The sequence below is a fragment of the Klebsiella sp. CN_Kp073 genome, from assembly GCF_040065495.2.
Classification (GTDB): domain Bacteria; phylum Pseudomonadota; class Gammaproteobacteria; order Enterobacterales; family Enterobacteriaceae; genus Klebsiella; species Klebsiella aerogenes.
This window is the reverse complement of sequence record NZ_CM198051.1, coordinates 4,173,380-4,288,722: the sequence shown is the minus strand read 5'-3', so window position 1 is coordinate 4,288,722 and position 115,343 is coordinate 4,173,380. Positions and strand designations below refer to the sequence as shown.

Sequence of the window (115,343 nt, the reverse complement as noted above, 5' to 3'; positions counted from 1 at the left end):
CCGAAACTGGCGCTGGAGCGGCGTAACCTGGTGCTGCGTCTGCTGCAGCAGCAGAACATTATCGACCAGGAGCTGTACGATATGCTGAGCGCCCGTCCGCTGGGCGTGCAGCCGCGCGGCGGGGTGATTTCTCCGCAGCCGGCGTTCATGCAGATGGTGCGCCAGGAGCTGCAGGCGAAACTGGGCGATAAAGTAAAAGATCTCTCTGGCGTGAAGATCTTCACCACCTTTGACCCGGTGGCTCAGGATGCGGCGGAAAAAGCGGCCATCGAAGGTATCCCGGCACTTAAGAAACAGCGTAAGCTGCCGGATCTGGAAACCGCCATGGTGGTGGTCGATCGCTTCACCGGCGAAGTCCGGGCGATGGTCGGCGGCGCGGAGCCGCAGTTTGCCGGCTACAACCGCGCGATGCAGGCGCGTCGTTCGATTGGTTCGTTGGCAAAACCGGCCACTTATCTGACCGCGCTGAGCCAGCCGAACCAGTATCGGTTGAATACGTGGATTGCCGATGCGCCGGTGACGATTCGCTTGTCGAACGGCCAGACCTGGTCGCCGCAGAACGACGATCGTCGCTTTAGCGGTCAGGTGATGCTGGTGGATGCCCTGACCCGTTCGATGAACGTGCCGACGGTTAACCTCGGGATGTCGCTGGGTCTGCCGGCGATCACCGATACCTGGCAGAAGCTGGGCGTGCCGAAAGACCAGTTGAATGCGGTTCCAGCGATGATCCTTGGCGCCCTTAACCTGACGCCAATTGAAGTCGCGCAGGCATTCCAGACCATCGCCAGCGGCGGTAACCGCGCAACGCTGTCGGCGCTGCGTTCCGTTATTGCTGAAGATGGTACGGTGCTGTACCAGAGCTACCCGCAGGCGGAACGCGCCGTTCCGGCGCAGGCAGCCTATATGACCCTGTGGACCATGCAGCAGGTGGTGCAGCGCGGTACCGGCCGTCAGCTTGGCGCCAAATATCCTGGCCTGCATCTGGCGGGTAAAACCGGGACCACCAACAACAATGTGGATACCTGGTTTGCCGGTATCGATGGCAGCCAGGTGACGATTACCTGGGTTGGCCGCGATAACAACCAGCCGACCAAGCTGTACGGGGCCAGCGGCGCGATGTCGATTTATCAGCGCTACCTGGCTAACCAGACCCCGACGCCGCTGGCGCTGACGCCGCCGGAAGATGTCGTGGACATGGGCGTGGACAGCAACGGTTACTTCCAGTGTAGCGGCGGTATGCGTACGCTGCCGGTGTGGACTACCTCGCCGGATGCGCTGTGCCGCCAGGGCGAAGCCCTGCAGCAACAACAGCAACAGCAGCAGGAAGCCAATAACCCGTTCAATCAGTCCGGGCAGCAGCAGCCTGCTAACCAACCGCAGCAGCAACAGCAACAGCAGCAGCCTGCGAAGCAGGAAAAGAGCGATGGCGTAGCCGGCTGGATTAAAGATATGTTTGGCGGCAACTAAAACCGTTTAAGCTGAACGTCTGAACAGCCCCTTAATACGAAGGTATTAGGGGGCTTTTTTATTTAGGGTATCTGCGTAACACGGTGATAACTCCTTAATAACCGTCTGGTTATTTATTAATCCCTTGGCGCTTCCTGTTCGGCATAGCGCTTGCCTTGGATTCCGCGTTTCGCCTATTATGTCACCCGTCATAATAATAATTCTCGTTTACGTTATCATTCACTTTCATCAGAGATATACCAATGGCGCGTCTTAAAACTGCTCAGCCAAATCACTCGCTGCGTAAAATCGCAGTCGTAGTAGCCACGGCGGTTAGCGGCATGTCTGTTTATGCACAGGCTGCGGAACAACCGAAAGAAGAAACCCTCGTCGTTACCGCGGCGCCAGCCAGCCAGGAGAGCGCCTGGGGACCGGCACCGACTATCGCCGCGAAGCGTTCCGCCACGGCCACCAAAACCGATACTCCCATTGAAAAAACGCCGCAGTCTATCTCCGTGGTGACCCGCGAAGAGATGGACATGAAGCAGCCGACAACGGTCAAAGAAGCGCTCTCTTACACGCCGAGCGTTTTCTCCACTCGCGGTAGCTCGACCACCTATGATGTGGTCACCATTCGTGGATTCACCACCTCCAGCACGGTGAACACCAACCAGTATCTGGATGGCATGAAGCTGCAGGGTAACAACTACTCTGAAGTCTCGATGGACCCGTATTTCCTGGAACGCGTGGAAGTGATGCGCGGGCCAACCTCGGTGCTGTACGGCAACAGCAACCCGGGCGGTATCGTCAGCATGGTCAGCAAGCGTCCGACCACCGAGCCGCTGAAAGAAGTACAGTTTAAAATGGGCACCGATAACCTGTGGCAAACCGGTTTCGACTTCAGCGACGCCATTGATGATGACGGCGTGTGGTCATACCGTCTGACCGGTTTAGGCCGCAGCCAGGATGCGCAGCAGCAGATGGCGAAATCGACCCGTTACGCCGTCGCTCCGTCCTTCAGTTGGCGTCCGGATGATAAAACCGATTTCACCTTCCTGAGCAACTTCCAGAATGACCCGGATGCGGGTTACTACGGCTGGCTGCCGCGCGAAGGCACCGTGGTGCCGTATTACGATGCCAACGGTAAGGCCCACAAGCTGCCAACTGACTTCAACGAAGGCGAGTCCGATAACAAGATGTCGCGTCGCCAGCAGATGGTTGGCTATAGCTTCTCCCATCAGTTCGATGACACCTTTACCGTGCGTCAGAACCTGCGCTATGCCGATGTGCACACGCTGTATCGTTCGGTCTACGGCAATGGTTACCAGGAGCCGGGGAAAATCAATCGTGCCTACGTGCGTTCCGATGAGCACCTGAATACCTTTACCGTTGATACGCAACTGCAGTCTGATTTTGCTACCGGCGCGGTGAACCACACGCTGCTGACCGGCGTGGACTACTCGCGGATGCGTAACGACGTTGATGCGGACTACGGTACGGCCGATGCCATTAGCATGACCAATCCGCAGTATGGTAATCCGAACGTGAACGTCAACTTCCCGTACGCGGTCCTTAACCGTATGGAGCAGACGGGCCTGTACGCGCAGGATCAGATGGAGTGGGACAAATGGGTGATGACCTTAGGCGGTCGCTACGATTACGCCACCACGTCTACCTTCACCCGTTCCACCAGCAGCATGGCGGAAAATCACGACCAGCAGTTCAGCTGGCGCGGCGGGATCAACTATCTGTTCGATAACGGTATCTCCCCGTACTTCAGCTACAGCGAATCGTTCGAACCGGTATCGGGTTCCAATAGCACCGGCAAGCCGTTCGATCCGTCGCGCGGTAAGCAGTATGAAGCCGGCGTGAAATACGTGCCGAAAGATATGCCGGTGGTGGTGACCGCGGCGGTCTATCAGCTGACTAAAGATAAGAACCTGACGGCAGACCCGAACGATCCGACCGGACTGTTCAGCGTACAAACCGGCGAAATCCGCTCCCGCGGCTTTGAGCTGGAGGCGAAGGCGGCGGTCAATGCCAATATCAACCTGACCGCGGCATACAGCTATACCGATGCCGAATACACTCACGACACCGTCTTCGAAGGCAAGCGTCCGGCGGAAGTGCCGCGTAATATGGCCTCGCTGTGGGCGGATTACACCTTCCACGAAACCGCGCTTAGCGGGCTGACGATTGGCGCGGGCGCGCGTTATATCGGTTCGACGGTCAGCTACTACAAAAATGACACCAGCACCGGTAAGAAAAATGACTCCTTCAATGTGGCCGGTTATGCGCTGATGGATGCGACGGTGAAATACGATCTGGCGCGCTTTGGCCTGCCGGGGTCCTCGGTCGGCGTCAACGTCAACAACCTGTTTGACCGCGAATATGTCTCCAGCTGCTATAGCGAGTACGCATGCTACTGGGGGGCGGAACGTCAGGTTGTTGCTACCGCAACCTTCCGCTTCTAACTACTCAAGGGCGCGGTTCGCCGCGCCCAATATCAGGTTGTTGCTATGCAGGAACAGACTCCGCACTCTGAGACGACGTTTGCGTTAAATCGCGTGACCTTTCGCGTGCCTGGCCGCACGCTGCTTCATCCCCTTTCGTTGACCTTCCCGGCAGGAAAAGTCACTGGCCTGATTGGCCATAACGGTTCCGGCAAATCCACGTTACTCAAAATGCTTGGCCGCCATCAGCCGCCTTCCGAAGGCGATGTGCTGCTGGACGGCCAGCCGCTGGACAGCTGGAGCAGCAAGGCGTTTGCCCGCAAAGTGGCCTATCTGCCGCAACAACTGCCGGCGGCGGAAGGGATGACGGTGCGCGAACTGGTGGCGATTGGCCGCTATCCGTGGCACGGCGCGCTGGGGCGCTTCGGCGTGGCGGATCGCGAAAAAGTAGAAGAGGCCATTGCGCTGGTGGGGCTGAAACCGCTGGCGCATCGGCTGGTGGACAGCCTTTCCGGCGGCGAACGCCAGCGCGCGTGGATCGCCATGCTGGTGGCGCAGGATAGCCGCTGTCTGCTGCTCGATGAACCGACGTCGGCGCTGGATATCGCCCATCAGGTCGATGTGCTGGCGCTGGTGCATCGTCTCAGCCAGCAGCGTGGCCTGACGGTGATCGCGGTCCTGCACGATATTAATATGGCCGCCCGCTATTGCGATTATCTGGTGGCGCTGCGCGGCGGCGAAATGATCGCCCAGGGGACGCCGGCGGAACTGATGCGCAGCGAAACGCTGGAACAAATCTACGGCATCCCGATGGGGATCCTGCCGCACCCGGCGGGCGCAGCGCCGGTAAGTTTTGTCTATTGATGGAAAATTCGAACTTCTTCTCACGCCGACGCCTGTTGACGGCAATGGCGCTGTCGCCGCTGCTGTGGCAGATGCGCGGCGCGCAGGCGGCGAACGTTGACCCGCAGCGCGTCGTCGCGCTGGAGTGGCTACCGGCCGAGCTGCTGCTGGCGCTCGGCGTTACGCCCTACGGCGTAGCCGATATTCCCAACTACAACCTGTGGGTCAATGAGCCGGCGTTACCCGCTTCGGTGATTGATGTCGGCCTGCGCACTGAACCCAATCTTGAATTACTGACGCAGATGAAACCGTCGTTTATCGTCTGGTCGGCAGGCTATGGCCCGTCGCCGGAAAAGCTGGCGCGCATTGCGCCCGGTCGCGGCTTCACCTTCAGCGACGGCAAACGGCCGCTGGCGATGGCCCAGCGTTCGCTGCTGGAAATGGCCGACCTGCTGGGTAAGCAACAGCAGGCGAAGCGCCATCTGGCGGAGTTCGACGCGTTGATGGAAAGCCTGCGTCCGCGATTTGTCGAGCGTGGCGATCGCCCGCTGCTGATGATTTCGCTACTTGATGCCCGACATGTGCTGGTCTTCGGCGAGAACTGCCTGTTCCAGGAAGTGCTCGATCGTTTTGGCATCAAAAACGCCTGGCGCGGTGAAGCGGCATTCTGGGGCAGTATCACCGTAGGCATCGATCGGCTGGCGGAATTTAAAGAGGCCGATGTTATCTGTTTCGATCACGGCAACGAACGGGAGATGGCCCAGATGATGGCGACCCCGCTGTGGCAGGCGATGCCGTTCGTGCGCGCGGGGCGTTTCCAGCGCCTTCCGGCGGTGTGGTTCTATGGCGCGACGCTGTCGGCGATGCATTTCGCCCGCGTACTGGCCGATGCGCAGGGGAGGGCGGTATGAAGGCGCGTTTCTCGCCGTTAGCCATTATCCTGTTGGTCGTGTTGCTGGTTGCCGCTTTCGCGCTGAGCATCATCAACCTTCAGGTTGCTTTACCTTACGCGCAGTGGCGTCAGGCGCTGTGGCAGCCGGATAGCGATAATATCGCCCAGATGCTGTTCCATTACAGCTTGCTGCCGAGGCTGGCTGTATCGTTGCTGGTCGGTTCCGGACTGGGGCTCGTCGGCGTACTGTTCCAGCAGGTGCTGCGTAACCCGCTGGCGGAGCCGACCACGCTCGGCGTTGCCACCGGCGCGCAGCTCGGAATGACGGTGACGACGCTATGGGCGATCCCCGGCGTGCTGGCGTCGCAGTTTGCCGCGCTGGCAGGCGCTTGTCTGGTCGGCGCGTTGGTGTTCGGCGTTTCGTGGGGCAAACGTCTGTCGCCGGTGACGCTGATTCTGGCCGGCCTGGTGGTGAGTCTCTATTGCGGCGCGGTCAATCAGCTGATGGTGATTTTCCATCACGACCAGCTGCAAAGCATGTTCCTGTGGAGTACCGGGACGTTGACGCAGACCGACTGGAGCGTGGCGCAGCGCCTGTGGCCGCAGCTGCTTGGCGGCGCAATATTGACGCTGCTGTTGCTACGCCCGTTAACGTTGATGGGGCTGGATGATGGCGTGGCGCGAAATCTCGGGCTGGCGCTTTCTCTGGCGCGCCTTGGCGTCTTGACTCTGGCGATAGTAATAAGCGCGCTGCTGGTCAACGCGGTCGGCATTATCGGCTTTATCGGTCTGTTCGCGCCGCTGCTGGCGAAAATGCTCGGCGCCCGCCGCCTGCTATCGCGACTGGTACTGGCGGCGCTACTTGGCGCGCTGATCCTGTGGCTTTCCGACCAAATTATTCTCTGGCTCAGCCGGGTATGGCGGGAAGTGTCGACCGGGTCAGTCACCGCGCTGATTGGCGCGCCTTTATTACTGTGGCTACTGCCGCGGCTGCGTAGTATCAGCGCGCCGGTGATGAACGGCGGCGATAAGGCGTTGATTGAGCGCCGCAACGTGCAGTGGTTCGCGCTGGGCGGACTGGCGCTGATGTTGTTGGCGGTAACCGCCGCGCTGACCTTTGGCCGTGATGCGCAGGGGTGGCAATGGGCCAGCGGCGATCTGCTGGAGCAATTAATGCCATGGCGCTGGCCGCGGGTGCTCTCGGCGCTGTTTGCTGGGGTGATGCTGGCCGTCGCGGGTTGCATCATTCAACGCCTGACCGGTAATCCGATGGCCAGCCCGGAAGTGCTGGGTATCAGCTCTGGCGCGGCGTTCGGCGTGGTGTTGATGCTATTCTTCGTACCAGGCAACGCTTTTGTCTGGCTGCTGCCAGCCGGCAGTCTTGGCGCGGCGGCGACGCTGCTGGTCATCCTGCTCGCCGCCGGGCGCGGGGGGTTCTCGCCGCACCGGATGCTGCTGGCGGGGATGGCGCTGAGCACCGCTTTCACCATGCTATTGATGATGCTACAGGCCAGCGGCGATCCGCGAATGGCGCAGATCCTGACGTGGATGTCCGGTTCGACCTATAGCGCGACGCCGGAGATGGTGCTGCGTAGCGGGGTGGTAATGTTGGCGCTATTGGCGCTGGCGCCGCTCTGCCGCCGCTGGCTGACCATCCTGCCGCTCGGCGGCGAGGCGGCGCGGGCGGTGGGAATGGCATTAACGCCATCGCGTATTGGGTTGCTGCTGCTGGCGGCGAGCCTGACGGCAACGGCGACGCTAACCATTGGGCCGTTAAGTTTCGTTGGTTTAATGGCGCCGCATATTGCGAGGATGATGGGTTTTCGCCGGACGATGCCGCATATGGTCATTTCCGGACTAATTGGCGGGATGCTGCTGGTGTTCGCCGACTGGTGCGGGCGAATGATCATGTTCCCCTACCAAATCCCGGCGGGGCTGTTATCGACGTTTATCGGCGCGCCGTACTTTATCTATTTGCTGAGAAAGCAGAGCCGCTAACGATCCCGAATGGCCTCAACATCCCCGGTGGCGCTAGCGCTTACCGGGGCTACAAGGCTGCGCGATTTGCTAGCCCGGACAAGGCGCAATGCGCCGCCTCCGGGAAAATCCCCGGTGGCGCCAGCGCTTACCGGGGCTACAGCGCCGCGCGATTTGGTAGCCCGGACAAGGCGCAATGCGCAGCCTCCGGGAAAATCCCCGGTGGCGCTAGCGCTTACCGGGGCTACAGTGCTGCTCGATTTGGTAGCCCGGACAAGGCGCAGCGCGCCGCCTCCGGGAAAATCCCCGGTGGCGCTAGCGCTTACCGGGGCTACAGTGCTGCTCGATTTGCTAGCCCGGACAAGGCGCAGCGCGCCGCCTCCGGGAAAATCCCCGGTGGCGCTAGCGCTTACCGGGGCTACAGTGCTGCTCGATTTGGTAGCCCGGACAAGGCGCAGCGCGCCGCCTCCGGGAAAATCCCCGGTGGCGCCAGCGCTTACCGGGGCTACAAGGCTGTGCGATTTGGTAGCCCGGACAAGGCGCAATGCGCCGCCTCCGGGAAAATCCCCGGTGGCGCCAGCGCTTACCGGGGCTACAAGGCTGTGCGATTTGGTAGCCCCGGTAAGGCGCAATGCGCCGCCTCCGGGAAAATCCCCGGTGGCGCTAGCGCTTACCGGGGCTACAGTGCTGCTCGATTTGCTAGCCCGGACAAGGCGCAGCGCGCCGCCTCCGGGAAAATCCCTGCGCCACCAGGCATTCAAGTACCTTACAGTTTGGCAAACACCCGGCGCGCGGCGTCGATAGTGTTGTTGATATCCTCTTCGCTATGGGCGACGGACATAAAGCCGGCTTCAAACGCCGACGGGGCGAGGTAAACCCCTTCTTCCAGCATCAGGTGGAAGAAACGCTTGAAACGTTCAACATCGCACTTCACCACGTCCTGATAGCAGGTGACGGTTTCGGCATCGGTAAAGAAGATACCGAACATGCCGCCGACATTATTCACCACCAGCGGGATCCCGGTTTCGCGCGCCGCGTTCAGCAGGCCATCCGCCAGTTGATTGGTCAGCTCGGTCAGGGTTTCATGCACGCCCGGCTGCGCCACTTCGCTTAAGCAGGCGAAGCCTGCGGCCATGGCGATAGGGTTGCCTGACAGCGTACCGGCCTGGTACACCGGACCAGTCGGCGCCAGCGCGTCCATGACCTCGCGGCGACCACCGAAAGCGCCCACCGGCATACCGCCGCCGATGATTTTACCCAGACAGGTCAGATCCGGCTCCACGCCGTAATAGGACTGAGCGCCCGCCAGCGCGACGCGGAAGCCGGTCATCACTTCGTCAATAATCAGCAGCGCGCCAAACTCGTCGCACAGCGCGCGCAGGCCCGGCAGGAACTCCGGCTGTGGCGGAATGCAGTTCATATTGCCGGCCACCGGTTCGACGATGATACAGGCGATATCCTGCGGATACTGTTCAAACGCCGCGCGTACCGAGGCAAGATCGTTATAGGTGCAGGTCAGGGTATGCTTCGCGAAATCGGCCGGTACGCCCGGCGAGTTCGGCTGGCCGAGAGTCAGCGCGCCGGAACCGGCTTTCACCAGCAGGCAGTCGGCGTGACCGTGGTAGCATCCTTCGAACTTGATGATTTTGTCGCGGCCGGTGAAGCCGCGCGCCAGGCGAATGGCGCTCATGGTGGCTTCGGTGCCGGAGTTCACCATGCGCACCATATCCATGGTCGGTACCAGTTCAGTAACCAGTTCCGCCATTTTGACTTCCATTTCGGTTGGCGCGCCGAAGCTTAACCCGCGCTCTGCCGCTTCAATCACCGCGTTACGAATGGCCGGATGGTTGTGACCCAGCACCATTGGCCCCCAGGAACCGACATAATCGATATAAGCTTTACCATCGACATCGTACAGGTAGGCGCCATCCGCACGTTCAATAAACAGCGGGGTGCCGCCGACGCCCGTAAAGGCGCGGACCGGCGAGTTGACGCCGCCGGGGATAAGTTCGCGGGCGGCGTTATACAGATTTTCAGATTTGCTCATGGCCAGGATCCTGGTTCGTGAATAAAGTTATCGGGCTATTCTAAGTTATTCCATGAAGGTTATGAAAGTTTTGCCCAATTGAAACATTAAGCAGACGAAACAATTTTTTGACGACGCGCGGCGCGGAGGCGGCTAGAATGCCTCTCTTCTCATTTGTATTACCAATAAATGATAATGGCATGAAATCAGAAACTCCCTCTTTTGAAGCACATCAGTTTGTTCGCGTGCGCCGTAGCGATGCGGTCCGCCGTTTAATTCAACGCGATAAAACGCCGCTGGCGGTATTGTTGATGGCGGCGGTGGTCGGCACGCTGGCCGGGCTGGTGGGCGTGGCGTTTGAAAAGAGCGTGAACTGGGTGCAGAACCAGCGAATTGGCGCCCTGGTGCAGGTGGCGGACCACTGGTACCTCGTCTGGCCGCTGGCCTTCATCCTGTCGGCGCTGCTGGCGATGGTCGGCTATTTTCTGGTGCGCCGCTTTGCGCCGGAAGCCGGCGGTTCCGGGATCCCGGAAATCGAAGGCGCGTTGGAAGAGCTGCGTCCGGTACGCTGGTGGCGCGTGCTGCCGGTAAAATTCATCGGCGGCATGGGGACGCTGGGCGCCGGGATGGTGCTGGGGCGCGAAGGGCCGATGGTACAGCTTGGCGGTAATATCGGGCGCATGGTGGTGGATGTGTTTCGTCTGCGTAGCCCGGAAGCGCGGCATACGCTGTTGGCCACCGGTGCGGCATCGGGCCTCTCCGCTGCCTTCAACGCGCCGCTGGCGGGCATTCTGTTTATCATCGAAGAGATGCGCCCGCAGTTCCGCTACAACCTGATTTCAATTAAAGCTGTGTTTACCGGCGTGATCATGTCGAGCATCGTGTTCCGTATTTTTAACGGCGAAGGGGCGATTATCGAAGTCGGCAAGCTGAGCAATGCGCCGGTGAATACCCTGTGGTTGTACCTGGTGCTGGGCATGATTTTCGGCTGTTTCGGGCCATTGTTTAATACCCTGGTGCTGCGGACGCAGGATATGTTCCAGCGCCTCCACGGCGGCAATATCAAAAAATGGGTGTTGATTGGCGGGCTTATCGGCGGGCTTTGCGGCCTGCTGGGTCTGATGCAGCCGACCGCGGTGGGCGGCGGTTTTAACCTTATCCCGATCGCCGCTGCCGGCAACTTCTCGGTTGGGCTGCTGCTGTTCATTTTTATTGCCCGCGTCATCACCACGCTGCTGTGCTTCTCTTCCGGCGCGCCGGGGGGGATTTTCGCCCCGATGCTGGCGCTCGGCACGCTGCTGGGGACGGCATTCGGCATGGCTGCCATTCCGCTGTTTCCGTCCTATCATCTGGATGCCGGTACCTTCGCTATCGCCGGGATGGGGGCGCTGCTGGCGGCTTCGGTGCGCGCACCGCTCACCGGGATTGTGCTGGTGCTGGAGATGACCGATAACTATCAGCTCATTTTGCCAATGATTATTACCTGCCTTGGGGCAACACTATTGGCACAGTTCCTCGGCGGTAAACCTTTGTATTCGACCATTCTGCAGCGTACCCTGGCAAAGCAGAAGGCCGAAGAGGCGGCGAAAGCGCAGCAGGTACCCCGGGAGAATACTTGAACGATTTACCAGGGTATTAGATAATGGCTCAAAAGGTCCGGTTATTCTTTAATCGGCCGGAAGTATCAATGGGAGCAAAAAATGAGTGATGACGTAGCGTTGCCGCTGGAGTTCACCGAAGCCGCAGCGAACAAAGTAAAACATCTGATTGCGGATGAAGACAATCCGAACCTGAAACTGCGCGTGTACATCACCGGCGGCGGTTGCAGCGGTTTCCAGTATGGCTTCACATTTGACGATCAGGTTAACGAAGGCGATATGACCATCGAGAAACAGGGCGTCGGCCTGGTGGTTGACCCAATGAGCCTGCAGTATCTGGTTGGCGGCGCCGTCGATTATACCGAAGGCCTGGAAGGGTCACGTTTCATCGTGACTAACCCGAACGCGAAAAGCACCTGCGGCTGCGGCTCCTCGTTCAGCGTTTAACGCAAGCGACTCAAGCCCTCTTCCACAAAGAGAGCGGCAAACACGAAAAACGGTAACCTCAGGGTTACCGTTTTGCTTTTATGACCGTCCGTTATCATCCAACGCAAAGGTCGGCAGCTTCAGGTGCCAGCGAATCGCCGCCAGGCGTATCCCCAGCGTCACCACCATGCCTAACATCGCCGAGTTTTCCAGCGACAACTGAAAGGTGTAGTGCGCCGTCGCGTGCACGATACCGCCGACAATGCAGGCGGTGGCGTAGATTTCGGTGCGCAGAATCATCGGTACTTCTCGCGCCAGCACGTCGCGGATAATCCCGCCGCCGACGCCGGTGACCACGCCCATGCAAATAGCCACCAGCGGGCCGGTATGGGCAATAAAGGCTTTATTCACGCCGATGCCGACAAACACCGCCAGGCCGACGGCATCCAGTACCGGCAGTACCCATTTCGGCATGCGCCGCGGTTGGCGGACCAGCAGAATCGTTAACATACTGGTGACCATCGCCACGACCAGATCGGTAGGGTCCTTAACCCAGAACACCGGGCCGTTGGCCAGCGCCATATCGCGAATCGTCCCGCCACCCACGGCGGTCACTACGCCTAATACCAGCACGCCGAAAGGGTCCATGCGTAATTTCCCCGCCAGCAATACGCCGGAGATAGCAAATACGGCTGTGCCAATAATATCCAGCCAATAGACAAGCATCGTCAGTTCCCGCTAAAAGCCTGCTGCCAGGCGGTTATTTTACCTGCTCAAGCGCAGTACAGAGTTGTTTTGCGGCAAGGATAATACGTGGGCCCGCGCGTTCAAACCAGTCGCTATGTAAGGCGATGAGCGAAATTGTGAGCTGATTTTGCCAATAGCGGTCCACGGCGGGAATTTTATCCGGATCGCCGGTGATGACGATTGCCTGCGGATGCCGTGACAGCACCTGTTCGCGGCTAACCTGCGGCCAGGGAACGCGGCTGGCGGCAAAAATATTCTCTCCGCCGCACAGGCGCAATACTTGATTCTGGATCGAGGCGCTGTTGCTGGTGAACAGCGGGTTGGCGCCAAACTGCAGAAATACGCGTTTTTTCGGCGCGTTGGCATAGCGGGCTTTTAGCGCCTCGTAATCGTTTTGCATCTTCCGGGCAGCCTGCCGGGCTGTTTCCGGCTGCGGGCTCCACGGTGCAAGCATCTGCAAAGCATGGATGATTTGCTCAATCGAACCGGTTTCAACCCAGATAACCTTGATTCCCAGCGAGCTGAGCTGATTGACCTGGCGTTCGGCATTGCCGCCGCGCCACGCCAGTACCAGATCGGGTTTCAGGGCGACGATACGTTCAAGGTTCATTCCCTGCCAGCTGGCGACTTGTTCGATTTTAGCCGCGGCGGGAGGGTAATCGGAATAACTGCTGACGCCGACCGGCGTAATGCCGGCAGCAAAGGCCAATTCGGTGTTGGCCGGGGAGAGCGTCACCACCCGCGGCGCGGCGAAAAGCCACGCCGGGGCGAGCAACAGCAGGGCGGTTAACGCCTTCTGTAACGACTTAGCCACGCGCCAGGTTCTGCACCAGATTTTCCACCATCAGGGTGGACTGCTTAGCGGCGACGGCGAGGAACTCGTCGAAGCTGAGATGCGACTGCTGGTCAGCGACGTCAGAGATTGCGCGCACCACCACAAAAGGAATGCTGAAGTTATGGCAGACGTGGGCGATGGCGGTGGCTTCCATTTCTACGGCAACGGCCTGCGGGAAGTTGTGGCGGATTTTCGCCAGCCCTACCGAGCCGTTGATGAAAGCGTCGCCGCTGACGATCAGCCCGCGAACGGCGTTAAGATTCAGCGCCTTGATGCAGGTTTCCGCGGCGGCAATCAGCTTATCATCAGCTTTGAAACCGGCCGGGCAGCCCGGCAGTTGGCCGTATTCGTAGCCAAACGCGGTGACGTCGGCATCGTGGTAGCGCGCTTCGTCAGAGACCACGATGTCGCCGACTTTCAGCGTCGGCGCCAGTCCGCCGGCGGAACCGGTATTGATAATCACATCCGGCTTGCAGCGCTCCAGCAACAGGGTGGCGCCCATGGCGGCGGCCACTTTACCAATGCCGGATTTCAGCAGAGCAACCTCGGTACCGTGAAGTTGGCCGGTATAGATTTCGCTACCGCCGATAGAGATAGTCTGGCGGTTCTCGATTTTGTCGCGCAGAAGGGTAACTTCTTCTTCCATGGCGCCAATAATGCCAATTTTCATAGATTTACTCGCGATGTGTCAGGATTAGCTGCATAGTCTATCATGCGCTTAAGGGGAAGCGTATTGCTCGCGCGGGAGAGGCTATGGCAAATATTGATTTTCGCAACAAGATTCACTGGCGTCGGCGCTACCGTTCGCCGCAGGGGGTAGAGACGGAACGCGAGATCCTGCGGGTGTTTGAAAGCGATCGCGGGCGCATTATCAATTCACCGGCCATCCGCCGCCTGCAGCAAAAAACCCAGGTCTTTCCACTTGAGCGCAACGCGGCGGTCCGCACCCGGCTCACCCATTCGCTCGAAGTCCAGCAGGTCGGGCGCTACATCGCCAAAGAAGTGTTAAGCCGTCTGAAGGAGCAAAAGCTGCTGGAACGCTACGGACTGGATGAACTGAGCGGCCCGTTTGAAAGCGTCGTGGAGATGGCCTGCCTGATGCACGATATCGGCAATCCGCCATTTGGCCATTTTGGCGAAGCGGCAATTAACGATTGGTTCAGCAAACGGCTGGCGCCGAAAGATGCCGCCAGCCAGCCGTTAAGTCAGGATCGCTGCCAGGTTGACGCGCTGCGTCTGCACGATGGCGAAGGGTTGCTCAACGAACTGCGGCGTAAAGTGCGTCAGGATTTGTGCTGCTTTGAAGGCAATGCGCAGGGGATCCGTCTGGTGCACACGCTGATGCGTATGAACCTGACCTGGACCCAGGTCGGCTGCATTCTGAAATATACGCGACCGGCGTGGTGGCGGGGAGAGACGCCAGCCAGCCATAGCTATTTAATGAAAAAGCCTGGTTATTATTTAGCCGAAGAAGAGTATATCGCGCGGCTGCGTAAAGAATTGGATCTGGCGCCTTACAATCGCTTTCCATTAACGTGGATTATGGAAGCTGCCGATGATATCTCATATTGCGTTGCTGACCTCGAAGATGCGGTAGAAAAACGGATATTCAGCGCGGAACAATTGTATCAGCATCTGTATGACGCATGGGGCGCTCATGAAAAAGGATCGTTGTTCGCTCAAGTCGTAGAAAATGCCTGGGAGAAATCGCGCGCTAATTCACTCAGCCGCAGCACTGAAGATCAGTTCTTTATGTATTTACGGGTCAATACGCTGAATAAACTGGTGCCATATGCGGCGCATCGATTTATCGAAAACTTACCGGCCATTTTTAGCGGCGACTTTAATCACGCGCTGTTAGAGGATGATAGCGATTGTAGTCAGCTACTTGAACTTTATAAAAACGTCGCCATAAAACAGGTGTTTAGCCATCCTGATGTTGAACAGCTGGAATTACAGGGTTACCGCGTTATCAGCGGGCTGCTTGATATCTACGAGCCGCTACTGAAATTATCGCTGGAGGAGTTCAGCCAATTGGTGGAACAAGAGCGGGTACGCAGTTTACCTATTGCCTCGAGGTTGTTCCAGAAACTCTCGACCCGACATCGGTTGGCCTATGTGGAGGCGGTAAATAAGCTTTCGCGCGATACCGAAGAATATCCCGTGCTGGAGTATTATTACCGTTGTCGATTGATTCAGGACTATATCAGCGGAATGACAGATTTGTATGCGTGGGATGAATATCGTCGTCTGATGGCGGTGGAATAAGTCTGAGTTTTGTAAAGACGGACAATAAATTTTTACTTTTACCGAAACTTAACTCTGGAACTTCGCGCTATAAAATGACTCTGAGAGTGCGTACACAGCAACTTTTTCGTTATCCGAAATTTGAAATTGAGATTGAAACCTATGAAAAAAACCACGTTAGCAATGAGTGCTCTGGCTCTGAGTTTAGGTCTGGCGTTGTCCCCGCTCTCTGCGAGCGCGGCTGAAACGGCTTCCTCGGCGACCACTGCGCAGCAGATGCCGAGCCTGGCGCCGATGCTGGAAAAAGTGATGCCGTCGGTGGTGAGCATCAATGTTGAAGGCAGCACGACTGTTAACACGCCGCGGATGCCGCGTAACTTCCAGCAGTTCTTCGGTGACAACTCGCCGTTCTGCCAGGACGGTTCGCCATTCCAGAGCTCCCCATTCTGTCAGGGCGGCGGCCAGGGCGCGCCTGGCGATAATGCGCAGCAGCAGAAATTTATGGCGCTCGGTTCCGGGGTCATCATTGATGCGGCTAAAGGCTACGTAGTGACCAACAACCACGTGGTCGATAATGCCACCACGATTAAAGTTCAACTGAGCGATGGTCGTAAGTTTGACGCGAAAGTCGTAGGTAAAGATCCGCGCTCCGATATCGCGCTGATTCAAATCCAGGATCCGAAAAACCTGACGGCGATTAAGCTTGCCGACTCTGACGCGCTGCGCGTCGGCGACTACACCGTGGCGATCGGTAACCCGTTCGGCCTCGGCGAAACCGTGACTTCCGGTATCGTCTCCGCATTGGGCCGCAGCGGCCTGAACGTGGAAAACTATGAAAACTTTATCCAGACCGATGCGGCTATTAACCGCGGTAACTCCGGCGGCGCGCTGGTGAATCTCAACGGTGAGTTGATCGGTATCAACACCGCGATCCTTGCTCCGGACGGCGGTAACATCGGTATCGGTTTTGCTATTCCGAGCAACATGGTGAAAAACCTGACCGAGCAGATGGTCAAGTTCGGCCAGGTGAAACGCGGCGAACTGGGGATCATGGGTACCGAGCTGAACTCCGAGCTGGCGAAGGCGATGAAAGTCGATGCCCAGCGCGGCGCGTTCGTAAGCCAGGTGATGCCGGGCTCGGCGGCGGCGAAAGCGGGTATTAAAGCCGGCGACGTGATTACTACCCTGAACGGTAAGGCAATCAGTAGCTTTGCGGCGCTGCGTGCGCAGGTTGGTACGATGCCTATCGGCAGCAAAGTCGAGCTGGGACTGCTGCGCGACGGCAAGCCGGTTAACGTTACCGTTGAACTGCAGCAGAGCAACCAGAACCAGGTTGACTCCAGCAGCATCTTTAACGGCATTGAAGGCGCGGAAATGAGCAATAAAGGCCAGGATAAAGGCGTCGTGGTGAGCAACGTGAAAGCGGGCACCCCGGCGGCGCAAATTGGTCTGAAGAAAGGCGACATTATTGTCGGCGCTAACCAGCAGCCGGTGAAAAACATCGCCGACCTGCGCAAAATCTTCGACGCGAAACCGTCCGTACTGGCGCTGAATATTCAGCGTGGTGATACTTCTATCTATCTGCTGATGCAGTAACTGATACTAGCGTGAATGCCCCTTTCCCGGTAAGGGAAGGGGGCTTTTTTATTCTGCCCGCCGGTTCTGTGATTCCCGCCACAACTCCATACTTCTTTGTCATGCTTTGTGCATATGCACAGTGCGTCCTCTTCGTCACTCTTTTATGCTGATGCCCTGCTCAGGGGAGGGGTTTATGGCTGGCTGGCATCTTGATACCAAAATGGCGCAGGATATCGTGGCGCGTACGATGCGCATCATTGATACCAATATTAACGTAATGGATGCCCGCGGGCGCATTATCGGCAGCGGCGATCGCGAGCGTATTGGTGAATTGCACGAAGGCGCGCTGCTGGTGCTGTCGCAGGGACGGGTGGTTGATATCGATGATGCGGTTGCTCGCCATCTGCACGGCGTGCGCCAGGGGATCAACCTGCCGCTGCGTCTCGAAGGGGAAATCGTCGGCGTAATCGGGTTAACCGGCGAGCCCGAATCGCTGCGCAAGTACGGTGAGCTGGTGTGTATGACCGCTGAGATGATGCTCGAGCAGTCGCGGCTGATGCATTTGCTGGCCCAGGATAGCCGCCTGCGTGAAGAACTGGTTATGAACCTGATTCAGGCGGAAGAGAATACCCCGGCGCTGAACGAATGGGCGCAGCGACTGGGTATCGATCTCAATCAACCGCGGGTGGTGGCGATGATTGAGGTCGATAGCGGTCAGCTCGGCGTCGATAGCGCGATGGCGGAGCTGCAGCAGCTGCAGACGGCGCTGACCACGCCGGATCGCAACAACCTGGTGGCGATTGTCTCGTTGACCGAAATGGTGGTGCTGAAACCGGCGTTAAACGCCTTTGGTCGCTGGGATGCCGATGACCACTGCAGACGCGTTGAGCAACTGATTGCCCGTATGAAAGAGAATGGCCAACTGCAGTTCCGCGTTGCGTTAGGCAATTTCTTCACCGGCCCCGGCAGTATTGCGCGTTCTTACCGGACCGCGCGTACGACAATGATGGTTGGTAAGCAGCGGATGCCGGAGAGCCGCTGCTATTTTTATCAGGATCTGATGCTGCCTGTGCTGCTGGATAGTCTACGGGGCGGCTGGCAGGCTAACGAGCTGGCGCGCCCGCTGACGCGGCTAAAGGCGATGGATAACAATGGTCTGCTACGGCGTACTCTGCAGGCGTGGTTTCGCCATAACGTGCAGCCGCTGGCGACCTCAAAGGCGTTGTTTATTCATCGTAATACGCTGGAGTATCGGCTCAATCGGATTTCGGAACTGACCGGGTTAGACCTCGGTAGTTTTGACGACCGCTTGTTGCTGTACATTGCGCTGCAGCTGGATGAGCAACGCTAAAACTCCCGCCGCAGGCGGCGGGAGAGGAAATGGCGGGCTACAGGCGCTGTAGTCCGCGAGCGGTCACTTGCCAGGTAACAGTATTGGGCTGGTGCCAGCTATTGCCATTGAGCGGATTAATAATGACGGAGCGATTCCCCGCTTCGGCATGGAAGACTTCAATGGTATAGCCCTCATCCAGGATAGCGGTATCAATATAGTCGCCAAGCTGCGACGATCCTTTAATCGACTGGCGATACACCACCGAACCACGCGTATTGTAGACATTGACCGTGGCGTAAGTGGTCGTGAAGTGCTTGTTCGGCACCACTGGACTCGCGGTAAAGGTCAACGCGCCGCTGCCAATATCCATCTCCATCGCGGCAAAGCAAACATCACCATCGCCAAGCAGTTGCCAGCTGAAGCTATCGCCATACAGTGCGGTGGCCTCTTGAGTGTCCTCTTCTGTATCAGCGGCTTCCTCATCCGGTTCATCAGGCGCGAGCGCAAAGGCTTCGAGGCCCGTTTTCACCACGCGCCAGCGGTTGTGCTGCTTAAGGGGAACGGCGTTTTGGCTCGTGCCATTCGTGGCGCTGGAGCGGAATGGTTCATCATGGAAAATATCGATGATCATTCCCTCTGCGAGGGCGATAGTTTCACTGTTTGCCAGATTGCTGGTGGCGCCGGCGTAGCTGCGTTGATAAACAACCGTATCGTCCGCGCCGGTAACCATAATGCTGGCGTAGGTATGGGAGGTGTAATACGAGTGCGGCGTGCCGGCGCGCGTGGCGACCGTCATCGCACGTTGTTGATTATCAATAACGATCTGGCAAAACTCGTTATTGTCCTGACCGCGGAGATTGAGGGTTACGCTCTTGCCCGTCAACTCCCCCGGATCGCTATTATCCTGAGGCAGGACATCGGCATAGGTTTTCCGCAAGCTGCTGCGTTGGGGTTCTTCAATATGGGGGAGCATCAGCCAGAGGTCGTTTTTACAGACGCACTCTTCCTGCGCGAGCAGCGAGGGCTGAGTACGGATCGCCTGAGCGTTATGCTCGAAAATAGCCTGTAAATCAGCCGCCGGATTATTATTGAGGATAAAGTTATACACGCCATTATCATCAATGCGTATCAGTTGGTATTTCTCGCGTGCGACTAACGTTAAATATCCGAGAGAGGCTTTCAGCCGGCCAGGCTCCACGTGAGTGATGTATAGGTGATAGTGGGGGCTGAATGGAATGACCACTTTTCCGGTAGCGCAATTGGTGCCGGTCATTTTGCGTTCAAATACTTTTTCCCCACTGGCGGAAAGTACGTTTACTGCGGCATACAACGCGCCTGGGTAGTAGGTGTGCGGCGTGGCGCTGGTGACATTAAGAATAAGCTGCTGATTTTCGTAGTCGATATCAAGGCGCGCGAAAGGCGCATCATTCAGCCCTAAAAAGGTGATCGTCACGTTACGTTCGCTGGTATCGTTTTGCTGAGCGTAGTTAACGGCAACCGCATTGGCGCCTTCTTTTACGGTGATATAGTTGATATCCGGGCGATATTTTTGCGAACGACCTTTAGGCAGTACGAGCTGGTATACACCCATTGGCATGTTATTCAGGACAAAAGTGTCACCATCAACAATCAGTGAATAATGCGTACCGCAATTATCCTGAATAGTCAGCGTTTGTCCGTAAATTTGTTGCAGCTGATCGATATTCAACGTCAGGGTCAGGTTACCCGTTTTGTTCAATTTCGCCAGTTCGCTGTTATCCACCAGCCAGAAGAAGGAATCCAGCCCTAACTGCTGGCGCGCGCTATCCCATTCGCTTTGTGGCAGAAAGCGATACAGTGGATAGAGCGGTTTTGTCGTCAGCGAGACGATATTTTCCCGGGTGGCATGTTTCAGCGTTAAGCCGCAGAGCTCGATAAACGGCGTGACATCATATCCAGCGGTAGCGGCAATAGCGGTTGCCAGCATATCGGCAAGCTGATGATCGGTCGGCTGGAAGCCCTCGCTATTGGCGAGTTGGCGATAATTCTGGTTAAAGACGCGGAAGGATGCGACACCAGCTTTCAATAACATCAGCATCAGGAATTGCAGGCGCGAACGCAGGCTCCAACTGGTGACCGGCGTCTTATCGGTAATATAGTTAACCAACTGTGCTTCCTGCGCGGCCAGCTTGCCATAGTTGTATAACCAGCCATCGGTATACAGATGATTATCCTGGCTTAGCGTGAGCTGCTGATAGAAAGAGGCGTAGATATTGTTCCACACTTCGCTGACGGACAGCGTGGAGTCCTGCATAAATTTACCCTGATAACCGTGGCCAATTTCATGCAGGATAACCCACTGCGTGGCAACGTTATCCAGCCAGCCTTCGCCAACCGTGGCGGCAGTTTGCGCGCACCAGGTGCTATTGTAATAAGCTGATCCGACGCCATGTTTATCCGGCCGTAGAAAATAACGGTTTGCAACATTCTGATTCCATTGCGAATCTGAATTATCGCTTAATCCGGCCCAATCGTTATAGCAGGTGAAAAGGTGGTTATAAAAACGGTGTAATGACGCTAATCCCGCTTTCATCGCATTGTCGCGGTCGGCATAAGGCAGCAGCAGGTTGATAACATCCAGATCCACCAGTGCGAACGACGATTTATTATTCTCCCAGTCGAGGAAAAACGTTTCTTCAGACTGTCCTGATTTCCAGCAGGGGAGCGGTTTCGTCGCCGCAGGTTGTTGGTAAATCACGGAGAACTCGCAGGGGCTGTCGGTAAACAACGTATCGACAAACGGCACAGAATCGACGGTGGTGCTAATCGTTGCCCAGGAGGTGGTCAGAGCGCTGGTTTTCTCCAGAGCGCTATCATCACACATCAGGCGCAGGGTCGAGATGCCGTTACTGAGGTCCGTTTGCCGAATTTTCAGCACCGTGTTGGCGGGCAGAATAAAGCCAAGCGCCTGACGATCGTGTTTTCGTCCTTTTTCAAAGCCTGCGTTATCCAGCCAGGTTGCGGATTGCAGGGTATAACATTTTTGTTCAATTTCCTGTGTCATAGAGCTATCTCCTTTTTCGCGGAAACTGAACATAAACGAAATAAAATAGTAAGTAATTCATATGGATAGGGTTGTGATGTGAAATGATATCAGTGAGGGATAACTGAGGTTTGCTGATGGCGAAGATGATCTATGGCTGAGGAAATAGAGGTTGGGGCAGGGGAAGAGGGCCAGTAGCTGGCCCGTAGCAGTCTGGGTTATTTACGCGTCAGTTTTTCCAGATCGGCTTCAATTTCGCTGATCTTATTGGTGACGACGCTTTCCAGATGGCGTAAATCGTCAAGGATCTTACGCTTGAGGTCGATTTCGGTACGGTCGCGCTGGCAGAGCTGGTCCAGCTCGTCGATCACATAGCGCAGGTTTGGGCTTATCTCCTGCACTTCTTTGTAACCCTGACCGACGCCGTCGGCGACCACGGTTTTACGCTGGCGTGGGTATTTAAACTTCACGCTTTTGGCGAAGAACTCGCCCTTATCTTTCTGGAAATAGATCTTCAGGATGTCGTTGTTAGCTTCCTGGCGCAGGCTATAGCGATCGATTTCATCAGGATTGGTAATGCCAAGACTCTTCAGATTATCGTACATAACGGTACCTTTGATATCATCATAACCATTGAATAATTAACGAAAAAATCCATCTTCGCCAGCGTCAGATATAAAAAAAGCGGGATATCTCCCGCTTTTTGTTCTGCTTAGTCGATGGTACGCAGCAGTTCGTTGATGCCGACCTTACCGCGGGTCTTCGCATCAACCTTTTTCACGATCACCGCACAGTACAGGCTGTATTTGCCATCTTTCGACGGCAGGTTGCCGGAAACGACAACCGAGCCCGCCGGCACGCGGCCGTAATGGACTTCGCCGGTTTCGCGATCGTAGATTTTGGTGCTCTGGCCGATGTACACGCCCATGGAGATCACCGCGCCTTCTTCAACGATAACGCCTTCAACGATTTCAGAGCGCGCGCCGATGAAGCAGTTATCTTCGATGATGGTCGGGTTAGCCTGCAGCGGTTCGAGAACGCCGCCGATGCCGACGCCGCCGGACAGGTGAACGTTTTTACCGATCTGCGCGCAAGAACCGACGGTGGCCCAGGTATCAACCATGGTGCCTTCATCAACGTAAGCGCCGATGTTGACGTAGGACGGCATCAGCACGGTATTGCGCGCGATGAACGCGCCCTGGCGAACGGCCGCCGGCGGCACTACGCGGAAGCCTTCTTTCTGGAAGCGCGCTTCGTCGTAGTCGGCGAATTTCATCGGAACTTTATCGAAGTAGCGGCTTTCCGCACCATCGATAACCTGGTTATCGTTAATACGGAAAGAGAGCAGTACCGCTTTCTTCAGCCATTGATGCGTCACCCATTGACCATCGATCTTCTCAGCGACGCGCAGCGCGCCGGAATCCAGCAGGGCAATAACCTGGTTCACCGCTTCGCGGGTGACGGTATCCACATTTGCCGGCGTGATGTCGGCGCGACGCTCAAAGGCGGACTCAATAACGTTCTGTAACTGCTGCATTGTTTCTTTCCATTCACTTAAAAAAAATACGTTACCCTTTATCGTTTGGATTGAGGGCCTCTGTCAACCGTTGTTGCACTTCTTGTTGCAGCTCATTATTAAGGGCACGCCGGTCGGCGGTGGCGATTATAAATAAATCTTCTACTCGCTCACCAATTGTCGTAATTCGCGCTCCGTGAAGCGATATTCCGAGGTCGGCGAACACCTGACCGACGCGGGCGAGCAGCCCCGGCTGATCGAGCGCAATGAGCTCAAGAAATGATTTCCGGTCGGTGTGGGTCGGCAGGAAATTCACCTCAGTAGCGACAGAAAAGTGACGCAGTTTCGCCGCCTGACGACGCGGGGCCGGCGGCTCCCAGCTGCGCTGCGTTATCGTCTGCTCCAGACCGTGGCGAATAGCCTCGTGGCGATCGGCGGAAAGCGGGCTGCCGTCGGGTTCAAGGACGATAAAGGTATCCATCGCCATGCCGTCGCGGGTAGTAAATATCTGCGCATCATGAACGCTGAGGTTGCGGCGGTCCAGTTCGCCGCAGACGGCGGCGAACAGGTAAGGGCGGTCCGGGCTCCAGATGAAGATCTCGGTGCCGCCGCGGGTGGCCCGCGAACTCAGCAGGATCATCGGTTTACTGAGATCGTGTTTCAGCAGGTTGCGGGCGTGCCAGGCGAGCTGATTCGGCGTATGCCGCACAAAGTAGTTCGCCCGGCAGCGGTTCCAGATCTGATGCAGCGCCTCTTCATTGATATTGTCCATGCGCAACAGCGCCAGCGCCTGCAGCTGATGGTGGCGTACGCGTTCGCGCATATCCGGCGTGCTCTGCATACCGCGACGCAGCTGTTTTTCGGTGGCGAAATAGAGCTCGCGTAGCAGGCTTTGCTTCCAGCTATTCCACAGCGTTTCGTTGGTGGCGCAGATATCGGCGACGGTCAGGCATACCAGATAGCGCAGGCGATTTTCCGTCTGTACCTCTTCGGCGAACTGTTTAATTACCTCCGGGTCCTGAATGTCGCGGCGCTGGGCGGTTACCGACATCAATAGATGCTGGCGTACCAGCCAGGCGACCAGCTGCGTCTCACGCGAATTGAGCCCGTGGAGCTCGGCGAATTTCAGCACGTCTTCGGCGCCGAGAATCGAATGGTCGCCGCCGCGGCCTTTAGCGATATCGTGAAACAGGGCGGCGATGAGGATAAGTTCAGGATGGGCCAGCCGCGGCCACAGCTCAACGCACAACGGATGGCGGCTGCGGGTCTCTTCTTTCGCGAAGCTTTCCAGTTTTAACAAGACGCGTATGGTGTGTTCGTCGACGGTATAGGCGTGAAACAGGTCGAACTGCATCTGACCGACAATATGCGACCACTGCGGCATATAGGCCCACAGCACGCTGTGGCGATGCATCGGCAGCAGACCACGACTCACCGCGCCCTGATGACGGAGCATGCTGAGGAAGAGGGTTCGTGCCTCCGGGATATAGCACAGCGGCTGCGTTAGGTGGCGGCGCGCGTGGCGCAGGTGGCGCAGGGTGGTGGAGTAAATACCGGTGATGCTGCTGTTACGCACCATGATAAAGAACATCCGCAGAATCGCCTGCGGCTCGCGAATAAACAGGGTGTCGTCGCGCAGGTCTATCAGAGTACCGCGCAGTTGGAAATCATCATCAATAGGCCGCGGCTTTTCATTCTCGGTGAGAGCGAGGATCGCCTCATCAAACAGCTGCAGCAGCATATTGTTGAGTTCGCTTACCCGACGGGTAACGCGGAAGAAATCCTTCATCATATGTTCGATCGGCTGATTGCCTTCGCCTTCATAGCCGAGGCGATGGGCGACATTCAGCTGACGATCGAAAAGCAGGCGGTTATCGTAGCGATTCACTTCAAGATGCAGGGCAAAACGGATGCGCCAGAGCTGGTGCAGGCACTCGTTAAGCTCGTTGCGCTCGGCTTCGGTGAGGAAGCCGAAACCGACCATTTCATCAAGCGAGGTTGCGCCGAAGTGGCGGCGAGCCACCCACTGCAGGGTATGTATATCGCGCAGGCCGCCGGGGCTGCTTTTGACGTCCGGCTCCAGGTTGTAACTGGTGCCGTGGTAGCGCTGGTGGCGGACATTCTGCTCTTCAACCTTGGCGGCGAAGAACTTCTCCGACGGCCAGAAGCCGTCGCTAAAAATATGTTTTTGCAGTTCAAGGAACAGCGCGACGTCGCCGATCAGCAGGCGGGATTCGATTAAGTTGGTGGCGACGGTGAGATCCGAAAGCCCTTCTAGCAGACACTCTTCGAGGGTGCGCACGCTATGGCCCACCTCCAGCTTGACGTCCCACAATAGCGTCAGCAGTTCGCCGACCTTTTGCGCCTGCTCGTCCGGCAGCTTTTTACGGCTCAGAATCAGCAGGTCGACGTCGGAGAGCGGGTGCAGCTCGCCGCGCCCATAGCCGCCGACGGCTACCAGCGCCATATCGCTCTGCGCGCCAAAACCGTAGTCGACCCACAGCCGCTGCAGCAACTGGTCGATAAACTCGGTGCGCGCCGCTATCAGCCGTTCCGCGGCGATACCGCGATCGAAAGCCTCGCCCAGCCAGCGTTGGAAGGTATCGAGATGCGTCTTGATGGCGGCACAGTTCAGATCGCCCTGCGGCCAGCTCACGGGATGTTCCGGCGGGATGGGCAGAAGAGGGGAGGCTGTGTCAGGTAAAGAGTTGCTCATCGCGTCACCATAAGAAAAAACTATCTAATAAAAAAGCCGGCGGGCGCCGGCTTTTCATTATGCTTCGTGCGAGATTATCGCCGGGATGGTGTCATCCTTGCGTAGCGTCAGAATTTCGCAGCCGTTATCAGTTACCACAATAGTATGCTCATACTGCGCAGACAAGCTACGGTCTTTGGTTTTCACCGTCCAGCCGTCCTTCATGCTGCGGATCTCTTTCTTACCGGCGTTGACCATCGGTTCGATAGTGAAGGTCATACCCGGCTTGAGCACCACGTCGGTTTCCGGCGAATCATAGTGCAGTACCTGTGGTTCCTCGTGGAAGCCGCGGCCGATACCGTGGCCACAGTATTCACGTACCACGGAGAAACCTTCCGCTTCGACGAATTTCTGGATCGCCGCGCCGATCGCACGCAGGTTAATCCCCGGCTTGACCATCTTCAGCGCCAGATAGAGGCTTTCCTGGGTGATGCGGCACAGGCGCTCGCCGAGGATAGTCGGTTTGCCGACGATGAACATTTTTGAGGTATCGCCGTGGAATTCATCTTTAATCACGGTCACGTCGATATTGACGATGTCGCCGTCTTTCAGCAGTTTGCCGTCATCCGGGATGCCGTGGCACACCACTTCATTAATAGAGATACAGACCGATTTCGGGAAGCCGTGATAGCCGAGGCAGGCGGAGACCGCTTTCTGTTCATTAACAATGTAGTCGTTGCAGATGCGATCCAGTTCGCCGGTGCTGACGCCCGGTTTAACGTAGGGTTCGATCATTTCCAGCACTTCGGCGGCCAGGCGGCCGGCAACGCGCATTTTTTCGATGTCTTCAGATGTCTTGATAGAGATAGCCATGGAATATGTCCAGCAGTGTCGATTTTTTCGACAATAATAGATTAAGTCCTGTCAATGGTAACAGTCCGGGTACGCTGGTGCCAAATTGAGAATCATTAACAGCACGCGACGTCAACAAGAGTTGGTGTCTGGCCAGGTTTTGTGGTATAAAGCGCGCCGGACTTCCGTTCCATCTCAGATACACAAGGATGGACGTAAGCGACATACTCATATTGTGTAAATAACACACACGTATCGGCACATATTCCGGGGTGCCCTTTGGGGTCGGTAATATGGGATACGTGGAGGCATAACCCCAATTTAATCTATAGAGGTTTTAAACATGGCAACTGTTTCCATGCGCGACATGCTCAAGGCTGGTGTTCACTTCGGTCACCAGACCCGTTACTGGAACCCGAAAATGAAGCCTTTCATCTTCGGCGCGCGTAACAAAGTTCACATCATCAACCTTGAGAAAACTGTACCGATGTTCAACGAAGCTCTGGCTGAGCTGAACAAAATCTCTGCCCGTAAAGGCAAGATCCTGTTCGTTGGTACTAAGCGCGCTGCAAGCGAAGCGGTAAAAGAAGCTGCTAACAGCTGCGACCAGTTCTTCGTGAACCATCGCTGGCTGGGCGGTATGCTGACTAACTGGAAAACCGTTCGTCAGTCCATCAAACGTCTGAAAGACCTGGAAACTCAGTCCCAGGACGGTACTTTCGAGAAGCTGACCAAGAAAGAAGCGCTGATGCGCACTCGTGAGCTGGACAAGCTGGAAAACAGCCTGGGCGGTATCAAAGACATGGGCGGCCTGCCGGACGCACTGTTCGTTATCGACGCTGACCACGAGCACATCGCTATCAAAGAAGCAAACAACCTGGGTATCCCGGTATTTGCTATCGTTGATACCAACTCTGATCCGGACGGCGTAGACTTCGTTATCCCGGGTAACGACGATGCAATCCGCGCAGTTAGCCTGTACCTGGGCGCTGTTGCTGCTACCGTTCGTGAAGGTCGCTCTCAGGACCTGGCTTCTCAGGCGGAAGAAAGCTTCGTAGAAGCTGAATAATAAGGTTTAAGCCCTTATTAGTACCGTGTATGAATAGGGGCCAATTTTAGGCCCCTTTTTTCAATTTATGCTGTTTGGCCGCAGGCCGGGCAGTTTCCACATCTCCCGAGGATTTTAGAATGGCTGAAATTACCGCTTCCCTGGTAAAAGAGCTGCGCGAACGTACTGGCGCAGGCATGATGGATTGCAAAAAAGCACTGACTGAAGCTAATGGCGACATCGAGCTGGCAATCGAAAACATGCGTAAATCCGGCGCGATCAAAGCGGCGAAAAAAGCAGGCAACGTTGCTGCTGACGGCGTGATCAAAACCAAAATCGACGGCAACTACGGTTACATTCTGGAAGTTAACTGCCAGACTGACTTCGTTGCTAAAGATGGTGGTTTCCAGGCATTTGCTGACAAAGTACTGGACGCCGCTGTTGCTGGTAAAATCTCCGACGTTGAAGTTCTGAAAGCGCAGTTCGAAGAAGAACGTGTTGCCCTGGTTGCTAAAATCGGCGAGAACATCAACATCCGTCGTATCGCTATCCTGGAAGGCGACGTTCTGGGCAGCTACCAGCACGGTGCTCGCATCGGCGTTCTGGTTGCCGCTAAAGGCGCTGACGAAGAGCTGGTTAAGCAGCTGGCAATGCACGTTGCTGCAAGCAAGCCGGAATTCGTTAAGCCGGAAGACGTTTCTGCTGAAGTAGTAGAAAAAGAGTACCAGGTTCAGCTGGACATCGCGATGCAGTCCGGTAAGCCGAAAGAAATCGCAGAGAAAATGGTTGAAGGCCGCATGAAGAAATTCACCGGCGAAGTTTCTCTGACTGGTCAGCCTTTCGTTATGGAACCGAGCAAATCTGTTGGTCAGCTGCTGAAAGAGCACAACGCCGACGTTACTGGCTTCATCCGCTTTGAAGTGGGCGAAGGCATTGAGAAAGTTGAGACTGACTTTGCAGCAGAAGTTGCTGCGATGTCCAAGCAGTCTTAATTTTTAAAAAAAGGAGCCGCCTGAGGGCGGCTTCTTTTTGCGCCTCTCTTGTAAAATCAGCCAATCGCTTATAGTGACTGCGCTGAACGATGACATACAATGTCGTCAGAATTAACTCATCTCAATCGTTGACAGTCTCAGGAAAGAAACATGGCTACCAATGCAAAACCCGTCTACAAACGTATTCTGCTGAAGTTAAGTGGCGAAGCTCTGCAGGGTTCAGAAGGCTTCGGTATTGATGCAAGCATACTTGACCGTATGGCTCAGGAAATCAAAGAACTGGTTGAACTGGGTATTCAGGTTGGCGTAGTGATTGGTGGCGGTAACCTGTTCCGTGGTGCTGGTCTGGCGAAAGCGGGTATGAACCGCGTTGTGGGCGACCACATGGGCATGCTGGCAACGGTCATGAACGGCCTGGCAATGCGTGATGCGCTCCATCGCGCCTATGTGAACGCTCGCCTGATGTCCGCAATCCCGCTGAACGGCGTGTGCGACAACTACAGCTGGGCGGAGGCGATTAGCCTGCTGCGTAACAATCGCGTGGTGATCCTCTCCGCGGGTACCGGCAACCCATTCTTTACCACCGACTCCGCAGCCTGCCTGCGCGGTATTGAAATCGAAGCCGACGTGGTACTGAAAGCGACCAAGGTTGACGGTGTGTTTACCGCTGACCCGGCGAAAGATCCTTCCGCTACCATGTACGATCAGCTCACCTACAGCGAAGTGCTGGATAAAGAGCTGAAAGTGATGGATCTTGCCGCCTTTACCCTGGCGCGCGACCACAAACTGCCGATTCGCGTATTTAACATGAACAAGCCAGGCGCGCTGCGTCGCGTGGTCATGGGCGAAAAAGAAGGCACGTTGATTACGGAATAATTCCCGTCGGCGCTAATTCCGGGTAATATTCCGCTTTACTTTAGCGGGGAAGTTGCCCGGTTAATAGAATTAATCCGGACTATACTTAGCTCACTTTTGCAGTGGGCGACCGTGTGGTCTGTCTGAGACAAGTTTTCAAGGATTCGTAACGTGATTAGCGATATCAGAAAAGATGCTGAAGTACGCATGGAAAAATGCGTAGAAGCATTCAAAAACCAAATCAGCAAAATTCGCACGGGCCGTGCTTCTCCAAGCCTGCTGGATGGCATCATCGTGGAATACTACGGCACGCCGACCCCGCTGCGCCAGCTGGCAAGCGTTACGGTAGAAGATTCCCGTACGCTGAAAATCAACGTCTTCGACCGCTCCATGAGCCCGGCCGTTGAAAAAGCGATTATGGCGTCTGACCTGGGTCTGAACCCGAGCTCTGCGGGTAGCGATATCCGCGTTCCGCTGCCGCCGCTGACTGAAGAACGTCGTAAAGATCTGACTAAGATCGTGCGTGGCGAAGCTGAGCAGGCGCGTGTTGCCGTGCGTAACGTTCGTCGTGACGCGAACGACAAAGTTAAAGCTCTGCTCAAAGAGAAAGAGATCAGCGAAGATGACGATCGCCGTTCTCAGGACGACGTGCAGAAAATGACTGACGCCGCCATTAAGAAAGTTGATGCGGCGCTGGCAGAGAAAGAAGCGGAACTGATGCAGTTCTGATTTTCTGCCGCTACGCAGGCCCAGGGCATTCGGGGCTGCGTAAAGTCTGAAACGCCGTACAGAAGACCGTACGCTCAATATTTGGGATTGCGTTAAAATAGCTGGCCTTGTAGCCTTCCGGTTTATACCGAAGGTCATTCGCCGCCGTTTTAGCCCTGAGAATTGATGCGTAAAGGGCTTGCTGGCGGCGTTTTGCTTTTTATCCTGTCACAATTCTTCTGGACGTCTCATGAAGCAATTAACCGTTCTCGGTTCGACCGGTTCAATCGGCTGCAGCACGCTGGACGTGGTGCGCCATAATCCCGAAAGCTTTTCCGTCGCCGCGCTGGTCGCGGGGAAAAATGTCGACCGTATGGTTGAACAATGTCTGGAATTTTCCCCCCGATTCGCGGTGATGGATGACGCGCAAAGCGCTGAGCGTTTACGTACGCTGCTGCGCGAACAGGGCTGCCGCACGGAAGTGCTGAGCGGCAAGCAGGCGGCGGCCGACGTCGCGGCGCTGGATGAGGTCGATCAGGTGATGGCGGCCATCGTTGGCGCGGCAGGCCTGGCGCCGACGCTGGCGGCAATTCGCGCCGGCAAAACGGTATTGCTGGCGAACAAAGAGTCTCTGGTGACCTGCGGCCGCCTGTTTATGGATGCGGTTCAGCAGTATGGCGCTCGCCTGTTGCCGGTTGATAGCGAACATAACGCGATTTTTCAGAGTATGCCGGAAACAATTCAAAATCATCTGGGATACGCTGACCTGACGCAGAACGGCGTCTCGTCGATTCTGCTGACCGGTTCCGGTGGTCCTTTCCGGGAAACGGCGATTTCAGAGCTGGCGGCAATGACGCCGGATCAGGCTTGCCGCCATCCGAACTGGTCAATGGGACGCAAAATTTCCGTTGATTCCGCCACGATGATGAATAAAGGGCTGGAGTATATCGAAGCCCGCTGGCTGTTTAATGCTTCTGCTCGGCAGATGGAAGTCATAATTCATCCGCAATCGGTGATTCACTCCATGGTTCGCTATCAAGACGGCAGCGTGCTGGCGCAATTGGGCGAGCCGGATATGCGCACGCCGATCGCCCATACCATGGGCTGGCCGCAGCGCCTGAACTCTGGCGTTAAACCGCTGGATTTCTGCCAGTTGAGCAACCTGAGCTTCTCGGCGCCGGATTACGATCGCTATCCGTGCCTCAAGCTGGCGATGGACGCTTTTGATGTCGGCCAGGCGGCGACGACGGCGTTGAATGCCGCTAACGAAGTCTCAGTGGCGGCGTTTCTGAATAGTGAAATCCGCTTTACCGATATTGCGGCGGTGAACCAGGCAGTGCTGGATAGTATGGCGCTCAATGAACCGCAAAGTATTGATGAAGTGGTTGCAATTGATGCCGAAGCGCGCGTCGCCGCACAGCGACAACTTCGATAACACATGGCGCAGGGGAGCCCCTACAACGCGTTGTGATATTTGTGGGCGCTGGGCTTCAGTGATATAGTCTGCGCCACCCGATCGTTGCATTTTGTTGTGAAAGATTACGGTGGCCGTGGCAAGACACGGCTTTTTTGCGTAAAGCTTTTGGTTGTTCTCTGCGATTGGCTGTAGCTCCGGCGCCGGATAAAAATGCGTATTCAGCGCTGCCCGGCGGCGTGTGTGATGTGGCTTAGCTAATCCTTATTATGGACTTAAAACGCGTTATGTTGTCTGCTAATCAAACTGTCAGCAAAATGTCGCCTGCACATGGTTGTCGCCATGTCGCCATTATCATGGACGGCAACGGTCGTTGGGCGAAACAACAAGGTAAAATTCGCGCCTTTGGCCATAAAGCTGGAGCGAAATCTGTTCGTCGCGCGGTCTCCTTCGCGGCGAATAATGGTATTGAAGCATTAACGCTTTACGCATTCAGTAGTGAAAACTGGAACCGTCCGGCGCAGGAAGTGAGCGCGCTGATGGAACTGTTTGTCTGGGCGCTGGATAGCGAAGTCAAAAGCCTGCATCGTCACAATGTCCGCCTGCGGATTATCGGCGAGACGACGCGCTTTAATGCCCGGCTGCAGGAGCGTATCCGTAAGGCGGAAGCGCTAACGGCAAACAATACCGGGTTAACGCTGAATATCGCCGCTAATTACGGCGGCCGCTGGGATATTGTCCAGGGCGCGCGTCAACTGGCCGAACAGGTACAAAACGGGTTGTTAAAACCTGAAGAGATCACGGAAGAGATGCTTAGCCAGCGGGTGTGTATGCATGAACTGGCTCCCGTTGATTTAGTTATTAGGACCGGGGGAGAGCACCGAATAAGTAACTTTTTGATTTGGCAAATTGCCTATGCCGAACTTTACTTTACGGATGTTCTTTGGCCCGATTTTGCTGAACAGGACTTTGAAGGTGCACTCCATGCATTCGTTAGTCGAGAGCGTCGTTTTGGCGGCACAGAAGAGCCGGGTGGCAGTCATGCCTGATGGGGGTCACTTTTGCTGAAGTATCGCCTGATTTCCGCTTTCGTTTTAATTCCCGTCGTTATTGCGGCGCTTTTTCTATTGCCGCCCGCGGGTTTTGCCATCGTCACCCTGGTCGTTTGTATGCTCGCCGCGTGGGAGTGGGGGCAATTAAGCGGTTTTACCTCAACGACGCAGCGCGTGTGGCTTGCGGTGCTTTGCGGCCTGCTGCTGGCGCTGATGCTCTTTATGTTGCCTGAATACCACTATGACGCGCATCAACCGATGGTTGAAGGATCGTTATGGGCCTCATTTGGCTGGTGGATTGTCGCGCTGTTGCTGGTGCTCTCTTATCCGGCCTCGGCGGCGCTGTGGCGTCATTCCAAAGCGTTACGTCTGATCTTCGGCCTGCTGACTATCGTCCCGTTTTTCTGGGGCATGCTGGCGCTGCGCGCATGGCATTATGCCGATAACCACTACAGCGGCGCGGTGTGGCTACTGTACGTCATGATTCTGGTGTGGGGCGCGGATTCCGGCGCCTACATGTTTGGTAAAATGTTCGGTAAGCATAAGCTGGCGCCGAAGGTTTCTCCGGGTAAAACCTGGCAGGGTTTCTTCGGCGGCCTGTTGACGGCAGCTGTTATCTCCTGGGCTTATGGCGTGTGGGCTCATCTGGATGTCACCCCAACCGTGTTGCTGATCTGCTCGGTGGTGGCGGCGCTGGCTTCAGTGCTGGGTGATTTGACGGAAAGTATGTTTAAGCGTGAAGCCGGCATCAAGGATAGCGGGCATCTGATCCCTGGACATGGCGGTATTTTAGACCGTATCGACAGCCTGACGGCTGCGGTACCGGTGTTCGCTTGTCTGCTGTTGTTAGTCTTCAGGACGATTTGACGGAAGGTTTTATGCTGAGCGTTCTCTGGAATTTGGCCGCTTTTATTATTGCGCTTGGCGTACTGATCACCGTGCACGAGTTCGGCCATTTCTGGGTGGCTCGTCGCTGCGGCGTGCGCGTTGAACGATTCTCCATTGGTTTTGGTAAAGCGCTGTGGCGCCGCGTGGATAAGCAGGGGACCGAGTTTGTTATCGCGCTGATCCCGCTCGGCGGTTATGTGAAGATGCTCGACGAACGCGTCGAACCGGTGGCGCCGGAAATGCGTCACTACGCTTTCAATAATAAAACCGTCGGTCAGCGCGCGGCCATCATCGCCGCAGGCCCTATTGCCAACTTCATTTTTGCCATCTTTGCCTACTGGCTGGTGTTTATCATCGGCGTCCCTGGCGTGCGTCCGGTTGTTGATGAAATATCGCCCAATTCCATCGCTGCGCAAGCACAAATTGCAAAAGGAATGGAACTTAAAGCGATAGATGGCATCGAAACGCCTGATTGGGATGCAGTACGTATGGCGTTAGTCGCGAAGATTGGCGACCAACAAACAATACTTACCGTCGCCCCTTTCGGGACGAACCAACGTCAGGATAAAATCCTCGATCTGCGGCACTGGGCGTTTGAGCCGGATAAGCAAGATCCGGTGGCCTCGTTAGGCATCAAGCCGCGTAGCGCGCAGATTGATACCGCGCTGGCTGAGGTTCAATCTCAGTCGGCCGCGCAGAAAGCAGGTTTGCAAGCGGGAGACAGGATCGTTAAAGTCGATGGTCAACCGTTAACGCAGTGGATGACGTTTGTTAATCTGGTGCGTGATAATCCGGGCAAGGCGCTGGCTCTGGAGGTCGACAGACAAGGTACGCCGCTGTCGTTGACCCTGACTCCGGATACGAAGTCGGTGAAAGGCAAGGCTGAAGGGTTTGCAGGGGTAGTGCCAAAAGTTATCCCGCTACCTGATGAATACAAGACAGTGCGTCAGTACGGGCCGTTTGCCGCCATCGCCGAAGCCACGGATAAAACCTGGCAACTGATGTCGTTAACGGTCAGGATGCTGGGCAAATTGATAACCGGTGATGTCAAACTGAACAACCTCAGTGGGCCGATTTCTATCGCTCAGGGGGCTGGAATGTCAGCGGAATTTGGGTTGATTTACTATCTGATGTTCCTTGCGCTGATTAGCGTGAACCTTGGAATAATCAACTTGTTCCCGTTACCCGTCCTCGACGGGGGGCATCTGCTGTTTTTGGCGATTGAAAAGCTGAAGGGCGGGCCGGTATCCGAGCGAGTTCAAGACTTTAGTTATCGCATTGGCTCAATACTGCTGGTGCTGTTAATGGGGCTTGCACTTTTCAATGATTTCTCTCGGTTGTAAGAGAGTTTGTTAGGAAGAACGCATAATAACGATGGCGATGAAAAAGTTGCTCATAGCGTCGCTGCTGTTTAGCAGCGCGACTGTATACGGTGCTGAAGGGTTCGTGGTGAAGGACATTCATTTCGAAGGCTTGCAGCGTGTCGCTGTTGGTGCGGCCCTCCTCAGCATGCCAGTGCGTCCTGGCGATACGGTGACCGATGATGATATCAGTAACACCATTCGCGCTCTGTTTGCCACTGGCAACTTTGAGGACGTCCGCGTCCTGCGCGATGGTGATACCCTGCTGGTGCAGGTGAAAGAGCGCCCAACAATTGCGAGCATTACCTTCTCCGGCAACAAGTCGGTGAAGGATGACATGCTCAAGCAAAACCTTGAGGCATCCGGCGTTCGCGTTGGGGAATCTCTCGATCGCACCAAGCTTGCCGATATCGAAAAAGGGCTGGAAGATTTCTACTACAGCGTCGGTAAATATAGCGCCAGCGTAAAAGCTGTCGTGACGCCGTTGCCACGTAACCGCGTCGACCTGAAACTGGTGTTCCAGGAAGGCGTCTCGGCGAAAATCCAGCAGATTAACATTGTCGGTAACCACGCGTTCACCACTGACGAACTGATCTCTCACTTCCAACTGCGCGATGAAGTGCCGTGGTGGAACGTGGTCGGCGATCGCAAATACCAGAAACAGAAACTGGCGGGCGACCTTGAAACCCTGCGCAGCTACTATCTGGATCGCGGTTACGCGCGTTTCAACATCGATTCGACGCAGGTTAGCCTGACGCCGGACAAGAAAGGCATCTACATCACCGTTAACATCACCGAAGGCGAGCAGTACAAGCTCTCCGGCGTGCAGATAACGGGCGATCTGGCGGGCCATTCTGCGGAAATCGAATCGCTGACCAAAATTGAGCCGGGCGAGCTGTATAACGGCACCAAAGTGACCAAAATGGAGAATGACATTAAGAAACTCCTCGGTCGCTATGGTTACGCTTATCCGCGCGTCCAGTCGCAGCCGGAAATCAACGACACGGATAAAACCGTGAAGCTGCACATTAACGTTGATGCTGGTAACCGTTACTACGTGCGTAAAATTCGCTTCGAAGGTAACGACACCTCCAAAGATTCCGTTCTGCGCCGCGAAATGCGCCAGATGGAAGGGGCGTGGCTGGGCAGCGACCTGGTTGACCAGGGTAAAGACCGTCTTAACCGTTTAGGTTATTTCGAAACCGTCGATACCGATACCCAGCGCGTGCCGGGTAGCCCGGATCAGGTCGATGTCGTTTACAAGGTGAAAGAGCGTAACACCGGTAGCCTGAACTTCGGTATCGGTTACGGTACCGAAAGCGGCGTCAGCTTCCAGGCGGGCGTACAGCAGGATAACTGGTTAGGTACCGGCTACTCCGTCGGCATCAACGGGACCAAGAACGACTACCAGACCTACGCTGAACTGTCGGTCACCAACCCGTACTTCACCGTAGACGGCGTGAGCCTCGGCGGCCGCCTCTTCTATAACGACTTTGATGCGAATGACGCGGATCTGTCTGACTATACCAACAAAAGCTATGGTACAGACGTCACCCTCGGCTTCCCGATCAACGAATACAACTCGCTGCGCGCAGGCTTAGGTTACGTTCATAACTCCCTGTCCAACATGCAGCCGCAGGTGGCGATGGATCGTTACCTTGACTCTGTAGGTTCAGACAGCACCGGCAGCTTTACCGCGAATGACTTCACCTTTAACTACGGCTGGACCTATAACAAGCTGGACCGTGGTTACTTCCCGACGGAAGGTTCGCGCGTCAACCTGAACGGCAAAGTGACCATTCCGGGGTCTGACAACGAATACTACAAAGCGACGTTGGATACCGCGACGTACGTGCCGATCGATGACGATCACCAGTGGGTTGTGCTGGGACGTACCCGACTGGGTTATGGCGACGGTATCGGCAGCAAAGAGATGCCGTTCTATGAGAACTTCTACGCCGGTGGTTCAAGTACCGTGCGTGGCTTCCAGTCGAACACCATCGGTCCGAAAGCGGTCTATAAATCCGGGGCTTATGCCGGAGATAATAACGACTACGAAGAATGTTCCAACTCTGACGGTTCATACTGTAAATCAGACGATGCGGTCGGCGGTAACGCCATGGCGGTCGCCAGTCTTGAGCTGATTACCCCGACGCCGTTTATCAGTGATAAATACGCGAACTCGGTACGTACCTCCATTTTCTGGGATATGGGTACCGTATGGGATACAAACTGGGAAAATACTGCGGCGACTCGAGCAGCAGGCGTGCCTGACTACAGCGATCCGAACAACATTCGTATGTCTGCGGGTATCGCGGTACAGTGGATGTCGCCGTTGGGGCCGTTGGTCTTCTCCTACGCCCAACCGTTTAAAAAGTACGATGGAGACAAAGCCGAGCAGTTCCAGTTTAACATTGGTAAAACCTGGTAATTGTTGGCAACAACGGAATGTAAGTGCAGTATAGCGCTGACTGTAGGCGATAGCGGATGCTATCGCCTGGCCACGCAAATAACGGTACCCCTGGGTACTCATGGGATGGTAAGGAGTCAATTGTGAAAAAGTGGTTATTAGCTGCAGGTCTGGGTTTAGCAATGGTAACTTCCGCTCAGGCGGCAGATAAAATTGCAATGGTTAACATGAACAACCTGTTCCAACAGGTAGCCCAGAAAACTGGCGTTTCCAACACGCTGGAAAACGAGTTCAAAGGTCGCGCTAGCGAACTGCAGCGTATGGAAGGCGATCTGCAGTCCAAAATGCAGCGTCTGCAGTCTATGAAACCGGGCGCAGATCGTAGCAAGCTGGAAAAAGACGTGATGTCTCAGCGTCAGTCCTTCGCGCAGAAAGCACAGGCTTTTGAGCAGGATCGCGCACGTCGTTCCAACGAAGAACGTGGCAAACTGGTTACCCGTATCCAGACCGCCGTTCAGAGCGTAGCGAAAGATCAGAGCATCGATCTGGTTGTTGACTCTAATGCCGTGGCATACAACAGCAGCGATGTTAAAGACATTACCGCTGATGTACTGAAACAGGTTAAATAAGTAATGCCTTCAATTCGACTGGCTGACTTAGCACAGCAGTTGGATGCAGAGTTACACGGTGATGGCGATATCGTCATCACCGGCGTTGCGTCCATGCAGAGCGCTAAAGCAGGCCAAATTACTTTCATGGTAAATCCTAAATACCGTGAACACCTGGCCGCTTGCCAGGCCTCCGCCGTTGTGATGACGCCGGACGATTTACCCTTTGCCCATAGCGCCGCGCTGGTAGTGCGTAATCCCTACCTGACCTACGCGCGCATGGCTCAAATTTTAGATACCACGCCGCAGCCGGCGAAAGACATCGCGCCAAGCGCGGTGATCGATCCCACGGCGAAGCTGGGTAACAACGTCTCCGTTGGCGCGAACGCCGTTATCGAATCCGGCGTGGTGCTGGGCGATAACGTGGTTATCGGCGCGGGCTGCTTCGTTGGCAAAAATAGTAAAATCGGCGCCGGCTCGCGTTTGTGGGCTAACGTTGCTGTTTACCATGAGATTGAGATCGGTGAAAATTGCCTGATCCAGTCCAGTACGGTGATCGGCGCGGACGGTTTCGGTTACGCTAACGATCGCGGTAACTGGGTGAAGATCCCGCAGCTTGGTCGCGTTATTATTGGCGATCGCGTGGAGATCGGCGCCTGTACCACTATCGATCGCGGCGCGCTGGACGATACCGTGATCGGTAACGGCGTTATCATTGATAACCAGTGTCAGATTGCGCATAACGTGGTGATTGGCGACAATACCGCCGTCGCTGGCGGCGTGATTATGGCCGGCAGCCTGAAAATTGGCCGTTACTGCATGATTGGCGGCGCCAGCGTGATTAACGGCCATATGGAAATCTGCGATAAAGTCACCGTTACCGGGATGGGGATGGTTATGCGTCCTATCTCTGAACCTGGCGTCTATTCCTCAGGTATTCCGCTACAGCCGAACAAGGCGTGGCGTAAAACCGCGGCGCTGGTGATGAATATTGACGAGATGAGCAAGCGCCTGAAAGCCGTTGAGCGCAAGGTTAATCAACAAGACTAATTTCTCATTTGGTCACGTACATTCCCGGCCTGTTGCATTCGTTAATAAGATTGCCGCAGGCCGTGTTATTATTGCCTTTTAGTATATTTAGACAGGAAGAGTATTTTGACTACTGACACTCATACTCTGCACATTGAAGAGATTCTGGAACTTCTGCCTCACCGTTACCCGTTCCTGCTGGTAGACCGCGTGCTGGATTTTGAAGAAGGTCGTTTTCTGCGCGCAGTAAAAAATGTTTCCGTAAACGAGCCGTTTTTCCAGGGGCATTTCCCTGGTAAGCCGATTTTACCTGGCGTTCTGATTCTGGAAGCGATGGCGCAGGCCACCGGTATTCTGGCATTTAAAAGCGTTGGAAAACTTGAGCCGGGCGAGCTGTACTACTTCGCGGGTATCGATGAAGCGCGTTTCAAACGTCCGGTAGTACCAGGCGATCAGATGATTATGGAAGTCACTTTCGAGAAAACCCGCCGCGGCCTGACCCGTTTCAAAGGCGTTGCGCTGGTTGACGGTAAAGTGGTTTGCGAAGCGACGATGATGTGTGCGCGTAGCCGGGAGGCCTGATACGTGATTGATAAAACCGCCTTTATTCATCCTACCGCCATTGTAGAAGAAGGCGCCGTTATTGGCGCTAACGTTCACATTGGTCCGTTTTGTATCGTGGGCGCCAACGTCGAAATTGGCGAGGGCACCGTACTGAAGTCTCATGTCGTTGTGAATGGCCACACTAAAATTGGTCGCGACAATGAGATCTATCAGTTCGCTTCTATCGGCGAAGTCAACCAGGATCTGAAATATGCTGGCGAGCCGACCCGAGTGGAAATTGGCGATCGCAACCGCATTCGCGAAAGCGTGACCATTCATCGCGGTACAGTACAGGGCGGTGGATTAACGAAGGTGGGCAGCGATAACCTGCTGATGATCAACGCCCACGTGGCGCATGATTGCACGCTTGGCGACCGCTGTATTCTGGCCAACAACGCGACGCTGGCCGGTCACGTATCTCTGGATGATTTCGTCATCATCGGCGGCATGACTGCAGTACATCAGTTCTGCATCATCGGCGCGCACGTAATGGTTGGCGGCTGCTCCGGCGTCGCTCAGGACGTTCCGCCGTTCGTGATTGCCCAGGGCAACCACGCCACGCCGTTTGGCGTCAATATCGAAGGGCTGAAACGCCGCGGCTTTAGCCGTGAAGCGATTACCGCGATTCGTAACGCCTATAAACTGCTGTACCGCAGCGGCAAAACGCTGGACGAAGCCAAACCGGAAATTGCCGAACTGGCGGCTCAGCACCCTGAAGTTCAGCCGTTTGTCGATTTCTTCGCCCGTTCAACTCGCGGCTTGATTCGTTAATGGCCGAACAGCGTCCCCTGACGATTGCCCTGGTCGCCGGAGAAACTTCCGGCGATATTCTTGGCGCTGGTCTCATTCGCGCCCTCAAAGCTCGCATCCCTGATGCGCGCTTTGTCGGCGTGGCGGGGCCGCTGATGCAGGCGGAAGGATGCGAAGCCTGGTACGAAATGGAAGAGCTGGCGGTGATGGGCATTGTTGAAGTGCTTGGTCGCCTGCGCCGCTTACTGCATATTCGCGCCGATTTAACGCGCCGCTTCGGCGAGCTGCGTCCCGATGTCTTCGTTGGCATCGACGCCCCTGATTTCAATATTACCCTCGAAGGTAATCTGAAAAAGAAGGGCATCAAAACCATTCATTACGTCAGCCCGTCCGTCTGGGCATGGCGACAAAAACGCGTTTTCAAAATTGGCAGATCCACCGATCTGGTCCTGGCATTCCTGCCTTTCGAAAAAGCGTTTTACGACAGATTTAACGTTCCCTGCCGCTTTATCGGCCATACCATGGCGGATGCGATGCCGCTGGATCCTGATAAAGGCGCGGCGCGCGATCGTCTGGGCATCCCGCATGATGTTCACTGTCTGGCTTTACTGCCCGGTAGCCGCGGCGCGGAGGTCGAAATGCTCAGCGCCGACTTCCTGAAAACCGCGCAGCTTCTGCGTAACACCTATCCCGACCTGCAGGTCGTGGTGCCGCTGGTCAACGCCAAACGGCGGGAACAGTTTGAGCGAATTAAAGCTGAAACGGCGCCCGACATGACGGTGCATATGCTGGATGGTCAGGCGCGCGATGCGATGATCGCCAGCGATGCCGCGCTGCTGGCCTCGGGGACGGCGGCGCTGGAGTGCATGCTGGCGAAATGCCCGATGGTCGTTGGCTACCGCATGAAGCCGTTTACCTTCTGGCTGGCGAAGCGGCTGGTGAAAACCGATTATGTCTCCTTGCCAAATCTGCTGGCCGGGCGCGAGCTGGTGAAAGAGCTGCTGCAGGATGAATGCGAGCCGCAGGCGCTGGCCGCCGCGTTGAAGCCGCTGCTGGCCGACGGCAAAACCAGCCACGATATGCATGATACTTTCCGCGCGCTGCATCAGCAGATCCGCTGCAACGCGGATGAGCAGGCGGCGGACGCAGTACTGGAGTTAGCAAAATGATGGAGTTCGTCTATCCACATACCCATCTGGTCGCCGGCGTCGATGAGGTTGGCCGTGGGCCGCTGGTCGGCGCAGTGGTCACTGCGGCGGTGATCCTTGATCCGCGCAAGCCGATTGTTGGGCTGAATGACTCAAAGAAATTGAGCGAAAAGCGCCGCCTGGCGCTGTTCGATGAAATCAAAGACAAAGCGCTATGCTGGAGCCTGGGCCGCGCCGAGCCGCATGAAATCGACGAGCTGAACATCCTGCATGCCACGATGCTGGCAATGCAGCGCGCCGTCGCTGGCCTGAGTATTACCCCCGAGTTCGTGCTTATCGATGGCAATCGCTGTCCATCGCTACCGATGCCGTCGCAGGCGGTAGTGAAAGGCGATAGCCGGGTGGCGGAAATCAGCGCAGCGTCTATTCTGGCTAAAGTCACACGCGACGCCGAAATGGCTACGCTGGATATCGCATTTCCGCAATACGGCTTTGCCCAGCACAAAGGCTATCCTACCGTTGTACATCTGCAAAAGCTGCAGGAACACGGCGCAACAGAGCACCACCGGCGTAGCTTCGGCCCGGTGAAACGCGCGCTGGGTCTGGCGTCCAACTAAGTCACTGGGATCTAAAGATGTCTGAACCACGTTTCGTACACCTGCGGGTGCACAGCGACTATTCCATGATCGATGGGCTGGCGAAAACCGGGCCGCTGGTGAAAAAGGCGGCCGCTTTGGGCATGCCTGCGCTGGCGATCACCGATTTTACCAACCTCTGCGGTCTGGTTAAGTTCTACGGAACGGGCCATGGCGCCGGGATTAAGCCCATTGTCGGCGCTGACTTCCATGTTCAGTGCGATCTGCTGGGCGATGAATTCACCGAACTGACGGTTTTAGCGGCCAACAATACCGGCTATCAGAATCTGACTCTGCTCATTTCTCGCGCCTATCAGCGCGGCTATGGCGCGCTGGGGCCGTGGATCGATCGCGACTGGCTGGTTGAGCATCAGGAAGGGCTGATTCTGCTGTCCGGCGGCCGTAAAGGCGATGTTGGCGTCAGCCTGATCCGCGGAAATATGCCGCTGGTCGAGCAGTGTCTCGCCTTCTATGAACAACATTTCCCGGATCGCTACTATCTGGAGCTGATCCGTACCGGTCGTCAGGACGAAGAAAGCTATCTTCACGCCGCGGTTCAACTGGCGGAGGAGCATGGTTTGCCGGTAGTGGCGACCAACGATGTGCGTTTCCTGGAAACCGGCGACTTCGACGCCCATGAAATTCGCGTCGCCATTCACGATGGCTTCACCCTCGACGATCCGAAGCGACCGCGCAACTATTCGCCGCAGCAATATATGCGTAGCGAAGAGGAGATGTGCGAGCTATTTGCCGATATCCCGGAAGCGCTGGAAAACACCGTTGAGATCGCCAAACGCTGCAACGTTACCGTGCGCCTTGGCGAATACTTCCTGCCGCAGTTCCCGACCGGCGACATGACCACCGAAGACTTCCTGGTAATGAAGTCGAAAGAGGGGCTGGAGGAACGTCTCGAATTCCTGTTCCCGGATCCCGAAGAGCGCGCTAAGCGTCGCCCGGAATATGACCAACGTCTGGATGTCGAACTGCAGGTTATCAACCAGATGGGGTTCCCGGGCTACTTCCTGATCGTCATGGAATTTATCCAGTGGTCGAAGGATAACGGCGTGCCGGTAGGGCCGGGACGTGGTTCCGGCGCCGGCTCGCTGGTGGCCTACGCGCTGAAAATTACCGACCTTGACCCGCTGGAGTTTGACCTGCTGTTCGAACGTTTCCTTAACCCGGAACGTGTGTCGATGCCCGACTTCGACGTCGACTTCTGCATGGAGAAACGCGACCAGGTTATTGAGCACGTTGCGGATATGTATGGCCGCGACGCGGTATCGCAGATCATCACCTTCGGTACCATGGCGGCGAAGGCGGTTATTCGCGACGTGGGCCGCGTGCTGGGTCACCCGTACGGCTTTGTTGACCGTATCTCCAAGCTGGTGCCGCCGGATCCTGGCATGACGCTGGCGAAAGCCTTTGAAGCGGAACCACAGCTGCCGGAAATCTACGAAGCGGACGAAGAAGTTAAAGCGCTGATTGATATGGCGCGTAAGCTGGAAGGCGTGACGCGTAACGCCGGTAAGCATGCGGGCGGCGTGGTTATCGCGCCGACCAAAATCACCGATTTCGCGCCGCTGTACTGCGATGAGCAGGGGCTACACCCGGTTACCCAGTTTGATAAGAACGACGTCGAATACGCCGGGCTGGTAAAATTCGACTTCCTCGGCCTGCGTACGCTGACCATCATCAACTGGGCGCTGGAGATGATCAACAAGCGGCGGGCGAAGAACGGCGAAGGGCCGCTGGACATCGCCGCGATCCCGCTGGATGACAAGAAAAGCTTCGACATGCTGCAGCGCTCGGAAACCACCGCGGTCTTCCAGCTTGAATCGCGCGGCATGAAAGATCTGATTAAGCGTCTGCAGCCTGACTGCTTCGAAGATATGATCGCGCTGGTGGCGCTGTTCCGTCCGGGCCCGCTGCAGTCGGGGATGGTAGATAACTTTATCGACCGTAAGCACGGCCGTGAAGAGATTTCCTACCCGGACGTCCAGTGGCAGCATGAATGTCTGAAACCTGTACTGGAGCCGACTTACGGCATCATCCTGTACCAGGAACAGGTCATGCAGATAGCCCAGGAGCTCTCCGGTTATACCCTCGGTGGCGCGGATATGCTGCGTCGTGCGATGGGTAAGAAAAAGCCGGAAGAGATGGCCAAGCAGCGCGGCACCTTCGAAGAAGGGGCGAAAAAGCGCGGCGTTGATGGCGAACTGGCGATGAAAATCTTTGACCTGGTGGAAAAATTCGCCGGTTACGGATTTAACAAGTCCCACTCCGCCGCCTATGCGCTGGTCTCCTACCAGACGCTGTGGCTGAAGGCGCACTATCCGGCCGAGTTTATGGCGGCGGTGATGACCGCCGATATGGACAACACCGAGAAGGTGGTGGGTCTGGTCGATGAATGCTGGCGCATGGGCCTGAAAATCCTGCCGCCGGACATTAACTCCGGCCTGTATCATTTCCACGTCAATGATGACGGGGAAATCGTGTATGGTATCGGCGCCATTAAAGGTGTCGGCGAAGGCCCGATTGAAGCGATCATTGAAGCACGTAACAATGGCGGCTATTTCCGCGAGCTGTTTGATCTGTGCGCCCGTACCGATATTAAAAAACTCAATCGCCGGGTACTGGAAAAGCTGATTATGTCCGGGGCGTTCGACCGCCTCGGCCCGCATCGCGCGGCGCTGATGAACTCGCTCAACGATGCGCTGAAAGCCGCCGATCAGCACGCCAAAGCCGAAGCCATCGGCCAGGCGGATATGTTCGGCGTGCTGGCGGAAGAGCCGGAACAAATTGAGCAATCCTACGCCAGCTGCCAGCCGTGGCCGGAGCAGGTGGTGCTGGATGGTGAAAGGGAAACGCTGGGGCTGTATCTGACCGGCCACCCGATTAACCAATACCTGAAAGAGATCGAACGCTACGTTGGCGGCGTGAGACTCAAAGACATGCACCCGACCGATCGTGGTAAAGTGACCACGGCGGCGGGTCTGGTTATTGCTGCGCGGGTAATGGTCACCAAGCGCGGCAATCGTATCGGCATCTGTACGCTGGATGACCGTTCCGGGCGTCTGGAGGTGATGTTATTCACCGACGCGCTGGATAAATACCAGCAGTTGCTGGAAAAAGACCGCATACTTATCGTCAGCGGACAGGTCAGCTTTGATGACTTCAGCGGGGGCCTTAAAATGACCGCCCGTGAAGTCATGGATATTGACGAAGCCCGGGAAAAATATGCTCGCGGGCTTGCTATCTCGCTGACGGACAGGCAAATTGATGACCAGCTTTTAAACCGACTCCGTCAGTCTCTGGAACCCCACCGTTCGGGAACCATTCCAGTACACCTCTATTATCAGAGGGCGGATGCGCGCGCGCGGTTGCGTTTTGGCGCAACATGGCGCGTCTCTCCGAGCGATCGTTTACTCAACGATCTGCGTGGCCTTATCGGCTCGGAGCAGGTGGAACTGGAGTTTGACTAATACAGGAATACTATGAGTCTGAATTTCCTAGATTTTGAACAGCCTATCGCAGAGCTGGAAGCGAAAATCGATTCCCTGACTGCAGTAAGCCGTCAGGATGAGAAACTGGATATTAACATCGATGAAGAAGTGCATCGTCTGCGCGAAAAAAGCGTAGAGCTGACGCGCAAAATCTTCGCCGATCTTGGCGCATGGCAGGTAGCCCAGCTGGCGCGCCATCCACGTCGTCCCTATACCCTGGATTATGTCCGCCTGGCTTTCGACGAGTTTGACGAGCTGGCAGGCGATCGCGCCTACGCTGACGATAAAGCTATCGTTGGCGGTATTGCGCGTCTTGATGGTCGCCCGGTGATGATCATCGGCCATCAGAAAGGCCGTGAGACCAAAGAGAAGATCCGTCGTAACTTTGGTATGCCGGCGCCGGAAGGCTACCGCAAAGCGCTGCGCCTGATGGAAATGGCTGAGCGTTTCAAAATGCCGATCATTACCTTCATCGACACCCCTGGCGCCTATCCGGGCGTTGGCGCGGAAGAGCGCGGCCAGTCGGAAGCGATTGCCCGCAACCTGCGTGAAATGTCGCGTCTGAGCGTGCCGGTTATCTGCACCGTCATCGGCGAAGGCGGCTCCGGCGGCGCGCTGGCGATTGGCGTAGGTGATAAGGTCAACATGCTGCAGTACAGCACCTATTCGGTTATCTCGCCGGAAGGCTGCGCGTCTATTCTGTGGAAAAGCGCGGATAAAGCGCCGCTGGCCGCGGAAGCAATGGGTATCGTTGCGCCGCGCCTCAAAGAGCTGAAGCTGATTGATTCCATCATTCCGGAACCGCTGGGCGGCGCCCACCGTAACCCGGAAGCGATGGCGGCGAGCCTGAAGGCACAGCTGTTGGCCGACCTGGCTGACCTGGATACTCTCAGCGAAGAAGAGCTGCGTAACCGCCGCTATCAGCGTCTGATGAGCTACGGCTACGCCTGATTATTCAGCATCATATTTTCTCTAAGGGGCCGGATTTCCGGCCCCTTTTTTTATCATTTTTTTTCTGAGGCAAGATGATGCGCCAATGAGGTGATGTGATTAGCCGATGATGTCCTTCTCCCGCGACACTGCGCTAACTGCCGGGGACAACGCCTGGGCAGACCGTTCACAAGGAAAAGGAGAATAATATTATGGCAATTCATAAAACTGTCGCCTTGAGCGCCGTGGCCGCAGGGATCATGTTAAGTCTGAGCGCCGCACAGGCCGCGCCGCTGCTCAGCGCTACTGAAGCCACCACCATGACAGCCAGCGAGCTGGCGGCAAAAGAAAAAGCATTAACCGATTTTCCATTAATGGATGCGGTGAAGTCTTCCATTCGTACCCTCGATAACGCTTCAGTCGAAAAGATTGAGCCTGGCAGGGCGGCTAACCCGGAAAACGTTAAACGCGTCGAAGGCATGCTCAGCGAGCAGGATTGGGATTATCTGTTCCCGATGCGCGCGCCGGAATATACCTACAGCAACTTCCTGAAGGCGATCGGTAAATTCCCGGCGGTCTGCGGCACCTACACCGATGGCCGTGACAGCGATGCTATCTGTCGTAAATCGCTGGCCACCATGTTTGCCCACTTCGCCCAGGAAACCGGCGGCCACGAAAGCTGGCGCGATATCCCGGAATGGCGCCAGGCGCTGGTCTATCTGCGTGAAGTTGGCTGGACCGAAGGACAAAAAGGCGGCTATAACGGCGAATGTAACCCGGATGTCTGGCAGGGACAGACCTGGCCTTGCGGTAAAGATGCCGATGGCGATTTCCTCAGCTACTTTGGCCGAGGGGCTAAACAGCTCTCCTATAACTACAACTACGGCCCGTTCTCCGAGGCAATGTATGGCGACGTCCGCCCGCTGCTGGATAAACCTGAGCTGGTGGCGGACTCATGGATGAACCTCGCCAGCGCGGTCTTTTTCTTTGTTTATCCGCAGCCGCCGAAACCTTCCATGCTGCACGTCATTGATGGCACCTGGCAGCCGAACGATCGTGATAAGAGCAATGGCCTGGTGCCGGGGTTTGGCGTGAGCATCCAGATCATCAACGGCGGCGTCGAGTGCGGCGGCGCAACGGAAAACGCCCAGTCGCTTAACCGTATTGCCTATTACAAAGAGTTCGCCAACTACCTCAAAGTGCCTATTGCCGATGATGAAGTGCTGGGTTGTAAGAACATGAAGCAGTTTGATGAAGGCGGAGCCGGCGCGCTGCCCATCTACTGGGAACAGGATTGGGGATGGGATCCGAACAGCGCAGACGGCAAAACCAATGCCTGCCAGCTGGTGAGCTATCAGACACCGTACAGCGCGTTCAAAGAGGGGGATTACAGCAAATGCGTTCAGCATTACTTCAACGTGACCGTGGTTGATGATGCGGGCAGCGATGGCGCGTCTGATAAGACAGATGACACGACACCAGCGCCTCAAGTGAACGTCGCGCCGGTGGCGCGTATTGCCGGCCCGGTGGGCGCTGTTGAAGCTGGCAGCCTGGTGTCGCTGAGCGGGGAAGGGTCTACCGATGCTAACGGCGACAAGCTGAACTATCGCTGGATGTCGCAGGATGGACAGACGTTAAGCGGCGCGGATAAAGCGGTGATCAATTTCAGCGCCCCACAGAGCAGCGATAAAGATGCCCAGTATGTGGTTAGCCTGACCGTTAGCGATGGCAGTTTATCCAGTACGGCCACCTATACTCTCAATGTGAAGGCGAAGGCGGCGGATGAAGCGAAGGATGAGCCGGCTGGCGACAGCGGCGCCATCAGTTATCCGGCGTGGAGCGCCAGCCAGAGCTGGAAACCGGGTGATATCGTCAATAACCACGGCGCGCTTTTCCAGTGTAAACCGCTGCCGGAAGGGGCCTGGTGCAACGTAGCGCCAACCTACTACGAACCGGGCGCAGGTCTGGCCTGGGGAGATGCGTGGAAGGCGCTGTAATTATCGTTTTACTCTGATTCAGGACTAAGATAAATCCGCCAGTGCTAAGCACTGGCGCGATTGATATTATGCTTACCTTAGGTAAATCCAGGAGGAAAGCGTGAATATCATCGCCATCATGGGGCCCCACGGCGTCTACCATAAAGACGAACCGATCAAAGAGCTGGAAGCCGCTCTGCGGAAGCAAGGATTCCAGACTATCTGGCCGCAAAACAGCGCCGACCTGCTGCAGTTTATCGAACACAATCCGCGCATCTGCGGCGTTATCTTCGACTGGGATGAGTACAGCGTTGATTTATGTAGCGATATCAATCGTCTGAACGAATACCTGCCGCTGTATGCTTTTATCAATACGCACTCGACGATGGACGTCAGCAGCCAGGACCTGCGCATGGCGCTATGGTTCTTTGAATATGCGCTGGGGCTGGCGGAAGATATCGCTACTCGTATTCGTCAGTATACCAACGAGTATCTGGACAACATCACGCCGCCATTTACCAAAGCGTTATTTAACTATGTGCAGGAGGGAAAATATACCTTTTGCACTCCCGGACACATGGCGGGAACCGCCTACCAGAAAAGCCCGGTCGGCTGCCTGTTTTATGATTTCTTCGGCGGTAATACGCTGAAGGCTGATGTTTCTATCTCCGTTACCGAACTGGGGTCGCTGCTGGACCATACCGGCCCGCATCTGGAAGCGGAAGAGTATATCGCCCGCGCCTTTGGCGCCGAGCAGAGCTACATGGTGACCAACGGTACCTCGACTTCAAATAAAATTGTCGGCATGTATTCGGCGCCTGCCGGCAGTACGCTGCTTATCGATCGTAACTGTCATAAATCGCTGGCGCATCTGCTGATGATGAGCGATATCGTGCCGCTATGGCTAAAACCGACGCGTAACGCGCTGGGGATCCTCGGCGGCATTCCGAAACGGGAATTTACCCGCGACAGCGTCAAGCGCAAAGTTGAGACAACTCGCGGCGCGCAGTGGCCGGTGCATGCGGTGATCACCAACTCCACCTATGACGGCCTGTTGTATAACACCACCTGGATTAAACAGACTCTCGACGTGCCGTCGATCCACTTTGATTCCGCCTGGGTGCCTTATACCCACTTCCACCCGATTTATCAGGGCAAAAGCGGCATGAGCGGCGACCGCGTACCGGGGAAAGTGATCTTCGAAACCCAGTCGACGCATAAAATGCTGGCGGCGCTGTCGCAGGCTTCGCTTATCCATATTAAAGGCAGCTACGATGAAGATACCTTCAATGAAGCCTTTATGATGCATACCTCTACCTCGCCAAGCTATCCGATCGTCGCCTCGATAGAGACCGCGGCGGCGATGCTGCGCGGTAACTCCGGAAAACGCCTGATTCAGCGCTCCATCGAGCGTGCGCTGCACTTCCGTAAGGAGGTGCAGCGCCTGCGTGAGGAGGCTGACGGCTGGTTCTTTGATATCTGGCAGCCGGAAGAGGTTGAGGAGGCGCAGTGCTGGCCGGTTTCGCCGGGAGAAACGTGGCACGGTTTCCAGGATGCCGATGCCGACCATATGTTCCTCGATCCGGTCAAAGTCACCATTCTTACGCCGGGGATGGACGAGCAGGGCAATATGGCGGAAGAGGGGATCCCGGCGGCGCTGGTGGCGAAATTCCTCGACGAGCGCGGCGTGGTGGTGGAGAAAACCGGGCCGTACAATCTGCTGTTCTTGTTCAGTATCGGTATTGATAAAACCCGGGCGATGGGCCTGCTGCGCGGCCTGACCGAGTTTAAACGCGCCTACGATCTCAACCTGCGGGTGAAAAATATGTTGCCGGATCTCTATGCCGAGGATCCGGACTTCTACCGCAATATGCGCATCCAGGATCTGGCGCAGGGGATCCACCGCCTGATCCGCCAGCATCAGCTCTCACAGCTGATGCTGCGGGCCTTTGACGTGCTGCCGGAGATGAAAATGACTCCGCATCAGGCCTGGCAGCGACAGATTAAGGGCGAAGTAGAAACCATCGAACTGGAGAATCTGGTGGGGCGTATTTCGGCAAACATGATCCTGCCGTATCCGCCTGGCGTGCCGCTGCTGATGCCGGGCGAGATGATCACCGAAGAGAGCCGCGCGGTGCTCGACTTCCTGTTGATGCTCTGTTCGATCGGTCGCCACTACCCAGGTTTTGAAACCGACATCCACGGGGCCAAACGCGACGAAGACGGCGTCTACCGTGTACGAGTCTTAAAAAATAATTAGGGGCTTGCGCGGCGGCGGGCGGCGCGAGTAACGTGTTGGGCTTCAACAGGAGGAGAGCAACCATGCTGGGTTTAAAACGAGTTCACCATATTGCCATCATCGCGACAGATTACGCGAAGAGCAAAGCGTTCTATTGCGACATCCTCGGGTTTACGCTGCAGAGCGAGTTCTACCGCGCCGAGCGTGATTCGTGGAAGGGCGACCTGGCGCTGAACGGCGAGTATGTCATCGAGCTGTTTTCGTTCCCGTTCCCTCCTGCGCGCCCCAGCCGTCCGGAGGCCTGTGGTCTGCGCCACCTGGCGTTTAGCGTCGACGATATTGATGCCGCGGTTGCGCATCTGCAGGCGCACGGCGTCGCCTGCGAGGCTATCCGCATCGATCCGTTTACCGATAAGCGCTTCACCTTCTTCAACGATCCCGACGGCCTGCCGCTGGAGATTTACCAACAGTAATACTTGCCAGAACCAGCCCTGGCGCGTAACGTGCCGGGCTATCTCTTCTTAGCTGCGTACGCACGATCATGACGCCGGATATTGCCTCATCGCTTCGACCATATCGTCAGTTTCTGCTGGCCTTCAGCGGCGGCCTGGACTCAACCGTCCTGCTGCACCGGCTGGTACGCTGGCGCCAGCGCGAGCCAGCGATTCAGCTGCGCGCGATTCACATTCACCACGGCCTGAGCGCCAACGCTGACCATTGGGTTGAGCATTGCGAACAGATTTGCCAGCAATGGCAGGTACCGTTACAGGTGGTGCGCGTGACGCTGGCGGATGAGGGGTTGGGGATCGAAGCGCATGCTCGCCAGGCGCGCTATCAGGCTTTCCGTGAGGCGCTGCTGCCAGGCGAGGCGTTATTGACGGCACAACATCTCGACGACCAATGCGAGACCTTCCTGCTGGCGCTTAAGCGCGGTAGCGGCCCGACCGGCTTGTCGGCGATGGCCGCCAGTAGCGAGTTCGCTGGCGGAAAATTGCTGCGTCCGCTGCTCAATGAGAGCCGTGAATCCCTGCATCAATGGGCGCTGACTCATCAACTGCGGTGGATTGAAGACGAAAGTAATCAGGACGATGCGTACGATCGTAACTTTCTGCGTCTGCGGGTGGTTCCGCTGCTGAGCGAGCGCTGGCCGCATTTTGCCGAGGCTGTCGCCCGCAGTGCCAGCTTATGTGGCGAACAGGAACAGTTGCTCGATGAAATGCTGTCGGCAGAACTTGCCGCGCTGGTTGATGAGCGTGGTTCTCTGGCGATAGAACCGCTGAGCGCGATGAGCGCGCCGCGTCGTGCGGCGTTGCTGCGCCGCTGGCTGGCTTCCCAACAGGCGCCGATGCCGTCGCGCGAAATGCCGGAGCGCATCTGGCAGGAAGTGGCGCTGGCGCGTGAAGACGCCGCGCCTTGCCTGCGGTTAGGCGGTTTTGCCGTTCGGCGCTACCAGCAGCGCCTGTTTTGGGTCAAGCATCTGGCAAGCCTGGCGGAACGGGAAATACCCTGGGGCGATGCGACTAAAGCGCTGACGCTACCGGAAGCGCTGGGAGAACTGGCATTGCAGTCCGGCGGGCCGCTACGCGCGCCACGCGCGGATGAGTCGGTATCGATACGTTTTCGCGCCAGCGGTAATCTGCACATTGTTGGGCGTCAGGGTGGCCGTAAGCTTAAGAAAATCTGGCAGGAAATGGCGGTCGCGCCCTGGCGTCGCGACGCCACGCCGCTGCTGTTTTATGGCGAAACCTTGATTGCCGCAGCCGATGGGCTGTTTGTCACCAGAGAGGGGCAAATACAGGAAGGCGAAGGGTTACAGCTGATATGGCGGAAAACGGGCGGCTAAGCCGCCCGGTGGGCTTCAGGATTCGCTGACCACCACGGTGCCGATTTCCGGGTGGCTGAAACTGGCGATTTTATCCAGGCGTAGCTCGCGGACGTTACCGGCAAATTCTACCACCAGATACTCGACATTTTTACGCGAGATAAGATCGCTCGCTTTGGCCTGTAGCTGTTCACCATCTTTCAGGGCCAGCGCCAGCACCAGGTGATGCTGGCAGGCAAGTTCGAGGTTGTCATAATCATCGCAGTTAATGGGTTGATAAGTATCATTCATTGACATAATCGCTCACCAATAAGTTTGCCGCCGCATAAGCGGCCTTTTCCCTGACTGACTCCGAAAGGGCCTGATCCGCCGCAACCTCATTTAATACTTTCAACACGCAGCCCAGCGCATCCGGGATATACCCTAAGTCTCCGCTGGCTATTTCCGCATACCGCTTGCGTATTAACTCACAATATTGATCCACATGCCCTCCTGTCAGCGTTCTGACTTAACCGTGGGATGCAAGTTTAAGCCTACGAAGATAAACTCTGTTTAGCAAGGTGACTATACCATAGTCATCTAAGCAATATCAGCAGGATGAAAGGAGTACCTGCGATTGCCGACAGCCTTTTGTCGCCAGTTTCGCTACAATGTACGCCATTTTTTTCAGGAGTTTATTCATGGCGCTGAAAGCGACGATTTATAAAGCTGTGGTTAATGTTGCCGATTTAGATCGCAACCAGTTTCTGGATGCTAACCTGACGCTGGCGCAACATCCCTCAGAAACCCAGGAGCGTATGATGCTGCGTCTGCTGGCGTGGATTAAATATGCCAACGAACGTCTGCAGTTTACCCGCGGGTTGTCCTCGGATGATGAACCGGAGCTGTGGCAGTTGAACGACCATTTGGGTGTTGATCTGTGGATTGAGCTGGGGCTGCCGGACGAGAAGCGCCTCAAGAAAGCCTGCTCGCGGGCGCAGGAGGTGGCGCTGTTTGCCTATAATAGCCGGGCGGCTGAAATCTGGTGGCAGCAAAATCAGAACAAGCTTGCGGCGTATCCGAAGCTGACTATCTGGTATCTTGATGATACGCAGCTGGCGCAGCTAAGCGCTTTTGCCGATCGCACTATGACGCTGCAGGCAACCCTGCAGGACGGCGGTATCTGGTTATCTGACGATCGGAATAATCTGGAAATTCATTTAACGGCCTGGCAGCAGCCGGCATGATAACGATTAGCCGCAGCGTTTCCATCCCGGATGAGGAGATCTCGCTTACCGGGGTCCGCGCACAGGGGGCGGGCGGTCAGCATGTGAATAAGGCCTCGACGGCGATTCACTTACGTTTTGATATTAAAGCATCGAGCCTGCCTGAGTTTTATAAAGAACGCCTGCTCGCCGCCAGTCACCACTTAATTTCTGCTGACGGTGTGGTTATCATTAAGGCTCAGGAATATCGTAGCCAGGAGATGAACCGCGAAGCGGCGATCTCGCGACTGGTTACGCTGATAAAAGAATTAACCGCAGTGCAAAAAAGCCGCCGGGAGACGCGACCGACTCGGGCGTCAAAAGAGCGACGACTTGCCTCCAAGGCGCAAAAGTCCTCAGTCAAAGCGCTGCGTGGGAAGGTTCGCCATTGAGCGGCGTGGCGGACGGGTGGAATGGATTATAAGGAATTCACAGTGAAGAAAATTGTATTTTCGCTCGCAGCGGCCTGTTCGCTCTTTGCGCTGTTTGGCTGCAATCATCGCGCTGAGGTGGAGACGGTTCAGCCGGCGGCGATGGAAGAGCTGAAACCGATGCAGCAAAGCTGGCGCGGTATTTTGCCTTGCGCGGATTGCGAAGGGATTGAGACCTCTTTGTTCCTTGAGAAAGATGGCACCTGGGTTATGAACGAACGTTATCAGGGCGTTAGCCGCGAGCCGTCATCTTTCGCTTCATATGGTACCTGGGCGCGTACCGCCGATAAACTGGTATTGACCAACAGCAAAGGCGAGAAATCTTACTATCGGGCGAAAGGCGACAAGCTGGAAATGCTCGATCGCGACGGCAATCCGATTAAATCAACGCTGAATTATACGCTTGAGCCTGTGAAGGCCAGCCTGCCGACGACGCCAATGGCGATGCGCGGGATGTATTTCTATATGGCGGATGCGGCAACCTTTACCGATTGCGTGACCGGTAAAACGATCGCGGTCGCGAATAACGCCCAGCTTGAGCGCGATTATGCCGCCGCGCGCGGTACCGATACTCGTCCGGTGCTGCTGGTGGTTGAAGGACATTTCACCCTTGAAGCAAACCCGGATACCGGCGAGATGATGAAAACGCTAATGACGGATAAAGACAGTAAATTTATTCCGGGTAAAGACTGCGGTAATTAATTCTTGCAGTTGCTATAAAAAAGGCCTCGCTATTGCGAGGCCTTTTAGCTTTTAAGGGGAAATTAACCCTTAATCTGCTGCACCAGGTAATTCACGATATCCCCGGTCTTAATCAGCTGCTTCTCGCCGTTGCGACGATGTTTGTATTCGATATCATCGTTGTCGAGGTTACGGTCGCCGAGCACGATGGTGTGAGGAATACCGATCAGCTCCATATCGGCGAACATCACGCCCGGACGCTCTTTACGGTCGTCCATCAGCACGTCGATGCCATGCGCACGCAGCTCGGCGTACAGCTTCTCGGCCAGCTCCTGCACGCGATAGGACTTGTGCATGTTCATCGGCAGAATAGCGACCTGGAACGGCGCGATGGCGTCCGGCCAGATAATCCCGCGATCGTCAAAGTTCTGCTCAATAGCGGCGGCCACTACGCGGGTCACCCCAATACCGTAGCAACCCATGGTCAGAATCTGGTTACGGCCATCTTCGCCCTGCACCGCGGCATTCATTGCCTGAGAGTACTTGGTGCCCAGCTGGAAGATGTGGCCGACTTCGATACCGCGTTTGATAAGCAGGGTACCTTTGCCGTCCGGGCTCGGGTCGCCGGCAACGACATTACGAATATCAGCAACTTCCGGAGTCGCGACGTCGCGATCCCAGTTAATGCCGAAATAGTGTTTGCCATCGATGTTAGCGCCGGCGGCGAAATCGCTCATGGCCGCGACGGTACGGTCGATAACCACCGGAATCGGCATGTTAACCGGACCGAGAGAACCAGGTCCCGCGTTAACGATAGCGCGGATCTCTTCTTCGCTGGCGAAGGTCAGCGGGCTCGCGACCTGCGGCAGTTTTTCCGCTTTCACTTCGTTGAGCTCGTGATCGCCGCGTACCAGCAGGGCGACCAGCGGGTAGCTGCTATCTTCCACCGCTTTCACCAGCAGGGTCTTCACGGTTTTTTCGATTGGCAGATTGAACTGCTCAACCAGCTCGGCGATGGTTTTCGCGTTCGGCGTGTCTACCAGCGTCATTTCTTGCGTCGCGGCGGCGCGCGGCTCTTTCGGCGCGACGGCTTCGGCAAACTCAATGTTCGCCGCGTAGTCGGAGCTATCAGAGAAGATCACGTCATCTTCGCCGCTCTGCGCCAGCACCTGGAACTCATGAGAAGCGCTACCGCCGATCGAACCGGTGTCAGCCTGTACCGCGCGGAAATCCAGCCCCATACGGCTGAAGATTTTGCTGTAAGCGGTATACATCGCGTCGTAGGTTTCCTGCAGCGATTCCTGAGAGGTATGGAAAGAGTAAGCATCTTTCATCAGGAACTCACGGGAGCGCATCACGCCGAAACGCGGGCGGACTTCATCGCGGAACTTGGTCTGAATCTGATAGAAGTTCAGCGGCAGCTGTTTATAAGAGTTCAGCTCGTTGCGAATCAGGTCGGTAATGACCTCTTCGTGAGTCGGGCCGAGAACGAACGGGCGATCGCCACGATCGGCAATGCGCAGCAGCTCAGGGCCATATTGCTCCCAGCGACCGCTCTCCTGCCACAGTTCAGAAGGCTGAACTACCGGCATTAACACCTCGATAGCACCGGCGTTGTTCATCTCTTCACGCACGATGTTCTCGACTTTTTTCAGAACGCGCACGCCGGTCGGCAGCCAGGTGTACAACCCTGAGGCCAGCTTGCGGATCATCCCGGCGCGCAGCATCAGCTGATGGCTGATGACTTCGGCGTCGGCAGGTGTCTCCTTCAGAGTGGAGAGCAGATATTGGCTAGTACGCATGTTGTTACGGTTCCATTTGGACGATCGGAACAGGCTGGAGAGCCAGCCTGAAACAAAAAAAGTGGTTTAGTTTACCAGTGTGGCAAAGATGCCAAAAGAGAGGAAAATAAAATTAGCGCGGTTCGAGAGAAAAGACTTCAAAACCGTAGGGGATTACCCGCCAGCGCACGTTGAAATCGAGCAGCCAGACGGCGTAGGTTTTCCCTGCTTCTTCCTCTTTACGATAAGCCGGACGCGGATCCTGCGCCAGTACTTCACGGATAAACGCTTTGATATGCGGGTAGCGTTTTTCCAGCGTCAGTAACTGTGCTTCTATTTCCGGCGTAAAGCTGACATTCATGCCTGCCAGCGGCGCCTGCTGCGCATAGCTGGCGCTGGCGTCCGGCAGGGCTTCGGCAAAGGGAAGATAAGGTTTGATATCAACCACCGGCGTACCGTCCACGAGATCGAGGCTGCCAAGTTCCAGTATCACCTGATCCTTCTGGCAGCGAACGCCTTTTAGTTCAACCAGCGACATGCCGATAGGGTTGGGGCGAAACGTCGAGCGGGTTGCAAAGACGCCCATGCGTGCGTTGCCGCCAAGGCGGGGAGGGCGCACGGTCGGACGCCAGCCGCCAGCCATGGTCTGATGAAAGACAAACAGGACCCACAGATGGCTGAAGTTTTCCAGCCCACGCACGGCGTCAGCCTGGTTATAAGGCGCGAGCAGATGCAGCTCTCCGCCGCCGTGTTCAACCAGGCCTGGCTGGCGAGGAACGGCAAACTTCTCTTTATACGGCGAGCGGATGACGCCTATCTGCGCGAACTGAAATGCACTCATTGTGCCGAGACGTTAAGCGCTGAACCCAGGCAAACGGCCTGACGGTAGCAGCCTGGCGTACCGCTGGTCACTTCGCAGCTGTGCAGCAGCACGGCGTTGGCCTTCATTTTGGCCGCGTTGATTTGCATGCGTTTACGGGCGGTCGGGATATTCGGCGGGGAGTCCTGGTTTGAAGCCTGGCATGATTCGCCGCTCACTTCACCCAGATCGCGGAAGGGTTTGCCTACCAGCGCGGCGGCATCGGTATAGATTCTGACCGGCGCGGGACGTGAGACTTTTGGTTTAGCCGTTTCCGTCTGGACTGGCGTGGTTGCGGTGCTTTTAACAGGCTCAACGGGGGATCTGCTTAGCATAGAACAACCGCTTAACATGAGTGCTAACAAACAGACCGGTAAAGCACGCATAGTATTTCCTCAATGAATTATAAACAGGGCGCTATTGAATCAGGTGCTTGCATAAATGACAAGACGGGCATAAAGCCCGTCCTGAATGATATTACGCTGAAAGCAGATTACCAGCCTTTCACTGCGCCGCCGTTAAAGATTTTGTTAGCGGCTTCGTAAACTTCATCGCTCTGGTAAGCCTGAACAAATTTCTTAACATTTTCCGCGTCTTTATTATCTTCGCGGGCGACGATCAGGTTTACGTACGGCGAGTTTTTGTCTTCAACGAAGATACCGTCTTTCGCCGGGGTCAGGCCAATCTGGCTGGCGTAAGTGGTGTTGATGACCGCCAGAGCGATCTGCGCGTCGTCCAGAGAACGCGGCAGCTGCGGCGCTTCCAGCTCAACAATCTTCAGGTTTTTCGGGTTCTCAACCACGTCCAGAGACGTCGGCAGCAGACCTACGCCTTCTTTCAGTTTAATCAGGCCCACTTGCTGCAGCAGCAGCAGGGAACGGCCGAGGTTGGTCGGATCGTTCGGAACGGCAATCTGTGAGCCCGGCTGCAGTTCGTCCAGAGATTTGATTTTCTTCGAGTAGCCAGCGATCGGATAGACGAAGGTGTTGCCGACGGAAACCAGTTTATAACCGCGGTCTTTAATCTGCTGATCGAGATACGGTTTGTGCTGGAAGGCGTTAACGTCGATGTCGCCTTTGCTCAGCGCTTCGTTCGGCAACACGTAGTCGTTGAAGGTCACCAGCTCAACGTCGAGGCCATACTTCTCTTTTGCCACTTTCTGCGCGACTTCAGCAACCTGCTGTTCCGCGCCGACGATTACGCCGACTTTAATATGGTTAGGATCTTTTTCATCCTGACCGCAACCCACCAGAGCCAGAGAACCGATTAATGCGCCAACTGCCGCAAAGGTTTTGAAATTAAAGGCCATGTTATTTCCTTCCTGTAAGAATTAGTGTTGTGTGTCAATAACGTTATTTGTGAGTCACAGCCCGGACGATACGATCGCCTGAGAATTGAATTAAATAAACCAGAATAACCAGCAATACCAGCACGGTATTCATTACCGTCGCGTTATAGCCGATGTAGCCGTACTGATAGCCAATCTGACCCAGACCACCGGCACCCACCGCACCGCCCATCGCAGAATAGCCCACGAGGGTAATAAGCGTGATGGTAGCGGCGTTCACCAGACCCGGTAATGCTTCAGGTAGCAGGACCTTACGCACGATCTGCAGCGGCGTTGCGCCCATCGCGCGTGAGGCTTCGATAAGCCCGGTCGGGATCTCGAGCAGCGCGTTTTCCACCATACGTGCGATAAACGGCGCGGCGCCGACCGTTAACGGCACAATCGCTGCCTGCAGGCCGATTGAGGTACCGACGATCACGCGGGTAAACGGAATCATCCACACCAGCAGAATAATGAATGGAATCGAGCGGAAGATATTAACCAGCGCCGATAGCGTACGATACAGTCGGGCGTTGGCGGCAATCTGCCCCGGACGGGTAACGTACAGCAGTACCCCGACCGGCAAGCCGAGCACAAAGCCAAAGAAGCCGGAGACAAACGTCATAGCCAGCGTTTCCCACACGCCGCGAACCAGCAGCCAGATCATTGGTTCAGACATATCCCAGTACCTCTACTTTTACATGATGTTCCTGCAGCCAGGCGATCGCCGCCTGGGTATCTTCCGGTGTGCCGTGCATTTCGGTCAGCATGATGCCGAACTTCACTCCGCCGGCGTAATCCATCTGCGCGCTAATAATGTTGTTATTCACATTAAAGCGGCGGGCGGTTTCCGACAGCAGCGGCGCATCGACGGAATGGCCGGTGAACTCCATACGCAGCATCGGCACGCTGTCAGGCAGCGGGGTGGGCTTCAGGCGTGCCTGATAGTCGTCCGGAATATCCAGATGCAGGGTAGACTGAATGAACTGCTGGGCCAGCGGCGTCTTAGGATGCGAGAAGACTTCGCTCACGGTGTCCTGTTCGATCAGTTGACCATTACTAATGACCGCCACGCAGTCGCAGATACGTTTAACCACGTCCATTTCATGGGTGATCAACAGAATGGTCAGCCCCAGACGACGGTTGATGTCTTTTAACAGTTCGAGGATCGAACGGGTCGTTGCCGGGTCGAGCGCGCTGGTGGCTTCATCGCACAGCAGCACTTTTGGGTTACTGGCCAGCGCGCGGGCAATCGCCACGCGCTGTTTCTGGCCACCGGAGAGGTTTGCCGGATAGCTGTCGTGCTTATCGCCAAGACCAACCAGGTCCAGCAGTTCATTAACGCGGCGTTTGATTTCCGCCGGCGGCGTGTTGTCCAGCTCAAGCGGCAGCGCCACGTTGCCGAAAACGGTACGTGAAGCAAGCAAGTTAAAGTGCTGGAAGATCATGCCAATCTGACGGCGTGCGCGAGTCAGTTCTTTTTCAGTCAGCGCGGTGAGTTCCTGTTTATCAACCTGCACGCTGCCTTCGGTTGGGCGTTCCAGCAGGTTAACGCAGCGAATCAGCGTACTTTTACCTGCGCCGGAAGCGCCGATCACGCCGTAAATTTGCCCGGCAGGGACATGCAGGCTGACATTGTTCAGCGCCTGTATGGTGCGGTTCCCCTGCTGGAACACTTTGGTAATATTCGAAAGTTTAATCATCAGTTATTTATTATCGTTTAGCCGTTTGCCGTGGCATTTTCTTCTGCCGTGTGCAGGCGATGCCTGTCAATGAAATGGATGTTAAGGCATCCAGACGTCTAAATCAATCTGACTCTTTATAATGAGCACTTTCTTGCATGGCGAAACATGCGATACTAACGGCATTAGCCTTTATCAGGAGCAAACCGGTGGCAAAGTCTGTACCCGCAATTTTTCTCGACCGTGACGGCACGATTAATATCGATCATGGTTACGTCCACGAAATCGACAACTTTGAGTTTATCGACGGCGTCATTGATGCCATGCGTGAACTAAAGGCAATGGGATTTGCGTTAGTGCTGGTGACCAACCAGTCAGGCATCGCGCGCGGTAAATTCACGGAAGCGCAATTTGAGACCCTCACCGAATGGATGGACTGGTCGCTGGCAGACCGCGGCGTGGATCTCGACGGTATCTATTATTGTCCGCATCATCCGCAGGGGAGCGTTGAAGAGTTCCGCCAGACCTGCGATTGCCGCAAGCCGCATCCGGGGATGCTCATTTCCGCACGCGATTTCCTGCATATTGATATGGCTGCTTCTTATATGGTGGGCGATAAACTCGAAGACATGCAAGCGGCTGCGGCGGCGAATGTCGGAACGAAAGTGCTGGTGCGTACCGGTAAGCCGGTTACCGCAGAAGCGGAAAGCGCCGCGGATTGGGTGCTAAATAGCCTGGCGGACCTGCCTGCGGCTATCAAAAAGCAGCAAAAATAAGCGTTACGTATAAAAGATGAGCGGTTGAAATAAAAATGTATTTTTCCGCTTGTCATTCCCGGCGGGCTCCCTATAATGCGCCTCCATCGACACGGCGGATGTGAATCACTTCACACAAACAGCCGGTTCGGTTGAAGAGAAAAATTCTGAAATTCAGGGTTGACTCTGAAAGAGGAAAGCGTAATATACGCCACCTCGCGACAGAGCGCTAAAGCGCGTCGCAACTGCTCTTTAACAATTTATCAGACAATCTGTGTGGGCACTCAAAGTGACATGGATTCTTAACGTCCTCGGACGAAAAATGAATACCAAGTCTCTGAGTGAACATACGTAATTCATTACGAAGTTTAATTCACGAGCATCAAACTTAAATTGAAGAGTTTGATCATGGCTCAGATTGAACGCTGGCGGCAGGCCTAACACATGCAAGTCGAGCGGTAGCACAGAGAGCTTGCTCTCGGGTGACGAGCGGCGGACGGGTGAGTAATGTCTGGGAAACTGCCTGATGGAGGGGGATAACTACTGGAAACGGTAGCTAATACCGCATAACGTCGCAAGACCAAAGTGGGGGACCTTCGGGCCTCATGCCATCAGATGTGCCCAGATGGGATTAGCTAGTAGGTGGGGTAATGGCTCACCTAGGCGACGATCCCTAGCTGGTCTGAGAGGATGACCAGCCACACTGGAACTGAGACACGGTCCAGACTCCTACGGGAGGCAGCAGTGGGGAATATTGCACAATGGGCGCAAGCCTGATGCAGCCATGCCGCGTGTATGAAGAAGGCCTTCGGGTTGTAAAGTACTTTCAGCGAGGAGGAAGGCATTAAGGTTAATAACCTTAGTGATTGACGTTACTCGCAGAAGAAGCACCGGCTAACTCCGTGCCAGCAGCCGCGGTAATACGGAGGGTGCAAGCGTTAATCGGAATTACTGGGCGTAAAGCGCACGCAGGCGGTCTGTCAAGTCGGATGTGAAATCCCCGGGCTCAACCTGGGAACTGCATTCGAAACTGGCAGGCTAGAGTCTTGTAGAGGGGGGTAGAATTCCAGGTGTAGCGGTGAAATGCGTAGAGATCTGGAGGAATACCGGTGGCGAAGGCGGCCCCCTGGACAAAGACTGACGCTCAGGTGCGAAAGCGTGGGGAGCAAACAGGATTAGATACCCTGGTAGTCCACGCCGTAAACGATGTCGACTTGGAGGTTGTGCCCTTGAGGCGTGGCTTCCGGAGCTAACGCGTTAAGTCGACCGCCTGGGGAGTACGGCCGCAAGGTTAAAACTCAAATGAATTGACGGGGGCCCGCACAAGCGGTGGAGCATGTGGTTTAATTCGATGCAACGCGAAGAACCTTACCTACTCTTGACATCCAGAGAACTTAGCAGAGATGCTTTGGTGCCTTCGGGAACTCTGAGACAGGTGCTGCATGGCTGTCGTCAGCTCGTGTTGTGAAATGTTGGGTTAAGTCCCGCAACGAGCGCAACCCTTATCCTTTGTTGCCAGCGGTCCGGCCGGGAACTCAAAGGAGACTGCCAGTGATAAACTGGAGGAAGGTGGGGATGACGTCAAGTCATCATGGCCCTTACGAGTAGGGCTACACACGTGCTACAATGGCATATACAAAGAGAAGCGACCTCGCGAGAGCAAGCGGACCTCATAAAGTATGTCGTAGTCCGGATTGGAGTCTGCAACTCGACTCCATGAAGTCGGAATCGCTAGTAATCGTAGATCAGAATGCTACGGTGAATACGTTCCCGGGCCTTGTACACACCGCCCGTCACACCATGGGAGTGGGTTGCAAAAGAAGTAGGTAGCTTAACCTTCGGGAGGGCGCTTACCACTTTGTGATTCATGACTGGGGTGAAGTCGTAACAAGGTAACCGTAGGGGAACCTGCGGTTGGATCACCTCCTTACCTTAAAGAACCTGCCTTTGTAGTGCTCACACAGATTGTCTGATGAAAATACAGCAGTAAGTAATCTCTGCAGGCTTGTAGCTCAGGTGGTTAGAGCGCACCCCTGATAAGGGTGAGGTCGGTGGTTCAAGTCCACTCAGGCCTACCAAATTCGCTCTCGTGCTTTGTTGTGGCAAAGCTCGCATACTTCAGTATGCTTCGCTTCACCACGCCGCGCCCGAAAACGAATTAAGGTTAAAAGAGATTCATTCGATGGGGCTATAGCTCAGCTGGGAGAGCGCCTGCTTTGCACGCAGGAGGTCTGCGGTTCGATCCCGCATAGCTCCACCATCATTACTGCAAAAAACAAGAAAACTTCAGAGTGTACCTGAAAAGGTTCACTGCGAAGTTTTGCTCTTTAAAAATCTGGATCAAGCTGAAAATTGAAACGACACACAGTCAATGTGTGTTCGAGTCTCTCAAATTTTCGCGACACGAAAATGTTTTACGAAACATCTTCGGGTTGTGAGGTTAAGCGACTAAGCGTACACGGTGGATGCCCTGGCAGTCAGAGGCGATGAAGGACGTGCTAATCTGCGAAAAGCGTCGGTAAGGTGATATGAACCGTTACAGCCGGCGATGTCCGAATGGGGAAACCCAGTGCAATTCGTTGCACTATCGTTAACTGAATACATAGGTTAACGAGGCGAACCGGGGGAACTGAAACATCTAAGTACCCCGAGGAAAAGAAATCAACCGAGATTCCCCCAGTAGCGGCGAGCGAACGGGGAGCAGCCCAGAGTCTGAATCAGCTTGTGTGTTAGTGGAACGGTCTGGAAAGTCCGACGGTACAGGGTGATAGTCCCGTACACCAAAATGCACAGGCTGTGAACTCGAAGAGTAGGGCGGGACACGTGGTATCCTGTCTGAATATGGGGGGACCATCCTCCAAGGCTAAATACTCCTGACTGACCGATAGTGAACCAGTACCGTGAGGGAAAGGCGAAAAGAACCCCGGCGAGGGGAGTGAAAAAGAACCTGAAACCGTGTACGTACAAGCAGTGGGAGCACCTTTATGGTGTGACTGCGTACCTTTTGTATAATGGGTCAGCGACTTATATTCTGTAGCAAGGTTAACCGTATAGGGGAGCCGCAGGGAAACCGAGTCTTAACTGGGCGTTAAGTTGCAGGGTATAGACCCGAAACCCGGTGATCTAGCCATGGGCAGGTTGAAGGTTGGGTAACACTAACTGGAGGACCGAACCGACTAATGTTGAAAAATTAGCGGATGACTTGTGGCTGGGGGTGAAAGGCCAATCAAACCGGGAGATAGCTGGTTCTCCCCGAAAGCTATTTAGGTAGCGCCTCGTGAACTCATCTTCGGGGGTAGAGCACTGTTTCGGCTAGGGGGTCATCCCGACTTACCAACCCGATGCAAACTACGAATACCGAAGAATGTTATCACGGGAGACACACGGCGGGTGCTAACGTCCGTCGTGAAGAGGGAAACAACCCAGACCGCCAGCTAAGGTCCCAAAGTCACAGTTAAGTGGGAAACGATGTGGGAAGGCACAGACAGCCAGGATGTTGGCTTAGAAGCAGCCATCATTTAAAGAAAGCGTAATAGCTCACTGGTCGAGTCGGCCTGCGCGGAAGATGTAACGGGGCTAAACTGTGCACCGAAGCTGCGGCAGCGACACTATGTGTTGTTGGGTAGGGGAGCGTTCTGTAAGCCTGCGAAGGTGACCTGTGAGGGTTGCTGGAGGTATCAGAAGTGCGAATGCTGACATAAGTAACGATAATGCGGGTGAAAAGCCCGCACGCCGGAAGACCAAGGGTTCCTGTCCAACGTTAATCGGGGCAGGGTGAGTCGACCCCTAAGGCGAGGCCGAAAGGCGTAGTCGATGGGAAACAGGTTAATATTCCTGTACTTGGTGTTACTGCGAAGGGGGGACGGAGAAGGCTATGTTAGCCGGGCGACGGTTGTCCCGGTTTAAGCATGTAGGCGGAGGTTCCAGGTAAATCCGGTACCTTTTAACGCTGAGGTGTGATGACGAGGCACTACGGTGCTGAAGTAACAAATGCCCTGCTTCCAGGAAAAGCCTCTAAGCATCAGGTAACATCAAATCGTACCCCAAACCGACACAGGTGGTCAGGTAGAGAATACCAAGGCGCTTGAGAGAACTCGGGTGAAGGAACTAGGCAAAATGGTGCCGTAACTTCGGGAGAAGGCACGCTGATATGTAGGTGAAGCCCCTGCGGGTGGAGCTGAAATCAGTCGAAGATACCAGCTGGCTGCAACTGTTTATTAAAAACACAGCACTGTGCAAACACGAAAGTGGACGTATACGGTGTGACGCCTGCCCGGTGCCGGAAGGTTAATTGATGGGGTTATCCGTAAGGAGAAGCTCTTGATCGAAGCCCCGGTAAACGGCGGCCGTAACTATAACGGTCCTAAGGTAGCGAAATTCCTTGTCGGGTAAGTTCCGACCTGCACGAATGGCGTAATGATGGCCAGGCTGTCTCCACCCGAGACTCAGTGAAATTGAACTCGCTGTGAAGATGCAGTGTACCCGCGGCAAGACGGAAAGACCCCGTGAACCTTTACTATAGCTTGACACTGAACATTGAGCCTTGATGTGTAGGATAGGTGGGAGGCTTTGAAGCGTGGACGCCAGTCTGCGTGGAGCCAACCTTGAAATACCACCCTTTAATGTTTGATGTTCTAACGTTGGCCCCTAATCGGGGTTGCGGACAGTGTCTGGTGGGTAGTTTGACTGGGGCGGTCTCCTCCCAAAGAGTAACGGAGGAGCACGAAGGTTAGCTAATCCTGGTCGGACATCAGGAGGTTAGTGCAATGGCATAAGCTAGCTTGACTGCGAGCGTGACGGCGCGAGCAGGTGCGAAAGCAGGTCATAGTGATCCGGTGGTTCTGAATGGAAGGGCCATCGCTCAACGGATAAAAGGTACTCCGGGGATAACAGGCTGATACCGCCCAAGAGTTCATATCGACGGCGGTGTTTGGCACCTCGATGTCGGCTCATCACATCCTGGGGCTGAAGTAGGTCCCAAGGGTATGGCTGTTCGCCATTTAAAGTGGTACGCGAGCTGGGTTTAGAACGTCGTGAGACAGTTCGGTCCCTATCTGCCGTGGGCGCTGGAGAATTGAGGGGGGCTGCTCCTAGTACGAGAGGACCGGAGTGGACGCATCACTGGTGTTCGGGTTGTCATGCCAATGGCATTGCCCGGTAGCTAAATGCGGAAGAGATAAGTGCTGAAAGCATCTAAGCACGAAACTTGCCCCGAGATGAGTTCTCCCTGAGACTTTAAGTCTCCTGAAGGAACGTTAAAGACGATGACGTTGATAGGTCGGGTGTGTAAGCGTAGCGATACGTTGAGCTAACCGATACTAATGAACCGTGAGGCTTAACCTTACAACGCCGAAGCTGTTTTGGCGGATTTGAGATGATTTTCAGCTCTGATTCAGAGTCCGAAGGATTTTACGCTGAGACAAGGCGGCAAGCGAAGCGATGGAAGGAGCATACTAAAGTATGTGACTGACATTCGCGAGAGCAGCCAACGCAGTATGAGCGTAAAAGACACAGGACGAGCACAAAGAATTTGCCTGGCGGCGACAGCGCGGTGGTCCCACCTGACCCCATGCCGAACTCAGAAGTGAAACGCCGTAGCGCCGATGGTAGTGTGGGGTCTCCCCATGTGAGAGTAGGGAACTGCCAGGCATCAAATTTGCAGTAAAACCGGGGCATTAAACCGGTAGATGTAGAAAAAATTCGGTGGAGCGGTAGTTCAGTCGGTTAGAATACCTGCCTGTCACGCAGGGGGTCGCGGGTTCGAGTCCCGTCCGTTCCGCCACTTATTAAAAGCCCTGAGCATTTGCTCAGGGCTTTTTTGTTTCTTCATCTCCAATTATTGCTAAATCAGCAAAAATCCTCTGCATTTATCGATCTTTTTCCCAACCCAACCTTCAACCATAATGGCCTCAGTTAAGCGAAACGAATAATTAACGAGGAACATCTATCATGGCAATCCCTGCATTTGGTCTTGGCACTTTCCGTCTGCAAGACGACGTAGTCATCAACTCTGTAAAAATGGCGCTGGAGCTGGGCTATCGTACTATCGATACCGCGCAGATCTATGAAAACGAAGCCGCTGTTGGTCAAGCTATCGTAGAAAGCGGCGTGCCGCGTGATGAACTGTTCATCACCACCAAAATCTGGATCGAAAACCTGAGCAAAGACAAGCTGATCGCCAGCCTTAAAGAAAGTCTGCAGAAGCTGCGCACCGATTATGTTGATCTGACGCTGATTCACTGGCCGTCGCCGAACGATGCGGTTGCTGTCGAAGAGTTTATGGCTGCGCTGATGGAAGCGAAGAAACTGGGTCTGACCCGTCAGATCGGTATCTCTAACTTCACCATTCCGCTGATGGAGCGTGCGATCGCCGCCGTTGGCGCTGAAAATATCGCGACTAATCAGGTTGAACTGTCTCCGTACCTGCAGAACCGTAAAGTGGTAGATTGGGCGCGTGAACACGGTATCCACATCACCTCTTATATGACGCTGGCCTACGGTAAGGCGCTGAAAGATGAAGTGATTGCCCGTATCGCGGCGAAACATAATGCGACCCCGGCACAGGTTATCCTGGCGTGGGCGATGGGCGAAGGTTATGCGGTTATTCCATCTTCCACCAAGCGTGAAAATCTGGCGAGCAACCTGAAAGCGCTGGATCTGAAGCTGGATGATGAAGATCGTAAAGCGATTGCCGCACTGGATTGCAATGACCGTCTGGTAAGTCCGGAAGGTCTGGCGCCGAAGTGGGATTAATCCACCGATTCCGGCAGGCGGTTGATGCCGCTGCCGGACGATAGTTATTTTACAGCTCCTTCGGGAGCTGTTTGACGTGCTCACTAAGAAAGTCAATAAATGCCCTGATGCGCGTGCTGACGGCTCTGTCGCTGTAATACACCGCACTGAAAGGCATCTCCACCGGCAAGCGCTTGTCGGCAAGTAGCTCCACAAACTCCCCGCTGGCAATCTCTTTATCCACCATATAATCCGATAGGCAGGCAATACCATTGCCGCTAAGACAGAGTTGTTTTAGCGTTTCACCACTGTTAGAGGTAAGTTCACAACCGACTTCCAGTAATTGGCCATCGCTGGCGGCGATAGGCCAGGTATTTAACGAGACGGGTTCGGTGAACCCCAGACAGAGGTGATCCGCAAGATCTTCCACATTCACCGGCGTGCCGTAGCGGGCGATATAATCAGGTGAGGCGATGATCTTGCGATAACTATTGAATAGCGGGCGGGCGCGCAGGCTGGAATCGGTTAGGGTACCTGCGCGGATCGCGACGTCGACTTTACGCTCTATAAGATTAATGAAGGTTTCCGAGGAAACCAGCGAGAGCGTCATTTCCGGATAACGTTCACGAAACGGTTTTACCAGCGGCATTAAAAAATGCAGCATCACCGGCGTAGCGGCATCCACGCGGAGCAAGCCGCGAGGGGTGGTACGGGTCTCTAAAAGCTCATTTTCAGCAGCCGCCATCTCCTGCAACACCACCTGCATGCGGCGGAAATAACGCTCGCCTTCTTCTGTCAGGCTCAGCTGGCGCGTGGTCCGGTTTAATAAACTAACGCCTAGCTTTGATTCCAGCTTTTTGACTGCCCGGCTGACGGCAGAGTTTGCCTGCCCGAGCTGCTCGGCCGCCCGGCTAAAACTGCCGCTTTCCACTACGGCGACGAAGATAGCGATCTCTTCTGACGTGGCTCTCATTGTTGCACCTATAGCAAAATTCTATTGAGATTTTGATGGTTTTTGTTATTTAAACATCCCTGCATACTACATGTCATCTTAATCCTGATGCTACGGAGTAAATTATGCCACTGGCGCTACTTGCATTAACCATCGGTGCCTTTGCTATTGGCACTACCGAATTTGTGATCGTCGGTCTGGTACCGACCATTGCCGAACAACTGGCTATCTCGCTGCCGTCTGCGGGCCTGCTGGTTTCCATCTATGCACTGGGTGTGGCCGTTGGCGCGCCGGTACTGACCGCGCTGACCGGCCGTATGCCGCGTAAGCAACTCCTGCTGGCGCTAATGGTGTTGTTTACCGCCGGCAACCTGTTGGCGTGGCAGGCACCGGGTTATGGTACTTTGATTGTGGCCCGCCTGCTGACCGGCCTGGCGCATGGCGTGTTCTTTTCTATCGGCTCGACGATTGCCACTAGCCTGGTGCCAAAAGAGAAAGCCGCCTCGGCCATTGCTATCATGTTCGGCGGCCTGACGGTCGCGCTGGTAACCGGGGTGCCTTTCGGGACTTTCATCGGTCAGCATTTTGGCTGGCGGGAAACGTTCCTCGCGGTATCGATTCTTGGCGTCATTGCGCTTATCAGCAGCTTGATTCTGGTGCCAAATAATATTCCGGGCCGCGCCGGCGCCAGCCTTCGCGATCAGCTGAAAGTCTTGACCCATCCACGCCTGTTGATGATCTACGCGATTACCGCGCTGGGCTATGGCGGCGTGTTTACCGCATTTACTTTCCTTGCGCCGATGATGCAGGAGTTGGCTGGTTTTAGCCCGTCGGCGGTCAGTTGGATCCTGCTGGGTTACGGTATCTCCGTCGCTATCGGTAACGTATGGGGCGGTAAACTGGCTGATAAACATGGCGCTGTCGCCGCGTTGAAATTTATCTTCGCTGCGTTGGTCGTGCTGCTGCTGGTCTTCCAGCTTACCGCCAGCCTGCACTACGCTGCTTTGGCAACGGTGCTGGTGATGGGGATTTTCGCCTTCGGCAACGTTCCGGGTCTGCAGGTCTATGTGGTGCAAAAGGCAGAACAGTACACGCCGGGCGCCGTTGATGTCGCCTCTGGGTTGAATATCGCCGCCTTCAATATCGGTATTGCCCTTGGGTCGGTCATTGGTGGACAGGCGGTTGAATGGTATGGTCTGGCCCAGACGCCGTGGATCGGCGCGGTAATTGTGTTGGTCGCATTGCTGCTGGTCGTACTGAGCGGTCGTTTAGATAAATCTCCACGCCGTTCGGCAGCCGTTTCTGTCGAAGGATAAGGCTTTCTCGCAAATTGCATTGAAAGTGTATGGGAAAATCCCTATAACAGAATAACCAGCCGCAGTCGGGCTGGTTTCCTGTTATCGAGGTTCAATGCCCAAATTGCGAAAGAATACCTATGCCATGCGCTATGTCGCCGGACAACCTGCGGAGAGAATCTTGCCTCCGGGGGCGTTTGCGGGCGTCAGTCCGGTTTATCCCGCCGGCGCGCCGTTAAGCAGCGATGAGAAAATTCGCGTGCTGGTGTGGAATATTTTTAAGCAGCAGCGTGCTGAATGGCAGTCGGTACTCAAAAATTTCGGCAAAGACGCGCATCTGGTCCTGTTGCAAGAGGCGCAAACTACCCCGGAACTGGTCAGGTTCGCGACTTCAAACTATCTGGCCGCCGATCAGGTGCCGGCCCTGGTATTGCCGCAGCATCCTTCCGGCGTGATGACGCTGGCCTCCGCTCACCCCATCTATTGCTGTCCGTTGCGCGAGCGCGAACCTATTTTACGTTTGCCTAAATCGGCGTTAGTGACCGTTTATCCGCTGCCCGATGCGCGGCTGTTGATGGTGGTGAATATTCACGCGGTTAATTTTAGTCTCGGCGTCGATGTTTACAGTAAACAGCTGCTGCCAATTGGCGATCAGATTGCCCATCACAGCGGGCCGGTAATCATGGCTGGTGATTTCAACGCCTGGAGCCGCCCGCGGATGAACGCGCTGTACCGCTTTGCGCGTGAGATGTCGTTACGCGAAGTTCGTTTCTCTGACGATCAGCGCCGCCGCGCGTTTGGTCGCCCGCTCGATTTTGTGTTCTACCGTGGATTAAGCGTGCACGATGCTTCCGTGCTGGTGACCCGCGCCTCCGATCACAACCCGCTACTAGTCGAATTCAGTCCCGGCAAGCCTGATTAATTAAGGTATGTCAGGCCTGCCATCGGGCAGGTCTGCGTTCAGCACGATGCTGCCCTTTATTACTCAAACCACCGAAGGACAACACAATGACAACACGCTCTCATCATGACAACGTCGAAAAGCAGTTTGGCTCACAGGCAAGCGCCTATCTGACCAGCGCCGTGCACGCCTCCGGGCGCGATCTGCAGCGTCTGGCGGAACGGCTGGCGGATTTCCCGCAGGCAACGTTGCTGGATATGGGATGCGGGGCAGGGCACGCCAGCTTTACCGCTGCCGGCCAGGTAGCGCAGGTTACCGCGTATGATTTATCGAGCCAGATGCTGGAGGTTGTCGCTCAGGCGGCAAAAGACAAAGGCTTTACCAACATTGTGACTCAGCAGGGGTATGCTGAAAAGCTGCCGTTTGCCGACGCCAGTTTTGATGTGGTGATTAGCCGCTACTCCGCTCACCATTGGCATGATGTCGGCCAGGCGCTGCGCGAGGTGAGACGCGTGCTGAAGCCGGGCGGGGTGATGATCATCATGGACGTGATGTCTCCGGGGCATCCGGTACGTGATGTCTGGCTGCAAACCGTAGAAGCCCTGCGCGACACTTCGCACGTGCGTAATTACTCCAGCGGCGAGTGGCTGGCGCTGGCCAACGACGCAGGTCTGGCGATTAATCATTTATTGACCGACCGTCTGCCGCTGGAGTTTAGCTCCTGGGTCGCGCGGATGCGCACGCCCGAGGCGCTGGCGGAGGCGATTCGCTTATATCAGCAGAGCGCATCGGCGGAGGTTAAAGCCTACTTCGAATTACAGCAGGACGGATCGTTTACCAGCGATACCATCATGTTTGAAGCGCATAAAGCAGTGTAACGCTGGCAATAAAAAAGGCACCGGGGAATCGGTGCCTTTCTCATTATCCTGAAATCAGGATTCAGGTCTGTCGTTGTTCTTCACAAACAACGTCAGCTGATCCCCTGGCTTCAGGTTATCTGTATCGCTGTTCCAGCGCATAACGTCGCGGATATTGACGCCGTGGCGTTTTGCGATGCTCGACAGCGAGTCGCCCTTACGAACACGATAGGTGATGCTATCGCTGTTGTTCGCCAGACGTTGCGCGCTGCTGCCTGCGTCGACAACCAGATTTTGCCCGACTTTAAGCCCAGAACCGCGCAGGTTGTTCCACTGCTGTAGATCCCTGGTGGTGACGCCGAGACGCGAAGCAATCCCGGAAATCGTATCGCCAGAACGTACCTTATAACTACGGCTGGTCAGCGGCGTATTGTCAGCAAGCAGCGTCGGCTGTACGGCGGCAATGTCGCCAGAGGCCAGAGATTCACGCAGTTGAGCTGCGTGCTTCTGAGGCACCATGACGTACTTTGGCCCGCTAGCGCCAAGCGTTGACCCCTTTACCCCAGCGTTGAAGGTTTTCAGCTTGCTAACCGGCATTCCTGCCATGTCCGCGAGTTGAGAAATATCAACCGGACTATCGAGGCGAACGCGCGCCAGCGCCCGGCTTTCATCAGCCGTTGGCAGCTTCACGCCGTAACGCTTGCTGTTTTTGAGAATATCGCTCAAAGCCAGCATTTTTGGTACGTAGACCTTGGTTTCATGCGGCAGCGAGAGCGACCAGAAATCGGTGGGTTTACCACGCGAACGGTTCGCCTTCACGGCCTTCATCACCCGGCCTTCGCCGCTGTTATAGGCTGCGACGGTCAGTAACCAGTCGCCGTCGAACATTTTGTTCAGACGTTGCATCATGTCCAGCGCCGCGGTAGTAGACGCGACGACATCACGACGCGCATCGTAACTGCGGGTCTGTTTTAAACCATAATTGCGCCCTGTGCTCGGAATGATCTGCCAAATGCCTGCGGCATTGGCGCCAGACGTCGCGTGTGGGTCAAAAGCGCTCTCCACTATGGGTAGTAATACCAGTTCCATTGGCATGTTACGTTTCTTAACTTGCCCGGCTATCCAGTACATATACGGTTCAGCCCGTAAAGTTACATCGTGGAGATAGCTCTTATTACGTAAGTACTTCTGTTTCTGTTCGCGAATCCGGGGGTTTTCCGGAATTCCCATCTTTAGCTCGTCGCTTATGGAAGTCCACAGATCCTGGTCTTGCGCGTAGAGGGTTCCATCATCTAACCATCGCGCCTGACTTGTGAACTTGCCTGCTTCCCCTTGACCAGCTGCAGAAAGGCTCTGTGCTCGCTGTTCTACGGTGCCGTCGTGCTTCGACGCCTGGCACCCTACCAGCAGGACAGAGGCGAGTAATATCGCTCGTGCCTTCATGTGTGTGTCAATAGTTGCTTAAAAGACGAGCAAGGATAACGGTGAAGGCCGAAGATGACAAGCGTTAAATCTCAGAAGTCATCTTTCTTTGACCTTAACCATGCAAATCTCTGCGCAGAGTGTTGCAAATTTGTTTCTTTGGCTATTTCTTTAATTAAATCATTGTCATCCGTACGTAAAAATAAATTTATACGGCGTTCATTTTTCAGAGTAACGGGTAGTGTCTTTTGGTTTTTTGCGCGTAACTCATTAACTTTATGGTAGTAATCCTTTATATCCATATCATCTGGCAGGATACTCAATGCAAACTTCATATTTGCTAAAGTGTACTCATGTGCGCAACAAATTAGTGTGTCAGCGGGAAGGGCGTTTATTTTCATAAATGATTGATACATTTGGTCTGCTGTACCTTCGAACAGTCTGCCACAGCCTCCGGAAAACATTGTATCGCCACAAAATAGATAAGGTTCGCTGTAGAAACAGATATGTCCTAATGTGTGACCGGGAGTGGAGAAAATAGAAAATTCGCGGCCCAAAACAGTAATGCTATCGCCATCAGATACAATATCCGTGCTTCCCTTATCCTGGGTTTCTGCCGGCCCGTAAACCACAAGTTGCGGGAACTTTTGCCGCAGTTCTTTCACGCCGCCAACATGATCGTGGTGGTGGTGGGTTAACAAAATCGCTTCTGGCTGCCAGTTGTTTTCTTCAATGGCCGCGAGTATCGGCGCGGCTTCGCCCGGGTCTACTATCACACAACGATGGCTATCGTCGCTAAGAACCCAGATGTAGTTGTCCTGAAATGCAGGAATACTGATAAGATTCATAAATTACCTCTCAAAGCGTTGCGGAAGGTTGCGATGAAGCCGGCAAGGATACCTCATACAATTACAGCTCCAGAGCATTGGTCCAGTATGCCGTGGGGTGAATACTATCGCGAGTCGCTGGAACGGCATATGAAACCGTGGCTGGCTAAATTATATGGCTTTCATCTACTTAAGATTGGCAATCTGAGCGCGGAAATCAATACCGAAGCCTGCGCGATCTCCCATCAGGTGAACGTTTCGCTGGGGGGAAGTCCTATCCAGGTCAAAGCCGATCCGCTGTATCTTCCTTTCGCCGCCAAATCTGTGGATGCCTGTTTACTGGCGCATACTTTGCCATGGTGCAGCGATCCGCACCGGCTGTTGCGGGAAGCTGACCGCGTGCTGATTGACGATGGCTGGATGATTTTGACCGCCTTTAATCCGATGAGCCTCGTCGGATTGCGCAAGGTGACGCCGATTCTGCGAAAAACTATCCCCTATAACAGCCGCATGTTTACCATGACGCGACAGCTTGACTGGCTGGCGCTGCTCAATTTTGAAGTGCTGCACTACGGTCGCTATCAGGTGCTGCCCTGGTCGAAGCTGGGGGGAAAAATGTTAAGTACACATCTGCCGGCTTTGGGGTGTTTGCAGATGATCGTCGCGCGGAAAAGAACCATTCCGCTGACGCTAAATCCGATGAAGTCCGGGAAGGCGAAGACGCAGCTGCGTCCGGCCGTTGGCGCCACCAGGCAGTGGCGCGACGGGGGAAATTAGCTTTCCGGCTGGTAGCCGACGTCGTCCAGCGTGGGGTTAGACGCCGCAGCGCGCGCGAGTTCGTCACAGCGTTCGTTTTCCGGGTGCCCGGCATGGCCTTTGACCCATTCCCACTTAATTTGATGCTGGCCGAGAGCGGCATCAAGACGTTTCCACAGATCGACATTTTTAACCGGCTTTTTGTCCGCGGTTTTCCAGCCGCGTTTTTTCCAGTTATGGATCCACTGGGTTATCCCCTGGCGGACGTACTGGCTATCGGTGCTTAGCACCACTTCGCAATGCTCTTTAAGCGCTTCGAGAGCGACGATGGCAGCCATCAGTTCCATGCGGTTGTTAGTCGTCAGGCGGTAGCCCGCGCTGTAGGTTTTTTCATGCTGGCGATAGCGCATAATAGCGCCGTAGCCGCCAGGCCCTGGATTCCCCAGGCAAGAACCATCGGTGAAAATTTCTACCTGTTTGAGCATCTCTGGTAGACTTCCTGTAATTGAAATCGATATGTAAACGACAAGTCTGACATAAATGACCGCTATGAGCACTGCAATTACACGACAGATTGTTCTCGATACCGAAACCACCGGTATGAACCAGATCGGCGCCCATTATGAAGGGCATAAGATCATCGAGATCGGCGCCGTAGAGGTGATCAACCGTCGCCTCACCGGTAATAACTTCCATGTTTATCTGAAGCCCGATCGGCTGGTGGACCCGGAGGCCTTCGGCGTTCACGGTATTGCCGATGAGTTCCTCATGGATAAGCCGACATTTGCCGACGTTGCCGATGAGTTCATGGAGTATATCCGCGGCGCGGAGCTGGTCATCCATAACGCATCGTTCGATATCGGCTTTATGGATTATGAATTCAAAAAGCTGAACCGCGGCATTGAGAAAACGGAAACCTTTTGTAAGGTCACCGATAGCCTGGCGCTGGCGCGCAAGATGTTCCCCGGCAAGCGTAACAGCCTCGATGCGCTCTGTTCACGTTATGAAATAGACAACAGCAAGCGTACGCTGCACGGGGCGTTGCTCGATGCCCAGATTCTGGCTGACGTCTATCTTATGATGACCGGCGGGCAGACCAGCATGGCGTTTTCGATGGAAGGGGAAGGCCAACAGCAGGCCGGCGATATTGGAATACAGCGCGTTGTCCGCGCCGCCAGTAAATTACGCGTGGTTTATGCTTCTGACAGCGAGCTGGCGGACCATGAATCGCGTCTCGATCTGGTGCAGAAGAAGGGCGGAAGCTGCCTGTGGCGCGCCTGATTGCCGACAATATGCGCTAAAAATAGGCGGGTGGGCTAATTTTGCAGCAAACGATTCAAAAGTGAAGAAAAAGCGTTGACGACGATGTAGGGAAACCGTAATATTCGCCTCGTTCCCAACGGAACAACAACGAGGAGCGGTAGTTCAGTCGGTTAGAATACCTGCCTGTCACGCAGGGGGTCGCGGGTTCGAGTCCCGTCCGTTCCGCCACTATTCGAGGCCATGCTATTCATTAGCATGGCCTTTTTGCTTTCTAACGCTTTCTAATATGGCCTCCAGCAGAGCATCCAGTGTATCGACCCGCTTTGGCTGTTTAAGATAGGCCGCCTCATCTGAAAGCCGTTAATCACAACGTTCCCATTTTCATAGCACTTGCTTTACCTGATTTATGGAAGTGACAAGGTTGAAATTTACCGGTCGCTTCAGAAGTGACGACCTGTCGATATATTCATTCTGTTCATGCCCCTTCATTTCGGCTCTGTCCCGAATATATTCCGTTTTCAATAACCCGTTTTTATTTTTATTAAGAATAGTTCTGAGAAAAGACTGCAATATTCTGAAAATAGTACAAGTTTGCGCTCTTGCTGTTTTATTCATCCGCCATTGGGTGTAATGTGACCAGAAATGTAAGTTAATGTCACAAAATACAATCATAACGTAAATAACAAAGGCATACAGGAACAGGGATGAAGGTTTTATATCTGGCAGGGATATTGCTGGTTCTGAGTCAGCCAGTTTTCGCAGCCCCGTTATCGCCAGCAGACCGCAACAGCATCGAACAGCAGCAGCAGCAATTGCTTCTTCAGAACCAACAGCAGCGTGAATCGCTGGAGCGCACAGCGCCGCTGGCTCGCCCCTCTCCGGCTGAACCGCCTGTGCCAGCATCCGGGCCATGTTTCACCATCAATCGCATTGTGTTGGAGGGGACCACCCTTATTGATGATCGCAGGCAGCGGAAACTCCTTGCGCCCTGGGTGAACCAATGCCTGAATATGGCCCGTATTAATCAGCTTACTAATACAGTTTCGGACTGGTATATCAGCCGCGGATATATAACCAGCCGTGCTTTTCTGACGGAACAGAATTTACGTTCTGGTGAGCTGCATCTGGCTATTCTGGAAGGTCGGCTGGAGAAAATACACATGGATGGCGCGCCCGAGCGTGAGCTGAAAATGACCTTTCCAGGGCTGGAAGGGCGTATTCTTAATCTGCGTGATATTGAACAGGGTATGGAGCAAATTAACCGCACCCGTACCACGCCGGTGCAGATTGAAATATTACCGGGCGATAAGCAGGGATGGTCGATTGTTCATTTGACCGCCACGCCAGAATTTCCTCTTTCCGGCTCAGTCAGTTTTGATAATAGCGGCCAGAAGAATACGGGCGTCGGGCAAATTAACGCAGGGCTGAGCGGTAACAACCTGTTAGGTCTGGCCGATAACTGGTTTGTTTACGGTGGACGCAGCAGCGCGTTTTCGAATACAAAAGATGCACAAAATTTTGCTGCGGGCGTCAGCGTGCCCTACGGCTACAGCCTGCTGGACTATAGCTACAGCTGGAACAACTATCTCAGCACCATCGATAACAACGGCTACCGCTGGCGTTCGACCGGCGATACCGAAACACACCGGGTGAATCTGTCACACGTGCTGTTCCGCAACGGTAATATCAAGACGGGTATCTCCCTGGGCCTGAGCCATCGCATCAATCATAATTATCTGGACGATGTCCTGTTGCAAAGCAGCAGTCGCAAACTGACCAGCCTGCTGTTTGGCCTGAACCATACTCAGAAAATATTTGGTGGCGTAGCCACGTTTAACCCTACCTTCAGCCGCGGTATGCCATGGCTGGATGCCGACAGCGACGGCAGTAAAAATGGTGATTTACCGAAAGCGCAGTTCCGTAAATGGAGCCTGAACGCCAGCTTCCAGCGCCCGGTAGCTGAAAACTTGTGGTGGCTGGCGAGCGCCTACGGGCAGTGGTCACCGGACCGCCTATACGGTAGCGAACGCATGACCATCGGCGGCGAAAGCTCGGTGCGCGGGTTTAAAGAACAAAGTATCTCCGGCGATAACGGCGCGTACTGGCGAAATGAGCTCAACTACACCCTGTTCATATTGCCAGTGATAGGCCAGGTCAGCGCGCTGGCTGCTGTTGATGGCGGCTGGCTGCATTCCGACAAGCTGGATCGCTATTCAGCTGGCACTCTGTGGGGTACGGCTGTTGGGCTCAATACCGCCAATGGCCACGTTTCCACCGCGTTTACCGTCGGACTGCCCCTTGTTTACCCGGACTGGCTTGGCCCGGATCACGTCAATATTTACTATCGCGTTGCCGTCGCGTTTTAAGGGATTATCGTCATGAAACAGCCTCCCGTTCGCTTAGCCTACCGCGTGCTCAGCTATGTATTAAGCGTCCTGCTCGCCGGACAACCTTTGCTACCTGCGATTTCCGCCACGCTGACGCCAACGGGCAATACCTCCACGGATAAAGCGGCGAATGGCGTGCCGGTCGTGAATATTGCCACACCGAACGGGGCCGGAATTTCGCACAACCGGTTTAAGGATTACAACGTCGGCAAAGAGGGACTGATCCTCAATAACGCCACGGGTAAGCTCAATCAGACGCAGCTTGGCGGGCTGATTAACGGTAACGCCAACCTGAAAGCGGGCAAAGAAGCAAAGGGCATCATCAACGAAGTGACCGGCGGCAACCGCTCACATCTGCAGGGGTATACGGAAGTCGCGGGCAAAGCGGCGAATGTCATGGTCGCTAACCCGTATGGCATCACCTGTAATGGCTGCGGGTTTATCAATACCCCCCAGGCTACGCTGACCACGGGAAAACCTGTTTTTGACGCCAGCGGCAATTTACAGGCGCTGGACGTGAAAAAAGGCAGCATCACCATTGAGGGGCAGGGGCTTGATGCCAGCGGCAGCGATGCGTTGTCGATCATTTCACGCGCAACCGAAGTGAATGCCGCCATTCACGCTAAGGATTTAAACGTGGTGGCCGGGGCCAACCGCGTTGGTACAGACGGCAGCGTACAGGCGCAGCAGGGAGAAGGTAAAGCGCCATCGGTGGCGGTCGATACCGGCGCACTTGGCGGTATGTACGCCAATCGGATCCGGATGGTGTCGAGTGAGAAAGGTGTCGGGGTTAACCTCGGCAATCTTAACGCGCGCCAGGGCGATATCACCCTGGATGCCAGCGGCAGTCTCAGCGTACACCAAAGCCTCGCCGGCGGTGCGCTGTCCGCTAAAGGTGAAAACCTGACCCTGACGGGCGATCACAAAGCCAGCGGCAATATGTCGCTGAGCAGCCAGGGCGACATTGCCCTGAGCAACGGTTCACTCAATAGCGACGGCGACCTGGTACTGAATGCCAATGGCGCGATTTCAAACGCTAATGAAAAGCTGACTGCCGGACGCGATACGACGCTTACCGCGAAAAATATTAGCCAGGATACCTCCAGTCAGATTAACGCCGCCCGCCATATCGAGGCTAAAGCCAGCGATACGCTGAAAACGCAAGGGCAGATGATAGCCGGGCAAAACCTGACGGTAAGCAGCAACACCCTGACGGTAGAGGGCAAGCTGCTGGCGCGTAACAACGCTCAGCTGAATGCCAGCGCGCTGAATAATAGCGGTTCCGTTCAGGGCGCTTCCCTGAGCGTGGGCAGCTCTACGCTCAGCAACGCCGGTTCGCTGCTGAGCGGTAGCGACCTGACCGTCAATACTCACGATTTTACCCAAAGCGGCAGTATCGGCGCGAAGGGAAAAGCGGACATCACCGCCAGCGGGAAGCTTATCAACACGGGCTCGCTGGTGAGCGATGCGGTGCTGGCATTGAAGGCGCAGGATGTGACGCAGAACGGCGTGCTGTCCGGTGCCCAGGGGCTGACGATCGCTACGCAGAATCTGACCTCCGGCAAAAATTCGCTGATCCACAGCGATGCCGCCATGACGCTGAATACCGCCACGGCGACGTTGGACGGTGAAACCAGCGCCGGAAGCGATCTTCTGCTGCAGGGCGACAGGCTTGCTACCGCGGCGGGCGGGCAACTTCAAAGCGGTAATAATCTCAGCCTCAGCGCGCGGGAAATGGTGCTTTCGGGCATGCAGGCGGCACAAAAAACCATGACGGTGAATGCCCGCGAAAAGCTCAACCACAGCGGCAAAAGCAGCGCGGCCGAAATCAACCTGAATGCGCCTGCGCTGACCAATAGCGGCGTACTCGTTGCTTCCAGCATGAACACGCAGTCGCAAACCCTGACCAACAGCGGGCTGATCCAGGGCGCCAGCGCACTGCTGATTAACACGCAAGCGCTGGACAACCAGCTGAACGGCACGCTGTACAGCGCGGCAAACCTGGCGCTGTCTGTGCCGGATATTCGCAACAGCGGGCTTATTAGCAGTGACAGCGGTCTGATAATGACGGCGGACGTGCTAAGTCATTCAGGCAAAATCATCGCTGACACGCTGGATATTCAGGCGACCACGCTGAGCAGTGACGGCCTGCTTCAGGGCCGTCACGCACTGACCCTTTCCGGCGACAGCCTTTCGCAGGGGGCAAACGGACGCTGGCTGACGGCGGGTCATTTATCCCTTGATGGCAACACGCTGGTCACCGGCGGGATAACCCAGGGCAGGGATGTCTCGGTTGATGCAGACCGCTGGATCCACAGCGGATCGGCGTTGGCAACGGGCGAACTTGAAGGCACGCTCACCGCTTCCTTGAACAATAACGGCGACCTGATGAGTCAGGGGCGTTTCGCCCTGACTGCGCCGGCGCTGACGAACCATGGTCGCCTGCTTGCATCCGGCGACATGGCGCTTAGCGGTAACCAGATCAGCAGCAATGGTACGCTTCAGGGGAAAACCCTGAGCCTGACCCAGGACGATATCAGTAACCAGGGGACCATTATCGGGCTGAACGCGCTGACGCATTCGCTAATACTGGCGATTTACTGAGTCAAGGTGAGCTGACTCTCTCCGCCGGCGATATCACCAACGGCGGACGAATACAGGGGCAGAACATCCTTCTTGATGGCGCCCGGCTGACTAACCACGGGGCCATCCAGAGCGCGATCGATTTAGCGCTGACCTTGAGCGATGACATCACTGCCGTTACCGGCAGTAAAATCACCGCCCTGGGCGATGCTCGCCTGACCGGTAAGGCGCTGAGTAACCAGGGATTAATCAATGCGAAAACGCTGGAGGTGGAAGGGGATTCGCTCAGCAACGACGGTGAAATCAGCGGTGTTAACGGCCTGAGCGTCACGCTGCATGGCGGCCTGCAGCAGCAGGGCAAACTGCTGACTGGCGGTAAGCTGGCGCTGAAAGCCGGTAACATCAGCAACAGCGGGCAGCTTCAGGGGGCTGATACCCAACTCAGCGCCAGTACACTGATCAACAGCGGTCGCATTCAGGGCGATAGCGCTCTGACGCTCACTCTGCTGAACGCACTCACCAACCAGACGAACGGCGTTATCCTCAGCCAGGACGCGCTCAGCATCACTGCGCCATCGCTCATGAATGACGGCACGATTCAGGGCAACGGTAAAACCACGCTCAGCGCGGCAACGCAGGCCCGCAACGACGGCAAAATTCTCTCCGGCGGTGGCCTGGTATTCACCACGCCGGACTACAGCGGCAGCGGCTGGCTACAGGCCACGAACCTGGTGCTGAACGTGGCGAAGTTTGCCAGCAGCGGTACCGTGCTGGCGGCGAACCAGGCGACGCTCACAGGTGACAGTTTGACCAACAGCGGTACCTTCCAGGCCGCACAGCTGAACGTAAACGCGCAGTTCGTCAACAACGGCGGCACGCTGCTGGGTAATCAGGGGCTGAGCATCAACGCCAGCACCATCAATAATGAGAATGGCAAATTATTCAGCGGCGGTGACCTGCTGGCCGAAACGGTCTCCCTCAGCGGCGCGGGCCAGATTGTGGCGCTCGGTAACCTGGCGCTGAAGCTGGTCAACAGCTGGACGTCACAGGGGGTTGTGGCCTCGAACAAACAGCTTTCTGTCAGTACCCGGGGGGATATCACCAACAATGCCACCCTGCAGGGTGAGGGCATTACCCTGGACGCGGCGGGTAAGCTGACGAATAACGGCCAGCTTACGACAGGCGGTGGTACCACTTCGCTTTCCGGCAGCCAGATTGCCATGAACGCCAGCGGCACTCTGCAGGCGGGTGGGGACGTCAGTCTGACCAGCCGGGGCAGTATCATCCTCGACGGTTTTACCGGCACGGCGGGCAATCTGCTCCTGAACGCGACAGGTGCGATCGTCAACACCGCCCTGCTGTATGCGGGTAATAATCTCGCCCTTTACGCCAACAGCATCCAGAACCTGCATGGCGATATGCTGGCAGGCAATAACCTGGTGATGCAGAAAGACGCCAGCGGCGCGGCGAATGCCGAAGTGATTAATAGCTCCGGTAATATTGAGACTATTAACGGTGATATCACCATCAAGACCGGGCATTTGCTGAATACGCGGGATGGGCTAACGACAAAAACAACGCATATCGATGGTGGACAGAGTATTCCGGGTATGGGGAATTCGATGATTAACGTCGATATCAGCCAGCTTGCCGACGGTACTTATGGAATGACCAGCCGGGTGGCAGAAAGACAGGTGGGGCCATGTAACGGCCATGGAGCCTGTAACTATGTCCACTGGAATCAGTTTTACTATGCAATGTATGCCGGTTCGGCAGAGCAAAAGTTCATCAGTAGTCAGACGCGAACTGACGTTACCAGCAACGGCGGAGCATCCAGAATTGGCTCCGGCAAAAATCTCACGATCGATGCAGGCTCACTGGAGAATTTTGCCAGTAATATTTTGGCGAATGGTAATGTCAGTCTGACCGGGGGCACCCTTAATAACCAGAGTTGGCAGTCAGGTACAGTTACTGACTGGTTCGTCTATCAGTACGATTCACGCCGATATGGATACGCAGTCGAGCCGGGGGGGCGTTATCCGACGGACGGAAATAAGTATCATGATGTTATGCCTGAAAGCACGTCCATTGCGTTTACGCTTAAAGGACATGATTCAAGTACAGAGCTCGGCGAAATTTACCGCGCGGTTATTCAGGCGGGCGGCAACGTCTCAGCCAACTTCAACAGTGACATCAGCAATACCAATACGATGTCTAATGCCGACAAGATCAGCAACACCATCGTTGCCCCAAACCTGAATACGCCTTCAGCGCAAAGCATCGGTAGCGACGCGAGCCAGCAGGCGCTTGTGGAGGCTGCAACCCCGGCTATCACCGCTCCAGACTGGAAAGACAGTACCGCCAGCCAAACTATCGGCGAAGGTACCGTACTCGCCCCCGGCGGCATGGATAGCAACTACCCACTGCCTTCCGGTAATAATGGCTACTTTGTGCCGTCGACCGATCCGGACAGCCCGTATCTCATCACCGTTAACCCAAAACTCGACGGTCTGGGTCAGCTCGATCCGTCGTTGTTTGGCGACCTGTACAACCTGCTCGGCATGAACCCGGGCACGGCCCCACGTGAGACGGGTAGCCAGTATACCGATGTCAGTCAGTTCCTCGGTTCTTCGTACATGCTTGGCCGCCTCAACCTGAATCCGGACAAGGACTACCGCTTCCTTGGCGACGCGGCGTTTGATACCCGCTATGCGTCAAACTATGTACTGAACCAGACCGGGCAGCGCTACATCAATGGGCTGGGGTCAGACCTCGACCAGATGCGTTACCTGATGGACAACGCCGCCAGCGCGCAACGCTCGCTCGGTCTGACGTTTGGCGTGGCGTTGACCGCCGACCAGGTGGCGGCGCTCGACCACAGTATTCTCTGGTATGAAACCGCCACGATTAACGGACAGACGGTGATGGTGCCAAAAGTCTATCTGTCGCCAAAAGATGTGACGGTGCAGAGCGGTAGCGTGATTAGCGGCAATAACGTGCAGTTAGCGGGCGATAACGTTACCAACAGCGGCAGTGCTCTGCTGGCGCAGAATGGCCTTACCATCGACAGCAGCAACAGCATTAACAACCTCAACGCGGGTCTCATCCGGGCTGGCGGCGGGCTGGACCTGAGCGCGCTGGCCGATATTAACAATATCGGCTCCGTCATCAGCGGTAAGACGGTACAGCTGGAAAGCACCGATGGCAGCATCAACAACATCACCCGTACGCAGCTGTGGAGCGTGGGCGGTGACAGCCGTCGCGAAAGCGTCCACATAAGTGGCACCGATGTCGGACAAACCGCCTCCATCAGCGCCAGCGATGGTCTTTATATGGCAGCGGCGAACGACATCAATATCACCGGCGCGAAAGTAAACGCGGGCGGTGACCTCGCCATGGATGCCGGCAATAGCATCAATATCGCCGCTAACCAGATAACCGACAGCAGCAGCCGATCAGGTGTTTGGGGCCAGAAAAATACCAGTACATCCTCCACCTCAAATCAGGGCAGCAGCATTACGGCGGGCGGTAACGCGGTAATGCAGGCTGGCAACGATCTGAACGTGACGGCGAGCGCTATCAATGCGGGTAAAACCGCGCAGCTGGTGGCGGAAAATGATCTGAACCTGAACGCGGCGGACAGCGGGCAGACCAGCCGCACGGGCGGCAGTGAAAGTCATCAGGGCAGCGCCGACAGAACAACGATTTCAGCGGGCGACAACGTAACGCTGGTTGCCGGACGGGACGTGACCAGCCAGGCGGCAGGCATCGCGGCGGAAGGGAATGTCGGGATCCAGGCCGGGCGCGACGTTAATCTGCTGGCGGAAGAGTCCGTGACCGGCAGCAGCTCACACTCGAAAAAGAAAACCGTTATTGATGAATCCGTGCGCCAGCAGGGGACCGAAATCGCCAGCTCCGGCAACACCACCATCGTCGCCGGACGCGACGTCAACGCCGAAGCGGCGCAGGTGACCGCCAGCGGGGATATCGGCGTGGCGGCGGGCCGCGATGTGAACCTGACCACGGCGACGGAAAGTGATTACCACTACAGAGAAGAGACAAAGACCAAAAAAGGGTTCCTTAGCAAGAAAACGACTCACACCATAGAGGAAGACAGTGCGACCCGTGAAGCAGGTACCTTGCTTTCCGGCGACAGCGTCACCGTGCAGGCGGGCAACAACCTGCTGGTGAAAGGCTCCTCCGTAGTGGGCGATAACAGCGTGGCGCTCGACGCAGGTAATAACGTCGATATCGTGGCCGCGACCAACACGGATACCTCCTGGCGCTTTAAGGAAGAGAAAAAATCCGGCCTGATGGGTACCGGGGGTATCGGGATCAGTATCGGCAGTAGCAAGACTACCCACGATTTACGCGAGGCGGGCACCACGCAAAGCCAGAGCTTCAGCACCGTCGGATCTACGGGCGGTAACGTGGTTATCGCTGCCGGAAACCAGGCGCACATCGGCGGCGCAGACCTGATTGCCGGGAAGGACATGAGTCTCAGCGGCAGTAGCGTCATCATTGACCCGGGCCACGACAAACGTACCCGCGATGAAACCTTCGAGCAGAAGAAAAGTGGGCTGACGCTGGCGCTTTCGGGCACTGTCGGCAGCGCGATTAATAATGCGGTTACGGCGACACAGGATACCAAAGAGGAAAGTGACGGACGGCTCAAAGCGCTTCAGGCCACTAAAACTGTGCTCTCCGGTGTGCAGACCGGACAGGCGGCTGAGGCGGCTGACCTGACGGCCGACCCGAACGCGATGGGCGTCAGCCTCTCGCTGACCACGCAGAAATCCAAATCGCAGCAGCACGCTGAGAGCGATACGATAACGGGCAGCACGCTGAATGCAGGCAACAATCTCTCCATTACCGCGAATGGAAAAGGCAAGGGCCCGAACAGCGGCGATATCGTTATTGCCGGAGGCCAGGTGAAAGCGGGCGGCGACACGCTGCTGGACGCCAGGCATGACGTCATTCTCAGCGGGGCTGCTAACACTCAACAGTCCAGCGGCAAGAACAGCAGCAGCGGAGGCGGTGTCGGCGTAAGTATTGGTGCAGGTAAAGGCGCCGGTATCAGCGTGTTTGCCAATGTCAACGCAGCCAATGGCAAAGATAAAGGCAACGGTACCGACTGGACTGAAACCACCATCGACAGCGGCAAGACCGTCACCATTAAGAGCGGGAATGACACCGTGCTCAATGGGGCACAGGTTAGCGGCAATAAAATTGTCGCCAATGTGGGGCACGACCTGCTGATGAGCAGCCAGCAGGACAGCAACAAATACGACAGCAAGCAGAGCAGCGTGGCGGCGGGCGGCAGCTTCACCTTCGGCAGCATGACGGGCTCCGGCTATATCTCTGCCTCCCAGGACAAGATGAAGAGCCGCTTTGACTCTGTTGCCGAACAAACCGGGATGTTCGCCGGTGATGGCGGCTTTGATATCACCGCGGGCAACCATACCCAACTGGATGGCGCAGTGATTGCCTCCACGGCCACGGCGGACAAAAACAGCCTCGATACCGGTACGCTGGGCTTCAGCGACCTGCACAACGAAGCGGACTTCAAAACCCAGCACTCAGGCATCAGTATCAGCGGCGCGGGCAGCTTCGGCGACCAGTTCAAGGGCAATATGCCGGGCGGGATGATTGCGGCGGCGGGCAACAGTGGGCATGCCGAAGGCACGACTCAGGCCGCTGTGGCTGACGGCACCATCACCATTCGCGACAAGGATAATCAGAAGCAGGATGTGGCGAACCTGAGCCGCGACACCGAACATGCCAACGACAGCATCAGCCCGATCTTCGACAAGGAGAAGGAGCAGAACCGTCTGAAGGAAATCGGGATGCTCAGCGATATCGGCGGTCAGTTGGCGGATATCGCGCGGACGCAGGGAGAACTGAATGCGCTGAAGGCTGCGCAGGATAAATACGGGCCTGTTCCTGCGGATGCGACGGAAGAACAGCGGCAGGCATATCTGGCAAAACTGCGTGATACGCCGGAATACAAAAAGGAACAGGAAAAGTATGGCACCGGCAGCGACATTCAGCGCGGCATCCAGGCAGCAACTGCAGCGCTTCAGGGGCTAGCGGGCGGTAATTTAGCGGGTGCACTGGCGGGGGCTTCAGCACCGGAGCTGGCGCATCTGCTGAAATCGACAGAAGATAACCCTGCGGTCAATGCCATAGCACACGCGATCCTTGGAGGTGCGGTTGCTGCGCTTCAGGGAAATAGCGCAGCGGCAGGTGCGATTGGTGCAGGGGGCGGAGAGCTGGCGGCACGTGCTATTGCCAATATGCTCTACCCTAATGTAGATAAACTTTCTGAAGAACAGAAGCAGACAGTCAGTGCGCTGGCGAGCATATCTGCGGGTATGGCTGGAGGGATCGCTACAGGGAATACAGCTGGAGCCGCGACGGGTGCCGGTGCCGGGAAGAATGCTGTTGAGAATAATCTTCTGGGTGGTAACGAAGATACCCAGACGAAGTTCGTGCAGGAACATAGTAAGAATATAGCGTCCTGTAGCACGGATCCGGGTTCAGCATCCTGCCAGAAAGGCCTGGCGATGAATGATGCGCTGATGGTGGCGCTTCCGGCGGGTCTTGGCGGTGGAGTACTGGCAGCAGCAACGCCGGAAATAGCGGCGGCAGCGAGAGCAGTAATAGCGGCCTGCACAAGTAATGCCGTCCTGTGCCTGAATAATGCCGGGATAATGGCCTCGGAAGCGATAGTGCCGGGCGGTGTGGGGGCAGGCGGTGCGATAGGTATCGGCAAGACAGTTGCTGAAGTGACAACGGCGAAGGCAATAGCCAGTACGATTAAGGATAATGTTGCAGCCAGTCAGGCGGCCAGAGCATCATCGAATTTTGGGCAATACAGCAAAGCTGAAGGGACAGTTCAGGAAAGCTTGGGTATTTGGCCGCCTAATCGTGGGGCTTATGGTCCAATAGAGAATGTAATGTTGCCAACAGGAACAATGATTGATCGATATGGATATCCTGGAGGTAGTTTTGTATCTCCATTAGGAGTTCCTTTTGAACAAAGAGCTCTTCCATCTTCATATGAAACTACAAAGCCATATTTTCAATATGAGATTCTGAAGCCTATAGATGATGTCTCTCAGGGGAAAATCTTGCCTTGGTTTGGGCAGAAAGGGCAAGGTACGCAGTATGAGTTACCAAAACCTGTTCAATGGTATTTGGATAACGACTATATGAAAAAGGCAGATAAATGACTAAAAAAGAACTTGAAAACCAATTGGATATTCTTGGTGTCCATCCTAATAGTTACTCATTGGGAACGTTGAAAAATAGCGATTGTTTATGTGTTATTCACGAAGATACACAATGGAATGTTTATTACGTTGAAAGGGATCAGCCATCACTTATTTCTTCGTTTCTATTGGAAGAAAAAGCCTACGATTTTGTGTTAGAGCAATTTAAAAAGTGGCTTTCATAAGCGTATAGTAAAAATTTCGTCCGTAGTTGGGCAGAATTTTTAATTTTATCAGCCATTTAGTCGCAGGGCGGATCACCAGTTGCCCGTGTTCAACGGGCACACTAACCAACGTATCGGTGCAAAATCCGGCTTCTGCCAGCCAGTTATCGTTCAGGCGTAGTCGTAGTCTGAGGCCGCGGGAATAGTAGGTAATCTTGTAAGACAGGCTCTTTAACAGTTTTGGAGAAAAGTTGCTTACGGGGAGCAAAACCGCGTATCGTGGTGTTGCGTCCGGTACGGTAAAAACATCGAGGGAATTGTTAGTAAGATGCTGATAGTAAAGTGAAAGTTGCGTTGAGATAGCTGACTTCGCAACGGACAAAGTTGTTGTTGAGAATAACTCGCTGAGCAAGGATAAGATCTTTGACATAAACCCGATGCTGAAAGTCGGGATTGAAGGTGCAGATGGCGATCCGCTGAAAGGCGGTGGTGGGATTGTAAGCACATCTGTTTAACTTCCACGCGCTTTTTTAGATTTCCGATTTTTCAGCTATCAGCCGGTACCCTTCTATCCAGGTGCAGTTCAGGCATAGGATAGCGCTGCAGGACAGCGACCACTACGACAGTACGCAGAACAGCGTCAGCAGTGGTCTGACTTGCAGCTAACTTGCTGATATCTTTTTTACTCATGATATTACTTTCAGAAAATCCCGGTCATCGTGCCAGCATTTTACTTTATACACCCGTCAGTTACTGCTCTATCGCTGTGGCCTGTTGTTCCGCTTGATAATACCTCCTCAACACACTGCATAAATACCCGCATTGCCGGGCTGACCACTTTACCGGCGTGATGGGCGCATATCGCGTTAATAGTGAGTGGAATATCGCTGAACGGGAGTTCAACCAGCGTACCGCGCTTAAGCTCTTCCTCAACGGTGAAACGTGGCAGATAGCTGACGCCAAGATTGCTCGCCACGCACTGCTTAATACTTTCGATACTCCAGAGCTCAATGGTATTTTCCAGGGTAATAGCGCGCTGGCGCAGCGTGCTTTCAAAAATTTGCCGAAATACGCACTGTGGCTCATTGATAACAAAGCTCAGCGGAATATGTTGCCCGCAGTGGGTAAAATCGACCGCCGGATGCTGCGGCGAGGCGACCAGCGTCAGCGACTGCTGGCCAAAGCTTTTCATGGTTAACGCGTCATCGTTGCCAACCCGATAAAACACGCCCAAATCGGCGCTATCGTTGAGTAGTGCGTTGCGGATGACATAACAGTTGAGCGACTGCAGCGATAAGCGTACCTGCGGGGCCCGTTGTTTAAAGCGCTGTAGCACCTGCGGCATTTTATAGGCCAGCAGGGTTTCCCCACAGGCAACGCGCAGCTCGCCAGCCGGTTCTCCATCTTCACGAGCCGCCTCACGAATAGTTTCCATCACCCTCGCCAGTTCATGGACGTGCGGCAGCACCTTTTTACCGGATTCGGTCAGGCACATGCGGCGGCCAATTTTTTCAAACAGCTGAACGGCAAGCTCTTGCTCAAGCTGTTGAATATGAAAGGTCACCGTGGATTGCGTACAGCATAGCTTTTGCGCCGCGCGTAAAAACGAGCCTTCTTCCACTACCGTTTTGAGAGTAATAAAACGCCGCAGATCCATATCGCCACCAACTATCGAAAACATCGAATTCAGAATCAAAAAACATTCATTTTTTTAAATGAATGGCATCGGGTACTGTCTGCCAAAACGAAGGAGAAGACAAGTGACCCCAGCTTTGATTAGTGCTTTTTTGACTTATACCCTGATAACCGCGCTGACTCCCGGCCCTAATAATATTCTTGCCCTCAGCAGCGTCACCTCCCATGGCTTACGCCGCAGCCTGCGGGTGCTGGCGGGGATGAGCGTCGGTTTTATTATCACCATGCTGATTTGCGCGGCGTTAACCTTTTCGCTGGTGGAACTCGACTCGCGATTTACCCGGATATTGGGATGGATTGGCGCGGCGTATATCCTGTGGCTGGCCTGGCAGATAGCCAAAAGCAAACCGGGGGCAGGCGCGCTGAGTACAGAGCCGGTGGGGTTCTGGGCGAGCCTGGGGCTGCAGTTCGTCAACGTAAAAATTATTCTGTATGGCATCACCGCGCTCTCTACCTTTGTCCTGCCCGTTACCCGCGAGCCGGTTTGGCTCATCAGCGTGAGTCTGCTGCTGGCGGCGATTGGCGCGCTGGGAAACCTGTGCTGGGCGCTGGCGGGGCATCTGTTTCAGCGCCTGTTTTTGCTGTACGGGCGTCAACTGAACTGGGGGCTGGCAGTGTTATTGGTCTACTGCGCTTTGCGGATCGTGGTGGAATAAAAAGGGAGCGCAGCGGCTCCCGAAAAGTGTTTAGCCGATGGTGAAAGGATCGGCATCCTGCCAGGCCGGAAATTTCTCGCGATACTCCTGCAGCGCGGCCAACGACAGATCGGCATCGAGCCGCGTCGCCTGATGCGGTTCGGCGGTAGCAATAATCTCTCCCTGCGGGCTGATGATACGGCTATCGCCCCGATAGTGATGGCCGTTTCCATCGGTGCCGACGCGGTTGCAGCCGGCGACGTAGGCCTGGTTTTCAATTGCTCTGGCGACCAGCAGCGATTGCCAGTGCAGCGAACGCGGGGCAGGCCAGTTAGCAACATACAGCGCCAGGTCGTAATCGTTGTGGTTACGCGACCATACCGGGAAGCGCAGGTCATAGCACACCAGCGGCAGAATCCGCCAGCCGCGCCATTCAAAGACCACTCGTTCAGTACCTGCCTCATAATGGTGGTGCTCATCCGCCATGCGGAACAGGTGACGCTTATCATAAAAGTGCGTTTTACCGCCGGGCTCTACCAGCAGAAAACGGTTCACCGGGCCACGTTCGGTCTGCAAGGCCGCGCTACCGGCAATCAGCGCGTTGGTCTGCTCCGCTTTCGCCAGCATCCACTCAACGACCTCTCCCTGCGGCATCGATTGTTTCGCCGCTTCCATGGCAAATCCGGTAGTAAACATCTCAGGCAGCACAATAATGTCGCGCCCGCTCACTTCTTCCAGTTGACGATCGAAATGGCGCAGGTTGGCGGGACCATCCATCCACACCAGCGGTTGCTGCAACAGCGTAATTTTCAAGCCAGGCACAGTGGTGAACTCCATTATGAAGAGGGCATTAAGCTAATTTTAATACCATATCAGCAGCCGGAGGCGGCATGGAATATTTTGTTAAAAAAATGCTATCTACGGCGAGTAACGGCAAAAGAAAAGGCGGGGAAATTCCCCGCCTTTGTCGTGATGTGCAGTATTGCTTTTATTATGCCGCTTCAATCTTGCGGATTTTTTCCGGCAGCTTTACCGGTTTGGTCGCCAGTTCATCCGCCGCGAAATCATCAACGTTAATACTGCGCAGACGGCTGGTTTCCGCACGGGTCAGGATTGCGGCTTCTTCCTGATTAATTAACCCTTTCGCCAGCGCATTAGTGGCCAGCTCATCCAGGCGGGTGAACGGCAGATTTTTACCCAGCTCTTTGCAGATGCGCTGGTGGATTGGATCCGCCGCCATCACATCCAGCAGCGCCTCTTCCAGCAGGCCAACCGGGTTATGTTCGCTTGGCGTCAGGTACTGACCGCGACCGATACGAGAGCGGGTCGCGCTCGGAACCTGCAGGATTTTCGCCACTTTATGATCCAGCTTATCGGACGGCGCATCGTAGTGACGGCCGGTCGGGAAGATGGCGAGACGCAGCGCGCCGGCGACAAAGCGGTTCGGGAAGTTCTTCAGCAGGTCATCGATAGCCTGCTCCGCCTGATACAGCGCATCCTGCACGCCCCAATGGACCAGCGGCAGATCCGCTTCATTACGGCCTTCATCGTCATAACGTTTCAGCACCGCCGATGCCAGGTAAAGCTGGCTCAGCACGTCGCCGAGACGCGCGGAGATACGTTCGCGACGCTTCAGGCTGCCGCCCAGTACCGCCATTGATACATCCGACAGCAGGGCCAGGTTGGCGCTCAGGCGGTTCATGTGCTGATAGTAGCGGCGCGTGGTGTCACGGGTCGGCGCGCTGCTGGTGCGGCCGCGAGTCAGGCCCAGCCAGAAGCTGCGTACTTTGTTGCTACCAACGTGGCCGATATGTTTAAACAGCAGCTTGTCGAAGGCGTTAACGTCATTGTTCTGCGCGGCGGCCATTTCATCCAGGACATACGGATGGCAGCGAATCGCCCCCTGACCAAAGATCATCATGCTGCGGGTGAGGATATTCGCCCCTTCAACGGTAATGGCGATCGGCGCGCCCTGATAAGCGCGGGCAAGGAAGTTGCCTTCGCCCAGCATGATGCCTTTACCGCCGGTAATATCCATGGCGTCAATAATTGAACGCTGGCCGCGGTGGGTACAATGATATTTAACGATTGCCGACAGCACCGCCGGCTTCTCGCCAAGCATAATACCGTAGGTAATCAGCGAAGCGGCGGCGTCCATTACGTAGGCGTTGCCTGCGATACGCGCCAGCGGCTCTTCGATACCTTCCATTTTACCAATCGAAATTTTGAACTGACGGCGAATGTGGGCGTAGGCGCCGGTCGCCATAGCGACGGATTTCAGGCCGCCGGTGGCGTTGGACGGCAGAGTAATGCCGCGACCCACGGACAGGCACTCAACCAGCATACGCCAGCCCTGGCCGGCCATGCTTGGGCCGCCGATGATGTAATCGATCGGTACGAAAATATCTTTACCGCGAGTGGGGCCGTTCTGGAACGGTACGTTCAGCGGGAAGTGACGACGGCCAATTTCCACGCCCGGCGTTGAGGTGGGGATCAGCGCGCAGGTGATACCGAGCTCTTCCTCGCCGCCCAGCAGACGGTCCGGATCAGAGAGTTTGAAAGCCAGGCCCAGTACGGTGGCGATTGGCGCGAGAGTGATGTAGCGCTTGTTCCAGGTCAGGCGCATTCCCAGCACCTGCTGACCCTGCCAGTCGCCCATACAGACTACGCCGGTATCCGGGATCGCGCCGGCGTCGGAGCCCGCTTCCGGGCTGGTTAACGCGAAGCATGGGATCTCCTGACCACGCGCCAGGCGCGGCAGGTAGTGATTTTTCTGCTCTTCGGTACCGTAATGTTGCAGCAGTTCGCCCGGCCCTAAGGAGTTAGGCACGCCGACGGTGATCGCCAGGATCCCGGAAACGCCGGACAGTTTTTGCAGTACGCGAGACTGGGCATAGGCGGAAAACTCCAGGCCGCCGTACTCTTTCTTAATGATCATCGCAAAGAAGCGGTGCTCTTTCAGGTACGCCCACAGCTCCGGCGGCAGATCCGCCATTTCATGGGTAATTTCGAAGTCGTTCGCCATGCGGCAGGCTTCTTCTACCGGGCCGTCGATGAAAGCCTGCTCTTCGGCGGTGAGGCGCGGCTGCGGGTAGTTATGCAGCTTGTGCCAGTCCGGGTTACCGCGGAACAGATCGCCTTCCCACCAGGTGGTGCCGGCATCGATGGCTTCTTTCTCCGTACGCGACATCGGCGGCATTACTTTACGGAAGGCGCGAAACGCCGGGGCGGAGAAAAGCGATTTACGCATCGGCGCAAAGTTGAACGGCAGCAGAATAATCGCCAGCGGCAGCAGCAGCCAGATATTCCACAGCCCCGCCACGCTGAGCGCCGCGGTCCAGGCGAGCAAAATCACGCTGCTGAGAAGCAGGCTGACTCGGTGATAGAAGAGCACGCCGAGTAACACTACGGTTGCAACAATACTCAAAATCATCATAGAGAAATGCTCCCTTATCTTGTAGGAGGTCTGACCACTTGTGATGTATTGGTTGTAGTGGATGTAATTTGTTTTAGCAATGTGTTTACAAAATAATTACAACCTTGCTCACATTGTTGGCTGGAAAAGCGGCACGTAAAATCAAAAGGACGGGGGATAACGTCGCCTGCTGCTTCTCGCTTCGGCGGCTATCCGGTACACTGCCAGGGTTATTCCAACCAATACTGAAGGATTATCCTCATGTACCAGGATCTTATTCGTAACGAACTGAACGAAGCCGCGGAAACGCTGGCCAACTTTCTGCAGGACGAGGCCAACATTCACGCTATCCAGCGCGCGGCGGTACTGCTGGCGGATAGCTTCAAGGCTGGCGGTAAAGTGCTTTCCTGCGGCAACGGCGGTTCTCATTGCGATGCGATGCATTTTGCGGAAGAGCTGACCGGGCGTTATCGCGAGAACCGCCCTGGTTATCCGGCGATCGCTATTTCTGACGTCAGCCATCTGTCCTGCGTGAGTAATGATTTTGGCTATGAATATGTCTTCTCCCGCTACGTTGAATCGGTTGGCCGCGCAGGCGATGTTCTGCTGGGGATTTCCACCTCCGGCAACTCCGGCAACGTGATCAAAGCGATTGAAGCCGCTCGCGCGCAGGGAATGAAAGTGATCACCCTGACCGGTAAAGACGGCGGCAAAATGGCGGGTTCCGCCGATGTGGAAATCCGTGTACCGCATTTCGGTTACGCCGATCGCATTCAGGAGATTCACATTAAGGTGATTCATATTCTGATTATGTTGATCGAAAAAGAGATGGTTAAAGCTTAAAAGGCTATTTTGTTAGCCATTTTGAACCCGGCCAGTGCTCAGACAAAACTCACCGAGTTTTGAACGCCCTTCAGGGCGGCCCGAAGGGGGAGCGTAGCGAATCATCCTCACGTACATGAAGTACGCTCCGGTTTTTGCGCGCTGGCCGTGTCCAAACTGACTGCACCAATAACGCCTTTTATGTTTCAGTAAGTTGTATGAGGTGATCTATGTGCGAATTGCTCGGGATGAGCGCCAATGTGCCGACCGATATCTGTTTTAGCTTCTCCGGGCTGGTTCAGCGCGGGGGCGGCACCGGGCCGCATAAAGACGGCTGGGGTATTACCTTTTACGAAGGGAAAGGGTGTCGCACATTTAAAGATCCGCAGCCGAGCTTTCAGTCGCCGATAGCCAAACTGGTACAGGATTATCCCATCAAATCCTGTTCCGTCATTGCCCATATCCGTCAGGCCAACCGTGGCGAGGTGGCGCTGGAGAACACCCATCCGTTCACCCGCGAACTGTGGGGCCGTCACTGGACCTACGCCCATAACGGCCAGCTCAAGGGTTATAAATCGCTGAAGACCGGAAATTTCCGCCCAGTGGGCGAGACCGACAGCGAAACGGCTTTCTGCTGGCTGCTGCACCGTTTAACCGAGCGCTATCCGCGCACGCCTGGCAATATGGTCGGCGTGTTTAAGTACATCGCGACGCTGGCGGGCGAAATGCGCGAGAAGGGCGTGTTTAATATGCTGTTATCGGACGGACGCTATGTAATGGCGTACTGTTCAACCAACCTGTACTGGATCACCCGTCGGGCGCCGTTTGGCGTGGCGAAGCTGCTGGATCAGGATGTGGAAATTGATTTTCAACGTGAGACCACACCAAACGATGTGGTCTCCGTTATCGCCACTCAGCCGCTGACCGGCAATGAGGCCTGGAATAAAATCATGCCAGGCGAGTGGGCGTTATTTTGCCTCGGGGAGCGTATAGTTTGAGGCCAGCTGCGGCTGGATAACCTCGTGGCTGAGCGGCTTGCTGACGATATAGCGGCCATCCATCACCGAAACCACCGGCGGTTTGTGGGTCTGCTGGAAGTAGTCATAGCCTGGCTTCAGCTGCTTCCAGAAATCCGCATAGTACGAGAACTTATGTCGCGCCATGTTGGCGTCGGTCATCCGGAACGGATAGATGCTGACCTGCACGCTTGGCTGGCCAAATACCAGCGCGCCGGTGACAAACTGGAAGATCTCGTCTATGCCGGTATCGGTCATCGCGTAGCAGCCGACGGAAACGCAGGCGCCGTGGATCATCAGGTATTTACCTTCATAGCCGTGCGCGCGATCGTAGGCATTCGGGAAGCCGATATTGATCGCTTTATAAAAGCGGCTGTCTGGTTTTAGCTGACTGCGCGAGACGTTATAAAATCCTTCCGGACTTTTGAAATCGCCCTGGCGTTGCTTCGGCCCGAGGCCGCCGGAGTAGTTACAGATCCGGTAGCTATCGAGAAGCTGGTAGGTTTCGCCCATTTTGACGTAGAGATCGAGCATCCGCTCTTCTTTGAAGATCTCAATATAAACGGGGGAGCCCATTAACTGCTGTTTATATTCTTTGCTAACCGGCGTTGTCGGGCTGTTACTGCTGAGTAACCCAGCAAATGACACGCACGGCAACAGAAGCATCGCAATAAAGAATGCGATTTTGCGCATACTGCTTGTTCCTTGATAAAACAAAAAACCACATGCCAGGACGGCAAGAGATACCCGAAATCAGAGTTTTCTGGATTTAGAGCGCTCACATTAGCATCACGGCAGTTTTTCGCAAGCACGGTGTGGCTGCGTTTACAATTTAATGTTCCTTTATAGCGAATATTGCCGCAAAGCGCAGTGAGAACTTTGCGCAATAGCTCGCATTTTAGAAGCACTTATTGGCTCTTTTCCTACTTCTGACACTCACAAAATGTTACACTCCCGCCGTTTATGACCAGGGTAAGAAAGGATGCTTCTCTCCCGTCTTGTGCCCCCGTGGCACCGCTATCCCTTTCTTATTCTGATATTCCATCAATAATGCTGGCCTCGGCTTGAGCTGGGGTTTAGGTTACGGATACCTGCTAACGATATGATTAAAATCACGAAAGGGCTGGATTTGCCCATAGCTGGCATGCCATTACAGCAGATCTCGTCCCGGCCTGCGGTGAAACGCGTCGCGCTGCTCGGCGAGGAGTACGTCGGCATGCGCCCCTCGATGGCGGTGAGCGAAGGCGATCGGGTGCAAAAAGGCCAGGTGCTGTTCGAAGATAAAAAGAACGCCGGGGTGCGTTTTACCGCGCCAGCCAGCGGGGTAGTTAGCGCCATTCATCGCGGCGAGCGCCGGGTGCTGCAATCGGTGGTGATTGATGTCGACGGCAGCAATGAGGCGGTGTCGTTTCCCCGCTATGCATTAGACGATCTTAACGATTTGCCACGGGAAGCGGTGCGGCAACAGTTGCTGGACTCCGGGCAGTGGACGGCGTTTCGTACCCGTCCTTTCAGTAAAATTCCCGCGCCGGGCAGCGTTCCGGCGGCTATCTTCGTCACCGCTATCGATACCAACCCGCTGGCGGCTGAACCGCAGCCGATTATCCTGGCCCAGCGTGAAGCCTTTGACGCCGGTCTGACGGTGCTGACGCGCCTGACGGACGGTAAAGTCCACGTCTGTCAGGCCAGCGGCGGCAAGCTGGGCGGCCATCCCGCTGGGCAGGTGACATTCAACCAGTTTAGCGGCCCGCATCCGGCAGGGCTTGCCGGTACGCACATTCACTTCCTTGAGCCGGTCAGCCTGACCAAACAGGTCTGGCATCTCAACTATCAGGAGGTCATCGCCATTGGCAAACTGTTCCTCGACGGCGAGCTGTACAGCGAACGCGTCATTGCCCTTGGCGGCCCGCAGGTAAAACAGCCGCGATTGCTGCAAACCTGTCTCGGCGCCAGCCTCGATGAACTGCTGGCGGGCGAGCTGGTGGATGATGAAAACCGGGTAATTTCCGGTTCTGTCTTGAGCGGCACCCACGCCTGCGGCCCTCACGCCTTCCTCGGGCGCTACCATTTGCAGGTCAGCGTGGTACGAGAAGGCCGTGAAAAAGAGCTGTTTGGCTGGGTGATGCCGGGCAAAGAGAAGTTCTCGATTACCCGCACCACCCTTGGTCATTTCTTTAAGCGCAAGCGCTTTAATTTTTCCACTGATACTAACGGCGGCGAGCGGGCGATGGTGCCGATCGGCAACTATGAGCGGGTAATGCCGCTGGATATTCTGCCGACCATATTGCTGCGCGATCTGCTTGCCGGCGATAGCGATAGCGCCCAGGCGCTGGGCTGTCTGGAGCTGGATGAAGAAGATCTGGCGCTCTGCACCTACGTTTGTCCGGGCAAATATGAATACGGCCCGGCGCTGCGCAGCGTGTTAACCCAGATTGAGCAGGAAGGATAAGAGATGGGCTTAAAGCACCTGATTGAGAAACTTGAGCCGCATTTCACGCACGGCGGCAAGTTAGCAAAATATTACCCGCTGTATGAAGCGGCGGCGACGATCTTCTACACCCCGGGTTTAGTCACCCGCGGCGCCGCGCACGTACGTGACGCCATTGACCTCAAGCGGATGATGATCCTCGTCTGGTTTGCAGTGTTCCCGGCGATGTTCTGGGGCATGTACAACGTCGGCTTGCAGACAATTCCGGCGCTGCACAAGCTATACGGCGCCGAACAGCTGCAGCAGGTCATTGCCAACAACTGGCACTATAGCGTTGCCCAGTGGTTAGGGGTGAGCTTCAGCGCCGATGCCGGGTGGCTTAGCATGATGACGCTGGGGGCGGTGTTTTTCCTGCCTATCTACCTCACCGTATTCATCGTCGGCGGTTTTTGGGAAGTACTTTTCGCGATTGTGCGCAAACATGAGATCAACGAAGGCTTTTTCGTTACCTCGATTCTCTTCGCGCTGATTGTGCCGCCAACGATGCCGCTATGGCAGGCGGCGCTGGGGATCTCCTTTGGCGTGGTGATTGCCAAAGAGATTTTCGGCGGCACCGGGCGCAATTTCCTCAACCCGGCGCTGGCGGGGCGCGCGTTCCTGTTCTTCGCCTACCCGGCGCAGATTTCCGGCGACCTGGTATGGACGGCGGCAGACGGTTTCTCCGGCGCGACGCCGCTCTCCCAGTGGGCCAGCGGCGGTGGTGAAGCGCTGGTTAACGTCGCCACCGGCATCCCGGTGAGTTGGATGGACGCCTTCCTCGGCAATATTCCCGGCTCGATTGGCGAAGTGTCGACGCTGATGATCCTCATCGGCGGTGCGTTCATTATCTTTGCCCGTATCGCTTCCTGGCGCATCGTCGCCGGGGTGATGGTCGGTATGATCGCCACCGCCACGCTGTTTAATTTCATTGGTTCCGATACCAACCCAATGTTCTCGATGCCGTGGTACTGGCATCTGGTGCTCGGCGGGTTCGCCTTTGGCATGATGTTTATGGCGACTGACCCGGTCTCGGCTTCCTTTACCGATAAAGGTAAATGGAGCTATGGCCTGCTGATTGGCGTGATGTGCGTGCTGATTCGCGTCGTCAACCCGGCCTATCCGGAAGGGATGATGCTGGCGATTCTGTTCGCCAACCTGTTTGCGCCGCTGTTCGATTACCTGGTGGTGCAGGCCAATATCAAGCGGAGGAAGTCGCGTGGCTGAGAAGAAAAGTAACGATAGCATCGGCAAAACGCTGCTGGTGGTGCTGGTGCTTTGTCTGGTGTGCTCCATTGTGGTCGCCGGTTCCGCCGTGGGCCTCAAGTCGCGTCAGCAGGAACAACGCGCGCTGGATAAACAGCGCAATATCCTGGCCGTCGCCGGCCTGATGCAGCAGGGGATGGATGCTGACGCGGTGGCGGAAACCTTCGCCGCGCGCATTACCCCTCGGCTGGTCAATCTGGCGACCGGCGAACTGCTGGATAAAGACCCGGGCAAATTTAATCAGGCCCAGGCGCTGAAAGATCCGCAACAGAGCATCGCGCTCGACGCCAGCCAGGATCCGGCCGGGATTAAACGCCGCAGCAACCTGGCGGAGATTTACCTGGTGCGCGACGCGCAGCAGCAGATTCAGGAAGTTGTGCTGCCTATCTATGGCAACGGTCTGTGGTCCATGATGTACGCCTTCGTGGCGCTGGACGTTGATGGGCGTACGGTGAAAGGCATTACTTACTACGACCAGGGCGAAACGCCGGGGCTGGGCGGCGAGGTGGAAAACCCGAACTGGCGTCAGCAGTTTGTCGGTAAACAGGTGCTGGATGACAACGGCATGCCGTCGCTGAAGGTGGTAAAAGGTGGCGCGCGCGCAGGCGATCTCCACGCGGTTGACGGTTTATCCGGCGCCACGCTGACGTCAAACGGCGTGCAGCATAGCTTTGATTTCTGGATGGGCGAACTGGGCTTTGGTCCGTTCCTGAAAAAGGTTCGTGAGGGAGAGCTGAATAATGGCTGAACAGAGCGATATGAAAGAGGTGAAGCGCGTGCTGGTGGGGCCGCTTATCGCCAATAACCCCATCGCCCTGCAGGTGCTCGGCGTCTGCTCCGCGCTGGCGGTGACTACCAAACTGGAAACCGCCTTCGTGATGACCATTGCGGTGACGCTGGTGACGGCGTTTTCCAGCATGTTTATCTCTATGATTCGCCACCATATTCCCAATAGCGTACGTATCATCGTGCAGATGGCGATCATCGCCTCGTTGGTAATCGTGGTGGATCAGCTGCTGCGGGCTTTCGCCTATGAGACCTCTAAGCAGCTGTCGGTATTCGTCGGGCTTATCATCACGAACTGTATCGTGATGGGGCGTGCCGAAGCTTATGCCATGAAATCGCCGCCGCTGGCCAGCTTTATGGATGGTATCGGTAACGGTCTCGGTTACGGCGCGATCCTGATTATCGTCGGCTTCCTGCGCGAGCTTATCGGCAGCGGCAAGCTGTTCGGTATCACCGTACTGGAAACGGTGCAGAACGGCGGCTGGTATCAGCCGAACGGCCTGTTCCTGCTGGCGCCGAGTGCGTTCTTCATTATCGGTTTGCTGATTTGGGCCCTGCGTAGCTGGAAGCCTGAACAGCAGGAAAAGGAGTAACCGATTATGGCTCATTACATTAGCCTGTTTGTCCGCGCGGTGTTCGTTGAGAACATGGCGCTGGCCTTCTTCCTCGGGATGTGTACCTTCCTCGCGGTGTCGAAAAAGGTCTCCACCGCTTTTGGCCTCGGCGTTGCGGTCACGGTGGTGCTGGGTCTTGCTGTACCGATCAACAACCTGGTCTATAACCTGGTGCTGCGCGACGGCGCATTGATGGAAGGCGTAGACCTCAGCTTCCTTAACTTCATCACCTTTATCGGGGTAATTGCGGCGCTGGTGCAAATACTTGAGATGATCCTCGATAAGTACTTCCCGGCACTCTATAACGCGTTAGGGATCTTCCTGCCGCTTATCGCCGTTAACTGCGCCATTTTCGGCGGCGTGTCGTTTATGGTGCAGCGCGATTACAACTTCCCGGAATCGATTGTTTACGGCTTTGGTTCCGGCATCGGCTGGATGCTGGCGATTGTCGCGATGGCGGGGATCCGCGAAAAAATGAAGTACGCCAACGTGCCCGCCGGTCTGCGCGGGTTAGGGATCACCTTTATCACCACCGGACTGATGGCGCTGGGCTTTATGTCATTCTCCGGTGTGCAGCTATAAGGGCGGAAAAGTATGGAAATTATTCTTGGCGTGGTGATGTTCACGCTGATCGTGCTGGTCCTGTCGGGGCTCATCCTGGTGGCGCGCTCGAAGCTGGTGAACGCGGGCGACGTGGTTATTGAAATCAATAACGAAGCGGATAAACAGATCCGCACGCCGGCGGGCGACAAACTGCTGAACACGCTCTCCAGCAACGGTATCTTCGTCTCTTCCGCCTGCGGCGGCGGCGGCTCCTGCGGCCAGTGCCGGGTGACCATCAAAGAAGGCGGCGGCGATATTTTGCCGACCGAGCTTTCGCATATCACCAAACGCGAAGCCAAAGAAGGGTGCCGCCTGGCCTGCCAGGTGGCGGTGAAGCAGAATATGAAAATTGAGCTGCCGGAAGAGATTTTCGGCGTGAAAAAATGGGAGTGCGAAGTTGTCTCTAATGATAACAAAGCGACCTTCATTAAAGAGCTCAAATTACGGGTGCCGGATGGTGAAGCGGTGCCGTTCCGCGCCGGCGGTTATATTCAGATCGAATGCCCGTCGCATAAAGTGGCCTATGCCGACTTTGATATTCCCGATGAATATCGCTCAGACTGGGACAAGTTCAACCTGTTCCGCTATGTCTCTGAGGTGAAAGAGCCGACCCTGCGCGCCTACTCGATGGCTAACTATCCGGAAGAGGAGGGCATCATTATGCTCAACGTGCGTATCGCCACGCCGCCGCCGAAGGTTCCGGATGCGCCGCCGGGGATAATGTCGTCCTATATCTGGTCGCTGAAGCCTGGCGATAAGGTGACGATTTCCGGGCCGTTTGGCGAGTTCTTTGCCAAAGAGACCGACGCCGAGATGGTGTTTATCGGCGGCGGCGCGGGCATGGCGCCGATGCGTTCGCACATCTTTGACCAGCTTAAGCGCCTGCACAGCACGCGTAAAATCGGCTTCTGGTACGGCGCGCGTTCGCTGCGTGAAATGTTCTATGACGATGAGTTTGAACAGCTGGCGCGCGAAAACCCCAATTTTACCTTCCACGTCGCGCTCTCCGATCCGCTGCCGGAAGATAACTGGACCGGGCATACGGGCTTTATCCATAATGTTCTGTATGAAAACTATCTGCGCGACCATCCGGCGCCGGAAGATTGCGAGTTCTATATGTGCGGGCCGCCGGTGATGAACGCCGCGGTGATTAAAATGCTCAAAGACCTGGGCGTCGAAGATGAGAACATCATGCTCGACGACTTTGGAGGCTGATGATGTGGACGGTATTTGTCGCGACCTTTGTGATTTTTGCGCTGGTGATCCTTGGCATGTCCCTGGGCTACCTGGTGAAGCGTAAGAGTATTCAAGGCAGCTGCGGCGGGATCTCCTCGCTGGGGCTGGAGAAAGTCTGCGACTGTCCGGAACCGTGCGACGCGCGTAAGAAACGTCTCGCCCGCGAGGCGCAGCGCCAGCAGCAGCGCATTCTCTAATGCGCCGACGGCGCTACGCTTGCGTTTTCAGGCCGCTTTCGCGGCCTTTTTTATCTTACTGCCAGTTTTTCGCCTGCGCCGGAGAGTCCACCATCACGCCGTCGGCGCCCAGTTCTTTCGCCGTACGATAATCTTCCGCGCTATTGATACCGAAGAAAATGATGTGGGCCTGGCCCTGCGAGCGGAAGCAATCCATCGCCTCTTTATCCCAGGTGAGCGTCGCCGGAGAAACGCCTTCACCAAGGGTAAACTTCTCGACTACCTCCACCTTGCGCTTCAGTTCCAGCCCGTACCACTTATCGCCATCGCGCTGGCTGTCTTTCTGACACTGGTGGCTGAGCGAAACGTTTGCAAGCCTGGTTCGGGTTTCGCTGCGGCTAACAAAGCGTGGGATTGGTTGCGGCAGAGCGGCGATATAGCGGTCTTCGGTGGAATAAACGCGCACCCGCTCGAGGCTATGGGTGTTTTTTAACACCTCCAGCAGGCGTTCGCCCATCACCGTTGGATCGGCATCCGGTGATTTTATATCGATGTAGAAGAAGGTCTGCGGCCACTGCTGCAGCACGCTTTGTAAGGTCGGGATCGTGGCCTGCTTGCCGCGCCACGGATGGCTGTCATCGCCCCATTTCCAGCCAGCATCGACTTTCGCCAGCTCGGCGGCGGTTAAGCTTGAGACCTTGCCCTCGGCGTTGGTCAGGGCGGAGAGATCGCTTGAGCGATAGAGCACCGGTACGCCGTCGCGGCTTAGCTGTACCGTGACCCAGATGGCCTGCGCGTGGTTTTCCAGCGCCAGTTTGATGGCCGGTAGGGTATTTTCCGGCGCATCGCCAGTACCGCCGCGGTGGGCAATCAACTGCGGGTTGGCAAAAGCGCTGCCGGTCGCCAGCAGGCAGAGTAGCGTGAGTATTTTCTTCATGATTGTATCTTCCTGATTCATTATTTAAATGTATGAAAATAAAGGTGATTTGTTTCACTTTTATGTTGTAACAGCTTTTTTGGCGGTTGAATTAAAAAAAGATAAAATTTGCGCGTAGTTTTGCTATGCTGTATGGGTATACAGTGTTGGGCAAGGCGATGCGTAAAATTATCCATGTCGATATGGACTGCTTCTTCGCAGCGGTGGAAATGCGTGACAACCCGGCGTTGCGCGATATCCCCATTGCCATTGGCGGCAGTCGGGTACAGCGTGGCGTGATTAGTACCGCGAACTATCCTGCGCGTAAGTTTGGCGTGCGCAGCGCGATGCCGACGGCGACGGCGCTTAAACTGTGTCCGCACCTCACGCTGCTGCCGGGGCGCTTTGATGCCTACAAAGAAGCCTCGAACCACATCCGCGAAATTTTCTCCCGCTATACCTCGTTAATCGAGCCGCTGTCGCTGGATGAAGCCTACCTTGACGTGAGCGACAGCGTACACTGCCACGGCTCTGCCACGCTGATGGCCCAGGAGATCCGCCAGACCATCGAGCGTGAACTGAATCTCACCGCTTCGGCTGGCGTGGCGCCGGTAAAATTCCTCGCTAAAATTGCCTCAGATATGAACAAGCCGAATGGCCAGTTCGTCATTGCCCCGCACCAGGTGGCGGAATTTGTGCGGTCTCTGCCGCTGGCGAAAATCCCCGGCGTCGGGAAGGTGTCGGCGGCGAAGCTGGAAAATATGGGGCTGCGTACCTGTGGCGACGTGCAGAACAGCGATCTGGCGATGCTGCTTAAACGCTTTGGTAAGTTTGGCCGTATCCTGTGGGAGCGCAGCCACGGCATTGACGAGCGCGAAATCCATAACGATCGTCAGCGCAAATCGGTCGGCGTCGAGCGCACTCTGGCGGAAGATATTCACGAGTGGTCAGACTGCGAAGCGATTATCGAAAATCTCTATCCGGAGCTGGAACGTCGTCTGGCGAAGGTAAAACCGGATCTACTGATCGCGCGTCAGGGCATTAAACTGAAGTTTAACGATTTTCAGCTCACTACTCAGGAGCACGTCTGGCCGCGGTTAAACAAAGAAGATTTAATCGCGACCGCGCGCAACGCCTGGCTCGAACGTCGGGGCAGCCGCGGCGTGCGGCTGGTGGGGTTACACGTGACGCTGCTCGACCCACAGCTCGAACGACAACTGGTGCTTGGACTATAACGATGTTAACGATCAGGGCGTATTCAGAAGATGATTTTCCGGCGCTGTGTGCCATTTTTTTGCGCGCGGTGAGAGAGACCGCCAGCCGGGATTATTCTCCCGCGCAAATTGCCGCCTGGGCGCAGGTTGATGAATCCCGCTGGCGGCAGAAACTTGCCGATTCGCAAGTGCTGGTGGCGGTTATTGATAATCAGCCGGTTGGATTTATCACCGCCGTTAATGATTATATCGACCTTTTATTCGTCTCGCCGGATTATGCCCGTCGTGGAATCGGTCATGCGCTCATCGGCGCGGTCTGCGCCAGCCATCCGGGAAAGGTACTGTCGGTCGATGCGAGCATAACGGCACGATCCAGTTTTCTTCGTCAGGGATTTCGTGTCGTCGCTGAGCAGCGAGTGGAATCGCGTGGAGAGTGGTTCACCAACTATCGAATGGAAAAACGCGGTTCGGGGAAGGCTGAATAGATACTGTTATCGGTTTGCGGCTGTTTTAGCTTGAGAAAAGCTTTTATCTCATAACGCTGAGAGTCTGTTGTGGTCCAGTCTCCGGCAGGGATTTTCCCGGAGGCGGCGCATTGCGCCTTGTCCGGGCTACCAAACTGCACATTACTGTAGCCCCGGTAAGCGGTAGCGCCACCGGGGATTTTGAGGCTGCGTGGTGAAGAAATTAGATAAGGCGTTAGCCACCACCCGGCAATACAGGTCATAACCGGGGCCCGGAGGAACAACCGGCGGCATCGCGCCGCCGGTGCATGGCTTACTTCGCCGGAATCGCTTTCAGCAGTTCGGTCAGCAGCGTCCAGTACTGGCCGACGCTCTCGATATGAACCTGCTCATCCGGGGAGTGCGGGCCGGTAATGGTTGGGCCGATGGAGACCATGTCCATGTCCGGATACGGTTTTTTGAACAGACCGCATTCCAGACCAGCGTGGATAATCTGGATGTTCGGCGTCTTGTTGAACAGACGCTGATAGGTCTCGCGCACCAGGTGCATAACCGGAGAGTTGGCATCCGGCTGCCAGCCTGGGTAAGCGCCTTTGGCTTCGGTTTTCGCCCCGGCCAGTTTGCCCAGTGAATCCAGCATGCTGACGACATAGTCTTTACCGCTGTCGATCAGCGAGCGAATCAGGCAGTGGATCTGTACGTTGTCGTCGGTCATGGTGACGACGCCGACGTTCAGCGAGGTTTCAACCACGCCTTTCGCGACGTCTGAATTGCGGATCACGCCGTTCGGCGTCGCGTTCAGCAGGCGCACGAAACCGTCGCGGGAAGCCTGAGTCAGCGCCGCTTTATCGTTCGCGACCGCTTCCAGCAGGACGACCAGATTCTTCTCTTTGGCCGCCAGTTCGTTTTTCAGGATATCCTGGTAAGTATTCACCAGCGCTTTCAGCGCATCCGCTTTGTCCGCGGCGACGGCGACGGTCGCGAAGGCTTCACGCGGGATAGCGTTACGCAGCGTACCGCCGTTGAAATCGACCAGACGCAGATCCAGTTCATCGGCATGGCCCGCCAGGAAGCGCGCCAGCAGCTTGTTAGCGTTGCCCAGGCCGACGTGGATTTCACCGCCGGAGTGGCCGCCTTTTAAGCCTTTCAGGGTCAGTTTAAAGCTCTGGAAACCGGCAGGAATCGCTTCGCGAGTCAGCGCCAGGTTAGAGGTGAAATCGATACCGCCGGCGCAACCCATGTAGATTTCGCCTTCTTCTTCCGAATCGGTATTGATCAGGATATCCGCCTGCAGCCAGTTGGCCTGCAGACCGAACGCGCCATCCATGCCGGCTTCTTCGGTCATGGTCAGCAGCACTTCCAGCGGGCCGTGGGCAACGCTATCGTCGGCCAGCACCGCCAGCGCGGAGGCCATACCGATGCCGTTATCCGCGCCCAGGGTGGTGCCGCGCGCTTTGACCCACTCGCCGTCGATGTACGGCTGGATCGGGTCTTTGGTGAAATCGTGGACGGTATCGTTATTTTTCTGCGGCACCATATCGAGGTGCGCCTGCAGAACCACCGGCTTGCGGTTTTCCATACCGGCGGTCGCGCCTTTACGAATCAGAATGTTGCCAACCTGGTCGCGTTCCGCGTGTAAGCCTTTTTCTTTTGCCCAACCCATGATGTGCTCGGCGAGCTGTTCTTCGTGATAGGACGGGTGCGGGATGGAGCAAATTTTGGCAAAAATATCCCAAAGCGGTTGCGGGGATAATTGAGACAATTCAGACACGATGAGTCTCCTTACAGTCACCTGCAAAAGTCGTTTACAGGTCGAGGGTTAGCAATAAGATTCACAACAAGCTCGGGCTTGCGCGATGTGGTTGAGAATACCACTTTCCGCGCGCTCTGCTAGTGTAAAGCACGCAAAAAGCGTTGCCGGAGGCGCTTAATACTGGTTTTTAGCGCGTCAGGTCTCTATAATCTCGCGCAACCATTTTCCCCCTCGAACAATATTTAAGCCGTTATACACAGGCTGGGACAATTCACATGAGCGAAAAATACGTCGTCACCTGGGACATGTTGCAGATTCACGCCCGCAAACTGGCAAGCCGTCTGCTGCCGGTTGAACAATGGAAAGGCATCATTGCCGTTAGCCGTGGCGGTCTGGTACCGGGAGCTTTACTGGCGCGTGAACTGGGTATTCGTCATGTTGATACCGTATGTATCTCTAGCTACGATCACGACAACCAGCGCGAACTGAAAGTACTGAAGCGCGCTGAAGGCGATGGCGAAGGTTTCATCGTTATTGATGACCTGGTCGATACCGGCGGCACCGCCGTCGCTATTCGCGAAATGTATCCTAAAGCGCACTTTGTCACCATTTTCGCCAAGCCGGCTGGCCGTCCGCTGGTTGATGATTATGTGGTTGATATCCCGCAGGATACCTGGATTGAACAGCCGTGGGATATGGGCGTCGTCTTCGTCCCGCCAATCGCTGGCCGTTAATTCCCGCCAATAGTGAATAATTACCACGCCCGGTTATGCCGGGCGTGGTTTTTTTTACCCTGACGCAGGTTACAATAGCGAAAGCAGCAACATGATGGAGGCGGCACATGTCACAGGCTAACCTTAGCGAAACGTTGTTTAAACCCCGATTCAAATACCCGGAAACCTCAACGCTGGTCCGTCGGTTTTCCTCCGGCCAGCATCAGGGCATGCAGACCGCTCTGAGCGGTAATCACGTCGATCACTGGTATCGCTTAATTAATCGCCTGATGTGGATCTGGCGCGGCGTCTCGCCGCAGGAGATATGGGATGTCCAGGCGCGTATCGTGATGAGCGATGCCGAGCGCTCCGACCCGGAGCTCTACGATACGGTGATCGGCTATCGCGGCGGCAACTGGGTGTATGAGTGGACTAAACAAGCGATGATGTGGCAGCAAAAGGCGACCCAGGAAACCGATCCTCTGGTGAGCGGTCGCCACTGGCTGCACGCCTCCAACCTCTATAGCATCGCCGCCTACCCGCATATCAAGGGCGATGGATTAGCCGATCAGGCGCAGACGTTGGCCAATCGGGCCTATGAAGAGGCGGCGCAACGCCTGCCGGGCGAGCTGCGTGAACTGGAGTTCGCTATCCCCGGCGGCGCCCCGGTGACGGGCTTCCTGCATATGCCGAAAGGCGAAGGCCCGTTCCCGACGGTGCTGATGTGCGGCGGTCTGGATTCGCTGCAAACCGATTATTACAGCCTGTATGAGAAGTATTTTGCCCCGCTGGGTATCGCCATGCTGACGCTGGACATGCCGTCCATCGGTTTCTCAACCAAGTGGACGCTGAGCCAGGACACCAGCATGCTGCATCAGTACGTGCTGCAGCATCTGCAGAATGTCCCCTGGGTTGATCATACCCGGGTGGCGGCATTTGGTTTCCGCTTCGGCGCCAATATTGCGGTTCGTCTGGGGTATCTGGAATCGCAGAGACTGAAGGCGGTGGCCTGTCTGGGGCCGGTGGTGCATAACCTGCTGGTGGATCCGCAGCTGATGGCGCGGGTGCCGGAGATGTTCCTCGATGTGCTGGCATCGCGTCTTGGTATGCACGATGCTTCTGACGAAGCGCTGCGTGTCGAACTTAACCGTTATTCATTAAAAACTCAGGGCTTGCTGGGCCGCCGTTGCCCTACGCCGATGCTCTCCGGCTACTGGAAAGACGATCCCTTTAGCCCCGAAGAGGAGTCGCGGTTAATCACCTCGTCTTCGTCGGATGGGAAGCTGCTTGAGGTACCGTTTAAGCCGGTTTACCGTAATTTCGATCACGCATTGCGTCAGATCGCCCGCTGGATCAATCATAGATTTAGTTAATATATTGCTAAATTTTATTGGTTTGGTAAAACAGTTGCATCACTAAAGGAGATCGCAATGACGTTACCGAGTGGACACCTGAAAAGTAAGCTGATTAAAAAATTCACGGCGCTAGGCCCCTATATCCGTGAAGGGCAGTGTGAAGAGAACCGCTTTTTTTTCGACTGCCTGGCAGTTTGCGTCAACGTTAAACCAGCGCCGGAGAAGCGGGAATTCTGGGGCTGGTGGATGGAAATGGAAGCACAGGAATCTCGTTTCACTTATAGCTACCAGTTCGGCCTGTTTGATAAAGAGGGCAACTGGCAAGCGGTCGCCATCGACGATCCTGAGGTTCGCGAAAGACTCGAAAAAACGCTGCGTGAGTTCCACGAGCGCGCCGCGGCGCTGCTGACGACGTTCAATCTGAAACTCGAACCGGCTGACGATTTCAGCGAACCGGTTCGCCTGCGCGCGTAAGCTCTACTTTTGGCATCCGCTTTCTGCTGTGGGAAGCGGATGACCGCCAACGATCATTCTGGTCATCAGGTCACGGCGCTTCAGCCGTTATTCCTGCGCTTCGCGATGAGTTGACAACACCCGGAACGGCTGGCCGACCACTACCTGACCGGCGGCCAGATCTTTCGTCACCACGGTCCCCGCGCCAATTTTAACATTATCACCCAACGTCACCGGGCCGATGACCACCACGTGGGCGCCGAACTCGACGTTATTGCCAATTACCGGGCTTGCCCCTTCGCGGCCTTCGCTATCCGTCAGGCTGCCGATGGTGGCCCCCTGACGCAGAATACAGTTTTCACCGATGACGGTGCCGCGGTTGAGAACAATGCAGTGCGGATGATATAGCTTCAACCCGTAGCCGATCCGCGTCTGCCAGGGGAGTTCGACGCAAAACAGACACTCGTTAATCAGTTTATTGAGAATAACGAATGGAATGCCGAGCAGCTTGTAAAACGGGTTGCGGCTGCGATACAGCGTCGCGAGGCGATAGAGCAGAATCGCGATTTTCGCCTTCATACTGCCGGTATGTTTGATCTCTCGGCGGACCTGACTGATGGCATTAGGCATGAATTCTCCGTTTACTTAAGGGAAAAGGTGGTCAGTTGATACCAGCCGTCGGCGGTTTTGCCCTGGTTGGCCAGCAGCAGCCGCGGCTTGCCCTGGGCATCGGTGATGGCGGTCTGCAGCGCGTAATCGCCGGCGGGCAGCGAGGCAGGTAGCGTCAGAGTGACAGTGCTTTGCATTTCCCCCGGCAGCCAGCGGCGCACGTCATCCTGGGTTTTTACCTGGGTAACCGTGGCGCCGGTGGCGTTGACCACCCGCCATTGTACCGGGTAGAACAGGTAGGCCGGGGCGACGCCATCATTACGCCAGGTAACACTGACCGCTAACGGCTTACCAGCCTTAACCGGCGTTTCGAAGGCGAGTTTGTTGACCCGGAAACGGTAGCCGATTCGCAGTAAGGCTTTATCGACAATATCGCGGTATTCCGCCGGAATCGGTCGCGATTTCAGGTTCAGGCTGCTGGCGTGTTGCTGCAGCGCCCAGTCGAAGGTGGCCTGCACCTCTTCACGCGTGTAGTGCTGTACGCTCTGCCATTCGCTCATATAGCCGCAGATCTCAAGGCTGACGGGCGCCCGTTTCCAGCTATCGACAAACCCCGGCGCCGCGACCTGAGCGGCGGCCAGACGCTGCGGATAATCATCGCGCATATGGCTCCACTCGCTGGAGAAGTTATGCCAGTCGCCCCAGCAGTCCGCCCGCCAGCCCGCGCCGCGGCGGCTGGCCCAGGCCAGCGAATCGCCGCCGCTAATCAGCATGACTTTCGGCGTTTTCGGGAAGCTATCGAAATGCATATCAACATAGCGATTGAGCTGCTCCGGCGTGTACTTCTCCATTAACGGTGGAATCTCGCTAAAGTTGGAGTTGTGCCATTCGCCCCAAGAGCCGACCATGCCGATATCGATAAAGGCCAGTTCCGGATTGCCGTCATAGCGCTGACCGAGGGCATTCAGCAGTTTCTGCGCATAGGCGATAAAAGTTGGATCGCTGAGATCCGGCACGAAGGTTTTGCCGTCGGCGACCCACTGTCCTTTGATCCCTTTGGCGATCAGCCAGTCGGGAATTTTCGATCCCGTTTGCGGATCGTCAAGCGCCATCACCCTCAGGCCGACGTTCATGGCTGGCTGATGGTTGGCGGCGACGCTAAAGGCGTTATCGATCGGGGCGAAATTGTAGACCCCTTCCTGTGGTTCCAGCTCGCTCCAGTAGAAGCGATCGTACTCAAAACCCGTATCGGGATACTCGGCGCGGGTTGGTTTTTCACCATAGCCATCATGAAAGCTGGCGACGCCGATGCCCGGATTGGTGAGCAGACCGTCGAATGGGGGCGGGGTGATGACCGTGGTTTGCGCGCTAACGGACGCTGACGCCAGCGTGCTGGCCAGCAGCAGGGCGCGAAACAGAGGAGCGCTACGCAAAGATGATATCGCCATACTCAATTCACTTTGTCATGTGGTCATGAAGATTAACAAACCACGTCCAGATACCGACGTGGAAATTTTTAAATACATCAATGCCTAATGCTGATTTGAGCATATAGAGCGCCAGCAGGATCGACAGCAGGGCGAATACCACGCCAAGCGTAATCAGCAGAGTCGCGAAGATGCGTCCGAACAGGGTGCTTTCGCGCGAAACTTTGCGTAGATCCCGGCCAAAAAGAAACACCACAAAATAGCGGCGATGCAGGAACGGAAAGCTGTGGCGAAAATCGATGCGATGGCGTGACGCCAGGTTGGCGCGCACCAGCGCCTGCTCGATTCCCCGTTTCTGCTCCGCGGTTAATGAGGTTTCCACCTCCTGGTCAAGCGCGGCATAAAAGCGCTCGACCACCAGTTCAGCTGTAGATTTCGGCACGAGTAACCTGCTTACGTTAAGCGCTGATAGACTTGCGCGGTTTGCGCGGCAATTTCCGGCCAGCGGTACTTCGGCATAAACTCACCGTAATCCGCTTTTTCTCCTGCGACCCACTGCTGCAGTTTCTGCGTCAGGGCCGGAACGTTGCCGACGGGAAAGTAGTCCGCTGGCGGCAGACCAATTTCAAGGTTGGCCGGAATGTCGCTGACCACCACCGGCAGCGACCACGACATGGCTTCCAGCAGCGCGATTGGTAATCCTTCATGATAAGAGGGCAGCACGAATAGCCCGGCCTGCGAGAACAGCGTATGCAGCGGCGCGCCGCTGATAAAGCCGGTGAGGATGACGTTTGGCGTGGCGGCCGCCTGTTGCTTCAGGCGCTCGCTATATTCATCGGCGTGGTCGGCATCGCCAATGAGCACCAGCGGTACCGAACACCCGGCGACGGCATAGGCGGCAACGAGATCGTGCAGTCCTTTCTCTTCGACAAAACGGGCCACGGCAACGATATACTGGCCCGGTTTTAAACCGTATTTATCGAGGATCTCCGCCTGCCGATCCGCGGGCGGCAGTTCGACCTGGCGTACGCCGTTGTAGATAACGTGGGCGTTATGTCGTCCATGCTCGTGCTTAATCAGATTATTGATGACCTCGGAAATGACGATTACTTCATTGGCGTATTTCACCGCCCATTTTTCGCCAAGGCGCAGCATCTCTTTGGCCATCTTGCCCCATTTCTGCCGATCGTAATCCGGGCCGTGATGGGTAAAGACGACGCGTTTTCCCAACAGACGCAGCAACGGCACCACCAGGCCGGGGCCAACGGCGTGAACGTGAACCACGTTGGAGCCGTCGAATAAGGTACTGAACGCCGCCAGCGTCGAGTGAATAATAGCCTCGAATTTACGGCTTTTCGGCGCCCACAGGCTCTTGAGTTTAACGCCCTGATATTCGCTGCGGCGGTAGTTCACATACGGCGAGCGGGCGATCACGCAGACTTCCGCACTGCCCTGGCGATAGATTTCTGGGTATAAATTCTGGCAGTGCGTTTCGACGCCGCCCTGCACATCGGGGATCCCGCGAGTGCCTAATACCGTGACGTTGATGGTCATTTTTTCTCCCCGACAAGTTGCTGATAAAGCGCCTGCAGCACCTGCATGTGGCGGGCGAGATCGTATTTTTCTTCCAGCCGCCGGCGGGCGTTAATTCCCATATTGCGGGCCAGCTCAGGGTCTGCAGCCAGTTTGTCCATCAGTTGCGCCAGCGCGTCGCTATTGCCGGGTTCAACCAGATAGCCGTCGACGCCGTCACGGATCTGTTCCGGGATACCGCCAATATTGCCGCCGATCACCGGGCGGCCAAAAGCCATGGCTTCGAGCACCGACATGGAGCAGTTTTCATAATATTCAGAGGGTACGACTACCGCGCGGGCCCCGCGAATAAGGTTATTCAGCTCCTCGCCGTGTTTCATATAGCCGAGGAACTGCGGGCCGCTGAAACGCGCGCGCAGGTCTGCGCCCAATGGGCCGTCGCCGACAATCTTAAGCGGCATCGCCTCCCGCATTTTTTGCTGCGCCTGCGCCAGCGTCGGCACGCCTTTTTCCCGGCTCAGGCGGCCAATATAGAGAAAATAGTCGCCTGCGGTGTCGCCGGGCACGGTGCTGTCGGCATCGATACCGTTGACGATCACTTCAATGCGGGCGTCGGGCAGCTTACGCAGCAGGGTCTGGCGCATAAACTCGCTCGGGGCGATGATACAGTCGAGCATGGCGTAATTCCTGGCGAACTTCTGCCAGTAGGCTTCCAGCGACAGTAGTAGGCTTTTAAAAGTATCGCCCTGCTGGCAGCGGTGACGAAAGGCGTTGATCACCGACCCGGTGAGACACTCTTCGCAGACATGACCATCTCGCAGCATGGTGTAGGAAGGACAGACGATTTTGTAATCGTGGGCGGTGAGTACCGTTTTGCAGCCAAAGCGTTTCGCCACGCCGATAACGGCAGGCGTAAGCTGATGATAAATATTATGAAAATGAACAATATCCGGCCGCTCGCGCAACAAAAGCGTGTTGAGCTTCGCGCAGGCCTCGGCATTATAAATAAAGTCCACCCCGGCTTTGATTTTGCTCATCAGGCCGTGACTGTCGTGATAATCGACGTTATGGACGAAAAATTCCTCCCACGGCGACGGTTTATTTTCCGCGTGCTGCATGCTGAAGTCGACCACCTGGTAGCCGGCTTGCAGCATCGCGTCGCGCTCCTGAAAATAAACGGTTTCCGCGCCGCCTTTGATAAAGAAGAATTTGTTAACGAAGAGAATTTTCATTTTCAGTATCAATATGCTGTGGATTCGAGACGGTCACCGCCGGGCGTTTCATCGGATCGCGCACGGAATTAATCACCCCGCGCAGCAGCCCCGCTGAAAATAGCGATAAGTTAATGGCGCTCTGCACGCCATCGCGCAGCGATTTATTTTTGATGGCCTTCAGAGCGATAAACGCCAGCAGCGGCAGCAGGGCAATGGCGATAACCTTGCCATTGAAGGTCAGCAGGCAGATCAGTAAGACCAGAAGATAGAGGGTGAAGATCAGCTCATTACGTACAATCCGCAGCGCCGCCGGGAAATGGGCTTTACCCCAGCA

At 55.6% G+C, this 115,343-nt stretch carries 94 protein-coding genes, 4 tRNA genes, 3 rRNA genes and 1 pseudogene (2 of these 102 running past the window's edge); 68 read left to right on the top strand and 34 right to left on the bottom strand.

Annotation, left to right across the window (positions count from 1 at the left end; all coding sequences use genetic code 11):
• The 5 genes from mrcB to fhuB form a co-directional block, all read left to right on the top strand.
• Positions 1-1,467 carry the 3' portion of a bifunctional glycosyl transferase/transpeptidase gene (gene mrcB, locus ABLV66_RS20750; RefSeq protein WP_047078121.1) on the top strand. 1,092 nt of this gene lie to the left of the window's left edge, so 1,467 of the gene's 2,559 nt are visible here — the last part of the coding sequence; the start codon falls outside the window, past its left edge; its stop codon occupies positions 1,465-1,467.
• A 242-nt stretch (positions 1,468-1,709) separates the two neighbouring features.
• Positions 1,710-3,920 carry a ferrichrome porin FhuA gene (gene fhuA / locus ABLV66_RS20745; protein ID WP_045390109.1) on the top strand — a complete coding sequence of 737 codons (2,211 nt, stop codon included), beginning with the start codon at positions 1,710-1,712 and terminating at the stop codon, positions 3,918-3,920.
• Between the two features lie 45 nt (positions 3,921-3,965).
• Positions 3,966-4,763, top strand: coding sequence for a Fe3+-hydroxamate ABC transporter ATP-binding protein FhuC (fhuC, locus tag ABLV66_RS20740; RefSeq protein WP_045390112.1), 798 nt, complete (start codon positions 3,966-3,968; stop codon positions 4,761-4,763).
• A complete protein-coding gene (fhuD, locus tag ABLV66_RS20735; RefSeq protein ID WP_348877019.1) occupies positions 4,763-5,653 on the top strand; it encodes a Fe(3+)-hydroxamate ABC transporter substrate-binding protein FhuD in 891 nt (296 codons plus the stop codon). The genes fhuC and fhuD overlap by 1 nt, the downstream gene beginning before the upstream one ends.
• Complete coding sequence (fhuB, locus tag ABLV66_RS20730) at positions 5,650-7,632, top strand: Fe(3+)-hydroxamate ABC transporter permease FhuB (RefSeq protein WP_348877018.1); 1,983 nt, start codon at positions 5,650-5,652, stop codon at positions 7,630-7,632. Before fhuD ends, fhuB begins: the two co-directional genes overlap by 4 nt.
• A gap of 745 nt (positions 7,633-8,377) precedes the next feature.
• On the opposite strand, the gene hemL is transcribed toward fhuB, so the two are convergent.
• The gene (gene hemL, locus ABLV66_RS20725) at positions 8,378-9,658 is read right to left on the bottom strand and encodes a glutamate-1-semialdehyde 2,1-aminomutase (RefSeq protein ID WP_045376565.1); all 1,281 of its coding nucleotides are present in this window, start codon (positions 9,656-9,658) and stop codon (positions 8,378-8,380) included.
• A 179-nt stretch (positions 9,659-9,837) separates the two neighbouring features.
• Between hemL and clcA the strand changes: the two genes are divergently transcribed.
• Entirely contained in the window at positions 9,838-11,256 is a 1,419-nt protein-coding gene (gene clcA, locus ABLV66_RS20720; RefSeq protein WP_072251481.1) for a H(+)/Cl(-) exchange transporter ClcA, read from the top strand.
• A gap of 81 nt (positions 11,257-11,337) precedes the next feature.
• Positions 11,338-11,682, top strand: a complete 345-nt coding sequence (gene erpA / locus ABLV66_RS20715; protein ID WP_008807363.1) for an iron-sulfur cluster insertion protein ErpA — start codon at positions 11,338-11,340, stop codon at positions 11,680-11,682.
• Between the two features lie 78 nt (positions 11,683-11,760).
• Here the strand turns inward: erpA and ABLV66_RS20710 are convergent, their stop codons facing one another.
• The 3 genes from ABLV66_RS20710 to mtnN are packed head-to-tail and all read right to left on the bottom strand — an operon-like array spanning position 11,761 to position 13,913.
• The gene (locus ABLV66_RS20710) at positions 11,761-12,387 is read right to left on the bottom strand and encodes a TRIC cation channel family protein (RefSeq protein ID WP_032709911.1); all 627 of its coding nucleotides are present in this window, start codon (positions 12,385-12,387) and stop codon (positions 11,761-11,763) included.
• A 34-nt stretch (positions 12,388-12,421) separates the two neighbouring features.
• The gene (gene btuF, locus ABLV66_RS20705; RefSeq protein WP_348877008.1) at positions 12,422-13,222 is read right to left on the bottom strand and encodes a vitamin B12 ABC transporter substrate-binding protein BtuF; all 801 of its coding nucleotides are present in this window, start codon (positions 13,220-13,222) and stop codon (positions 12,422-12,424) included.
• Positions 13,215-13,913, bottom strand: a complete 699-nt coding sequence (gene mtnN, locus ABLV66_RS20700; RefSeq protein ID WP_015704439.1) for a 5'-methylthioadenosine/S-adenosylhomocysteine nucleosidase — start codon at positions 13,911-13,913, stop codon at positions 13,215-13,217. Before mtnN ends, btuF begins: the two co-directional genes overlap by 8 nt.
• Positions 13,914-13,996: 83 nt before the next feature.
• On the opposite strand from mtnN, the gene dgt reads away from it, so the two are divergent.
• From dgt to ABLV66_RS20685, 3 genes are all read left to right on the top strand, one after another.
• Positions 13,997-15,511 carry a dGTPase gene (gene dgt / locus ABLV66_RS20695; RefSeq protein WP_045390125.1) on the top strand — a complete coding sequence of 505 codons (1,515 nt, stop codon included), beginning with the start codon at positions 13,997-13,999 and terminating at the stop codon, positions 15,509-15,511.
• Between the two features lie 141 nt (positions 15,512-15,652).
• Positions 15,653-17,086 (top strand): serine endoprotease DegP, encoded by a 1,434-nt coding sequence (degP, locus tag ABLV66_RS20690; protein WP_045390127.1) that lies wholly within the window; start codon positions 15,653-15,655, stop codon positions 17,084-17,086.
• 175 nt (positions 17,087-17,261) lie between these two features.
• Positions 17,262-18,419 (top strand): CdaR family transcriptional regulator, encoded by a 1,158-nt coding sequence (locus ABLV66_RS20685; protein WP_045390129.1) that lies wholly within the window; start codon positions 17,262-17,264, stop codon positions 18,417-18,419.
• Positions 18,420-18,456: 37 nt separating this feature from the next.
• Here the strand turns inward: ABLV66_RS20685 and ABLV66_RS20680 are convergent, their stop codons facing one another.
• From ABLV66_RS20680 to map, 5 genes are all read right to left on the bottom strand, one after another.
• Positions 18,457-21,444, bottom strand: coding sequence for a putative mucin/carbohydrate-binding domain-containing protein (locus ABLV66_RS20680; protein WP_348877007.1), 2,988 nt, complete (start codon positions 21,442-21,444; stop codon positions 18,457-18,459).
• Positions 21,445-21,641: 197 nt separating this feature from the next.
• Complete coding sequence (locus ABLV66_RS20675; protein ID WP_015368173.1) at positions 21,642-22,028, bottom strand: DUF3461 family protein; 387 nt, start codon at positions 22,026-22,028, stop codon at positions 21,642-21,644.
• Positions 22,029-22,135: 107 nt separating this feature from the next.
• Complete coding sequence (gene dapD / locus ABLV66_RS20670; RefSeq protein ID WP_015368172.1) at positions 22,136-22,960, bottom strand: 2,3,4,5-tetrahydropyridine-2,6-dicarboxylate N-succinyltransferase; 825 nt, start codon at positions 22,958-22,960, stop codon at positions 22,136-22,138.
• A 31-nt stretch (positions 22,961-22,991) separates the two neighbouring features.
• Entirely contained in the window at positions 22,992-25,595 is a 2,604-nt protein-coding gene (gene glnD, locus ABLV66_RS20665; RefSeq protein WP_242436986.1) for a bifunctional uridylyltransferase/uridylyl-removing protein GlnD, read from the bottom strand.
• Positions 25,596-25,712: 117 nt separating this feature from the next.
• Positions 25,713-26,507, bottom strand: a complete 795-nt coding sequence (gene map / locus ABLV66_RS20660) for a type I methionyl aminopeptidase (protein ID WP_045390135.1) — start codon at positions 26,505-26,507, stop codon at positions 25,713-25,715.
• A gap of 322 nt (positions 26,508-26,829) precedes the next feature.
• On the opposite strand from map, the gene rpsB reads away from it, so the two are divergent.
• From rpsB to tilS, 21 genes are all read left to right on the top strand, one after another.
• Entirely contained in the window at positions 26,830-27,555 is a 726-nt protein-coding gene (gene rpsB / locus ABLV66_RS20655) for a 30S ribosomal protein S2 (RefSeq protein WP_004858107.1), read from the top strand.
• A gap of 119 nt (positions 27,556-27,674) precedes the next feature.
• A complete protein-coding gene (gene tsf, locus ABLV66_RS20650) occupies positions 27,675-28,526 on the top strand; it encodes a translation elongation factor Ts (RefSeq protein WP_015368168.1) in 852 nt (283 codons plus the stop codon).
• A gap of 150 nt (positions 28,527-28,676) precedes the next feature.
• Positions 28,677-29,402, top strand: coding sequence for a UMP kinase (gene pyrH, locus ABLV66_RS20645; RefSeq protein WP_004098747.1), 726 nt, complete (start codon positions 28,677-28,679; stop codon positions 29,400-29,402).
• Positions 29,403-29,552: 150 nt separating this feature from the next.
• Positions 29,553-30,110, top strand: a complete 558-nt coding sequence (frr, locus tag ABLV66_RS20640; RefSeq protein ID WP_015368165.1) for a ribosome recycling factor — start codon at positions 29,553-29,555, stop codon at positions 30,108-30,110.
• 229 nt (positions 30,111-30,339) lie between these two features.
• Positions 30,340-31,524, top strand: coding sequence for a 1-deoxy-D-xylulose-5-phosphate reductoisomerase (gene ispC, locus ABLV66_RS20635; RefSeq protein ID WP_045390136.1), 1,185 nt, complete (start codon positions 30,340-30,342; stop codon positions 31,522-31,524).
• Between the two features lie 266 nt (positions 31,525-31,790).
• A complete protein-coding gene (gene ispU, locus ABLV66_RS20630; RefSeq protein ID WP_045390181.1) occupies positions 31,791-32,552 on the top strand; it encodes a (2E,6E)-farnesyl-diphosphate-specific ditrans,polycis-undecaprenyl-diphosphate synthase in 762 nt (253 codons plus the stop codon).
• Positions 32,553-32,564: 12 nt separating this feature from the next.
• Complete coding sequence (gene cdsA, locus ABLV66_RS20625) at positions 32,565-33,422, top strand: phosphatidate cytidylyltransferase (protein ID WP_045390139.1); 858 nt, start codon at positions 32,565-32,567, stop codon at positions 33,420-33,422.
• Between the two features lie 11 nt (positions 33,423-33,433).
• Positions 33,434-34,786, top strand: coding sequence for a sigma E protease regulator RseP (gene rseP / locus ABLV66_RS20620; RefSeq protein WP_045390141.1), 1,353 nt, complete (start codon positions 33,434-33,436; stop codon positions 34,784-34,786).
• A 31-nt stretch (positions 34,787-34,817) separates the two neighbouring features.
• Positions 34,818-37,235: an outer membrane protein assembly factor BamA gene (bamA, locus tag ABLV66_RS20615; protein WP_045390143.1), complete on the top strand. Its 2,418-nt coding sequence runs from the start codon at positions 34,818-34,820 to the stop codon at positions 37,233-37,235.
• A 122-nt stretch (positions 37,236-37,357) separates the two neighbouring features.
• On the top strand, positions 37,358-37,843 hold the full coding sequence (gene skp / locus ABLV66_RS20610; RefSeq protein WP_045390145.1) for a molecular chaperone Skp: 486 nt from the start codon (positions 37,358-37,360) through the stop codon (positions 37,841-37,843).
• Positions 37,844-37,846: 3 nt separating this feature from the next.
• On the top strand, positions 37,847-38,872 hold the full coding sequence (lpxD, locus tag ABLV66_RS20605) for a UDP-3-O-(3-hydroxymyristoyl)glucosamine N-acyltransferase (protein WP_045390147.1): 1,026 nt from the start codon (positions 37,847-37,849) through the stop codon (positions 38,870-38,872).
• A 105-nt stretch (positions 38,873-38,977) separates the two neighbouring features.
• On the top strand, positions 38,978-39,433 hold the full coding sequence (fabZ, locus tag ABLV66_RS20600) for a 3-hydroxyacyl-ACP dehydratase FabZ (protein WP_004145858.1): 456 nt from the start codon (positions 38,978-38,980) through the stop codon (positions 39,431-39,433).
• Positions 39,434-39,436: 3 nt separating this feature from the next.
• Positions 39,437-40,225, top strand: a complete 789-nt coding sequence (lpxA, locus tag ABLV66_RS20595; RefSeq protein WP_015368155.1) for an acyl-ACP--UDP-N-acetylglucosamine O-acyltransferase — start codon at positions 39,437-39,439, stop codon at positions 40,223-40,225.
• On the top strand, positions 40,225-41,373 hold the full coding sequence (gene lpxB / locus ABLV66_RS20590) for a lipid-A-disaccharide synthase (protein WP_047046994.1): 1,149 nt from the start codon (positions 40,225-40,227) through the stop codon (positions 41,371-41,373). Before lpxA ends, lpxB begins: the two co-directional genes overlap by 1 nt.
• The gene (gene rnhB, locus ABLV66_RS20585) at positions 41,370-41,969 is read left to right on the top strand and encodes a ribonuclease HII (protein WP_015368153.1); all 600 of its coding nucleotides are present in this window, start codon (positions 41,370-41,372) and stop codon (positions 41,967-41,969) included. Before lpxB ends, rnhB begins: the two co-directional genes overlap by 4 nt.
• A gap of 17 nt (positions 41,970-41,986) precedes the next feature.
• Positions 41,987-45,469 carry a DNA polymerase III subunit alpha gene (dnaE, locus tag ABLV66_RS20580; RefSeq protein WP_045390151.1) on the top strand — a complete coding sequence of 1,161 codons (3,483 nt, stop codon included), beginning with the start codon at positions 41,987-41,989 and terminating at the stop codon, positions 45,467-45,469.
• A 12-nt stretch (positions 45,470-45,481) separates the two neighbouring features.
• On the top strand, positions 45,482-46,441 hold the full coding sequence (accA, locus tag ABLV66_RS20575; RefSeq protein WP_045390153.1) for an acetyl-CoA carboxylase carboxyl transferase subunit alpha: 960 nt from the start codon (positions 45,482-45,484) through the stop codon (positions 46,439-46,441).
• A 191-nt stretch (positions 46,442-46,632) separates the two neighbouring features.
• The gene (locus ABLV66_RS20570) at positions 46,633-48,417 is read left to right on the top strand and encodes a glycoside hydrolase family 19 protein (protein WP_348877006.1); all 1,785 of its coding nucleotides are present in this window, start codon (positions 46,633-46,635) and stop codon (positions 48,415-48,417) included.
• 100 nt (positions 48,418-48,517) lie between these two features.
• The gene (locus ABLV66_RS20565; protein ID WP_045390157.1) at positions 48,518-50,656 is read left to right on the top strand and encodes a lysine decarboxylase LdcC; all 2,139 of its coding nucleotides are present in this window, start codon (positions 48,518-48,520) and stop codon (positions 50,654-50,656) included.
• Between the two features lie 62 nt (positions 50,657-50,718).
• Complete coding sequence (locus tag ABLV66_RS20560; RefSeq protein ID WP_015704453.1) at positions 50,719-51,108, top strand: VOC family protein; 390 nt, start codon at positions 50,719-50,721, stop codon at positions 51,106-51,108.
• 68 nt (positions 51,109-51,176) lie between these two features.
• On the top strand, positions 51,177-52,478 hold the full coding sequence (tilS, locus tag ABLV66_RS20555) for a tRNA lysidine(34) synthetase TilS (RefSeq protein ID WP_348877005.1): 1,302 nt from the start codon (positions 51,177-51,179) through the stop codon (positions 52,476-52,478).
• A gap of 15 nt (positions 52,479-52,493) precedes the next feature.
• Here tilS and rof read toward each other — a convergent pair whose 3' ends face one another.
• Together rof and ABLV66_RS20545 are read right to left on the bottom strand one after the other, a co-directional pair.
• Positions 52,494-52,754 carry a Rho-binding antiterminator gene (rof, locus tag ABLV66_RS20550; RefSeq protein ID WP_348877004.1) on the bottom strand — a complete coding sequence of 87 codons (261 nt, stop codon included), beginning with the start codon at positions 52,752-52,754 and terminating at the stop codon, positions 52,494-52,496.
• A complete protein-coding gene (locus ABLV66_RS20545; protein ID WP_015368145.1) occupies positions 52,741-52,941 on the bottom strand; it encodes a YaeP family protein in 201 nt (66 codons plus the stop codon). The genes rof and ABLV66_RS20545 overlap by 14 nt, the downstream gene beginning before the upstream one ends.
• A gap of 196 nt (positions 52,942-53,137) precedes the next feature.
• Here ABLV66_RS20545 and ABLV66_RS20540 point away from each other — a divergent pair, with 196 nt between their 5' ends.
• From ABLV66_RS20540 to nlpE, 3 genes are read left to right on the top strand one after another with little or no spacing between them, the layout of a single operon-like run.
• Positions 53,138-53,683, top strand: coding sequence for a YaeQ family protein (locus ABLV66_RS20540; RefSeq protein WP_045390165.1), 546 nt, complete (start codon positions 53,138-53,140; stop codon positions 53,681-53,683).
• Positions 53,680-54,093: an alternative ribosome rescue aminoacyl-tRNA hydrolase ArfB gene (gene arfB, locus ABLV66_RS20535; protein ID WP_045390167.1), complete on the top strand. Its 414-nt coding sequence runs from the start codon at positions 53,680-53,682 to the stop codon at positions 54,091-54,093. The genes ABLV66_RS20540 and arfB overlap by 4 nt, the downstream gene beginning before the upstream one ends.
• A gap of 42 nt (positions 54,094-54,135) precedes the next feature.
• The gene (gene nlpE / locus ABLV66_RS20530; RefSeq protein WP_072251482.1) at positions 54,136-54,834 is read left to right on the top strand and encodes an envelope stress response activation lipoprotein NlpE; all 699 of its coding nucleotides are present in this window, start codon (positions 54,136-54,138) and stop codon (positions 54,832-54,834) included.
• Between the two features lie 62 nt (positions 54,835-54,896).
• On the opposite strand, the gene proS is transcribed toward nlpE, so the two are convergent.
• The 6 genes from proS to metN all read right to left on the bottom strand — a co-directional run bounded on the left by proS (position 54,897) and on the right by metN (position 60,483).
• Positions 54,897-56,615, bottom strand: a complete 1,719-nt coding sequence (proS, locus tag ABLV66_RS20525) for a proline--tRNA ligase (protein WP_047065175.1) — start codon at positions 56,613-56,615, stop codon at positions 54,897-54,899.
• A 112-nt stretch (positions 56,616-56,727) separates the two neighbouring features.
• On the bottom strand, positions 56,728-57,435 hold the full coding sequence (gene tsaA, locus ABLV66_RS20520; protein WP_047065174.1) for a tRNA (N6-threonylcarbamoyladenosine(37)-N6)-methyltransferase TrmO: 708 nt from the start codon (positions 57,433-57,435) through the stop codon (positions 56,728-56,730).
• Positions 57,432-57,839 (bottom strand): envelope stress sensor lipoprotein RcsF, encoded by a 408-nt coding sequence (gene rcsF / locus ABLV66_RS20515; protein WP_015704458.1) that lies wholly within the window; start codon positions 57,837-57,839, stop codon positions 57,432-57,434. Before rcsF ends, tsaA begins: the two co-directional genes overlap by 4 nt.
• Positions 57,840-57,946: 107 nt before the next feature.
• Positions 57,947-58,762: a methionine ABC transporter substrate-binding lipoprotein MetQ gene (metQ, locus tag ABLV66_RS20510; protein ID WP_015368138.1), complete on the bottom strand. Its 816-nt coding sequence runs from the start codon at positions 58,760-58,762 to the stop codon at positions 57,947-57,949.
• Between the two features lie 43 nt (positions 58,763-58,805).
• On the bottom strand, positions 58,806-59,459 hold the full coding sequence (locus ABLV66_RS20505) for a methionine ABC transporter permease MetI (RefSeq protein ID WP_045390177.1): 654 nt from the start codon (positions 59,457-59,459) through the stop codon (positions 58,806-58,808).
• Positions 59,452-60,483: a methionine ABC transporter ATP-binding protein MetN gene (gene metN, locus ABLV66_RS20500; protein WP_348877003.1), complete on the bottom strand. Its 1,032-nt coding sequence runs from the start codon at positions 60,481-60,483 to the stop codon at positions 59,452-59,454. Before metN ends, ABLV66_RS20505 begins: the two co-directional genes overlap by 8 nt.
• A gap of 188 nt (positions 60,484-60,671) precedes the next feature.
• Here metN and gmhB point away from each other — a divergent pair, with 188 nt between their 5' ends.
• The 8 genes from gmhB (at position 60,672) to dkgB (ending at position 67,970) form a co-directional block, all read left to right on the top strand.
• Positions 60,672-61,238 carry a D-glycero-beta-D-manno-heptose 1,7-bisphosphate 7-phosphatase gene (gmhB, locus tag ABLV66_RS20495; protein WP_045376647.1) on the top strand — a complete coding sequence of 189 codons (567 nt, stop codon included), beginning with the start codon at positions 60,672-60,674 and terminating at the stop codon, positions 61,236-61,238.
• A 369-nt stretch (positions 61,239-61,607) separates the two neighbouring features.
• Positions 61,608-63,147: ribosomal RNA gene (locus tag ABLV66_RS20490) — 16S ribosomal RNA — on the top strand.
• A gap of 71 nt (positions 63,148-63,218) precedes the next feature.
• Positions 63,219-63,295, top strand: a tRNA-Ile gene (locus ABLV66_RS20485).
• A gap of 106 nt (positions 63,296-63,401) precedes the next feature.
• Positions 63,402-63,477: transfer RNA gene (locus tag ABLV66_RS20480), tRNA-Ala, on the top strand.
• 178 nt (positions 63,478-63,655) lie between these two features.
• Positions 63,656-66,560: ribosomal RNA gene (locus ABLV66_RS20475) — 23S ribosomal RNA — on the top strand.
• A gap of 190 nt (positions 66,561-66,750) precedes the next feature.
• Positions 66,751-66,866: ribosomal RNA gene (rrf, locus tag ABLV66_RS20470) — 5S ribosomal RNA — on the top strand.
• The 16S, 23S and 5S rRNA genes sit together here with 3 tRNA genes alongside, the layout of an rRNA operon.
• 56 nt (positions 66,867-66,922) lie before the next feature.
• Positions 66,923-66,999, top strand: a tRNA-Asp gene (locus ABLV66_RS20465).
• A 167-nt stretch (positions 67,000-67,166) separates the two neighbouring features.
• The gene (dkgB, locus tag ABLV66_RS20460; RefSeq protein ID WP_047078713.1) at positions 67,167-67,970 is read left to right on the top strand and encodes a 2,5-didehydrogluconate reductase DkgB; all 804 of its coding nucleotides are present in this window, start codon (positions 67,167-67,169) and stop codon (positions 67,968-67,970) included.
• 49 nt (positions 67,971-68,019) lie between these two features.
• Here the strand turns inward: dkgB and yafC are convergent, their stop codons facing one another.
• Positions 68,020-68,922 (bottom strand): DNA-binding transcriptional regulator YafC, encoded by a 903-nt coding sequence (yafC, locus tag ABLV66_RS20455; protein ID WP_047047173.1) that lies wholly within the window; start codon positions 68,920-68,922, stop codon positions 68,020-68,022.
• Between the two features lie 104 nt (positions 68,923-69,026).
• On the opposite strand from yafC, the gene ABLV66_RS20450 reads away from it, so the two are divergent.
• The 3 genes from ABLV66_RS20450 (at position 69,027) to ABLV66_RS20440 (ending at position 71,975) form a co-directional block, all read left to right on the top strand.
• Positions 69,027-70,217 (top strand): MFS transporter, encoded by a 1,191-nt coding sequence (locus tag ABLV66_RS20450; protein ID WP_047078712.1) that lies wholly within the window; start codon positions 69,027-69,029, stop codon positions 70,215-70,217.
• A 103-nt stretch (positions 70,218-70,320) separates the two neighbouring features.
• Positions 70,321-71,118, top strand: coding sequence for an endonuclease/exonuclease/phosphatase family protein (locus ABLV66_RS20445; RefSeq protein WP_015704463.1), 798 nt, complete (start codon positions 70,321-70,323; stop codon positions 71,116-71,118).
• 86 nt (positions 71,119-71,204) lie between these two features.
• Positions 71,205-71,975 carry a class I SAM-dependent methyltransferase gene (locus ABLV66_RS20440; protein ID WP_045397920.1) on the top strand — a complete coding sequence of 257 codons (771 nt, stop codon included), beginning with the start codon at positions 71,205-71,207 and terminating at the stop codon, positions 71,973-71,975.
• A 54-nt stretch (positions 71,976-72,029) separates the two neighbouring features.
• Here the strand turns inward: ABLV66_RS20440 and mltD are convergent, their stop codons facing one another.
• Positions 72,030-73,397: a murein transglycosylase D gene (gene mltD / locus ABLV66_RS20435; RefSeq protein ID WP_348876166.1), complete on the bottom strand. Its 1,368-nt coding sequence runs from the start codon at positions 73,395-73,397 to the stop codon at positions 72,030-72,032.
• A gap of 71 nt (positions 73,398-73,468) precedes the next feature.
• On the bottom strand, positions 73,469-74,224 hold the full coding sequence (gene gloB / locus ABLV66_RS20430; protein WP_348876165.1) for a hydroxyacylglutathione hydrolase: 756 nt from the start codon (positions 74,222-74,224) through the stop codon (positions 73,469-73,471).
• 33 nt (positions 74,225-74,257) lie between these two features.
• On the opposite strand from gloB, the gene ABLV66_RS20425 reads away from it, so the two are divergent.
• Positions 74,258-74,980 (top strand): class I SAM-dependent methyltransferase, encoded by a 723-nt coding sequence (locus tag ABLV66_RS20425; protein WP_045397913.1) that lies wholly within the window; start codon positions 74,258-74,260, stop codon positions 74,978-74,980.
• Here ABLV66_RS20425 and rnhA read toward each other — a convergent pair.
• The gene (gene rnhA / locus ABLV66_RS20420; protein ID WP_015368126.1) at positions 74,977-75,444 is read right to left on the bottom strand and encodes a ribonuclease HI; all 468 of its coding nucleotides are present in this window, start codon (positions 75,442-75,444) and stop codon (positions 74,977-74,979) included. The genes ABLV66_RS20425 and rnhA overlap by 4 nt on opposite strands.
• 64 nt (positions 75,445-75,508) lie before the next feature.
• On the opposite strand from rnhA, the gene dnaQ reads away from it, so the two are divergent.
• The 7 genes and pseudogenes from dnaQ to ABLV66_RS20385 all read left to right on the top strand — a co-directional run bounded on the left by dnaQ (position 75,509) and on the right by ABLV66_RS20385 (position 88,651).
• Positions 75,509-76,240 carry a DNA polymerase III subunit epsilon gene (gene dnaQ, locus ABLV66_RS20415; protein ID WP_015368125.1) on the top strand — a complete coding sequence of 244 codons (732 nt, stop codon included), beginning with the start codon at positions 75,509-75,511 and terminating at the stop codon, positions 76,238-76,240.
• Positions 76,241-76,373: 133 nt separating this feature from the next.
• Positions 76,374-76,450: transfer RNA gene (locus tag ABLV66_RS20410), tRNA-Asp, on the top strand.
• Positions 76,451-76,926: 476 nt separating this feature from the next.
• Positions 76,927-78,588 (top strand): ShlB/FhaC/HecB family hemolysin secretion/activation protein, encoded by a 1,662-nt coding sequence (locus ABLV66_RS20405; protein WP_126033445.1) that lies wholly within the window; start codon positions 76,927-76,929, stop codon positions 78,586-78,588.
• A 12-nt stretch (positions 78,589-78,600) separates the two neighbouring features.
• On the top strand, positions 78,601-81,213 hold the full coding sequence (locus ABLV66_RS20400) for a filamentous hemagglutinin N-terminal domain-containing protein (RefSeq protein WP_512173807.1): 2,613 nt from the start codon (positions 78,601-78,603) through the stop codon (positions 81,211-81,213).
• Positions 81,214-81,566: 353 nt separating this feature from the next.
• Positions 81,567-87,722, top strand: a pseudogene (locus tag ABLV66_RS20395) (hemagglutinin repeat-containing protein); the annotation flags it as partial.
• Positions 87,723-87,758: 36 nt separating this feature from the next.
• Positions 87,759-88,427, top strand: a complete 669-nt coding sequence (locus ABLV66_RS20390) for a TNT domain-containing protein (protein WP_512174190.1) — start codon at positions 87,759-87,761, stop codon at positions 88,425-88,427.
• Positions 88,424-88,651: a hypothetical protein gene (locus tag ABLV66_RS20385; protein ID WP_045391157.1), complete on the top strand. Its 228-nt coding sequence runs from the start codon at positions 88,424-88,426 to the stop codon at positions 88,649-88,651. The genes ABLV66_RS20390 and ABLV66_RS20385 overlap by 4 nt, the downstream gene beginning before the upstream one ends.
• Here ABLV66_RS20385 and ABLV66_RS20380 read toward each other — a convergent pair.
• A complete protein-coding gene (locus tag ABLV66_RS20380; protein ID WP_348876164.1) occupies positions 88,632-89,060 on the bottom strand; it encodes a SymE family type I addiction module toxin in 429 nt (142 codons plus the stop codon). The two genes, ABLV66_RS20385 and ABLV66_RS20380, sit on opposite strands and share 20 nt — an antisense overlap.
• A 300-nt stretch (positions 89,061-89,360) precedes the next feature.
• Positions 89,361-90,287, bottom strand: coding sequence for a LysR family transcriptional regulator (locus ABLV66_RS20375; RefSeq protein WP_348876172.1), 927 nt, complete (start codon positions 90,285-90,287; stop codon positions 89,361-89,363).
• 103 nt (positions 90,288-90,390) lie between these two features.
• On the opposite strand from ABLV66_RS20375, the gene eamB reads away from it, so the two are divergent.
• Complete coding sequence (eamB, locus tag ABLV66_RS20370; protein ID WP_348876161.1) at positions 90,391-90,981, top strand: cysteine/O-acetylserine transporter; 591 nt, start codon at positions 90,391-90,393, stop codon at positions 90,979-90,981.
• A 30-nt stretch (positions 90,982-91,011) separates the two neighbouring features.
• On the opposite strand, the gene ABLV66_RS20365 is transcribed toward eamB, so the two are convergent.
• Together ABLV66_RS20365 and fadE are read right to left on the bottom strand one after the other, a co-directional pair.
• The gene (locus tag ABLV66_RS20365; RefSeq protein WP_045391172.1) at positions 91,012-91,782 is read right to left on the bottom strand and encodes an amidohydrolase; all 771 of its coding nucleotides are present in this window, start codon (positions 91,780-91,782) and stop codon (positions 91,012-91,014) included.
• Positions 91,783-91,951: 169 nt separating this feature from the next.
• Complete coding sequence (gene fadE, locus ABLV66_RS20360; protein WP_047047387.1) at positions 91,952-94,396, bottom strand: acyl-CoA dehydrogenase FadE; 2,445 nt, start codon at positions 94,394-94,396, stop codon at positions 91,952-91,954.
• A 240-nt stretch (positions 94,397-94,636) separates the two neighbouring features.
• On the opposite strand from fadE, the gene lpcA reads away from it, so the two are divergent.
• Together lpcA and ABLV66_RS20350 are read left to right on the top strand one after the other, a co-directional pair.
• Entirely contained in the window at positions 94,637-95,218 is a 582-nt protein-coding gene (gene lpcA / locus ABLV66_RS20355; protein WP_004099149.1) for a D-sedoheptulose 7-phosphate isomerase, read from the top strand.
• Between the two features lie 209 nt (positions 95,219-95,427).
• Positions 95,428-96,195, top strand: a complete 768-nt coding sequence (locus ABLV66_RS20350; RefSeq protein WP_015368120.1) for a class II glutamine amidotransferase — start codon at positions 95,428-95,430, stop codon at positions 96,193-96,195.
• On the opposite strand, the gene dpaA is transcribed toward ABLV66_RS20350, so the two are convergent.
• Positions 96,166-96,906, bottom strand: a complete 741-nt coding sequence (gene dpaA / locus ABLV66_RS20345) for a peptidoglycan meso-diaminopimelic acid protein amidase (RefSeq protein ID WP_015704469.1) — start codon at positions 96,904-96,906, stop codon at positions 96,166-96,168. The two genes, ABLV66_RS20350 and dpaA, sit on opposite strands and share 30 nt — an antisense overlap.
• Before the next feature lie 409 nt (positions 96,907-97,315).
• On the opposite strand from dpaA, the gene ABLV66_RS20340 reads away from it, so the two are divergent.
• Genes ABLV66_RS20340 through nqrM form a run of 7 tightly spaced genes read left to right on the top strand, consistent with a single transcriptional unit; the run spans position 97,316 to position 103,379 of the window.
• A complete protein-coding gene (locus tag ABLV66_RS20340) occupies positions 97,316-98,662 on the top strand; it encodes a Na(+)-translocating NADH-quinone reductase subunit A (protein WP_063414190.1) in 1,347 nt (448 codons plus the stop codon).
• A 3-nt stretch (positions 98,663-98,665) separates the two neighbouring features.
• Complete coding sequence (locus ABLV66_RS20335; RefSeq protein ID WP_015704471.1) at positions 98,666-99,904, top strand: NADH:ubiquinone reductase (Na(+)-transporting) subunit B; 1,239 nt, start codon at positions 98,666-98,668, stop codon at positions 99,902-99,904.
• A complete protein-coding gene (locus ABLV66_RS20330) occupies positions 99,897-100,691 on the top strand; it encodes a Na(+)-translocating NADH-quinone reductase subunit C (protein ID WP_015704472.1) in 795 nt (264 codons plus the stop codon). The genes ABLV66_RS20335 and ABLV66_RS20330 overlap by 8 nt, the downstream gene beginning before the upstream one ends.
• Positions 100,684-101,322: an NADH:ubiquinone reductase (Na(+)-transporting) subunit D gene (locus tag ABLV66_RS20325; protein WP_002889716.1), complete on the top strand. Its 639-nt coding sequence runs from the start codon at positions 100,684-100,686 to the stop codon at positions 101,320-101,322. The genes ABLV66_RS20330 and ABLV66_RS20325 overlap by 8 nt, the downstream gene beginning before the upstream one ends.
• Positions 101,323-101,328: 6 nt before the next feature.
• Complete coding sequence (nqrE, locus tag ABLV66_RS20320) at positions 101,329-101,925, top strand: NADH:ubiquinone reductase (Na(+)-transporting) subunit E (protein ID WP_015368115.1); 597 nt, start codon at positions 101,329-101,331, stop codon at positions 101,923-101,925.
• 12 nt (positions 101,926-101,937) lie between these two features.
• Positions 101,938-103,161, top strand: coding sequence for an NADH:ubiquinone reductase (Na(+)-transporting) subunit F (nqrF, locus tag ABLV66_RS20315; protein WP_348876160.1), 1,224 nt, complete (start codon positions 101,938-101,940; stop codon positions 103,159-103,161).
• Positions 103,162-103,163: 2 nt separating this feature from the next.
• The gene (gene nqrM, locus ABLV66_RS20310; protein ID WP_015368113.1) at positions 103,164-103,379 is read left to right on the top strand and encodes a (Na+)-NQR maturation NqrM; all 216 of its coding nucleotides are present in this window, start codon (positions 103,164-103,166) and stop codon (positions 103,377-103,379) included.
• Positions 103,380-103,434: 55 nt separating this feature from the next.
• Here the strand turns inward: nqrM and ABLV66_RS20305 are convergent, their stop codons facing one another.
• Positions 103,435-104,295 carry a glycerophosphodiester phosphodiesterase family protein gene (locus tag ABLV66_RS20305; protein ID WP_348876159.1) on the bottom strand — a complete coding sequence of 287 codons (861 nt, stop codon included), beginning with the start codon at positions 104,293-104,295 and terminating at the stop codon, positions 103,435-103,437.
• Positions 104,296-104,453: 158 nt separating this feature from the next.
• On the opposite strand from ABLV66_RS20305, the gene dinB reads away from it, so the two are divergent.
• Together dinB and ABLV66_RS20295 are read left to right on the top strand one after the other, a co-directional pair.
• Positions 104,454-105,509, top strand: coding sequence for a DNA polymerase IV (gene dinB, locus ABLV66_RS20300; RefSeq protein WP_015704475.1), 1,056 nt, complete (start codon positions 104,454-104,456; stop codon positions 105,507-105,509).
• Positions 105,510-105,511: 2 nt separating this feature from the next.
• A complete protein-coding gene (locus tag ABLV66_RS20295) occupies positions 105,512-105,973 on the top strand; it encodes a GNAT family N-acetyltransferase (protein ID WP_045391137.1) in 462 nt (153 codons plus the stop codon).
• A 292-nt stretch (positions 105,974-106,265) separates the two neighbouring features.
• Here the strand turns inward: ABLV66_RS20295 and pepD are convergent, their stop codons facing one another.
• The gene (gene pepD / locus ABLV66_RS20290) at positions 106,266-107,723 is read right to left on the bottom strand and encodes a cytosol nonspecific dipeptidase (RefSeq protein WP_015368040.1); all 1,458 of its coding nucleotides are present in this window, start codon (positions 107,721-107,723) and stop codon (positions 106,266-106,268) included.
• Positions 107,724-107,980: 257 nt separating this feature from the next.
• On the opposite strand from pepD, the gene gpt reads away from it, so the two are divergent.
• The 3 genes from gpt (at position 107,981) to crl (ending at position 110,247) form a co-directional block, all read left to right on the top strand.
• Complete coding sequence (gene gpt / locus ABLV66_RS20285; RefSeq protein ID WP_002889733.1) at positions 107,981-108,439, top strand: xanthine phosphoribosyltransferase; 459 nt, start codon at positions 107,981-107,983, stop codon at positions 108,437-108,439.
• A gap of 107 nt (positions 108,440-108,546) precedes the next feature.
• Entirely contained in the window at positions 108,547-109,791 is a 1,245-nt protein-coding gene (gene frsA, locus ABLV66_RS20280; RefSeq protein ID WP_045391134.1) for an esterase FrsA, read from the top strand.
• A gap of 57 nt (positions 109,792-109,848) precedes the next feature.
• The gene (gene crl, locus ABLV66_RS20275) at positions 109,849-110,247 is read left to right on the top strand and encodes a sigma factor-binding protein Crl (RefSeq protein WP_045380819.1); all 399 of its coding nucleotides are present in this window, start codon (positions 109,849-109,851) and stop codon (positions 110,245-110,247) included.
• Between the two features lie 87 nt (positions 110,248-110,334).
• On the opposite strand, the gene ABLV66_RS20270 is transcribed toward crl, so the two are convergent.
• The 6 genes in view from ABLV66_RS20270 to ABLV66_RS20245 are tightly spaced (at most 11 nt apart) and all read right to left on the bottom strand, a layout consistent with a single transcriptional unit that may run on beyond the window.
• Positions 110,335-110,856 carry a serine acetyltransferase gene (locus ABLV66_RS20270; protein ID WP_045391132.1) on the bottom strand — a complete coding sequence of 174 codons (522 nt, stop codon included), beginning with the start codon at positions 110,854-110,856 and terminating at the stop codon, positions 110,335-110,337.
• An 11-nt stretch (positions 110,857-110,867) separates the two neighbouring features.
• Complete coding sequence (locus tag ABLV66_RS20265; RefSeq protein WP_063414184.1) at positions 110,868-112,283, bottom strand: DUF4832 domain-containing protein; 1,416 nt, start codon at positions 112,281-112,283, stop codon at positions 110,868-110,870.
• A 7-nt stretch (positions 112,284-112,290) separates the two neighbouring features.
• Positions 112,291-112,704 (bottom strand): hypothetical protein, encoded by a 414-nt coding sequence (locus ABLV66_RS20260; protein WP_015704480.1) that lies wholly within the window; start codon positions 112,702-112,704, stop codon positions 112,291-112,293.
• 11 nt (positions 112,705-112,715) lie between these two features.
• Positions 112,716-113,816 carry a glycosyltransferase family 4 protein gene (locus ABLV66_RS20255; RefSeq protein WP_316423069.1) on the bottom strand — a complete coding sequence of 367 codons (1,101 nt, stop codon included), beginning with the start codon at positions 113,814-113,816 and terminating at the stop codon, positions 112,716-112,718.
• Complete coding sequence (locus ABLV66_RS20250) at positions 113,813-115,027, bottom strand: glycosyltransferase family 4 protein (protein ID WP_045391124.1); 1,215 nt, start codon at positions 115,025-115,027, stop codon at positions 113,813-113,815. Before ABLV66_RS20250 ends, ABLV66_RS20255 begins: the two co-directional genes overlap by 4 nt.
• On the bottom strand, positions 115,008-115,343 hold the 3' end of the coding sequence (locus tag ABLV66_RS20245) for a glycosyltransferase family 2 protein (RefSeq protein WP_045391122.1). 690 nt of this gene lie beyond the right edge of the window; 336 of the gene's 1,026 nt are visible here — the last part of the coding sequence; its start codon lies off the right edge, out of view; its stop codon occupies positions 115,008-115,010. Before ABLV66_RS20245 ends, ABLV66_RS20250 begins: the two co-directional genes overlap by 20 nt.

Excerpts from the sequence above, each read along its gene's own strand:
- fhuA (WP_045390109.1), top strand. The coding sequence starts at position 1,710 with ATGGCGCGTCTTAAAACTGCTCAGCCAAATCACTCGCTGCGTAAAATC.
- fhuC (WP_045390112.1), top strand. The coding sequence starts at position 3,966 with ATGCAGGAACAGACTCCGCACTCTGAGACGACGTTTGCGTTAAATCGC.
- fhuD (WP_348877019.1), top strand. The coding sequence starts at position 4,763 with ATGGAAAATTCGAACTTCTTCTCACGCCGACGCCTGTTGACGGCAATG.
- fhuB (WP_348877018.1), top strand. The coding sequence starts at position 5,650 with ATGAAGGCGCGTTTCTCGCCGTTAGCCATTATCCTGTTGGTCGTGTTG.
- hemL (WP_045376565.1), bottom strand. The coding sequence starts at position 9,658 with ATGAGCAAATCTGAAAATCTGTATAACGCCGCCCGCGAACTTATCCCC.
- clcA (WP_072251481.1), top strand. The coding sequence starts at position 9,838 with ATGAAATCAGAAACTCCCTCTTTTGAAGCACATCAGTTTGTTCGCGTG.
- erpA (WP_008807363.1), top strand. The coding sequence starts at position 11,338 with ATGAGTGATGACGTAGCGTTGCCGCTGGAGTTCACCGAAGCCGCAGCG.
- ABLV66_RS20710 (WP_032709911.1), bottom strand. The coding sequence starts at position 12,387 with ATGCTTGTCTATTGGCTGGATATTATTGGCACAGCCGTATTTGCTATC.
- mtnN (WP_015704439.1), bottom strand. The coding sequence starts at position 13,913 with ATGAAAATTGGCATTATTGGCGCCATGGAAGAAGAAGTTACCCTTCTG.
- dgt (WP_045390125.1), top strand. The coding sequence starts at position 13,997 with ATGGCAAATATTGATTTTCGCAACAAGATTCACTGGCGTCGGCGCTAC.
- degP (WP_045390127.1), top strand. The coding sequence starts at position 15,653 with ATGAAAAAAACCACGTTAGCAATGAGTGCTCTGGCTCTGAGTTTAGGT.
- ABLV66_RS20685 (WP_045390129.1), top strand. The coding sequence starts at position 17,262 with ATGGCTGGCTGGCATCTTGATACCAAAATGGCGCAGGATATCGTGGCG.
- ABLV66_RS20680 (WP_348877007.1), bottom strand. The coding sequence starts at position 21,444 with ATGACACAGGAAATTGAACAAAAATGTTATACCCTGCAATCCGCAACC.
- ABLV66_RS20675 (WP_015368173.1), bottom strand. The coding sequence starts at position 22,028 with ATGTACGATAATCTGAAGAGTCTTGGCATTACCAATCCTGATGAAATC.
- dapD (WP_015368172.1), bottom strand. The coding sequence starts at position 22,960 with ATGCAGCAGTTACAGAACGTTATTGAGTCCGCCTTTGAGCGTCGCGCC.
- map (WP_045390135.1), bottom strand. The coding sequence starts at position 26,507 with ATGGCTATCTCTATCAAGACATCTGAAGACATCGAAAAAATGCGCGTT.
- rpsB (WP_004858107.1), top strand. The coding sequence starts at position 26,830 with ATGGCAACTGTTTCCATGCGCGACATGCTCAAGGCTGGTGTTCACTTC.
- tsf (WP_015368168.1), top strand. The coding sequence starts at position 27,675 with ATGGCTGAAATTACCGCTTCCCTGGTAAAAGAGCTGCGCGAACGTACT.
- pyrH (WP_004098747.1), top strand. The coding sequence starts at position 28,677 with ATGGCTACCAATGCAAAACCCGTCTACAAACGTATTCTGCTGAAGTTA.
- ispC (WP_045390136.1), top strand. The coding sequence starts at position 30,340 with ATGAAGCAATTAACCGTTCTCGGTTCGACCGGTTCAATCGGCTGCAGC.
- ispU (WP_045390181.1), top strand. The coding sequence starts at position 31,791 with ATGTTGTCTGCTAATCAAACTGTCAGCAAAATGTCGCCTGCACATGGT.
- rseP (WP_045390141.1), top strand. The coding sequence starts at position 33,434 with ATGCTGAGCGTTCTCTGGAATTTGGCCGCTTTTATTATTGCGCTTGGC.
- bamA (WP_045390143.1), top strand. The coding sequence starts at position 34,818 with ATGGCGATGAAAAAGTTGCTCATAGCGTCGCTGCTGTTTAGCAGCGCG.
- lpxD (WP_045390147.1), top strand. The coding sequence starts at position 37,847 with ATGCCTTCAATTCGACTGGCTGACTTAGCACAGCAGTTGGATGCAGAG.
- lpxB (WP_047046994.1), top strand. The coding sequence starts at position 40,225 with ATGGCCGAACAGCGTCCCCTGACGATTGCCCTGGTCGCCGGAGAAACT.
- rnhB (WP_015368153.1), top strand. The coding sequence starts at position 41,370 with ATGATGGAGTTCGTCTATCCACATACCCATCTGGTCGCCGGCGTCGAT.
- dnaE (WP_045390151.1), top strand. The coding sequence starts at position 41,987 with ATGTCTGAACCACGTTTCGTACACCTGCGGGTGCACAGCGACTATTCC.
- accA (WP_045390153.1), top strand. The coding sequence starts at position 45,482 with ATGAGTCTGAATTTCCTAGATTTTGAACAGCCTATCGCAGAGCTGGAA.
- ABLV66_RS20570 (WP_348877006.1), top strand. The coding sequence starts at position 46,633 with ATGGCAATTCATAAAACTGTCGCCTTGAGCGCCGTGGCCGCAGGGATC.
- ABLV66_RS20560 (WP_015704453.1), top strand. The coding sequence starts at position 50,719 with ATGCTGGGTTTAAAACGAGTTCACCATATTGCCATCATCGCGACAGAT.
- tilS (WP_348877005.1), top strand. The coding sequence starts at position 51,177 with ATGACGCCGGATATTGCCTCATCGCTTCGACCATATCGTCAGTTTCTG.
- rof (WP_348877004.1), bottom strand. The coding sequence starts at position 52,754 with ATGTCAATGAATGATACTTATCAACCCATTAACTGCGATGATTATGAC.
- ABLV66_RS20540 (WP_045390165.1), top strand. The coding sequence starts at position 53,138 with ATGGCGCTGAAAGCGACGATTTATAAAGCTGTGGTTAATGTTGCCGAT.
- arfB (WP_045390167.1), top strand. The coding sequence starts at position 53,680 with ATGATAACGATTAGCCGCAGCGTTTCCATCCCGGATGAGGAGATCTCG.
- proS (WP_047065175.1), bottom strand. The coding sequence starts at position 56,615 with ATGCGTACTAGCCAATATCTGCTCTCCACTCTGAAGGAGACACCTGCC.
- tsaA (WP_047065174.1), bottom strand. The coding sequence starts at position 57,435 with ATGAGTGCATTTCAGTTCGCGCAGATAGGCGTCATCCGCTCGCCGTAT.
- rcsF (WP_015704458.1), bottom strand. The coding sequence starts at position 57,839 with ATGCGTGCTTTACCGGTCTGTTTGTTAGCACTCATGTTAAGCGGTTGT.
- metQ (WP_015368138.1), bottom strand. The coding sequence starts at position 58,762 with ATGGCCTTTAATTTCAAAACCTTTGCGGCAGTTGGCGCATTAATCGGT.
- ABLV66_RS20505 (WP_045390177.1), bottom strand. The coding sequence starts at position 59,459 with ATGTCTGAACCAATGATCTGGCTGCTGGTTCGCGGCGTGTGGGAAACG.
- metN (WP_348877003.1), bottom strand. The coding sequence starts at position 60,483 with ATGATTAAACTTTCGAATATTACCAAAGTGTTCCAGCAGGGGAACCGC.
- dkgB (WP_047078713.1), top strand. The coding sequence starts at position 67,167 with ATGGCAATCCCTGCATTTGGTCTTGGCACTTTCCGTCTGCAAGACGAC.
- yafC (WP_047047173.1), bottom strand. The coding sequence starts at position 68,922 with ATGAGAGCCACGTCAGAAGAGATCGCTATCTTCGTCGCCGTAGTGGAA.
- ABLV66_RS20450 (WP_047078712.1), top strand. The coding sequence starts at position 69,027 with ATGCCACTGGCGCTACTTGCATTAACCATCGGTGCCTTTGCTATTGGC.
- ABLV66_RS20440 (WP_045397920.1), top strand. The coding sequence starts at position 71,205 with ATGACAACACGCTCTCATCATGACAACGTCGAAAAGCAGTTTGGCTCA.
- mltD (WP_348876166.1), bottom strand. The coding sequence starts at position 73,397 with ATGAAGGCACGAGCGATATTACTCGCCTCTGTCCTGCTGGTAGGGTGC.
- gloB (WP_348876165.1), bottom strand. The coding sequence starts at position 74,224 with ATGAATCTTATCAGTATTCCTGCATTTCAGGACAACTACATCTGGGTT.
- ABLV66_RS20425 (WP_045397913.1), top strand. The coding sequence starts at position 74,258 with ATGAAGCCGGCAAGGATACCTCATACAATTACAGCTCCAGAGCATTGG.
- rnhA (WP_015368126.1), bottom strand. The coding sequence starts at position 75,444 with ATGCTCAAACAGGTAGAAATTTTCACCGATGGTTCTTGCCTGGGGAAT.
- dnaQ (WP_015368125.1), top strand. The coding sequence starts at position 75,509 with ATGAGCACTGCAATTACACGACAGATTGTTCTCGATACCGAAACCACC.
- ABLV66_RS20405 (WP_126033445.1), top strand. The coding sequence starts at position 76,927 with ATGAAGGTTTTATATCTGGCAGGGATATTGCTGGTTCTGAGTCAGCCA.
- ABLV66_RS20400 (WP_512173807.1), top strand. The coding sequence starts at position 78,601 with ATGAAACAGCCTCCCGTTCGCTTAGCCTACCGCGTGCTCAGCTATGTA.
- ABLV66_RS20390 (WP_512174190.1), top strand. The coding sequence starts at position 87,759 with ATGAATGATGCGCTGATGGTGGCGCTTCCGGCGGGTCTTGGCGGTGGA.
- ABLV66_RS20385 (WP_045391157.1), top strand. The coding sequence starts at position 88,424 with ATGACTAAAAAAGAACTTGAAAACCAATTGGATATTCTTGGTGTCCAT.
- ABLV66_RS20380 (WP_348876164.1), bottom strand. The coding sequence starts at position 89,060 with ATGTCAAAGATCTTATCCTTGCTCAGCGAGTTATTCTCAACAACAACT.
- ABLV66_RS20375 (WP_348876172.1), bottom strand. The coding sequence starts at position 90,287 with ATGGATCTGCGGCGTTTTATTACTCTCAAAACGGTAGTGGAAGAAGGC.
- fadE (WP_047047387.1), bottom strand. The coding sequence starts at position 94,396 with ATGATGATTTTGAGTATTGTTGCAACCGTAGTGTTACTCGGCGTGCTC.
- lpcA (WP_004099149.1), top strand. The coding sequence starts at position 94,637 with ATGTACCAGGATCTTATTCGTAACGAACTGAACGAAGCCGCGGAAACG.
- ABLV66_RS20350 (WP_015368120.1), top strand. The coding sequence starts at position 95,428 with ATGTGCGAATTGCTCGGGATGAGCGCCAATGTGCCGACCGATATCTGT.
- dpaA (WP_015704469.1), bottom strand. The coding sequence starts at position 96,906 with ATGCGCAAAATCGCATTCTTTATTGCGATGCTTCTGTTGCCGTGCGTG.
- ABLV66_RS20340 (WP_063414190.1), top strand. The coding sequence starts at position 97,316 with ATGATTAAAATCACGAAAGGGCTGGATTTGCCCATAGCTGGCATGCCA.
- ABLV66_RS20335 (WP_015704471.1), top strand. The coding sequence starts at position 98,666 with ATGGGCTTAAAGCACCTGATTGAGAAACTTGAGCCGCATTTCACGCAC.
- ABLV66_RS20325 (WP_002889716.1), top strand. The coding sequence starts at position 100,684 with ATGGCTGAACAGAGCGATATGAAAGAGGTGAAGCGCGTGCTGGTGGGG.
- nqrE (WP_015368115.1), top strand. The coding sequence starts at position 101,329 with ATGGCTCATTACATTAGCCTGTTTGTCCGCGCGGTGTTCGTTGAGAAC.
- nqrF (WP_348876160.1), top strand. The coding sequence starts at position 101,938 with ATGGAAATTATTCTTGGCGTGGTGATGTTCACGCTGATCGTGCTGGTC.
- nqrM (WP_015368113.1), top strand. The coding sequence starts at position 103,164 with ATGTGGACGGTATTTGTCGCGACCTTTGTGATTTTTGCGCTGGTGATC.
- ABLV66_RS20305 (WP_348876159.1), bottom strand. The coding sequence starts at position 104,295 with ATGAAGAAAATACTCACGCTACTCTGCCTGCTGGCGACCGGCAGCGCT.
- dinB (WP_015704475.1), top strand. The coding sequence starts at position 104,454 with ATGCGTAAAATTATCCATGTCGATATGGACTGCTTCTTCGCAGCGGTG.
- ABLV66_RS20295 (WP_045391137.1), top strand. The coding sequence starts at position 105,512 with ATGTTAACGATCAGGGCGTATTCAGAAGATGATTTTCCGGCGCTGTGT.
- gpt (WP_002889733.1), top strand. The coding sequence starts at position 107,981 with ATGAGCGAAAAATACGTCGTCACCTGGGACATGTTGCAGATTCACGCC.
- frsA (WP_045391134.1), top strand. The coding sequence starts at position 108,547 with ATGTCACAGGCTAACCTTAGCGAAACGTTGTTTAAACCCCGATTCAAA.
- crl (WP_045380819.1), top strand. The coding sequence starts at position 109,849 with ATGACGTTACCGAGTGGACACCTGAAAAGTAAGCTGATTAAAAAATTC.
- ABLV66_RS20270 (WP_045391132.1), bottom strand. The coding sequence starts at position 110,856 with ATGCCTAATGCCATCAGTCAGGTCCGCCGAGAGATCAAACATACCGGC.
- ABLV66_RS20265 (WP_063414184.1), bottom strand. The coding sequence starts at position 112,283 with ATGGCGATATCATCTTTGCGTAGCGCTCCTCTGTTTCGCGCCCTGCTG.
- ABLV66_RS20255 (WP_316423069.1), bottom strand. The coding sequence starts at position 113,816 with ATGACCATCAACGTCACGGTATTAGGCACTCGCGGGATCCCCGATGTG.
- ABLV66_RS20250 (WP_045391124.1), bottom strand. The coding sequence starts at position 115,027 with ATGAAAATTCTCTTCGTTAACAAATTCTTCTTTATCAAAGGCGGCGCG.